This window comes from Mycobacterium simiae, assembly GCF_010727605.1.
Taxonomy (GTDB): Bacteria; Actinomycetota; Actinomycetes; order Mycobacteriales; family Mycobacteriaceae; genus Mycobacterium; species Mycobacterium simiae.
Genome location: NZ_AP022568.1, coordinates 4,129,361 through 4,244,703, shown reverse-complemented (window position 1 = coordinate 4,244,703; position 115,343 = coordinate 4,129,361). Strand labels below are relative to the sequence as shown.

Annotated in this window: 105 protein-coding genes, 1 tRNA gene, 3 rRNA genes and 1 pseudogene (2 of these 110 running past the window's edge); 42 read left to right on the top strand and 68 right to left on the bottom strand. The window is 65.8% G+C overall.

The window, feature by feature from the left end; translation table 11 throughout:
- The 3 genes in view from mbtN to G6N33_RS19900 are tightly spaced (at most 22 nt apart) and all read right to left on the bottom strand, a layout consistent with a single transcriptional unit that may run on beyond the window.
- Positions 1–236: the start of a mycobactin biosynthesis acyl-ACP dehydrogenase MbtN gene (mbtN, locus tag G6N33_RS19910; protein WP_101528570.1), read on the bottom strand. Its footprint begins 913 nt before the window's first position; 236 of the gene's 1,149 nt are visible here — the first part of the coding sequence; it begins with the start codon at positions 234–236; the stop codon falls past the left edge of the window.
- Positions 237–258: 22 nt separating this feature from the next.
- Entirely contained in the window at positions 259–1,830 is a 1,572-nt protein-coding gene (gene mbtM, locus G6N33_RS19905; RefSeq protein ID WP_044507298.1) for a long-chain-fatty acid--ACP ligase MbtM, read from the bottom strand.
- Positions 1,823–2,074, bottom strand: coding sequence for an acyl carrier protein (locus tag G6N33_RS19900; RefSeq protein ID WP_044507300.1), 252 nt, complete (start codon positions 2,072–2,074; stop codon positions 1,823–1,825). The genes mbtM and G6N33_RS19900 overlap by 8 nt, the downstream gene beginning before the upstream one ends.
- Positions 2,075–2,199: 125 nt before the next feature.
- On the opposite strand from G6N33_RS19900, the gene G6N33_RS19895 reads away from it, so the two are divergent.
- Both G6N33_RS19895 and G6N33_RS19890 read left to right on the top strand, forming a co-directional pair.
- Positions 2,200–2,592, top strand: coding sequence for a hypothetical protein (locus G6N33_RS19895; protein ID WP_101528550.1), 393 nt, complete (start codon positions 2,200–2,202; stop codon positions 2,590–2,592).
- Complete coding sequence (locus G6N33_RS19890; protein WP_044507302.1) at positions 2,589–2,927, top strand: DUF3817 domain-containing protein; 339 nt, start codon at positions 2,589–2,591, stop codon at positions 2,925–2,927. The genes G6N33_RS19895 and G6N33_RS19890 overlap by 4 nt, the downstream gene beginning before the upstream one ends.
- On the opposite strand, the gene rdgB is transcribed toward G6N33_RS19890, so the two are convergent.
- The gene (gene rdgB / locus G6N33_RS19885) at positions 2,924–3,538 is read right to left on the bottom strand and encodes an RdgB/HAM1 family non-canonical purine NTP pyrophosphatase (RefSeq protein ID WP_044512155.1); all 615 of its coding nucleotides are present in this window, start codon (positions 3,536–3,538) and stop codon (positions 2,924–2,926) included. The two genes, G6N33_RS19890 and rdgB, sit on opposite strands and share 4 nt — an antisense overlap.
- A gap of 100 nt (positions 3,539–3,638) precedes the next feature.
- Here rdgB and G6N33_RS19880 point away from each other — a divergent pair, with 100 nt between their 5' ends.
- Positions 3,639–4,073, top strand: coding sequence for a nitroreductase family deazaflavin-dependent oxidoreductase (locus G6N33_RS19880; protein WP_044507303.1), 435 nt, complete (start codon positions 3,639–3,641; stop codon positions 4,071–4,073).
- A gap of 84 nt (positions 4,074–4,157) precedes the next feature.
- On the opposite strand, the gene rph is transcribed toward G6N33_RS19880, so the two are convergent.
- From rph to clpS, 8 genes are all read right to left on the bottom strand, one after another.
- Positions 4,158–4,937, bottom strand: a complete 780-nt coding sequence (gene rph / locus G6N33_RS19875; RefSeq protein ID WP_044507304.1) for a ribonuclease PH — start codon at positions 4,935–4,937, stop codon at positions 4,158–4,160.
- A gap of 55 nt (positions 4,938–4,992) precedes the next feature.
- Positions 4,993–5,778 (bottom strand): cyclic nucleotide-degrading phosphodiesterase, encoded by a 786-nt coding sequence (locus G6N33_RS19870; protein WP_044507306.1) that lies wholly within the window; start codon positions 5,776–5,778, stop codon positions 4,993–4,995.
- Between the two features lie 71 nt (positions 5,779–5,849).
- Complete coding sequence (gene murI, locus G6N33_RS19865; protein ID WP_044507307.1) at positions 5,850–6,665, bottom strand: glutamate racemase; 816 nt, start codon at positions 6,663–6,665, stop codon at positions 5,850–5,852.
- Positions 6,662–7,339: a rhomboid family intramembrane serine protease gene (locus tag G6N33_RS19860; protein WP_044507309.1), complete on the bottom strand. Its 678-nt coding sequence runs from the start codon at positions 7,337–7,339 to the stop codon at positions 6,662–6,664. Before G6N33_RS19860 ends, murI begins: the two co-directional genes overlap by 4 nt.
- Before the next feature lie 177 nt (positions 7,340–7,516).
- Positions 7,517–7,897, bottom strand: a complete 381-nt coding sequence (locus G6N33_RS19855) for a Mov34/MPN/PAD-1 family protein (protein ID WP_231382661.1) — start codon at positions 7,895–7,897, stop codon at positions 7,517–7,519.
- A gap of 34 nt (positions 7,898–7,931) precedes the next feature.
- Complete coding sequence (locus G6N33_RS19850) at positions 7,932–8,963, bottom strand: P1 family peptidase (RefSeq protein ID WP_044507311.1); 1,032 nt, start codon at positions 8,961–8,963, stop codon at positions 7,932–7,934.
- Positions 8,960–9,547, bottom strand: coding sequence for an oxidative stress transcriptional regulator AosR (aosR, locus tag G6N33_RS19845; protein ID WP_044507314.1), 588 nt, complete (start codon positions 9,545–9,547; stop codon positions 8,960–8,962). The genes G6N33_RS19850 and aosR overlap by 4 nt, the downstream gene beginning before the upstream one ends.
- Before the next feature lie 24 nt (positions 9,548–9,571).
- Positions 9,572–9,877 carry an ATP-dependent Clp protease adapter ClpS gene (gene clpS / locus G6N33_RS19840; protein ID WP_044507316.1) on the bottom strand — a complete coding sequence of 102 codons (306 nt, stop codon included), beginning with the start codon at positions 9,875–9,877 and terminating at the stop codon, positions 9,572–9,574.
- Positions 9,878–9,932: 55 nt separating this feature from the next.
- On the opposite strand from clpS, the gene G6N33_RS19835 reads away from it, so the two are divergent.
- Together G6N33_RS19835 and G6N33_RS19830 are read left to right on the top strand one after the other, a co-directional pair.
- Positions 9,933–11,240 carry a nicotinate phosphoribosyltransferase gene (locus G6N33_RS19835; protein ID WP_101528548.1) on the top strand — a complete coding sequence of 436 codons (1,308 nt, stop codon included), beginning with the start codon at positions 9,933–9,935 and terminating at the stop codon, positions 11,238–11,240.
- Positions 11,241–11,341: 101 nt separating this feature from the next.
- A complete protein-coding gene (locus tag G6N33_RS19830) occupies positions 11,342–13,336 on the top strand; it encodes an ATP-dependent DNA helicase (RefSeq protein ID WP_044507321.1) in 1,995 nt (664 codons plus the stop codon).
- Position 13,337: 1 nt separating this feature from the next.
- Here the strand turns inward: G6N33_RS19830 and glgP are convergent, their stop codons facing one another.
- Positions 13,338–15,953 carry an alpha-glucan family phosphorylase gene (gene glgP / locus G6N33_RS19825; protein WP_044507323.1) on the bottom strand — a complete coding sequence of 872 codons (2,616 nt, stop codon included), beginning with the start codon at positions 15,951–15,953 and terminating at the stop codon, positions 13,338–13,340.
- A 229-nt stretch (positions 15,954–16,182) separates the two neighbouring features.
- On the opposite strand from glgP, the gene G6N33_RS19820 reads away from it, so the two are divergent.
- Positions 16,183–18,273 (top strand): alpha-1,4-glucan--maltose-1-phosphate maltosyltransferase, encoded by a 2,091-nt coding sequence (locus tag G6N33_RS19820; RefSeq protein WP_231382439.1) that lies wholly within the window; start codon positions 16,183–16,185, stop codon positions 18,271–18,273.
- Between the two features lie 24 nt (positions 18,274–18,297).
- Positions 18,298–20,502: a 1,4-alpha-glucan branching protein GlgB gene (glgB, locus tag G6N33_RS19815; protein ID WP_044507326.1), complete on the top strand. Its 2,205-nt coding sequence runs from the start codon at positions 18,298–18,300 to the stop codon at positions 20,500–20,502.
- Here the strand turns inward: glgB and G6N33_RS19810 are convergent.
- The gene (locus G6N33_RS19810) at positions 20,496–21,401 is read right to left on the bottom strand and encodes a tetratricopeptide repeat protein (RefSeq protein ID WP_044507328.1); all 906 of its coding nucleotides are present in this window, start codon (positions 21,399–21,401) and stop codon (positions 20,496–20,498) included. The two genes, glgB and G6N33_RS19810, sit on opposite strands and share 7 nt — an antisense overlap.
- Positions 21,402–21,565: 164 nt before the next feature.
- Positions 21,566–22,759, bottom strand: coding sequence for an acetyl-CoA C-acetyltransferase (locus tag G6N33_RS19805; RefSeq protein WP_044507330.1), 1,194 nt, complete (start codon positions 22,757–22,759; stop codon positions 21,566–21,568).
- Positions 22,760–22,837: 78 nt separating this feature from the next.
- Between G6N33_RS19805 and mce the strand changes: the two genes are divergently transcribed.
- Positions 22,838–23,305, top strand: coding sequence for a methylmalonyl-CoA epimerase (mce, locus tag G6N33_RS19800; RefSeq protein ID WP_101528547.1), 468 nt, complete (start codon positions 22,838–22,840; stop codon positions 23,303–23,305).
- Positions 23,306–23,317: 12 nt separating this feature from the next.
- Here mce and G6N33_RS27535 read toward each other — a convergent pair whose 3' ends face one another.
- Positions 23,318–23,626, bottom strand: coding sequence for a hypothetical protein (locus G6N33_RS27535; RefSeq protein WP_081662034.1), 309 nt, complete (start codon positions 23,624–23,626; stop codon positions 23,318–23,320).
- A 22-nt stretch (positions 23,627–23,648) separates the two neighbouring features.
- Positions 23,649–24,320 carry an endonuclease NucS gene (gene nucS / locus G6N33_RS19790; protein WP_044507333.1) on the bottom strand — a complete coding sequence of 224 codons (672 nt, stop codon included), beginning with the start codon at positions 24,318–24,320 and terminating at the stop codon, positions 23,649–23,651.
- A gap of 45 nt (positions 24,321–24,365) precedes the next feature.
- Here nucS and G6N33_RS19785 point away from each other — a divergent pair, with 45 nt between their 5' ends.
- A complete protein-coding gene (locus tag G6N33_RS19785) occupies positions 24,366–26,042 on the top strand; it encodes an adenylate/guanylate cyclase domain-containing protein (protein ID WP_044507336.1) in 1,677 nt (558 codons plus the stop codon).
- A gap of 168 nt (positions 26,043–26,210) precedes the next feature.
- Here the strand turns inward: G6N33_RS19785 and G6N33_RS19780 are convergent, their stop codons facing one another.
- Complete coding sequence (locus G6N33_RS19780; RefSeq protein ID WP_044512157.1) at positions 26,211–27,482, bottom strand: MFS transporter; 1,272 nt, start codon at positions 27,480–27,482, stop codon at positions 26,211–26,213.
- A 66-nt stretch (positions 27,483–27,548) separates the two neighbouring features.
- Between G6N33_RS19780 and G6N33_RS19775 the strand changes: the two genes are divergently transcribed.
- The 3 genes from G6N33_RS19775 to G6N33_RS19765 all read left to right on the top strand — a co-directional run bounded on the left by G6N33_RS19775 (position 27,549) and on the right by G6N33_RS19765 (position 30,614).
- On the top strand, positions 27,549–28,448 hold the full coding sequence (locus G6N33_RS19775) for a LysR family transcriptional regulator (protein ID WP_044507337.1): 900 nt from the start codon (positions 27,549–27,551) through the stop codon (positions 28,446–28,448).
- A 190-nt stretch (positions 28,449–28,638) separates the two neighbouring features.
- On the top strand, positions 28,639–30,126 hold the full coding sequence (locus G6N33_RS19770; RefSeq protein WP_044507340.1) for a DNA-3-methyladenine glycosylase 2 family protein: 1,488 nt from the start codon (positions 28,639–28,641) through the stop codon (positions 30,124–30,126).
- Positions 30,123–30,614 carry a methylated-DNA--[protein]-cysteine S-methyltransferase gene (locus G6N33_RS19765; RefSeq protein ID WP_044507341.1) on the top strand — a complete coding sequence of 164 codons (492 nt, stop codon included), beginning with the start codon at positions 30,123–30,125 and terminating at the stop codon, positions 30,612–30,614. The genes G6N33_RS19770 and G6N33_RS19765 overlap by 4 nt, the downstream gene beginning before the upstream one ends.
- A 46-nt stretch (positions 30,615–30,660) precedes the next feature.
- Here G6N33_RS19765 and rrf read toward each other — a convergent pair.
- The 4 genes from rrf to murA form a co-directional block, all read right to left on the bottom strand.
- Positions 30,661–30,772: ribosomal RNA gene (gene rrf / locus G6N33_RS19760) — 5S ribosomal RNA — on the bottom strand.
- Positions 30,773–30,867: 95 nt separating this feature from the next.
- Positions 30,868–33,954: ribosomal RNA gene (locus G6N33_RS19755) — 23S ribosomal RNA — on the bottom strand.
- Positions 33,955–34,238: 284 nt separating this feature from the next.
- Positions 34,239–35,757, bottom strand: a 16S ribosomal RNA gene (locus G6N33_RS19750).
- Together the 16S, 23S and 5S rRNA genes form the textbook arrangement of a ribosomal RNA operon.
- A gap of 377 nt (positions 35,758–36,134) precedes the next feature.
- Positions 36,135–37,388, bottom strand: coding sequence for a UDP-N-acetylglucosamine 1-carboxyvinyltransferase (gene murA, locus G6N33_RS19745; RefSeq protein WP_044507343.1), 1,254 nt, complete (start codon positions 37,386–37,388; stop codon positions 36,135–36,137).
- Between the two features lie 69 nt (positions 37,389–37,457).
- On the opposite strand from murA, the gene G6N33_RS19740 reads away from it, so the two are divergent.
- Positions 37,458–38,048, top strand: coding sequence for a cob(I)yrinic acid a,c-diamide adenosyltransferase (locus G6N33_RS19740; RefSeq protein WP_044512158.1), 591 nt, complete (start codon positions 37,458–37,460; stop codon positions 38,046–38,048).
- A 33-nt stretch (positions 38,049–38,081) separates the two neighbouring features.
- Here G6N33_RS19740 and G6N33_RS19735 read toward each other — a convergent pair whose 3' ends face one another.
- The 21 genes from G6N33_RS19735 to argS form a co-directional block, all read right to left on the bottom strand.
- The gene (locus tag G6N33_RS19735; protein WP_044512161.1) at positions 38,082–38,525 is read right to left on the bottom strand and encodes a DUF2550 domain-containing protein; all 444 of its coding nucleotides are present in this window, start codon (positions 38,523–38,525) and stop codon (positions 38,082–38,084) included.
- 6 nt (positions 38,526–38,531) lie between these two features.
- Complete coding sequence (locus tag G6N33_RS19730; RefSeq protein ID WP_044507345.1) at positions 38,532–38,897, bottom strand: F0F1 ATP synthase subunit epsilon; 366 nt, start codon at positions 38,895–38,897, stop codon at positions 38,532–38,534.
- Between the two features lie 50 nt (positions 38,898–38,947).
- Entirely contained in the window at positions 38,948–40,399 is a 1,452-nt protein-coding gene (gene atpD, locus G6N33_RS19725) for a F0F1 ATP synthase subunit beta (RefSeq protein WP_044507347.1), read from the bottom strand.
- Positions 40,400–40,421: 22 nt separating this feature from the next.
- Entirely contained in the window at positions 40,422–41,339 is a 918-nt protein-coding gene (locus G6N33_RS19720) for a F0F1 ATP synthase subunit gamma (protein ID WP_044507349.1), read from the bottom strand.
- Positions 41,340–41,345: 6 nt separating this feature from the next.
- Positions 41,346–43,013, bottom strand: coding sequence for a F0F1 ATP synthase subunit alpha (atpA, locus tag G6N33_RS19715; protein ID WP_044507351.1), 1,668 nt, complete (start codon positions 43,011–43,013; stop codon positions 41,346–41,348).
- 52 nt (positions 43,014–43,065) lie between these two features.
- Positions 43,066–44,406, bottom strand: a complete 1,341-nt coding sequence (locus tag G6N33_RS19710) for a F0F1 ATP synthase subunit B/delta (RefSeq protein ID WP_044507352.1) — start codon at positions 44,404–44,406, stop codon at positions 43,066–43,068.
- Between the two features lie 6 nt (positions 44,407–44,412).
- On the bottom strand, positions 44,413–44,922 hold the full coding sequence (locus G6N33_RS19705; protein WP_044507355.1) for a F0F1 ATP synthase subunit B: 510 nt from the start codon (positions 44,920–44,922) through the stop codon (positions 44,413–44,415).
- A gap of 9 nt (positions 44,923–44,931) precedes the next feature.
- Complete coding sequence (locus tag G6N33_RS19700) at positions 44,932–45,177, bottom strand: F0F1 ATP synthase subunit C (RefSeq protein ID WP_090609504.1); 246 nt, start codon at positions 45,175–45,177, stop codon at positions 44,932–44,934.
- 95 nt (positions 45,178–45,272) lie between these two features.
- Entirely contained in the window at positions 45,273–46,031 is a 759-nt protein-coding gene (gene atpB, locus G6N33_RS19695; RefSeq protein WP_044507358.1) for a F0F1 ATP synthase subunit A, read from the bottom strand.
- On the bottom strand, positions 46,024–46,533 hold the full coding sequence (locus G6N33_RS19690; RefSeq protein ID WP_044507360.1) for an ATP synthase subunit I: 510 nt from the start codon (positions 46,531–46,533) through the stop codon (positions 46,024–46,026). The genes atpB and G6N33_RS19690 overlap by 8 nt, the downstream gene beginning before the upstream one ends.
- Before the next feature lie 224 nt (positions 46,534–46,757).
- Entirely contained in the window at positions 46,758–47,975 is a 1,218-nt protein-coding gene (locus G6N33_RS19685; RefSeq protein ID WP_044507362.1) for a glycosyltransferase family 4 protein, read from the bottom strand.
- A 30-nt stretch (positions 47,976–48,005) separates the two neighbouring features.
- Positions 48,006–48,659 (bottom strand): L-threonylcarbamoyladenylate synthase, encoded by a 654-nt coding sequence (locus tag G6N33_RS19680; RefSeq protein WP_044507364.1) that lies wholly within the window; start codon positions 48,657–48,659, stop codon positions 48,006–48,008.
- Entirely contained in the window at positions 48,652–49,524 is an 873-nt protein-coding gene (prmC, locus tag G6N33_RS19675) for a peptide chain release factor N(5)-glutamine methyltransferase (protein WP_101528546.1), read from the bottom strand. Before prmC ends, G6N33_RS19680 begins: the two co-directional genes overlap by 8 nt.
- Entirely contained in the window at positions 49,521–50,594 is a 1,074-nt protein-coding gene (prfA, locus tag G6N33_RS19670) for a peptide chain release factor 1 (protein ID WP_044507367.1), read from the bottom strand. The genes prmC and prfA overlap by 4 nt, the downstream gene beginning before the upstream one ends.
- Before the next feature lie 116 nt (positions 50,595–50,710).
- On the bottom strand, positions 50,711–50,953 hold the full coding sequence (gene rpmE / locus G6N33_RS19665; RefSeq protein ID WP_044512164.1) for a 50S ribosomal protein L31: 243 nt from the start codon (positions 50,951–50,953) through the stop codon (positions 50,711–50,713).
- A gap of 202 nt (positions 50,954–51,155) precedes the next feature.
- The gene (rho, locus tag G6N33_RS19660; RefSeq protein WP_101528545.1) at positions 51,156–53,033 is read right to left on the bottom strand and encodes a transcription termination factor Rho; all 1,878 of its coding nucleotides are present in this window, start codon (positions 53,031–53,033) and stop codon (positions 51,156–51,158) included.
- Positions 53,034–53,294: 261 nt separating this feature from the next.
- Entirely contained in the window at positions 53,295–54,239 is a 945-nt protein-coding gene (gene thrB / locus G6N33_RS19655; RefSeq protein WP_044507371.1) for a homoserine kinase, read from the bottom strand.
- A 37-nt stretch (positions 54,240–54,276) separates the two neighbouring features.
- Entirely contained in the window at positions 54,277–55,359 is a 1,083-nt protein-coding gene (gene thrC / locus G6N33_RS19650; protein WP_044507373.1) for a threonine synthase, read from the bottom strand.
- Positions 55,356–56,681 carry a homoserine dehydrogenase gene (locus tag G6N33_RS19645; protein ID WP_044507375.1) on the bottom strand — a complete coding sequence of 442 codons (1,326 nt, stop codon included), beginning with the start codon at positions 56,679–56,681 and terminating at the stop codon, positions 55,356–55,358. The genes thrC and G6N33_RS19645 overlap by 4 nt, the downstream gene beginning before the upstream one ends.
- A gap of 3 nt (positions 56,682–56,684) precedes the next feature.
- The gene (gene lysA, locus G6N33_RS19640) at positions 56,685–58,103 is read right to left on the bottom strand and encodes a diaminopimelate decarboxylase (RefSeq protein WP_044507378.1); all 1,419 of its coding nucleotides are present in this window, start codon (positions 58,101–58,103) and stop codon (positions 56,685–56,687) included.
- Positions 58,100–59,752, bottom strand: a complete 1,653-nt coding sequence (argS, locus tag G6N33_RS19635) for an arginine--tRNA ligase (protein WP_044507380.1) — start codon at positions 59,750–59,752, stop codon at positions 58,100–58,102. The genes lysA and argS overlap by 4 nt, the downstream gene beginning before the upstream one ends.
- Positions 59,753–59,877: 125 nt before the next feature.
- On the opposite strand from argS, the gene G6N33_RS19630 reads away from it, so the two are divergent.
- From G6N33_RS19630 to G6N33_RS19620, 3 genes are all read left to right on the top strand, one after another.
- Positions 59,878–59,953: transfer RNA gene (locus G6N33_RS19630), tRNA-Arg, on the top strand.
- 397 nt (positions 59,954–60,350) lie between these two features.
- Positions 60,351–61,490 (top strand): alpha/beta fold hydrolase, encoded by a 1,140-nt coding sequence (locus G6N33_RS19625; protein ID WP_044507382.1) that lies wholly within the window; start codon positions 60,351–60,353, stop codon positions 61,488–61,490.
- A 341-nt stretch (positions 61,491–61,831) separates the two neighbouring features.
- The gene (locus G6N33_RS19620; protein WP_044507384.1) at positions 61,832–62,158 is read left to right on the top strand and encodes a hypothetical protein; all 327 of its coding nucleotides are present in this window, start codon (positions 61,832–61,834) and stop codon (positions 62,156–62,158) included.
- Between the two features lie 35 nt (positions 62,159–62,193).
- Here G6N33_RS19620 and G6N33_RS19615 read toward each other — a convergent pair whose 3' ends face one another.
- Complete coding sequence (locus G6N33_RS19615) at positions 62,194–62,844, bottom strand: DUF1345 domain-containing protein (protein ID WP_044507386.1); 651 nt, start codon at positions 62,842–62,844, stop codon at positions 62,194–62,196.
- Between the two features lie 296 nt (positions 62,845–63,140).
- Here G6N33_RS19615 and G6N33_RS19610 point away from each other — a divergent pair, with 296 nt between their 5' ends.
- A complete protein-coding gene (locus tag G6N33_RS19610) occupies positions 63,141–63,413 on the top strand; it encodes a DUF732 domain-containing protein (protein WP_231382440.1) in 273 nt (90 codons plus the stop codon).
- 33 nt (positions 63,414–63,446) lie between these two features.
- On the opposite strand, the gene G6N33_RS19605 is transcribed toward G6N33_RS19610, so the two are convergent.
- Complete coding sequence (locus tag G6N33_RS19605) at positions 63,447–63,944, bottom strand: Rv2253 family sensor-like surface protein (protein WP_044507389.1); 498 nt, start codon at positions 63,942–63,944, stop codon at positions 63,447–63,449.
- On the bottom strand, positions 63,941–64,477 hold the full coding sequence (locus tag G6N33_RS19600) for an NUDIX domain-containing protein (protein ID WP_044507391.1): 537 nt from the start codon (positions 64,475–64,477) through the stop codon (positions 63,941–63,943). The genes G6N33_RS19605 and G6N33_RS19600 overlap by 4 nt, the downstream gene beginning before the upstream one ends.
- 59 nt (positions 64,478–64,536) lie before the next feature.
- Here G6N33_RS19600 and G6N33_RS19595 point away from each other — a divergent pair, with 59 nt between their 5' ends.
- Positions 64,537–64,908 carry a nuclear transport factor 2 family protein gene (locus tag G6N33_RS19595; protein WP_044512166.1) on the top strand — a complete coding sequence of 124 codons (372 nt, stop codon included), beginning with the start codon at positions 64,537–64,539 and terminating at the stop codon, positions 64,906–64,908.
- A gap of 34 nt (positions 64,909–64,942) precedes the next feature.
- Here the strand turns inward: G6N33_RS19595 and G6N33_RS19590 are convergent, their stop codons facing one another.
- A complete protein-coding gene (locus G6N33_RS19590) occupies positions 64,943–65,959 on the bottom strand; it encodes a methyltransferase (protein WP_049918983.1) in 1,017 nt (338 codons plus the stop codon).
- A gap of 178 nt (positions 65,960–66,137) precedes the next feature.
- Here G6N33_RS19590 and G6N33_RS19585 point away from each other — a divergent pair, with 178 nt between their 5' ends.
- Positions 66,138–67,856: an NAD-binding protein gene (locus G6N33_RS19585; RefSeq protein WP_044507394.1), complete on the top strand. Its 1,719-nt coding sequence runs from the start codon at positions 66,138–66,140 to the stop codon at positions 67,854–67,856.
- Positions 67,857–67,868: 12 nt separating this feature from the next.
- Here the strand turns inward: G6N33_RS19585 and G6N33_RS19580 are convergent, their stop codons facing one another.
- Positions 67,869–68,747, bottom strand: a complete 879-nt coding sequence (locus tag G6N33_RS19580; protein WP_044512170.1) for an LLM class flavin-dependent oxidoreductase — start codon at positions 68,745–68,747, stop codon at positions 67,869–67,871.
- 68 nt (positions 68,748–68,815) lie between these two features.
- On the opposite strand from G6N33_RS19580, the gene G6N33_RS19575 reads away from it, so the two are divergent.
- Both G6N33_RS19575 and G6N33_RS19570 read left to right on the top strand, forming a co-directional pair.
- On the top strand, positions 68,816–69,229 hold the full coding sequence (locus G6N33_RS19575) for a VOC family protein (RefSeq protein ID WP_044507395.1): 414 nt from the start codon (positions 68,816–68,818) through the stop codon (positions 69,227–69,229).
- 49 nt (positions 69,230–69,278) lie between these two features.
- The gene (locus G6N33_RS19570) at positions 69,279–69,668 is read left to right on the top strand and encodes a VOC family protein (RefSeq protein WP_044507397.1); all 390 of its coding nucleotides are present in this window, start codon (positions 69,279–69,281) and stop codon (positions 69,666–69,668) included.
- On the opposite strand, the gene G6N33_RS19565 is transcribed toward G6N33_RS19570, so the two are convergent.
- From G6N33_RS19565 to cysD, 3 genes and pseudogenes are all read right to left on the bottom strand, one after another.
- Positions 69,665–70,147 carry an Rrf2 family transcriptional regulator gene (locus G6N33_RS19565; RefSeq protein WP_101528544.1) on the bottom strand — a complete coding sequence of 161 codons (483 nt, stop codon included), beginning with the start codon at positions 70,145–70,147 and terminating at the stop codon, positions 69,665–69,667. The genes G6N33_RS19570 and G6N33_RS19565 overlap by 4 nt on opposite strands.
- A gap of 51 nt (positions 70,148–70,198) precedes the next feature.
- Positions 70,199–72,052 carry an adenylyl-sulfate kinase gene (gene cysC / locus G6N33_RS19560; RefSeq protein WP_044507398.1) on the bottom strand — a complete coding sequence of 618 codons (1,854 nt, stop codon included), beginning with the start codon at positions 72,050–72,052 and terminating at the stop codon, positions 70,199–70,201.
- A pseudogene (gene cysD / locus G6N33_RS19555) lies at positions 72,052–73,046 on the bottom strand (sulfate adenylyltransferase subunit CysD). The gene cysC and the pseudogene cysD overlap by 1 nt, the downstream one beginning before the upstream one ends.
- Before the next feature lie 130 nt (positions 73,047–73,176).
- Between cysD and G6N33_RS19550 the strand changes: the two are divergent.
- Positions 73,177–73,602: a PaaI family thioesterase gene (locus tag G6N33_RS19550; protein ID WP_044507400.1), complete on the top strand. Its 426-nt coding sequence runs from the start codon at positions 73,177–73,179 to the stop codon at positions 73,600–73,602.
- Here the strand turns inward: G6N33_RS19550 and G6N33_RS19545 are convergent.
- The 8 genes from G6N33_RS19545 to G6N33_RS19510 form a co-directional block, all read right to left on the bottom strand.
- A complete protein-coding gene (locus G6N33_RS19545; protein WP_044507401.1) occupies positions 73,599–74,090 on the bottom strand; it encodes a beta-class carbonic anhydrase in 492 nt (163 codons plus the stop codon). The two genes, G6N33_RS19550 and G6N33_RS19545, sit on opposite strands and share 4 nt — an antisense overlap.
- 79 nt (positions 74,091–74,169) lie before the next feature.
- A complete protein-coding gene (locus tag G6N33_RS19540) occupies positions 74,170–75,648 on the bottom strand; it encodes a hydrogenase large subunit (RefSeq protein WP_044507405.1) in 1,479 nt (492 codons plus the stop codon).
- A complete protein-coding gene (locus G6N33_RS19535; RefSeq protein ID WP_044507406.1) occupies positions 75,645–77,120 on the bottom strand; it encodes a proton-conducting transporter transmembrane domain-containing protein in 1,476 nt (491 codons plus the stop codon). The genes G6N33_RS19540 and G6N33_RS19535 overlap by 4 nt, the downstream gene beginning before the upstream one ends.
- The gene (locus G6N33_RS19530) at positions 77,120–77,782 is read right to left on the bottom strand and encodes a hypothetical protein (protein ID WP_044507407.1); all 663 of its coding nucleotides are present in this window, start codon (positions 77,780–77,782) and stop codon (positions 77,120–77,122) included. The genes G6N33_RS19535 and G6N33_RS19530 overlap by 1 nt, the downstream gene beginning before the upstream one ends.
- Before the next feature lie 10 nt (positions 77,783–77,792).
- A complete protein-coding gene (locus G6N33_RS19525) occupies positions 77,793–78,743 on the bottom strand; it encodes a respiratory chain complex I subunit 1 family protein (protein WP_044512171.1) in 951 nt (316 codons plus the stop codon).
- 5 nt (positions 78,744–78,748) lie between these two features.
- Positions 78,749–80,680, bottom strand: a complete 1,932-nt coding sequence (locus tag G6N33_RS19520) for a proton-conducting transporter transmembrane domain-containing protein (RefSeq protein WP_044507409.1) — start codon at positions 80,678–80,680, stop codon at positions 78,749–78,751.
- 47 nt (positions 80,681–80,727) lie between these two features.
- A complete protein-coding gene (locus G6N33_RS19515; protein ID WP_044507410.1) occupies positions 80,728–81,204 on the bottom strand; it encodes an NADH-quinone oxidoreductase subunit B family protein in 477 nt (158 codons plus the stop codon).
- Between the two features lie 4 nt (positions 81,205–81,208).
- Positions 81,209–81,553 carry a lsr2/espR transcriptional regulator gene (locus G6N33_RS19510; RefSeq protein WP_044507412.1) on the bottom strand — a complete coding sequence of 115 codons (345 nt, stop codon included), beginning with the start codon at positions 81,551–81,553 and terminating at the stop codon, positions 81,209–81,211.
- A gap of 161 nt (positions 81,554–81,714) precedes the next feature.
- On the opposite strand from G6N33_RS19510, the gene G6N33_RS19505 reads away from it, so the two are divergent.
- The 4 genes from G6N33_RS19505 to G6N33_RS19490 are packed head-to-tail and all read left to right on the top strand — an operon-like array spanning position 81,715 to position 87,143.
- Entirely contained in the window at positions 81,715–82,692 is a 978-nt protein-coding gene (locus tag G6N33_RS19505; protein WP_044507413.1) for an ABC transporter permease, read from the top strand.
- Complete coding sequence (locus G6N33_RS19500; protein ID WP_044507415.1) at positions 82,689–83,612, top strand: ABC transporter permease; 924 nt, start codon at positions 82,689–82,691, stop codon at positions 83,610–83,612. Before G6N33_RS19505 ends, G6N33_RS19500 begins: the two co-directional genes overlap by 4 nt.
- Positions 83,609–85,459, top strand: a complete 1,851-nt coding sequence (locus G6N33_RS19495) for a dipeptide ABC transporter ATP-binding protein (protein ID WP_044507416.1) — start codon at positions 83,609–83,611, stop codon at positions 85,457–85,459. Before G6N33_RS19500 ends, G6N33_RS19495 begins: the two co-directional genes overlap by 4 nt.
- Positions 85,460–85,475: 16 nt before the next feature.
- Positions 85,476–87,143, top strand: a complete 1,668-nt coding sequence (locus G6N33_RS19490; RefSeq protein ID WP_044512173.1) for an ABC transporter family substrate-binding protein — start codon at positions 85,476–85,478, stop codon at positions 87,141–87,143.
- Here the strand turns inward: G6N33_RS19490 and G6N33_RS19485 are convergent.
- The 3 genes from G6N33_RS19485 to G6N33_RS19475 form a co-directional block, all read right to left on the bottom strand.
- On the bottom strand, positions 87,130–88,377 hold the full coding sequence (locus G6N33_RS19485) for an alpha/beta hydrolase (RefSeq protein ID WP_044507418.1): 1,248 nt from the start codon (positions 88,375–88,377) through the stop codon (positions 87,130–87,132). The two genes, G6N33_RS19490 and G6N33_RS19485, sit on opposite strands and share 14 nt — an antisense overlap.
- Positions 88,378–88,445: 68 nt before the next feature.
- Positions 88,446–91,067 (bottom strand): AAA family ATPase, encoded by a 2,622-nt coding sequence (locus G6N33_RS19480; RefSeq protein ID WP_101528543.1) that lies wholly within the window; start codon positions 91,065–91,067, stop codon positions 88,446–88,448.
- Complete coding sequence (locus G6N33_RS19475; protein ID WP_044507422.1) at positions 91,064–92,206, bottom strand: metallophosphoesterase family protein; 1,143 nt, start codon at positions 92,204–92,206, stop codon at positions 91,064–91,066. The genes G6N33_RS19480 and G6N33_RS19475 overlap by 4 nt, the downstream gene beginning before the upstream one ends.
- A gap of 240 nt (positions 92,207–92,446) precedes the next feature.
- Here G6N33_RS19475 and G6N33_RS19470 point away from each other — a divergent pair, with 240 nt between their 5' ends.
- Together G6N33_RS19470 and G6N33_RS19465 are read left to right on the top strand one after the other, a co-directional pair.
- Positions 92,447–93,412: an HNH endonuclease signature motif containing protein gene (locus tag G6N33_RS19470; RefSeq protein WP_044507424.1), complete on the top strand. Its 966-nt coding sequence runs from the start codon at positions 92,447–92,449 to the stop codon at positions 93,410–93,412.
- Positions 93,413–93,463: 51 nt separating this feature from the next.
- Positions 93,464–93,940 carry a SixA phosphatase family protein gene (locus G6N33_RS19465; protein WP_101528568.1) on the top strand — a complete coding sequence of 159 codons (477 nt, stop codon included), beginning with the start codon at positions 93,464–93,466 and terminating at the stop codon, positions 93,938–93,940.
- Positions 93,941–93,946: 6 nt separating this feature from the next.
- Here the strand turns inward: G6N33_RS19465 and G6N33_RS19460 are convergent, their stop codons facing one another.
- Together G6N33_RS19460 and G6N33_RS19455 are read right to left on the bottom strand one after the other, a co-directional pair.
- The gene (locus G6N33_RS19460) at positions 93,947–94,492 is read right to left on the bottom strand and encodes a DUF3558 domain-containing protein (RefSeq protein ID WP_163771598.1); all 546 of its coding nucleotides are present in this window, start codon (positions 94,490–94,492) and stop codon (positions 93,947–93,949) included.
- On the bottom strand, positions 94,492–95,016 hold the full coding sequence (locus G6N33_RS19455; protein WP_101528542.1) for a DUF3558 domain-containing protein: 525 nt from the start codon (positions 95,014–95,016) through the stop codon (positions 94,492–94,494). The genes G6N33_RS19460 and G6N33_RS19455 overlap by 1 nt, the downstream gene beginning before the upstream one ends.
- Positions 95,017–95,228: 212 nt before the next feature.
- Here G6N33_RS19455 and G6N33_RS19450 point away from each other — a divergent pair, with 212 nt between their 5' ends.
- The 9 genes from G6N33_RS19450 to G6N33_RS19410 all read left to right on the top strand — a co-directional run bounded on the left by G6N33_RS19450 (position 95,229) and on the right by G6N33_RS19410 (position 107,423).
- Positions 95,229–96,995, top strand: coding sequence for an ABC transporter ATP-binding protein (locus tag G6N33_RS19450; RefSeq protein ID WP_101528567.1), 1,767 nt, complete (start codon positions 95,229–95,231; stop codon positions 96,993–96,995).
- Positions 96,968–98,884 (top strand): ABC transporter ATP-binding protein, encoded by a 1,917-nt coding sequence (locus G6N33_RS19445; protein WP_101528541.1) that lies wholly within the window; start codon positions 96,968–96,970, stop codon positions 98,882–98,884. Before G6N33_RS19450 ends, G6N33_RS19445 begins: the two co-directional genes overlap by 28 nt.
- Positions 98,885–99,002: 118 nt before the next feature.
- Positions 99,003–99,338: a DUF732 domain-containing protein gene (locus tag G6N33_RS19440; protein ID WP_044507434.1), complete on the top strand. Its 336-nt coding sequence runs from the start codon at positions 99,003–99,005 to the stop codon at positions 99,336–99,338.
- Positions 99,339–99,568: 230 nt separating this feature from the next.
- Positions 99,569–100,303 carry an LppX_LprAFG lipoprotein gene (locus G6N33_RS19435; RefSeq protein WP_044512177.1) on the top strand — a complete coding sequence of 245 codons (735 nt, stop codon included), beginning with the start codon at positions 99,569–99,571 and terminating at the stop codon, positions 100,301–100,303.
- Positions 100,304–100,387: 84 nt separating this feature from the next.
- Positions 100,388–100,750, top strand: coding sequence for a DUF4189 domain-containing protein (locus tag G6N33_RS19430; RefSeq protein WP_101528540.1), 363 nt, complete (start codon positions 100,388–100,390; stop codon positions 100,748–100,750).
- A gap of 123 nt (positions 100,751–100,873) precedes the next feature.
- Complete coding sequence (locus G6N33_RS19425) at positions 100,874–101,554, top strand: C39 family peptidase (protein ID WP_044507436.1); 681 nt, start codon at positions 100,874–100,876, stop codon at positions 101,552–101,554.
- A 235-nt stretch (positions 101,555–101,789) separates the two neighbouring features.
- Complete coding sequence (locus tag G6N33_RS19420; RefSeq protein ID WP_044507437.1) at positions 101,790–102,941, top strand: BTAD domain-containing putative transcriptional regulator; 1,152 nt, start codon at positions 101,790–101,792, stop codon at positions 102,939–102,941.
- A gap of 231 nt (positions 102,942–103,172) precedes the next feature.
- Entirely contained in the window at positions 103,173–104,978 is a 1,806-nt protein-coding gene (locus G6N33_RS19415; RefSeq protein ID WP_044507438.1) for a serine/threonine-protein kinase, read from the top strand.
- 75 nt (positions 104,979–105,053) lie between these two features.
- Complete coding sequence (locus G6N33_RS19410) at positions 105,054–107,423, top strand: FHA domain-containing protein (protein WP_101528539.1); 2,370 nt, start codon at positions 105,054–105,056, stop codon at positions 107,421–107,423.
- Between the two features lie 6 nt (positions 107,424–107,429).
- Here G6N33_RS19410 and G6N33_RS19405 read toward each other — a convergent pair whose 3' ends face one another.
- Positions 107,430–107,654, bottom strand: coding sequence for a hypothetical protein (locus G6N33_RS19405; protein ID WP_044507444.1), 225 nt, complete (start codon positions 107,652–107,654; stop codon positions 107,430–107,432).
- A gap of 230 nt (positions 107,655–107,884) precedes the next feature.
- Between G6N33_RS19405 and G6N33_RS19400 the strand changes: the two genes are divergently transcribed.
- Positions 107,885–109,792 carry a serine/threonine-protein kinase PknH/PknJ gene (locus G6N33_RS19400; RefSeq protein WP_101528538.1) on the top strand — a complete coding sequence of 636 codons (1,908 nt, stop codon included), beginning with the start codon at positions 107,885–107,887 and terminating at the stop codon, positions 109,790–109,792.
- 48 nt (positions 109,793–109,840) lie between these two features.
- On the opposite strand, the gene G6N33_RS19395 is transcribed toward G6N33_RS19400, so the two are convergent.
- Both G6N33_RS19395 and G6N33_RS19390 read right to left on the bottom strand, forming a co-directional pair.
- Positions 109,841–110,416: a hypothetical protein gene (locus G6N33_RS19395; protein WP_044507447.1), complete on the bottom strand. Its 576-nt coding sequence runs from the start codon at positions 110,414–110,416 to the stop codon at positions 109,841–109,843.
- A 250-nt stretch (positions 110,417–110,666) separates the two neighbouring features.
- Positions 110,667–111,803 carry an adenylate/guanylate cyclase domain-containing protein gene (locus tag G6N33_RS19390; RefSeq protein ID WP_044507448.1) on the bottom strand — a complete coding sequence of 379 codons (1,137 nt, stop codon included), beginning with the start codon at positions 111,801–111,803 and terminating at the stop codon, positions 110,667–110,669.
- 25 nt (positions 111,804–111,828) lie between these two features.
- Between G6N33_RS19390 and G6N33_RS19385 the strand changes: the two genes are divergently transcribed.
- Positions 111,829–112,356, top strand: coding sequence for a DNA-deoxyinosine glycosylase (locus tag G6N33_RS19385; protein WP_044507451.1), 528 nt, complete (start codon positions 111,829–111,831; stop codon positions 112,354–112,356).
- Here the strand turns inward: G6N33_RS19385 and G6N33_RS19380 are convergent.
- Positions 112,351–113,739 (bottom strand): amidase, encoded by a 1,389-nt coding sequence (locus G6N33_RS19380; RefSeq protein WP_101528566.1) that lies wholly within the window; start codon positions 113,737–113,739, stop codon positions 112,351–112,353. The genes G6N33_RS19385 and G6N33_RS19380 overlap by 6 nt on opposite strands.
- A gap of 46 nt (positions 113,740–113,785) precedes the next feature.
- On the opposite strand from G6N33_RS19380, the gene G6N33_RS19375 reads away from it, so the two are divergent.
- From G6N33_RS19375 to G6N33_RS19365, 3 genes are all read left to right on the top strand, one after another.
- A complete protein-coding gene (locus tag G6N33_RS19375) occupies positions 113,786–114,214 on the top strand; it encodes an HIT family protein (RefSeq protein WP_044507453.1) in 429 nt (142 codons plus the stop codon).
- A 10-nt stretch (positions 114,215–114,224) separates the two neighbouring features.
- Complete coding sequence (locus G6N33_RS19370) at positions 114,225–114,683, top strand: nitroreductase family deazaflavin-dependent oxidoreductase (RefSeq protein ID WP_044507455.1); 459 nt, start codon at positions 114,225–114,227, stop codon at positions 114,681–114,683.
- A 93-nt stretch (positions 114,684–114,776) separates the two neighbouring features.
- Positions 114,777–115,343 carry the start of a diguanylate cyclase domain-containing protein gene (locus G6N33_RS19365; protein ID WP_101528537.1) on the top strand. Its footprint extends 3,414 nt past the window's final position, so the window shows 567 of its 3,981 coding nt (coding positions 1–567); it begins with the start codon at positions 114,777–114,779; the stop codon falls past the right edge of the window.

Below are 115,343 nucleotides of genomic sequence, written 5' to 3'. Positions count from 1 at the left end.
ACCCCGACTCCGATCCCGGCGGACGCCAGGTGACCCAACGCGAGCGCGAGCTCGACGAGCTTGCCAACGTCGGGCTCGGTCTGGTTCGCCCACTTGGCCGCGAAGACACCGCCGGCGCCTAGGTACTCGATCAGTTTTCGCGGGAACCGTTGCTGCGCTTCGGCTTCCGCGGTCCATTTGGTGACGCGCTCGTCGAAGACCTCGGTGAGCAGAGCGCGGTAATCCGCGTCGAAGATGGGTTGGCCCGTCGTGGTCACGTCAGTCCACCAGCTCGAGTGAACGCCGAACCTCCAGACGCCGCAGTTTGCCCGAGGAGGTGCGCGGCAGCGATCCCGGGGACATGAAGACCACGTCGGCCGGCACGATCCCGCACACCGACGCGATGCGCTGAATCATCTCGGTGCGGGCCTCGGTCTCGTTGTCGCCGCGGAACTCCGCCGCGACGACCAGGCCCGGGCGGGCGGAGCGGGCACCGGTGCCCAGGGCCACCACCCCGCCTTGCCGGACACCATCGACCTGGGCCGCGACCAATTCGATCTCAGTAGGAAAAATGTTGCGTCCGGCAATCGAGATGATCTCCTTGGCCCGGCCGCACACCACCAGGCCGCCGCCGTCAAAGAACCCCAAATCCCCAGTGGGAAACCAGTTCTCACGATCGATCGGTGCGTGCCCGAGGTAGCCGTCCATCATCGACGTGCCGTGGATCTCGATCTCGCCAATCTCGCGATCGGTCTTGGCGTAGCGATCATCGGCCACCACCCGGATCGCCATGCCGGGGATCGCGTCGCCGAGTACCGCGTATTCGTGCGGACCGCTGCCGTCCACGACGGTGGCAAACCGCAGTCCCGCGCCGGGGGCGGGCAACGCTACCGCGCAGGTGGATTCGGCGAGACCGTAACACGGTGCCAACGCGCCTGCGGCAAGCCCGAACGGTGCCATCGCTTCGGCGAATCGTCCAAATCCCTTGCAATCGACCGGTTCTCCACCGTTGATCGCCACCCGCAGGGCACCAAGGTCGACGTCGGACACCAGCGACGCATACTTGCCGAGGATGTTGTAGGCGAGGTTGGGTGCGGCGGTTACCGTCGCGCGGCTGGCCGAGAGCCACTTCAGCCAATTGAACGGCGACGCGGAGAAGGCCGCCGGTGACGACAGCCACAGCGGCATGCCCAGCAACGCTGGCGCCAGCACACACGTCAGTCCCATGTCGTGAAACAGCGGCAGCCAGGAGCAGAGGACATCGCCGGACGCGTCGAACCCGAACCGTTGCGAAAGGCCGCGCATGTTGCTGAGCACGGCGCCCGCCGACAGCATCGCGGTCTTCGGTGATCCCGTCGATCCCGCCGTGCCCTGCAGAATGGCGTGGTTGGCGGTTTCGGCTTGAGGCAGACCCGATGCCGATCGGGTGGTGGCGGCGGCAGCTCCCAGGTCTTCGACCGTAATACCAAGGGGTGCGACTGATTTAAGGCTTTCCAGGTGCGATCCGTGGCTCAGCACGGCGGTAACGCCGAGTCCGCCGAACCGGGCGAGCGTCGAGCTGGCCCACTGGCGTAGGTCGGCGCCGCGGACCGGTCCGGGCAGGATCGAAATTCCCGCGCCGGTGAGCCACGTGCCCTGGATCGCGGCGATGAACTCGATGGTGGGCTCACCCACCAGACCGACGGCGGTGGGCCGATCGTGGTCGAGCAGCCACGCCGCGATTCCTTCGGCAAGCCCGTGTACCTCCGGCCACGGGCGTCGTTGCCAGTCGGCGGTCTGACGGTCGAAGACGGCCAAGTCGGCGGTGGCGGTCAGCATCGACCGCGTCATTGCCGCGGCGAGTTCACTCATTGCGGGATTTCGCCGCGATGGCAGCATCCAGATCGCCGACGGTGTCGCAGGCTAGTAGCTCTTCTTCAGACAGCACCACGCCGAGGCGTTCTTCGATCGCGACCATCCCGACAGCAAATGCCACCGAGTCGAGTCCGACATCATCGATCAGCCGCGCCTGGGGGCTCACCCGGCTCATATCGACGTTGAGGTCGTCACGCAAAATATTCTGCAGCGCAGCGGTCACCGCGGTAGAGGATGCCATGGCGATCGACCATACACGTTGTCAGTAAGGCTAGGCTAGCCTACCTCCATTCGCCTCCAGAGAATTGGGCGTGGACGCACCCGGCGCCGGTGTCAGCGGTCGAGTCCTCGCGGTACCGTCGAGGGGTGTCCAACCAGCAGCACGATCGGCGCCATCACCGGCCCGCGCTGATCGTGTTGGCGGTCGTCGCGGCCTGCGGTTGTCTGGCCCTCGGCTGGTGGCAATGGACCCGATTTCAGTCGCCATCCGGCACCTTCCAGAACCTCGGCTATGCCTTGCAGTGGCCCCTGTTCGCGTGGTTTTGCCTCTACGCCTACCGCAACTTCGTCCGCTACGAACACGCGCCGCCGCCGCCGCGTCACGCCGGCGCGGCCACCGAAATTCCGGCCGGCCTACTTCCCGAACGACCCAAACCCGCGCCGCAATCGTCCGATGACCCCGCACTGCGGGAGTACAACGCCTACCTGGCCCAGCTGGCCGCCGCAGATTCCGAAAAACAGAACAGGACCACCGCATGACCACACCCGAGCCCCCCGGCGCGGTATCGGCCGACCGGATCCGCCCCGCCCTTCTCGGCTACCGGATCATGGCGTGGACGACGGGTCTGTGGCTGATCGCCCTGTGCTACGAGATCGTTGTGCACCTGGTGTTCCATCACGAGATCCGGTGGATCGAGGTGGTGCACGGCTGGGTGTATTTCGTCTATGTCCTCACGGCCTTCAATGTGGCGATCAAGGTGCGCTGGCCGATCGGCAAGACGATCGGTGTATTGCTGGCCGGCACCATCCCGTTGGCGGGCATCATCGTTGAGCACTTCCAGAGCAAGGACATCAAGGCCCGGTTCGGGCTTTAGGTGCAGGCCAGCTCGCGCAGTGCGGGCAACAGCAGAGCCAGCGCGCGGCCGCGGTGTGAGGCCGCGTCCTTCTCCTGCGGACTCAGTTCCGCCGCGGTGCGGGCCCTGAATTCCGGGCCGTCGGGAAGGAAAACGGGGTCGTAGCCGAACCCGCCGTCACCGCGCGGCTGCCGGGTGATCGCGCCCGGCCACTGGCCGCGCACGACCGTCTCCCCGTTCGCCGACACCAGCGCGCAAGCCGACACGAACGCCGCGGCGCGTCGCTCATCGGGCACATCCCGCAATTGAGCCAGCAGCAGTGCGATGTTGGCGGCATCGTCGCCGTGGACACCCGCCCAGCGCGCCGACAGCACGCCCGGCATGCCGTTGAGCGCGGCCACTTCCAAACCCGAGTCGTCGGCCAGCGTGGCCAAGCCGGTCGCGGCGAACGCATCTCGCGCTTTGGCCAACGCGTTGTCCTCGAACGTCGCTCCGGTTTCGGGCGCCTCGTCGAAGGGCGCCACGTCGTTGAGCGACACCAGCGTTAGTGCCGACAAGCCGGCGCCGTCCAGCACCCGGCGCAGTTCGGCAAGCTTCTTGGGATTGCGGCTGGCGACCAGTAGCCGGGTCACCGATTGGTCCAACGACTCATACGTCCCCGTTCATTCGATACCTGGCCCCGCTCCGCGCGGCGTCGGGAATGCCACCGAATGCCGAGATGTTCTGGCGCTCATGACGCAAACAGCATTCAGCACCACCGATTGGGTGCGCGAACACACCGAACGAATTCTGGCACAAGGCACCACGGAAGGGATCGGTGAAGGCGACGAGAGAACCAAGAACCGGCCGATCGTCCTGTTCACCGTGACCGGAGCAAAGACGGGCCTGAAGCGGTATGTCCCGCTGATGCGAGTCGAGCACAACGGGCATTACGCGATGATCGGCTCTACCGGCGGAGCGCCCAAGGACCCGGCCTGGGTCGCCAACCTACGAGCCAACCCCGAGGTCTCGGTGCAGGACGGCGATCGGGTCTTCGAAGGCAGGGCCCGTGAGGTCGTCGGGGCCGAGCGAGAAACGTGGTGGCGCCGGGGAGTTGCGGCCTACCCGCACTACACGACGCTGCAGTCGCTCACCGAGCGGGAGATTCCGGTCTTCGTCGTCGAGTGACCGTGGAGTGACCGTGGAGTGACCGTGGATTGACTGTAGCCGTAACATGTTGCTGCCCAGGGGTCTTCGCGATCCCTGGGTGCATCAGCTACCGAAGGCCTTCGAGGCAGGCGGTCCATCGGGAAGCACACCCGGGTACGGCAGCTCCAGCGCCGCGCGCTGCGCGGCGAACAGGGTGTCGCACGCACCGAGCGCCATGTCGAGCAGCTTGTCCAGCGTCGAGCGCGGGAACGTCGCACCCTCGCCGGTGCCCTGGACCTCAACCAGCGTTCCAGTGTCGGTGGCGACGACGTTCATGTCGACCTCGGCGCGCGAGTCCTCCTCGTAGGGCAGATCCACCCGGATCCTGCCGTCGACGACGCCCACGCTGACCGCCGCGATGGCGCACGACAACGGTCTCGGGTCCGACAACTTACCCGCCGCCGACAGGTAAGTCACCGCGTCGGCCAGTGCCACGTAGGCACCGGTGATCGCCGCGGTGCGGGTGCCGCCGTCGGCCTGCAATACATCACAGTCGACAGCAATTGTGTTCTCTCCCAACGCCGCAAGGTCGATGCACGCGCGCAGCGACCGGCCGACCAGCCGGCTGATCTCTTGGGTGCGGCCCGACAACCGACCCTTCACCGACTCCCGGTCGGACCGGGTGTGGGTGGCCGACGGCAGCATCGCGTATTCCGCGGTCAGCCAGCCCAGTCCCGATCCCTTGCGCCAGCGCGGCACGCCTTCAGTGACGCTCGCGGTGCACAGGACCTTGGTTTGGCCGAATGCGATCAGCACCGAGCCGGCGGGGTTTTCGGTGAAGCCGCGGGTAATGACTACCGGACGAAGCTCGTCGTCGTTGCGACCGTCTTCTCGTTTTGACACCCAATCACCCTAGCCACCCCAGCCCGACGGGTTTCAGAGCAGCGGGCCAGTCGAATCAGACTCGTTCGGAATGCCGCACATCGAACGTCTCGCCGCACACCACCGCGTGCACCGGGCCGTCGAACTCGGCCTTGGCCTCGCTGATCACATCCTCGCGCGAGGTCCACGGCGGGATATGGGTGAGCAACAGCTCCCGAACGCCCGCCGCCGCCGCGGTCTGGCCGGCTTCGGTGCCCGACAAGTGCAGTGCGGGTGGGCGGTCCGGGGCGTGCGTCCAGGACGCCTCGCACAAAAACACGTCGGCGTCGCGCGCCAAGTCGACGAGCTGATCACAGACTCCGGTGTCGCCGCTGTAGACGAAGGAGGCCCCGCTGGAATCGGTGATGCGCAAGCCGTAGGACTCGGTGGGGTGTGCCACCACCCGCGGCGTCACGGTCAGCGAGCCAATGGTGACCGGCTCGCCGTCAACCCAGTGGCGGACATCGAAGATGTCCGAGCAATCGTCGATTTCGCCGCCGTAGGGCGACGACGCGGCGCCCAGCCGAGACCAGGTGTCGCTCGGGCCGTACAGCATTGCCTTGCCGAGCGGACGGGCCGACGGATGGTAGCGCCGCCAAACAAACAGCCCCGGCATATCCAGGCAGTGATCGGCGTGCAAATGAGACAGCAGCACATGCACCGAAGCCGGGTCGGCGTAGCGCTGTAAAGCCCCTAGCACACCCCCGCCGAAGTCGAGAACCAGAGGCGGAGTGTCCGCGGCGCGAAGCAAATATCCCGACGCAGGCGAATCCGGACCCACCACGCTGCCCGAGCAGCCGAGCACGGTTATTCGCACGGACACTACTGTGCCATGCCCGGAACCCCCATGAGAAAAACATTGACGCATTGATGTGATGAGAATCTCCCCACCGACTAGCCGATGGGTGAGTGATGCACCGGCCGAACGCCGCTAACGGCAGGCCCCAGGAACCGCGCCGCCAACTTCGTGAAGCCCTCGGGGTCCCCAGTAGCTTCGAAGACGCGCGTCGCGGGCGCGGCGTCGTGGGGCCGCAGCAAATCCCGCTCGGTCAGCACTCGGAGCACTTCCTTCGCCGTTTCCTCGGCACTCGAGACCAGCGTCACATTGTCGCCCATCGCCAGCTGAATCAACCCGGAGAGCAGCGGATAGTGCGTGCATCCGAGCACCAGCGTGTCGACCTGAGCCCGCTGCAGCGGCTCGAGGTACCCCTCGGCCAGCCCCAGCACTTGGCGTCCGCTGGTGACGCCCCGCTCCACGAAGTCGACAAAGCGCGGACAGGCCACGGCCGTGATCTCGGTGTCCCGGGCGGCGGCGAACGCGTCCTGGTAGGCGTGCGAGGCGATGGTCGCCTGGGTGCCAATGACGCCGATGCGGCCGCTGCGGGTGGTGGCCACCGCGCGACGCACGGCGGGCAGGATCACCTCGACGACGGGCACGTCATAACGTTCGCGTGCATCGCGCAGGCACGCCGCCGAGGCCGTGTTGCAGGCGATCACCAGCGCCTTGACACCCCGTCCGACCAGGTCGTCGCCGATGGCCAGGGCATGCGCGCGGACCTCGGGGATACTGAGCGGGCCGTAGGGGCCGTTTCCGGTGTCGCCGACGTAGACGATGTCCTCGTCGGGGAGTTGATCGATGATCGCGCGGGCCACCGTCAGCCCGCCGACGCCGGAGTCGAAAACCCCGACGGGCGACAATGGTGAGCTCATGTTTTCGGGTGCGACGAACGGACCGTCGTCTTGCGTTCGCGAGCCTTGCGCTCCGGGCCGGACAACACGTACGCCGCGACCACACCGGCGATTGCGCCGCACAGGTGCCCCTGCCAGGACACCCCGGGGGTACCGGGCAGCATGCCGAGCAGGACACCGCCATAGATGAACAACACGATGATGCCGACGAGAATCTCCCACAGCTTGCGAGTGAAGAATCCGAACACGATCAGGAACGCCAGCCAGCCGAAGATGAGCCCCGAGGCCCCGATGTGGTTGGTCTCGCAATGCGCGCCGACGTACGGGCAATGCGCGCCGACATTGCCGATCAGCCAGGTACCAAAGCCGCCGAGGATCCAGACGATGGCCGAGGCGAAGATGAACCGGGACAAGCCGGCGAGGGTCATCAGAAATCCGAGAATCAGGGCCGGAACGGTATTGGCGATCAAGTGATCCCAGTTCGCGTGGAGCAGCGGCGCCACCAGGATGCCCCACAGGCCATCGGTCTCCAGGGGTCGGATGCCGTTGGAGTCGAGGCGATGATTGGTCAGGCTGTCCCACAGCTCGATGACCCACAGCAGCACGACGAAGCTGACCACCGTGAGCCCGCCGACCATCCAGCCGGGCCGCTTCTTCGGCGCCGGCACGGCGGGGTATCCGCTCGCCCTGCTCATGCCCACAATCGTCTTTCTAATGTCCTTCTAATGTCCTTTAATGTCCTTCTACTGCCCTTCTCACGCGTTCTCTCAGCATCGTCCAGGCTACCGGCATATGTGCCGGTAGACGGGTATTCCAGCCGGCGTCGGCAACCACGGAGACGGTGCCGGTCGCCAGTGCGTTCCGCGGCGAGCTCAATACTGCTCGACGATGGCGATGGGCTCTTCGACGACCTCACCGTCGACGATGCGGTAGCTACGCACTTCGTCGCGCTCCGGATCACGAGTGGACAGCAACACGTAGTGTGCGGCCGGTTCGCCGGCCAACTGCACGTCGGTGCGGCTCGGGTAGGCCTCGGTCGCAGTGTGGGAGTGGTAGATGACGACCGGCACCTCGGCGGCGTCGTCGAGGGTGCGCCACACGCGAAGCTGTTCCTGGGCGTCGAAGCGGAAAAACGTCGGTGAGCATTCCGCGTTGGTCATCGGAATGTGTCGTTCGGGACGATCGGAGCCCTCGGCGCCGGCCAGAATGCCGCACGCCTCCTCCGGATGGTCGCGACGCGCGTGCGCCACCATGGCGTCGACCAGATCGGCTCGGATCACCAGCACGTCAGCCGCTTCCCCGCCCGAACGCGCCGGGCACCGCGCCCCGGTAGGTCGGTATGCCGGCGATCGACTCGGCCGCCAGCACGCCGGCCAGTGTGGCTCGTGCCAGACAGTCGGCGGCGGCGGCGCCCACGTCAGCGACCAGTCGGGTCTCCGGGGACATCCCGGCAGGGAGGTCCGCCGGCGGTGGTACCTCGACGGCGCCGGTGGACAGCGCGAAGATCGTGTCGCCGTCCAGCGGAGTGTGCGCGGGCCGGATGGCACGCGCCAGCCCGTCGTGCCCGGCGATCGCCACCCGCCGGCACGCCGGGGCGCTCAGCGCCGCATCGGTGGCCACCACCGCGATGGTGGTGTTGAGGGGTTGCGGGTCTCGCCGCAGCTGCCCGAGGGCGTCGATCTGATCGCGCGGCGGCGGCGTCAATCCGAACTCCCCCACCAAGTCCGTCATCCACGGCAGACCGGTGGTCGAGTCGACGACGTCGCCGACGCAGTTCACCGCGACGACGGCGCCGACGGTGACACCCGTGGGCAGGGTGGTCGACGACGTCCCGACGCCGCCCTTGAGCACGCCGGCGCGCGCTCCCACCCCCACGCCGACCGTGCCGACTGCCACCTCAGTGCCAGCGGTCTCACAGGCCGCGTAACCGAACTCCGCGGTCGGTCGGCAATCCCAGCCGCCCACCGGCAGGTCGAAAATCACCGCGGCCGGCACGATGGGCACCACGCCCCCGTTCATCGCCAGGCCGTGCTCGTGCTCCTCCAGCCAGCGCATAACGCCGTCGGCGGCCGCCAGCCCGTAGGCGCTGCCGCCGGCGAGCACCACCGCGTCGATGTACCGCACCGTATTGGCGGGGTCGAGCACATCGGTCTCGCGGGTGCCGGGCGCGCCGCCGCGGCAATCCACCGCGCCGACGGTGCCCGGCGGTGCCAGCACGACGGTGACCCCGGTCGCCCATCCGGCGCCCAGCGCCGCCTCGGGATCCAGCCGCTGGTAGTGGCCGACCCGGATGCCGCCGACGTCGGTGAGCGCGGTCATCCGACGGGCTTATTCATCAACGCCAAGACCAGATACTCCTGCAGCACGGTCAGCCACTGGTATACGTCGAAGTGGGTGGCCATCGGATGATCGTCGGGCAGTCGTTCCGGTCCGTCCGGACCGATGTCCAGCATGACGCCTAGTGCCAGCCGAATGTCGTTGACCGACGACACCCAGGCGTTCGCCTGGTCTTCGGTCAGCTCGAATCGGCCGCCGCTTCCTGGCACGGTGTCCAATAGTTCTTGTGCCGCATTGCGTTTGGCGTCGATGATCTTCGGTTCGTGCAGGTTGCGCAGTGCGGCGTTGAGACCTTCGGGCAGTTCGGTCCCCGAGCCGGCGACATCCTCGGGTCGAGAGAAATCGGGCAGCAGCCGACGCAGTGTCGGGTCGGTTGGCGGCTCGGAGTTTCCGGTCTTCATTCCGGTGATCTCTTCGAGTTCATCTGTCGGCGAAGAGGATTCGCGCTCGTCGAGCAAACCGATCATCGCGGTGACGAGATTGTTCAGCAGGTCTGCCTCATGCGGGGCCAACGCAGAACGGAAACGCGGGCCGTCGGCCGTGTCGACCCGTTTCCATTTGCGCACAAGACTTCCCGGTGTCCTCAAACCTCATCGGTCTTGCTGCAAGGTCGCCCAGAGACCGGCGGCATGCAGCTTGGATACGTCGGCCTCCATCGATTCCCGGCTTCCGGCCGACACCACCGCCTTGCCTTCGTTGTGCACCTGCAGCATCAATTTGGTGGCGTGCGGCTCGCTGTAGCCGAACAGCTTCTGGAAGACATATGTCACATAGGTCATCAAATTGACCGGGTCGTCCCAGACGACGGTGACCCACGGACTGGCCGTGACCTCTACCGGAGAGGACTCACGTTGCCCGGTCGTCCCGGGTTTGGTGGGTGCTGACGCAACAGCCATGAACTCCAGGATAGCGAGAGATCGGTGGTGCACCCCCAGACGTTACCGTTGCGGAATGGACGAGCCGGCGTTCGTGGGGCTGTTGACCGACAAGTACGAGTTGACGATGCTGGCCGCGGCGCTGCGCGACGGCACCGCCGAACGCCGGACCACGTTCGAACTCTTCGCGCGACGGCTTCCCGAAGGCCGGCGCTATGGCGTGGTGGCGGGAACCGGACGTTTGCTGGAAGCGTTGCCGCAGTTCAGGTTCGACGACGCGGCCGGCCAGTTGCTGGCCCGTTTTCTGGATCCCGACACGGTTCGTTTTCTGCGCGACTTTCGGTTCCGCGGCGATATCGACGGCTACGCCGAGGGCGAGCTGTATTTCCCGGGTTCTCCGGTGCTGACGGTGCGTGGCAGCTTTGCCGAATGTGTGGTGCTCGAAACGCTGGCGTTGTCGATCTTCAATCACGACTCGGCCATCGCGTCGGCTGCGGCACGCATGGTCAGTGCGGCCGACGGACGACCGCTGATCGAGATGGGCTCGCGGCGGACCCACGAACGCGCCGCCGTCGCCGCGGCCCGCGCGGCCTATATCGCCGGCTTCGCCGCGTCATCCAACCTCGAGGCACAGCGACGCTATCGAGTGCCGGCCGAAGGCACCGCCGCACACGCCTTCACCATGCTGCACACCGGTGACGATGGACCCGACGAACTGGCCGCGTTTCGGGCGCAGGTCGACGCGTTCGGTGTGGGGACCACGCTGCTGGTGGACACCTACGACGTGACGATCGGTGTGTCCAACGCGGTGGCGGCCGCAGGGGTGACGCTGGGAGCGGTGCGGCTGGATTCCGGCGAGCTCGGCGTGCTGGCCCGTCAAGTGCGTGAACAACTCGACCGGCTGGGCGCCACCGGCACCCGCATCGTGGTCTCCGGCGACCTCGACGAATTTTCCATCGCCGCGCTGCGCGCCGAGCCGGTGGACAGTTACGGCGCCGGCACCGCCGTGGTGACCGGGTCGGGCGCCCCGACCGCGGGCATGGTGTACAAGCTGGTGGAAGTCGACGGCATCCCGGTGCAGAAGCGCAGCAGCCACAAGGAGTCTCAGGGCGGTCACAAAGAGGCGCTGCGGCTGTCCCGACCCACCGGCACGATCACCGAGGAGGTGGTGCACCCGGCCGGCCGGCCGCCGCCGACCAGCGAACCGTCGCGGGTGCTCACCACACCGCTGGTCCGCGACGGCGAAGTCGTGACCGAGACGGGCCACGCGGCGCTGACCGCCGCGCGGGAGCTGGTGGCCGCCGGGCTGCACGCCCTTCCGTGGGAGGGGCTGAAACTGGCGCACGGCGAGCCCGCGATTCCGACCGTCCATATCCCGGTCTGATGCCTCGATTCGACTAACTTGGAACCACCCGACATCCAGCCGAATCCAGGCCGAATCAAGGAGTCATCACGCCGGACGCGACCGACGCGGATCTCAAGCCCGTGCCCGAGCTGCTGGCCATAGCGGTCGCGGCGCTCGGTGGCAGCGAACGCCGCGGCCAGCAGGAGATGGCCGCCGCGGTCGCGCGCGCGTTCGAAACCGGTGAGCACCTCGCCGTCCAGGCCGGCACCGGAACCGGCAAGTCGTTGGCGTACCTGATCCCCGCGATCGTGCACGCGATCACCGACGAGTCGCCGGTGGTGGTATCGACGGCAACGATCGCCTTGCAGCGCCAACTCGTCGACCGAGACCTGCCGCGGTTGGCCGATTCGCTTGCCGATGCGCTGCCGCGCCGGCCGCGCTTCGCGTTGCTCAAGGGACGACGAAACTATGTGTGCTTGAACAAGATCCACAACGGCGCCGGTGCCGACCCGGATATCGACGGCGATCGCCCACAGGAGGAGCTCTTCAATCCGATGGCCGCCAGCGCATTGGGCCGCGACGTGCAACGGCTCACGGCCTGGGCCTCGACCACCGACTCGGGCGACCGCGACGACCTCAAACCCGGTGTGCCAGAGCGGTCCTGGGCGCAGGTCAGCGTGTCCGCGCGGGAATGCCTGGGCGTCTCCCGCTGCCCGTTCGGCTCGGAGTGCTTCTCCGAGCGAGCCCGCAGCCGGGCCGGTGTCGCCGATATCGTCGTGACCAATCACGCCCTGCTGGCCATCGATGCCGTCGCCGAGTCGACGGTGCTGCCCGAACATTCGCTACTGGTTGTCGACGAGGCGCACGAGTTGGTCGACCGGGTGACCTCGGTGGCCACCGCGGAGTTGACGGCGGCGAGCTTGGGTGTCGCCACCCGGCGCATCACCCGGCTGGTGAATCCGGAGCTCGTCACGCGACTGGAAGCGACGACCGCCAACTTCGCCGCGGCCATCCACGACGCCGCACCCGGGCGCATCGATCGGCTCGACGACGAAATGGCGACCTACCTGACCGCGCTGCGCGACGTGGCCAGCGCGGCGCGCTCCGACGTCGACACCACCAGCGACGCCAAGGCGGCCGCTGCACGCGCGGAAGCCATTGCGGCCCTTACCGAAATCACCGACACGGCGTCGCGGATGCTGACGTCGTTCGGGCCCGCCATCCCCGATCGCACCGACGTGGTCTGGCTCGAGCATGAGGACAATCGAGGTTCGCCGCGGCCCGTGCTGCGGGTGGCGCCGCTGACCGTGGCCGGCCTGCTGCGCCACCACGTGTTCTCGCGGTCCACGACCGTGTTGACCTCGGCCACCCTGACGGTTGGTGGATCGTTCGACGCGATGGCCACGGCCTGGGGCCTGACCGGACCGGACGACACCATCGAGTACCCGTCCTGGCGCGGGCTCGACGTCGGTTCGCCCTTCCAGCACGCCAAGGCGGGAATCTTGTACGTGGCCGCGCATCTTCCCCCGCCGGGCCGCGACGGGACCGGGTCGGCCGAGCAGCTGACCGAGATCGCCGAATTGATCACCGCGGCCGGCGGCCGCACGCTGGGGCTGTTCTCGTCGATGCGCGCTGCGCGGGCCGCGGCCGAGGCCATGCGCGAGCGGCTGTCCACGCCGGTGCTGTGTCAGGGCGACGACAGCACCTCGGCGTTAGTGGAGCAGTTCAGCGACGACCCGGAGACCTCGCTGTTCGGCACACTGTCGCTGTGGCAGGGCGTCGACGTGCCCGGCCCGTCGCTGTCGCTGGTGCTGATCGACCGGATCCCCTTCCCGCGGCCCGACGACCCGCTGTTGGGTGCGCGGTCACGCGCGGTGGCGGCGCGCGGGGGCAACGGTTTCATGGCCGTCGCGGCCAGCCATGCGGCGCTGTTGCTGGCCCAAGGGTCGGGGAGGCTGCTGCGCCGGGTGACCGACCGCGGCGTGGTGGCGGTGCTGGACTCGCGGATGGTCACCGCCGGCTACGGCGGCTACCTGCGCGCGTCGCTGCCGCCGTTCTGGCAGACCACCGACGCCGCGCAGGTCCGGGGCGCGCTGCAGCGGCTGCGGACCGCACCCGACGAGGTGACGGCCTGACCTACCGGGCGAGGGTGACCAGCCCGAGTTCGTTGGGTGCGGCCAGCATCGGGTGATTCGGCAGTACCCGCACGGTGTATCCGACCGCGCCGGCGACCGGCAGGGAGGTCGTCGTCGAGAAGACCTGATTGCCGCCGTCGGCGGCGCCCGTGTACGACATTTCGACGGTGACCGGGTCGATCAGGGCGTCGCCGGCATCGACCTTGCCGACCACGGCCTCCACCGTGACCTCGTCGGGCGCCAATCCGTCCAGTTGCACAGTGGCCGTCAGGGTGAGCTTGGAGCCGAGCACCGGGGTATCGGGCAGCCCCGTGGAATCGACGTCGGTGATCTGCACGTTGGGCCATGCCCGTTCGGCGCGCCGCCGGTAGGCGGCGAGCTCGCGCGCCGCCGAGAACGGACCGTCGCCCGCGTCGGCAATGGTGGTACGCAGGGATTGGGCCGCCGGCGCGTAGTACTGCTCGACGTAGTCGCGCACCATCCGGGAGGCCAGCACCTTCGGCCCGAGCGTCTGCAGCGTGTGGCGCACCATTTCGATCCAGCGGGGTGGCACGCCCTGTTCGTTGCGCTCATAGAACTTCGGTGCGACCGCCTGCTCGAGCAGGCCGTACAGGGCGCTGGACTCCAGCTCGTCGCGCCGGGCCTCGTCGCTGACGCCGTCGGCCGACGGTATGGCCCAACCGTTTTCGCCGTCGTACCACTCGTCCCACCAGCCGTCGCGGATGGATAGGTTCAGCCCACCATTGAGTGCGCTCTTCATTCCCGACGTGCCACAGGCCTCCAGCGGCCGCAGCGGGTTGTTGAGCCAAACGTCGCAACCCCAATACAGCAGCCGGGCCATGGACATGTCGTAGTCGGGCAGGAACGCGATGCGGTGGCGGACCTCGGGCCGGTCCGCGAATCGCACCACCTGCTGGATCAAGGCTTTGCCGCCGTCGTCGGCGGGGTGTGACTTCCCGGCCACGATCAGCTGGATGGGCCGTTCCTCATCCAGGAGCAGTTGTTCCAGGCGGGCCGGGTCAGTGAGCATCAACGTCAATCGCTTGTACGTCGGCACCCGGCGCGCAAACCCGACGGTCAGCACGTTGGGGTCGAATGCCGTTGCAATCCAACCCAATTCAGCTTCCGATGCGCCACGTTCGAGCCATGAGCGGCGCAACCGGCGCCGAACGTCGTCGACCAGGAGCGAGCGCAGCTGTGATCGGATCGCCCACAGATGCCGGGCGTCGACCTCGCGCAGGCGCAGCCACACACCGGGATCGCTGAACGCCGCGTCGTCCGGTCCGACCAGCTCGCGACCCAGCTGCAACCACTGCGGCGCCGCCCAGGTTCGCGCGTGCACGCCGTTGGTGATCGAACCGATGGGCACCTCGGCGCGGTCGAATCCCGGCCACAGCTCGTTGAACATGGCTCGACTCACCCGGCCGTGCAGCAGCGAAACACCGTTCGCCCGTTGCGCCAGCCGCAGTCCCATGTGCGCCATGTTGAATTTGGTCGGATCATCCTCGGCGCCGAGCGCGAGCACCCGTTCGATCGGCAGGCCCGGCAGCAACGCCGGCATCCGCTCCGCGGGGTCCTCGCCCAGATGGTCGTCGAAGTAGAGCCGCACCATGTCGACCGGGAAACGGTCGATGCCGGCCGGCACCGGGGTGTGGGTGGTGAATACCGTGCTGGACCGCACCACGGTCAGGGCGGTCTCGAAATCCAGGTCCGTGTTGGTGATCAGCTCCCGGACGCGTTCCAGGCCGAGGAACCCAGCGTGCCCCTCGTTCATGTGGAACACCTCGGGGTCCGGCAGGCCTTCGATGGCGGTAAACGCGCGAATCGCCCGCACCCCGCCGATGCCGGCCAAGATCTCCTGCCGCATCCGGTGTTCCTGGTCACCGCCGTACAACCGGTCGGTGACGCTGCGCAGGTCGTGTTCGTTCTCTGGGACATCGGAATCCAGCAACAGCAGCGGAACCCGCCCCACTTGGGCGACCCAAATCCGCGCCGACAGGCGCGACGAGTCGGGCAACGTCAGCTCCACCAACGCGGGCGCCCCGGCGGCGTTGGTGAGCAGCCGCAGCGGCAGCCCCTGCGGGTCCAGCGCGGGATAGGTCTCGTTCTGCCAGCCTTCCGCGGTAAGCGATTGCCGAAAGTAGCCGGACCGGTAGTAAAGCCCGACCGCGATCAGCGGCACGCCCAGATCGGACGCCGACTTGAGGTGGTCACCGGCCAGGATGCCCAGGCCGCCCGAATAGTTGGGCAGCACCTCGGCCACGCCGAACTCCATCGAGAAGTACGCGATTCCGGTCGGCAGCGCGGCGCCGGCCTGCTGCTGTTGCTGGTACCACCGCGGACGGCTCAGATAGTCGTTGAGGTCGGCGGACAATTCGTCGAGCCAGCGCAGGAAGTCGTCGTCGATTGCCAGCTCGTCGAGGCGAGCGGGATTGACCGCTCCCAGCAGCGCCACCGGATCGTTGCCGCAATTCGCCCACAAATCGGGATCGATGCTGGCGAACAGGTCCTGCGTCGGCTTGTCCCAAGACCATCGCAGATTGATGGACAACTGGTCGAGTGCGGCGAGCCGTTCCGGCAGGTGGGCACGGACGGTAAAGCGACGGAGGGCTTTCACGCATGACTACCTTACTGCGGATCGCTGAGCTCGCATCCGGCGTCGACCGTTCGCCATCGGTTGAGTGTGACCGGCCACTAGGGTGGGTACGGGTAGATATCGGGGCCGCAAAGACGCTTCGCCCCTACAGGAATTTCCCCACGAGACGAAGTTTCTCCAGACGAAAGGCACGCCGCCTGCAGCACTATCCGCGGTTTGCCCACACATAATCGGACGGAACGGAGTGGTGGTGCCCGGTCGTGTCGAGATCGATGACGTCCAGCCCGTAGTCTCCTGCGGCGCGTACCCCGCTAAGGCGGTGGTAGGCGAAACGGTGCCGGTACGAGCCGCAGTATGGCGCGAAGGGCACGATGCCGTCGCGGCCACGCTGGTGGTTCGCTACCTGGGTCCGCGCTATCCGCAGGTCACCGACATCCAGCGCATCACCGCGGTGCAGGCGCCCGAAAAGCTGGCGTCCCCGCCCGAGCCGAAGTCGACCGAACGGGTCAAACCGCTGCAACTGCCGATGACGATGGGCCTGGAGCCCTACGTCTTTCACGGACAGTTCACCCCCGACCGCGTCGGGCTGTGGAGCTTTCGGGTGGACGGCTGGGGCGACCCGATTCACACCTGGCGGCACGGCCTGGTCGCCAAATTGGATGCCGGTCAGGGCGAAAAGGAACTCAGCAACGACCTGCTGGTGGGCGCGGATCTGTTCGAACGCGCCGCGACCGGGGTGCCGCGGACCAGCCGTGAGCCCCTGCTGGCGGCAGCCGCGGCGTTGCGGGAGCCCGGAGATCCGGTGACGCGGACCGCGCTGGCGCTGGCACCGGACATCGAGGAGTTGCTGGCCGCCTACCCGCTGCGCGACATCGTCACCCGCGGCGCGCAGCACGGAGTGTGGGTCGACCGACCGCTGGCCCGCTTCGGCGCCTGGTATGAGCTGTTTCCGCGATCAACCGGCGGCTGGGACGCCGACGGCAAACCGGTGCACGGCACCTTCGCGACGGCCGCGGCGCAGCTTCCGCGCATCGCCGACATGGGATTCGACGTGGTGTACCTCCCTCCGATCCATCCGATCGGCAAGGTGCACCGCAAGGGACGCAACAACTCCCCTACCGCTGCGCCCGGAGACGTGGGGTCGCCCTGGGCGATCGGCAGTGACGAGGGCGGCCACGACGCCGTTCACCCGGAGCTCGGCACCATCGACGACTTCGACAACTTCGTGACCGCCGCGCGCGAGCTGGGGCTGGAGGTCGCGTTGGACCTGGCGCTGCAGTGCGCCCCGGATCACCCGTGGGCGCGCGACCATCGGGAGTGGTTCACCGAGTTGCCGGACGGCACCATCGCCTATGCGGAGAACCCGCCGAAGAAATATCAGGACATTTATCCGCTCAACTTCGACAACGATCCGGCCGGCCTGTACGACGAAGTGCTGCGGGTCGTCCGGCACTGGATTGACCACGGCGTCAAGTTCTTTCGGGTGGACAATCCCCACACCAAGCCGCCCAACTTCTGGGCGTGGCTGATCGGCCAGGTCAAGGACATCGACCCCGACGTACTCTTTCTGTCCGAGGCGTTCACTCCGCCAGCGCGCCAGTACGGCCTGGCCAAGCTCGGTTTCACCCAGTCGTACAGCTACTTCACCTGGCGCACCGCCAAGTGGGAGCTCACCGAGTTCGGCAACGACATCGCCGCCCTCGCCGACTTTCGGCGCCCAAACCTGTTTGTGAACACCCCGGACATCTTGCACGCGATCCTGCAGCACAACGGCCCCGGAATGTTCGCCATTCGTGCGGTGCTCGCCGCGACGATGGGGCCGGCCTGGGGTGTTTACTCGGGCTACGAGCTGTTCGAGCACCGCGCGGTACGGGAGGGCAGCGAGGAATACCTCGACTCGGAGAAGTACGAACTCCGCCCGCGCGATTTCGCGGGTGCCCTCGCAGAGGGCAGGTCACTCGAGCCGTTCATCAAGCAGCTCAACCTGATTCGTCGGGTACATCCCGCGCTGCAACAGCTGCGCACCATCCACTTCCACGACGTCGACAATGACGCGCTGCTGGCTTACAGCAAGTTCGATCCGGCCACCGGGGACTGCGTGCTGGTGGTGGTGACGCTGAACGCGTTCGGGCCCGAGGAAGCGACGCTGTGGTTAGACATGGCGGCATTGGGTATGGAGCCCTATGAGCGATTTTGGGTGCGCGATGAGATTACGGGCCAGGAATTTCAGTGGGGGCAGTCAAATTACATCCGCCTCGACCCCGGACAGGCGGTCGCCCACATCATCAACATGCCTCTCATCCCGCAGGAGTCTCGAGACACGTTGCTGCGCAGGAGGTAAGAGGGCCCGAAAGGGGAAGCAAGCATGAGTCGAACCGACAGCCACACCGAACAAACACACTTGGCGCCCGACCCCGGTGATCTAGCGCGCCTGCTCTCGGGCACCCACCACAACCCGCACAGCGTGCTGGGCGCGCACGAATATGACGACCACACCGTCATCCGTGTCTACCGTCCACACGCTCGCGAGGTAATCGCGCTCGTCGGGGACGACGAATTCCCGTTGCAGCATGTCGAGTCGGGGTTGTTCGCCGTGGCGCTGCCCTTCACGAATCTGATCGACTACCGACTGCGACTGGACTACGGCTCCGGTGCGCACGTCACCGCAGATCCGTACCGCTTCCTGCCCACGCTGGGCGAGATCGACCTTCACCTGTTCTCCGAGGGACGCCACGAGCGCCTCTGGGAAGTGCTTGGCGCTCATCATCGTTCGTTCACCACGGCTGACGGCGTGGTCAACGGCGTGTCGTTCGCGGTGTGGGCGCCCAACGCCAAGGGCGTCAACCTGATTGGCGAGTTCAACGGCTGGACCGGTACCGAGGCGCCGATGCGGGTGTTGGGCTCGACCGGGGTGTGGGAGCTGTTTTGGCCCGGGTTCCCCGAGGACGGCCTGTACAAGTTCCGTGTACACGGCGCCGACGATGTCGTCACCGAACGGGCGGACCCGATGGCCTTCGCCACCGAGGTGCCGCCGCACACCGCATCACGGGTCACCAGGAGTTCGTACACCTGGACCGACGACGAGTGGATGACTCGGCGCGCCCAGACCAATCCGGTCTTCGAACCGATGAGCACCTACGAGGTCCATCTCGGTTCGTGGCGCCCCGGCCTCAATTATCGCCAACTGGCCGAGGAACTAACGGATTATGTTGTCGAGCAGGGCTTCACTCACGTGGAGCTACTGCCGGTCGCCGAGCACCCGTTCGCCGGCTCGTGGGGCTACCAGGTCACTTCGTACTATGCGCCGACGTCACGGTTCGGCACGCCCGACGAATTCCGGGCACTCGTCGATGCGCTGCACCGGGCCGGCATCGGCGTCATCGTCGACTGGGTACCCGCGCATTTCCCCAAGGACGCGTGGGCGCTGGGCCGGTTCGACGGCACCCCGCTCTACGAACACTCCGACCCCAAGCGCGGCGAGCAACTCGACTGGGGCACCTATGTTTTCGACTTCGGCCGACGAGAAGTCCGCAACTTCCTGGTGGCCAACGCGTTGTTCTGGCTCGAGGAGTTCCACGTCGACGGTCTGCGGGTGGACGCGGTGGCGTCCATGCTGTACCTGGACTATTCGCGACCCGAGGGTGGCTGGACACCCAACATCTACGGCGGCCGGGAAAACCTCGAAGCGGTGCAATTCCTGCAGGAGTTGAACGCCACCGCGCACAAGGCGGCCCCGGGCATCGTCACCATCGCCGAGGAATCGACCTCCTGGCCCGGTGTGACGCGGCCGACAAGCCTTGGCGGTCTGGGCTTTTCGATGAAGTGGAACATGGGCTGGATGCACGACACGCTCGACTACATCAGCCGCGACCCGATCTACCGCAGCTATCACCACCACGAGATGACGTTCTCCATGCTGTATGCGTTCAGCGAGAACTACGTGCTGCCGATCAGCCATGACGAGGTGGTACACGGCAAGGGCACGCTGTGGGGCCGCATGCCGGGCAACAATCACGTGAAGGCCGCCGGCCTACGCAGCCTGCTCGCCTACCAGTGGGCCCACCCCGGCAAGCAATTGCTGTTCATGGGACAGGAATTCGGGCAGCGGGCCGAGTGGTCGGAGGAACGCGGCCTGGATTGGTGGCAGCTCGACGAGCAAGGCTTCTCCAACGGTGTGTTGCGGTTCGTGCGCGACATCAACTCGATCTATCGCAGCCGCCCGGCGCTGTGGAGCCAGGACACCACCCCCGACGGTTATTCCTGGATCGACGCCAACGACTCCGGCAACAACGTGCTGAGTTTTTTGCGGTACGGCAAAGACGGGTCCGTCATGGCGTGCGTGTTCAATTTCGCGGGATCTGAACACAGCGGCTACCGACTCGGTCTGCCCAGCGCGGGCCGCTGGCGCGAGGTGCTCAACACCGACGCGACGGATTACAACGGCTCCGGGATCGGCAACCTCGGCGGGGTGGACGCCACCGAGGACCCCTGGCATGGGCGTCCCGCGTCGGCGTTGCTGGTGCTGCCGCCCAACTCGGCCCTCTGGCTGGAGCCCGACTCGCCTCAGTAGAGCGCGTTGGCGAGTTTGCGCCGACCGGCCACGACCTCGGGGTCGGCGGGATCGAACAACTCGAACAACTCGATCAAGCGGGTCCGTACTCGAGTGCGATCATCCCCGAAAGTGGTGCGCACCAAGGAGATCAGCCGGTCGAACGCTGCGGTCACATCCTGGCTGAGGATCTGCACATCGGCCGCCGCGAAGGCCGCCTCGATGTCGCCTGGGGCAGCATCCGCGACGGCCACGGCGTCACGGCGATGCGCGGTGGCGCGGACGAGAAAGTCGATCTGCCGGATGGCGGCCTTCGCCTCGACGCTGTCTGGATTAGCGGTCAGCCACGCCTGGTAGGACTGCTTGGCCGCATCGAAGTCTCCGGCCTCGAGCTGCTCGCGTGCGTGCGCCAACTCGGGGGCCACCTCCGCGTCGTCCTCGGAACCCATTGCGCCCTTGAGCTTTCCGGCTGTCGCCGACAACAGCTGGTCCAGCCAGCGGCGCAACTGGTCGGCCGGCTGCACGCCTTGGAAGCTGGACAGGGGCTGGCCGGCGGCCAGCGCCACGACGGTGGGGACCGCCTCGACCCCGAAAATCTGTGCCACCCTGGGCGCGACATCGACGTTAACTGTCGCCAACGACCACTTACCGCCGTCTTCGGCGGCAAGTGTGGACAACGTGTCGACCAACTGCACACAGGCCTCGCTGCGCGGCGACCACAGAGCCACCACCACGGGTACCTCGTCGGAGCGGATCAGCACTTCGGCTTCGAAGTTGGCCTCGTTGACCTCTGTGCCCCCTGGCCCTGGTGCCCCCGAGGCGCCACCCGGGGAGGCGCTCTGCTGAGCTCGTTGCTTAAGACCGGACAGGTCGACCGCTCCGGCCAGTGCGGGACCAATCGAAGATCTCGGACGCGTCACAACGACAAGTCTGTCATGCGTGCCAACCGGGGAGCCACCCCGCTCCGGCATCGCCGGAAGCGCAAATGAGTCGCCAAGACGGGCATCGCACGGCTCCTGAGAGCAAAATCACAACGCGCCCGGCAGACGTCATCCCAGCAACGCTGACCGGTGGTCAGAAGTGGTTAACCGGCCCGCAGGATCAGCGCGTCGCCTTGACCGCCGGCCCCGCACAGCGCCGCCACTCCGTACCCCGTGCCGCGGCGGGCGAGTTCCAGGGCCACATGCAGCGTGATTCGGGCGCCCGACATGCCGATGGGGTGGCCGACCGCGATCGCGCCACCGTTGACGTTGACGATTCCCGGGTCGACGCCGAGTTCGCGGGTCGAGGCCAATGCCACCGCCGCGAACGCCTCGTTGATCTCCACCACGTCGAGCTGATCGACCGAGATGCGCTCGCGCCCGAGGGCCTTCTTGATTGCGTTGGCGGGCTGCGACTGCAGCGTCGAATCCGGCCCGGCGACGACGCCGTGCGCACCGATTTCGGCGAGCCAAGACAGCCCCAGCTCCTGGGCCTTGGCCTTGTTCATCACGACGACCGCCGCTGCCCCGTCGGAGATCTGGGATGCGGAGCCCGCGGTGATAGTGCCGTCCTTGCGGAACGCGGGTTTGAGGCTCGCCAACGAGTCGGCGGTGGTGTTTGCCCGGATGCCCTCGTCCTCGCTGAACTGCAACGGATCGCCTTTGCGCTGCGGGATGTTCACCGGCACCACCTCGTCGGCGAAGACGCCGTCCTTCCACGCCGCGGCCGCCTTCTGATGCGACTGGGCGGCGTATTCGTCCTGCTCCTGGCGGGTGAACTTGTCGACGTCGTTGCGCTGCTCGGTCAATGCGCCCATCGGCTGGTCGGTGAACACGTCGTGCAGCCCGTCGTAGGCCATGTGGTCGAGCACCGTCACGTCGCCGTACTTGTAGCCGGCCCGGCTGTCCATCAGCAAATGGGGCGCCTTCGTCATGGACTCTTGACCGCCGGCCACCACGACATCGAACTCCCCCGCTCGAATCAGCTGGTCAGCAAGCGCGATCGCGTCGATACCGGACAGGCACATCTTGTTGATGGTCAGCGCCGGAACGTCCCAGCCGATCCCGGCCGCGACGGCTGCCTGGCGAGCCGGCATCTGACCCGCACCGGCGGTCAGCACCTGCCCCATGATCACGTACTCGACCAACGACGCCGGCGACTCGGTGTTCGGGAAGGCCTTTTCCAGGGCGGCCTTGATGGCAATGGCACCCAAATCGGTGGCGCTGAAATCCTTCAGCGAACCCATTAGCTTGCCTATCGGCGTCCGGGCTCCAGCAACGATCACCGATGTCGTCATAACAACCTCCTAGCGACGGATGGACGGCCGTTGCGGCCTCCCGGAGAAGCGCGATCTTTGCCGCCAGGTTACCGTTATGTGATGACGACCGATCAAGTTGACGCCCGTCAGATCCTGGCCACCTCGCTCGTGACCGCGGTCGATCACGTCGGCATCGCAGTCGCCGACCTCGATGCGGCCATCGCCTGGTACCACGACACCCTGGGCATGGTTCTCGTGCACGAGGAAATCAACGAGGACCAGGGAATCCGCGAAGCCATGATCGCCGTGCAGGACGGTGAACCGGGCACCGCGCAAATCCAGTTGATGGCGCCGATCGACGATTCCTCGGCGATCGCGAAGTTCCTGGACAAGCGGGGCCCCGGCATCCAGCAGATGGCCGTGCGGGTTAGCGATCTGGACGCCCTCTGCGAGCAGCTGCGGGAAAAGGGCGTTCGGCTGGTCTACGCGGCGCCGCGGCGCGGCACAGCGAACTCTCGGATCAACTTCATCCACCCCAAGGACGCCGGCGGGGTGCTGATGGAGCTGGTCGAGCCGGCCCGCTAGCGCTCACCACATTCACGACCACTTTCTGGTCGGGCTCCGGTTCGTCCGGTTCGTCCAGCATGGCGTATGCCAGTGCCGACGGTCGGCTTCCCTGGTTTGCGCTGCACCCCCCGCCGAATCCGCCAGCCACACCACCAAATGCGCAGTGTGGGAACGGATTTCGTGGTCACATCCGGGACAGCGATAGGTTTTGACGGCACGCGCCGCGGCTACCGGGCGCACTTCGTACTCGTGGCCGTCGGGCCCAATCTCGAGCCGATGGAGCAGCGGCGACAGCGTGGGCGGTTGCTGCCGGCGGGGCTGTGTGCGACGCCGAGCCATGCGACAAGTCTAATCGGGCAGCTCAGAACAGCCGGTACTCGTCGTTGTCCATCCCCCGCATCTTGTCGTAATCCAATGTCAGACAACGTATCCCGCGGTCGGTGGCTAAAGTTCGCGCCTGCGGTTTAATCTGCTGCGCCGCAAAGACCCCCTTGACCGGAGCCAGAACGCTGTCCCGATTCAGCAGTTCGAGGTAGCGGGTGAGTTGCTCCACGCCGTCGATTTCGCCGCGTCGCTTGATCTCGACCGCGACCGAATTACCCAATTCGTCGCGGCACAAGAGATCTACGGGACCGATCGCGGTCATGTACTCGCGCCGTACCAGCGTGTAACCCTCACCCAGCAAGTGGACATGCTCGGCAAGTAACGCTTGCAGGTGCGCCTCGACGCCGTCCTTGACCAGCCCTGGGTCGACGCCGAGTTCGTGGCTGGAGTCGTGCTCGATCTCCTCGACCGCGATGCGCAGTTGTTCGCCCGCCTTGTTCTCCACCACCCACACCGGCGTCTCGCCACTGAGTTCCTCGGTCAGCCAGCAGGGCGGGCTCATCCAGTTCAGCGGCTTATAGGCACGGTCGTCGGCATGAACGCTGACCGATCCGTCGGCCTTGAAAAGCAGCAACCTGCGTGCCGACGGCAGATGCGCGGTCAGGCGGCCAACGTAGTCGACGGTGCACTGAGCGATCACTAAACGCACCCGACTCACCTTAGAGCGTGGCCGACAAATTAGGCTGACGCCACCATGTCGGCGAAAACGAGGACGTCGGCCACAAAGACGACGTCTGCCAAAACCAGGACGTCGTCCAACAAGACCTTTGCGCAGCGCTTGGGCCGGGTGCTCGAGGCGTTGACTCGTCAGAGCGGCCGGCTGCCAGAGACGCCGGCGTACGGCTCGTTTTTGCTGGGACGGGTCACCGAGAGCCAAGCCCGCCGCCGGGTACGGATCCAGATCATCCTCACCGTCTTCATCCTCGCGACGAACGTGATCGGCATCGGCGTCGCGGTGCTGCTGCTGGCCGTCGCGCTGCCCTCGCCCAGTGTCTTCAGCGACGCGCCGGCGTGGATCACGTTTGCCGTGTCGCCGGCGTACATCGGGATCGCGCTGGCGCTCGGCACCTACTGGATCACGCACCGGACCACCAAGGCGTTGCGGTGGGCGATCGAAGAGCGCGAACCCACCCTGGACGACGAACGCAACACCTTCCTGGTGCCGTTCTGGCTCGCGGTCGGGGTGCTGGTGCTCTGGGGAGTGGGAACGGCGTTGTTGACAACCCTCTACGGGCTGGTCAATACGCTGTTCATTCCGATCGTGGGTTTCTCGGTGAGCATCTGCGGCATCCTGGTGGCCACCGCGTGCTACCTGTTCACCGAGTTTGCGTTGCGGCCGGTGGCTGCCCAAGCCCTCGAGGCAGGGCGGGCCCCACGACGGCTGGCGCCGGGCATCATGGGCCGTACTCTGACGGTCTGGCTACTGGGTTCGGGTGTGCCGGTGTTCGGCATCGCGATGATCGCGTTCTTCGCTTTGGTGCTGGGCAATCTGACCGAGACCCAACTCAGCGTGGCCGTGCTGATCGTATCCTGCGTGACGCTGATCTTCGGCTTCGTGCTGATGTGGATCCTGTCCTGGCTGACGGCGACCCCGGTGCGGGTGGTGCGGGCGGCCCTCAAACGCGTCGAGCAGGGTGACCTACGCGGCGACCTGGTGGTGTTCGACGGCACCGAGTTGGGCGAGCTACAGCGCGGCTTCAACGCGATGGTCGACGGCCTGCGGGAGCGCGAACGCGTGCGCGACCTTTTCGGCCGGCACGTCGGGCGTGAAGTCGCCCTGGCCGCCGAGCGCGAGCGTCCCAAGCTGGGCGGCGAAGAACGCCACGTCGCGGTCGTGTTCATCGACATCGTCGGTTCCACGCAATTGGTCACCAGCCGGCCGCCGACTGAAGTTGTGCAGGTGCTCAATCGGTTCTTTGCGATCGTCGTCGAAGAGGTCGACCGACACCACGGGTTGGTCAACAAGTTCGAAGGCGACGCATCGCTGGCCATCTTCGGCGCCCCGAACCACCTCGATACCCCAGAGGACGACGCGCTGGCCGCGGGCCGGTCCATCTGTAAACGGCTGGCCCGCGAAATGCCGGAGCTTGACGCCGGCATCGGCGTGGCCGCCGGCGAGGTCGTCGCGGGCAACGTCGGCGCCAAGGAACGGTTCGAGTACACGGTGATCGGGGGACCGGTCAACGAGGCGGCCCGGCTGTGCGAACTGGCGAAGTCACACGCGGGGCGCTTGCTGACGACCGAGGACACCATCCGGGGCGCCAGCGAAAGTGAGCGTGCCCGTTGGTCTTTGGGCGAGACCGTCACGCTGCGCGGGCACGACCGCCCGACCCGGCTGGCCGCACCGGTCGGCGATGCCGAGCATCGTTGAGGTTCGCGCGTGGCGCCTACCCAACGGTCACCGCGCACGGAGCACCGCCTGGGGCGATTGCCCCAAGCTTCTCGGGTCTTGACTCGACTCGGCGGCGCGCGGCCGCCCGGCGTCGCTCAATCGGCGCCCCGGAAGAAGGACTGCTGCCTGGCGCACAGCGACCTTGACTCAGCTGGCCGGGTACTCGGCCAACGACCTGGCCGGCCCGGTCCCGGATGCGGTTGCGCGCACTAGGGACACCACGATCAGCACGGCCAGAACCAGCAGTATGGCGACAAAGCACACCGTGTCCGGCCAGCCGCCCGCACCGTAGGCCAACCCACCGAACGCACCGGCCGCCGAGCCACCAAGGTAATAGCTGAACAGATACAGCGCGGAGGCCTCGGCTCGGTCGCGCTCGGCCACCGCCCCTACCCAGCCGCTGGCCACGGTGTAGGCCGCGAAGAACCCGCCGGCGAAAACGCCGGCGCCCAGCACGATTACGGGCAGCTTTGCTGGCAGCGTCATCAGCAAACCCGCCCCGGTGACGGGCAACGACGCGCCCAGCACCAGCATTCGCCCGCGCCGGTCGGCGAGCCGACCGGCCATCACCGAGGTCCCGGTGCCCACCAGGTACAGCAAAAACAACAACCCCACGGCCGACGGCGCCAACCCGAACGGCGCGGCGGCCAGCCGGTAACCGAGATAGTTGTAGACGGTGACGAATCCGCCCATCAGCATGAACCCCAGGGCGAAGAGCTTGAGCAGCACGGGCTTTCGCAGATGCGCGAGAATACTCCGCGCGGTCGCGCCGATGCTCACCGTCTTCGGCGTGAAGAATTGGGACCGGGGCACCAGCAGTGCGAAGACGAGGGTGGCGACCAGCGTCGCGGCCGAGCACACCAACAACGCGATGCGCCAATTGCTCACTCCCAGAACCGTGGCCGGGATGATCCGGCCCAAGCAGCCACCGACGGTCGCGCCGGCGATGTAGCGCCCCATCGCCGATCCCAGCGCGCAGGCGTGCACCTCTTCGGCCAGAAAAGCCATGGCGACGGCGGGAATCCCGGCCAGCGCAACTCCTTGCAACGCTCGTCCCACGAGCAGCACGCCGAGCGTCGGACTGAACGGCAGCAGCAAACCGAGCACACTCGCTGCGATGCCGGAGATCACCATTACCCGGACGCGGCCATAGCGCTCGGAAAGCACGCTGGCCGGAACGATCGACACCGCCAGCATTCCGGTGGTGAGCGAGATGGTCAGCGCCGAGGTGGCAGGGCTGATGTGGTAGTACGACGACAGCGCGGGAAGAAGTGCCTGCGTGCAATACATCGCCGCGAAACTCGCTACGCCGGCACAGCACAGTGCCGCGGTCACTCGCCGGTACCCCCGGCTGCCGAGCTGGTGAGCGGTGGGAGGCGCGGCGAGCACTGGCGCAGCGACAATCGTCCGCGCGCACAGGGTGATTCGGAAATGAATTGTTGCCGCCAGTATGATGCAAGGATCACATAAGTAGAGGTGGCAGGCGTGGCCGATGGGGATTACGAGTGGTTCCTCACACTCGCCGAGCTGCAGCACGTGACCGCGGCCGCCCAGCAGCTACACATCGCCCAGCCCACCCTGACCCGGATGCTAGCGCGCCTGGAACGTCGGCTCGGGGTGGAGTTGTTCGACCGTCGCGGCCGCCGACTGTCGCTGAGTACCTATGGCCGCATCTTTTACGAGCATGCGCGCCGCGCCCAACTGGAGCTCGACTCGGCCCGCCGCGAAATCGAGGACATGAACAACCCTGCCGCCGGTGAGATTCGACTGGGCTTTTTGGGGTCATTCGGGTCGATCGTCGTGCCGCGCTTGATCGCGGGGTTCGCGGAGATCTCGCCGCGCGTGACGTTCCTGCTCGAGGAGGGCGCTGCGGAACTGATGAGCGATCGCGTCCTGGACGGTGCGCTCGACGTGGGGGTGGTGTCTCCGCGCCCGCACCAGCCAACTCTGGCCTGGCGCAGCCTTTTTCGTCAACGTCTCGGCATCGCGGTCCCGCGTGGTCACCGGTTGGCGAACGTGTCGGCGGTGTCCATGACGGAGCTTGCCGACGAGCCGTTCGTCAGCATGCACCCGGGATTCGGCATGCGACAGCTGCTTGACGAGCTTTGTGCAGCAGCGCAATTCCAGCCGCGTATCGCCCTGGAATCACCGAACCTGACCACTACCGCCGGGCTGGTCGCCGCGGGACTGGGCGTCAGCCTGACACCGATCGATGGCAGCGAGTATGCCCCCGGAGTCAGCGTGGTGCGCCTGGCCGACTCCGACGCCTACCGCGATATCGGGTTGATCTGGGATTCGAGCCGACCACTGTCGCGGGCCGCGCGCGACTTCGTGGCTTCCGCCATGTCCGTGCGAGACCGAGGCGAGTGGGCGCGAACGCCCTAAGCAGTACGCCGACCATGCGACCCCGCGCCCGGCGCGCCTCAGCACGGCGTCGGAGAAGTCGTCGATGGCGACAGTCTCGGTGCGGCCATACGCGCTCCTGCCGGGGGGCGGGTCGCGAACGCCACCGATTGGCCACGATCATGTCGCTTTTCCGCTAGTTTTGTCGCCGCTCAGGTGTAACTGTGGAGACGTGCACGACGACTTCGAACGGTGCTACCGAGCGGTCCAAGCCAAGGACGCCCGGTTCGACGGCTGGTTCGTCACCGCCGTGCTGACTACCCGGATTTACTGCCGGCCCAGCTGCCCGGTGCACCCGCCATTCGCCAGGAACGTACGGTTTTACCCGACCGCGGCGGCCGCTCAGCGCGCCGGCTTCCGCGCGTGCAAACGGTGCCGCCCCGACGCGTCGCCAGGTTCGCCTGAATGGAATGTGCGCGGCGACGTCGTCGCACGGGCGATGCGGCTCATTGCCGACGGCACGGTGGACCGCGACGGCGTCGGCGGGTTGGCCGCCCACCTCGGATACACCACCCGCCAGCTAGAGCGCCTGTTGCAGGCCGAGGTCGGCGCGGGGCCGCTCGCGCTGGCGCGGGCTCAACGAAGCCAGACGGCCCGGCTGCTGATCGAGACCACCGACCTGCCGTTCGGTGATGTCGCCTTCGCCGCCGGCTTTTCCAGCATTCGGCAATTCAACGACACCGTGCGCCTCGTGTTCGAAAGCACGCCGTCCGAGTTGCGCCGTCGCGCGGCCGCCCGGCCCGGATCGGCCCGGACTTCGCCTGGGACCGTGTGCCTTCGGCTGCCGGTGCGCACTCCGTTCGCCTACGAGGGACTCTTCGGCCACCTGGCGGCCGGCGCCGCACCCGGGTGCGAGGAGGTCCGCGACGGTGCGTACCGGCGCAGCCTGCGGCTTCCCGCCGGCAATGCGGTGGTCGCACTGACACCCGCGGTCGACCACGTGCGCTGCGTTCTGGTACTCGACGACTTTCGCGATCTCACCACCGCGATTGCGCGTTGTCGGCGCCTGCTCGATCTTGACGCCGACCCCGAAGCTGTCGTCGACGCGCTCAGCCGCGACCAGCTGCTCGCCCCCGTCGTGGCCAAGGCCCCCGGGCAGCGCATTCCCCGCACGGTCGACGAGACCGAGCTGGCCGTGCGCGCGGTCCTGGGTCAGCAGGTGTCGACGAAGGCCGCGCGCACCCACGTCGGTCGATTGGTGCGGGCGTACGGGGAGCCCGTCGCGGATCCGGAAGGCGCTCTGACGCATACCTTTCCGTCCATCGAGCAGTTGGCCGAGATCGATCCTGTCCATTTGGCGGTGCCCAAGGCGCGGCAACGGACGATGAGCGCGCTGATCGAGGGGCTCCTCGACGGCAGCGTGGTGCTGGACGCCGGGAGCGATTGGAGCAGGGCGCGTTGCCAATTGCTGGCCCTGCCGGGCATCGGCGCCTGGACCGCCGAGGTGATCGCGATGCGTGGCCTCGGTGACCCGGACGCCTTCCCCGCCAGTGATCTCGGCCTGCAACTCGCCGCCCAAGGGTTGGGCGTGCCGACGAATCAGCGGAAACTGATGGAGTACAGCGCACATTGGCGGCCCTGGCGCTCGTATGCCACCCAGCACTTGTGGACCACGCTCGAGCATCCGGTAAACGATTGGCCGCCACAGGAGGTCGCATGATCCAGTACCGCACCATCGACAGCCCGATCGGACTGCTGACCCTGGCCGGGTACGACGACGTCTTGACCAACCTGCGAATGGTCGATCAAACCTACGAACCCAGCCGTGCCGATTGGTCACCGGACCCGAAAGCGTTCGAGAAGGCCGCCGACCAACTCATGGCCTATTTCGCCGGCGAATTGACGCATTTCGACGTGGAACTCGATCTGCGCGGGACCGAATTTCAACGTCGCGTGTGGCAGGCACTGCTCACCATCCCGTACGGGGAAACCCGCTCCTACGGTGAGATCGCCGCGCAGATAGGTGCGCCCGGTGCCGCACGCGCGGTCGGATTGGCCAACGGCCACAACCCGATCGCCATCGTCGTGCCGTGCCATCGGGTGATCGGGGCAAATGGAAGCCTGACCGGCTTTGGCGGCGGCCTCGGCCGAAAGCGGACGCTGCTGGAATTAGAAAAACAGCGCCAGGATTTGACCCTTTTCGATTAGCAGAGAATGCAAAAACACCCCCTTTGCAGGGGGTGTTTTTGTGTATGTTCGGCGGTGTCCTACTTTTCCACCCAAAGGGCAGTATCATTGGCGCTGACAGGCTTAGCTTCCGGGTTCGGAATGGGACCGGGCGTTTCCCTGTCGCTGTGGCCGCCGTAACTCTATTACGGAACACTATTTTATTAGTTGTTCTGGTGGGGGGTGTGGCATTCGGCGCGACAATAAGTCGCGGACGATAGTGGTTGCGATTTGTGTTGGTAAGTTTTCGGCCGGTTAGTGCCAGTTCCCTGCACTCATTGCTGAGCTTCCAGGTCTGGCCTATCAATCCCGTGGTCTGCGGGGGGCCTTATCCCTCTAAAAGGGTGAGAAACCTGATCTTGGAGAAGGTTTCCCGCTTAGATGCTTTCAGCGGTTATCCTGTCCGAACGTAGCTATCCAGCGGTGCCCCTGGTGGGACAACTGGTGCACTAGAGGTTCGTCCGTCCCGGTCCTCTCGTACTAGGGACAGGTTTCCTCAAGTTTCTGACGCGCGCGGCGGATAGAGACCGAACTGTCTCACGACGTTCTAAACCCAGCTCGCGTGCCGCTTTAATGGGCGAACAGCCCAACCCTTGGGACCTGCTCCAGCCCCAGGATGCGACGAGCCGACATCGAGGTGCCAAACCATCCCGTCGATATGGACTCTTGGGGAAGATCAGCCTGTTATCCCCGGGGTACCTTTTATCCGTTGAGCGACACCCCTTCCACTCGGGGGTGCCGGATCACTAATCCCGACTTTCGTCCCTGCTTGACTTGTAGGTCTCGCAGTCAAGCTCCCTTGTGCATTTACACTCAACACCTGATTGCCGTCCAGGTTGAGGGAACCTTTGGGCGCCTCCGTTACATTTTAGGAGGCAACCGCCCCAGTTAAACTACCCGCCAGGCACTGTCCCTGAACCCGATAAGGGTTCGAAGTTAGGTGTCCAATACGGTCAGAGTGGTATTTCAACAACGACTCCACTCGAACTGGCGTCCGAGCTTCACAGTCTCCCACCTATCCTACACAAACAGTACCGAACACCAATACCAAGTTGTAGTGAAGGTCCCGGGGTCTTTTCGTCCTGCCGCGCGTAACGAGCATCTTTACTCGTAGTGCAATTTCGCCGAGTCTATGGTTGAGACAGTTGGGAAGTCGTTACGCCATTCGTGCAGGTCGGAACTTACCCGACAAGGAATTTCGCTACCTTAGGATGGTTATAGTTACCACCGCCGTTTACTGGGGCTTAAATTCTCCGCTTCACCCTTACGAGTTAACGGGTCCTCTTAACCTTCCAGCACCGGGCAGGCGTCAGTCCGTATACATCGTCTTGCGACTTCGCACGGACCTGTGTTTTTAGTAAACAGTCGCTTCCCACTGGTTTCTGCGGCCGGTTCCCGCTCCCAGCGCAAGGCTGTTCACGGTAAGCCGGCCCCCCTTCTCCCGAAGTTACGGGGGCATTTTGCCGAGTTCCTTAACCATAGTTATCTCGTACGCCTTGGTATTCTCTACCTGACCACCTGTGTTGGTTTGGGGTACGGGCCATGTATGCGCTCGCTAGAGGCTTTTCTTGGCAGCTGAGGATCACCGAATTCGCCTCAATCGGCTATGCATCACCTCTCAGGAACATGAGCGACGGATTTGCCTATCGCTCTCCCTACAGGCTTGCCCCAGTATTACCACTGACTGGTACGGCTACCTTCCTGCGTCACCCCATTGCTTGACTACTACCCACCCGGGTCCCACGCAGCCGGCGATCTTCGCACCCCGAAGGGATTGATAGACCGCCATTTGGGTGGTTAGCAGAATGGATTCGTCAGGGACGCTCATACACGGGTACGGGAATATCAACCCGTTGTCCATCGACTACGCCTGTCGGCCTCGCCTTAGGTCCCGACTCACCCTGGGCGGACTGGCCTGGCCCAGGAACCCTTGGTCTTTCGGCGGGCAAGGTTCTCACTTGCCTTATCGCTACTCATGCCTGCATTCTCACTCCCCCAAACTCCACCATCGGTTACCCGACAGCTTCGCTGCATGGGGGACGCTCCCCTACCCAACCTTGCGGTTGCCGCGACTTCGGCGGTGTGCTTGAGCCCCGCTACATTATCGGCGCACAATCACTTGACCAGTGAGCTATTACGCACTCTTTCAAGGGTGGCTGCTTCTAAGCCAACCTCCTGGTTGTCTCTGCGACTGCACATCCTTTTCCACTTAGCACACGCTTAGGGGCCTTAGTCGGCGATCTGGGCTGTTTCCCTCTCGACGCACGGAGCTTATCCCCCGCCGTCTCACTGCCACGCTATACACCACGGCATTCGGAGTTTGGCTGACGTCAGTAACCTAGTAGGGCCCATCGGCCATCCAGTAGCTCTACCTCCGTGGTGAAACACGTAACGCTGCACCTAAATGCATTTCGGGGAGAACCAGCTATCACGGAGTTTGATTGGCCTTTCACCCCTACCCACAGCTCATCCCCTCAGTCTTCAACCTAAGTGGGTTCGGGCCTCCACGCGGTCTTACCCGCGCTTCACCCTGGCCATGGGTAGATCACTCCGCTTCGGGTCCAGAACATGCCACTCAAGCGCCCTATTCAGACTCGCTTTCGCTGCGGCTACCCCACACGGGTTAACCTTGCGACATGTCCCTGACTCGCAGGCTCATTCTTCAAAAGGCACGCCATCACCCCACAAGGAGGCTCTGACGGATTGTAGGCACACGGTTTCAGGTACTATTTCACTCCCCTCCCGGGGTACTTTTCACCATTCCCTCACGGTACTAATCCGCTATCGGTCATCGAGAAGTATTTAGGCTTACCGGGTGGTCCCGGCAGATTCACAGCAGATTCCACGAGCCCGCTGCTACTCGGGAGGTGATACAAGACAGGTGTCGGATTTTCGCGTACCGGGCTCTCACCGTCTGCGGCAGACCATCCCAGGCCACTTCCGCTAATCACGACACTTTTTGACTGTCCCTCAGCCAGGTAGAACTGAGACGTATCATTCCCACAACCCCGCACACACAACCCCTACCCGGTATCGCATGCGTGCGGTTTAGCCATGTTCCACGTTCGCTCGCCACTACTAGCGGAATCACTTTTGTTTTCTCTTCCTACGGGTACTGAGATGTTTCACTTCCCCGCGTTCCCTCCCGTACCCTATATATTCAGATACGGGTAACACGACATAACTCGTGCTGGGTTTCCCCATTCGGAAATCCTCGGATCAACGCTCGGTTGACAGCTCCCCGAGGCATATCGCAGCCTCCCACGTCCTTCATCGGCTCTCGATGCCAAGGCATCCACCATGTGCCCTTAAACACTTACGAACACAAAAACCAAAAGAAAAAATTACACAAAACGAACACGTAACCGTTGCCGGCGACGCGTTCATTTAGATGCTCGCAACCACTATCCAATACTCAAACACCACACCCCACCACCAAGATGGAGGGACACCACTTCAACCGAAGTCGGCCGAGTGTTGTCTCAGGGCCCAATAGTGTGTCTGGCGATTGCCTGTTGTTGTGCACCCGGCCCTCGTCCACTACAGACGAGAACCCCTCACGGCTCACACCCCACCAATTGGAGTGTTTCTCGTGGTGCTCCTTAGAAAGGAGGTGATCCAGCCGCACCTTCCGGTACGGCTACCTTGTTACGACTTCGTCCCAATCGCCGATCCCACCTTCGACAGCTCCCTCCAAAAGGTTAGGCCACTGGCTTCGGGTGTTACCGACTTTCATGACGTGACGGGCGGTGTGTACAAGGCCCGGGAACGTATTCACCGCAGCGTTGCTGATCTGCGATTACTAGCGACTCCGACTTCACGGGGTCGAGTTGCAGACCCCGATCCGAACTGAGACCGGCTTTAAAAGGATTCGCTTAACCTTGCGGCATCGCAGCCCTTTGTACCGGCCATTGTAGCATGTGTGAAGCCCTGGACATAAGGGGCATGATGACTTGACGTCATCCCCACCTTCCTCCGAGTTGACCCCGGCAGTCTCTCACGAGTCCCCGGCATTACCCGCTGGCAACATGAGACAAGGGTTGCGCTCGTTGCGGGACTTAACCCAACATCTCACGACACGAGCTGACGACAGCCATGCACCACCTGCACACAGGCCACAAGGGAACCGACATCTCTGCCGGCGTCCTGTGCATGTCAAACCCAGGTAAGGTTCTTCGCGTTGCATCGAATTAATCCACATGCTCCGCCGCTTGTGCGGGCCCCCGTCAATTCCTTTGAGTTTTAGCCTTGCGGCCGTACTCCCCAGGCGGGGTACTTAATGCGTTAGCTACGGCACGGATTCCAAGGAAGGAAACCCACACCTAGTACCCACCGTTTACGGCGTGGACTACCAGGGTATCTAATCCTGTTCGCTCCCCACGCTTTCGCTCCTCAGCGTCAGTTACTGCCCAGAGACCCGCCTTCGCCACCGGTGTTCCTCCTGATATCTGCGCATTCCACCGCTACACCAGGAATTCCAGTCTCCCCTGCAGTACTCCAGTCTGCCCGTATCGCCCGCACGCCGAGGGTTAAGCCCCCGGTTTTCACGAACAACGCGACAAACCACCTACGAGCTCTTTACGCCCAGTAATTCCGGACAACGCTCGCACCCTACGTATTACCGCGGCTGCTGGCACGTAGTTGGCCGGTGCTTCTTCTGCAGGTACCGTCACTTGCGCTTCGTCCCTGCTGAAAGAGGTTTACAACCCGAAGGCCGTCATCCCCCACGCGGCGTCGCTGCATCAGGCTTGCGCCCATTGTGCAATATTCCCCACTGCTGCCTCCCGTAGGAGTCTGGGCCGTATCTCAGTCCCAGTGTGGCCGGACACCCTCTCAGGCCGGCTACCCGTCGTCGCCTTGGTAGGCCGTCACCCCACCAACAAGCTGATAGGCCGCGGGCCCATCCCACACCGCAAAAGCTTTCCACCACAAGGCATGCGCCAAGTGGTCCTATCCGGTATTAGACCCAGTTTCCCAGGCTTATCCCGAAGTGCAGGGCAGATTACCCACGTGTTACTCACCCGTTCGCCACTCGAGTACCCCCGAAGGGGCCTTTCCGTTCGACTTGCATGTGTTAAGCACGCCGCCAGCGTTCGTCCTGAGCCAGGATCAAACTCTCCAAACAAAATCTCCTCGATCAACGAGGGGGATTCAAATCAGAGATAATCTGACCTAACAAAAAGACACCAAATACTGGCATCAAAAACGACCATACCTACACACGGGGAGTGTTAAAAGTATGGTCAAAAAAACAACAACAAACAAAAACACCAAACACACTATTGAGTTCTCAAACAACACTCTTGCTTGTTTTCGCCCTCTTCGGGGCAACCCTGCCAGCTTAATACTGATCTGGCCGAGTCGTCAACCCCCAGTTTTTTGCGATCTTGGTGATCGCTGCGAGGGCAGCCGTGCCAGGTTAGTACCAATCCGGCGAGGGAGTCAAGCCTCGGTCTCGGTCTCCTTCGGGAGGCGACCGCGCCTGTGGGGCACTGACTTTGGTTACTGTACCCGCTCGATCTCCGCTCCCAAAATCGCCAGGTTTTCGACGAACAATGGGTAGCCGCGATCGATGTGGAAGACGTCGTGGACCTCGGTGTCTCCGTCGGCGACAAGACCCGCCAACACCAGGCCCGCGCCGGCGCGGATGTCCGAACACCACACCGGTGCACTGGACAGTTGCGGCAGTCCACGCACGACGGCGTGATGCCCGTCGGTGCGGGCGTCGGCGCCGAGCCGAATCATTTCCTCGACGAACCGAAAGCGCGCCTCGAACACGTTCTCCGTGATCATCGAGGTGCCGTCGGAGATCGACGCCAGCGCGATCGCCATCGGTTGCAAGTCCGTCGGGAAACCGGGAAACGGCAGCGTCGCAACGTTCATGGCCTTGGGACGTTCGTACTGGGTGACCCGGAAGCTGTTGTCCGTCTGGGTAACGGTGGCACCCGCGTCGTGCAGTTTGTGCAGCACCACTTGCAAGTGCGCCGGGTCGATACCGGTTACCGAAATGTCGCCGCGGGTAATGGCAGCGGCGATCCCCCAGGTGGCGGCCACAATGCGGTCGCCGATCACCCGGTGCTCGGTGGGGTAAAGCCGGTCAACTCCGGTGATGGTCATCGTCGGCGAGCCGGCGCCTTCGATCTGCGCGCCCATTTGGTTGAGCATCGTGCACAGGTCGACGACGTCCGGTTCGCGCGCCGCGTTGTGGATCGTAGTGACACCCTCGGCCACGACGGCGGCCATCAGGATGTTCTCGGTGGCGCCCACCGACGGGAATTCCAGCTGAATCTCCGCGCCGCGCAACGTATCCGCGTGCGCGACCACGCATCCGTGCTCGATATTGCAGGTCGCCCCCAGTTGCCGCAAGCCTGCTTGATGCATGTCCAGCGGACGAGACCCGATCGCGTCGCCGCCGGGCAGCGCGACCCGCGCTTGTTTGCACCGGCCGACCAAGGGGCCGAGCACGCAGACCGATGCGCGGAATTGCCGCACGGCGGCGAAGTCGGCGTCGTACTTGGGTTCGTCGGGCGAAGTGATGCGGGCGACATCGCCGTCGAGTTCGACAGTGGCGCCCAGGCCGCGCAGCACCTCGGCCATCAACGGCACATCGAGAATGTCGGGACAGTTGGTGATGGTGCTGGTGCCTTCGGCCAGCAGCGTCGCCGCCATCAGCTTGAGCACGCTGTTCTTGGCGCCCCCCACTGCGACTTCGCCTGACAACCGGTTACCTCCGGTCACCACGAATCGCTCAGCCACCCGTGTCAGTCTAGTGAAGCGCTATCGGCTTGTCAGTCAGCTAAGCGGTTGGCCGAGTACGGTTTGGTCATGGCCGTGCACCTGACCCGCATCTATACGCGAACCGGCGATGACGGAACCACGGGACTGAGCGACTTCTCGCGAGTCTCCAAGAACGACCCCCGCCTGGTCGCCTACGCGGATTGCGACGAGGCCAACTCCGCGATCGGCGTCGCCATCGCCGTGGGTCGTCCCGATGCCGGGATTGCGGCGGTGCTGCAACAGATCCAGAACGATTTGTTCGACGCCGGCGCGGACCTGTCCACCCCGGTCGTGGCCAAACCCAAGTACCCGCCGCTGCGCGTGGCGCAGTCCTATATCGACCGGCTCGAAGAGTGGTGTGACAAATATAACGAGCCGTTGGCGCCGCTGAATTCCTTTGTGCTGCCCGGCGGTTCGCCGCTTTCGGCGCTATTGCATGTGGCGCGCACGGTGGTGCGCCGCGCCGAGCGGTCCGCGTGGGCGGCCGTGGATTCCGCGCCGGACACGGTCAACGCGTTGCCGGCGAAATACCTCAACCGATTGTCCGATCTGCTATTCATCCTGTCGCGGGCGGCCAATCCCGATGGCGATGTGCTGTGGAGACCGGCGGGGAAGCCGGGCGACGACGCCGCCGACTGAACCGGGTGATCGGTTGGGCCGGTGCGGCTTTGGTCAAACGCTACGGCGACGCGACCGCGGCGACGGACGTGATTCCAGCCACGACAAGAAGGCCGTCAAAGCGCCCTGATCGAGGGCAATTTCATAGCCGGATCTGCGTTCCTGCGTGGTATCGCGCAGCTCGAGCACCACGATCTCGTCGGTCATGATGTCGAACTCGTCGCCACGCGGTGCGCGCCGGGCCACGATCTCGACACCGCGCCTGCTCAGCCGCCGGTCCGGCCATAGCCGCAAGCTGGACAGGCGGTAGAAGGCCGCCTCCCCGCCCCGGTATCGGATCACGCCATGCCGCCAGCCGTGACCACCGATCGCGGGGATATCCCGCATGATTCCGGCGGTACCGCCCTGGCGCAGTTTCCACAGCCGATAACTCAACCCGAGGACCGCCGCGCCTAAGACGACAACGAGCACGACCATGCCGATCATGGGCGCGCTCATCGGCATCTAGTCGATCGCGCCGACGGCGCGCAATCTCGCGCGGCCGCGAGCCGCGATACGCGGGTCGTCGGATTCGGAGTCCTGCCGCGCCGAGGCCTCGTTGATCTCCGATTCGAACTCCGCGGATTCGGCGAGAATGGTGACACCGTCCTCGGTCACCGACAAGAAGCCGCCGTCAACCGCGACCCGGAGGTCGTCTTGGCCTTCCCGCTCGACCCGCACCATGGCGTCGTCGACCAGCTGTGCCACCAACGGGATGTGCCGCGGCAGGATGCCGATTTCACCCACGGTGGTGCGGGTGAACACGAACGTTGCCTCGCCTGACCAGATCTTGCGATCGACGGCGACGATTTCGACGTTCAATTCAGCCATGCCACAAACCCTTTCGATGCCTTGCGGACCCTCCTAGGTGACACCGCAAGCTAGAGCTTGGCGCCAAGACTCTCGGCCTTCTTGGCCAGGTCGTCAAGACCACCGATCAAGAAGAACGCCTGCTCGGGCACGTGGTCGAACTCACCTTTGGTCAGCCGATCGAATGCCTCGATGGTTTCCTTCAGCGGGACCGTCGAACCTGGCTGCCCGGTGAACTGCTCGGCCGCCATCATGTTCTGCGACAGGAAGCGCTCGATCCGCCGGGCTCGGTTGACCAGCTGCTTGTCCTCCTCGGACAGCTCGTCAATACCGAGGATCGCGATGATGTCCTGAAGGTCCTTGTATCGCTGCAGGATTCGAATGACTTCTTGCGCCACCCGATAGTGCTCGTCACCGACGACGCTGGGGTCGAGGATGGTCGAACTGGAGGCCAGCGGGTCCACCGCGGGGAAGATGCCCTTGGAGAACACCGAACGCGACAGCTCGGTGGTGGCGTCCAGGTGCGCGAATGTGGTCGCCGGTGCCGGGTCGGTGTAGTCGTCGGCGGGCACATAGACGGCCTGCATGGACGTAATCGACTTTCCTCGCGTCGAGGTGATGCGCTCCTGCAGCTCGCCCATCTCATCGGCCAGCGTGGGCTGGTAGCCCACCGCCGACGGCATCCGGCCGAGCAGCGTCGAGACCTCCGATCCCGCCTGGGTGAACCGGAAGATGTTGTCGATGAACAAAAGCACGTCCTGGCCAGCCTCGTCGCGGAACCACTCGGCCATGGTCAGCGCGGACAGCGCCACCCGCATACGGGTGCCGGGCGGCTCGTCCATCTGACCGAACACCAGCGCGGTGTCTTTGAGCACGTTGGCTTCCTGCAGCTCGACCCACAGGTCGTTGCCCTCACGGGTGCGCTCCCCCACGCCGGCGAACACCGAGGTACCGCCGAAGTTGCGAGCAATACGGTTGATCATCTCCTGAATGAGCACGGTCTTGCCCACGCCGGCACCGCCGAACAGGGCGATCTTGCCGCCGCGGACATACGGGGTGAGAAGGTCGACGACCTTCAGACCGGTCTCGAGCATCTCGGTGCGCGGTTCCAGCTCTTCGAACGGCGGCGGCTTACGGTGAATCGACCAGTGCTCGAAGTCGTCGCCGTAGCCGGGCTTGTCCAGGCAGTGTCCGAGCGCGTTGAAGACGTGTCCCTTGACTTCCTGACCGACCGGCACCGAGATGGACGCACCGGTGTCGGTCACCTCGACACCGCGAACCAGGCCGTCGGTGGGCTGCAGCGAGATAGTCCGCACCAGGTTGTCGCCGAGGTGCTGGGCGACCTCGAGCGTGAGTGTCTTCTTGAGCTCTTCGAACGTGATCTCGGCGTGCAGCGCGTTGAACAGTTCCGGAACGGAACCGCGCGGGAACTCGACGTCGACGACCGGCCCGGTGATCCGTACCACGCGGCCGCTGGTGTCGGCGCTTGTCGACTTAGTGCTCTTTTCGGCAGTCGCAGTCATATTTCTTCGCTTCCTCGTGGTGCTATCGGGCTCGGGCGTCCGCGAGCGCGTTTGCGCCGCCGACGATTTCACTGATCTCTTGGGTGATCTGGGCCTGCCGCTCGCGGTTCGCCATGAGCGTCAATGCCTTGATCAGATCGTCGGCATTGTCGGTGGCCGACTTCATCGCCCGCTGGCGCGACGCCAGCTCCGATGCCGCGGACTCGAGCAGCGCCGTGTACACGCGGGTGGTCACATACCGGGGCAGCAGCGCGTCGAACAGTGTCGTCGCGTCCGGTTCGAACGAGTACAGGGTGTGCAACGTATCGGATTCTTCGGAGTACTCGACGACCATCGGTGCCATCCGGTGGGCCGTCGTGGACTGCGACAGCATCGACTTGAATTCCGTGTACACGATGTGCAATTCGTCGACACCCGCGTCGTCCGATCCCTCCTCGACACCGTCGCTGCCGGGGATGAAAGCGTCCACCAGCGTGGACGCCACCTCGGCGGCTTTCTCGACGGTGGGTTGCTCCGAGAAGCCGGTCCAGGAACCGGTGATCTTCCAGTTACGGAAACTGTAGTACCCCAACGCCTTACGGCCGACCACGTACAGCACCGGCGTCTTGCCCTCCTCCCTCAGCAAGGAGAACAGCTCCTCGGCGCGACGGAAGACGCTGGAGTTGTAGGCACCACACAGACCGCGGTCCGAGGACACCACCAGCACGGCCGCCCGCTTCGGCTCCGACCGTTCGACGAGCAGCGGATGATCCAGCGCCGCCTCGCTGGACAGCGTGGTCAACATGTTGGTGATCTCTTCGGTGTACGGGCGAGCGGCCTGCAGCCGGGCCTGAGCTCTACCGATACGCGAGGTCGCGATCAGCTCTTGGGCTTTGGTGATCTTCTTGATCGCACCGGCGGAGCGGATCCGTCCGCGCAACTCACGAAGTGTGGCAGCCATCGAGTATTACTTCTTCTTCTCTTGCTTCTTCTTGTCTTCGGGCGCCGGCTTGTTGACCTTGACCGACTCCTTGCCCAAGTCTTCTTCGTCGAGGGCCTCGACGTGCTCGTCCGGCACCACCGATCCACCATCGCTGGCGGCGAAACCCTTCTTGAATTTGCCGATGATGTCTTCGAGTTGCGCCTCGGCCTCTTCGGAAAGCTTTCCGCTGTCCCGGATTCCGGCCAGCAGGCTTTCCTCCGAAGCCCGCATGTGGTCCAGCAGCTCCGTCTCGAAGCGGCTGACATCCTCGACGGGCACCGAGTCCAGATGCCCGCCGGTGCCCAGAAAGATCGACACCACTTGTTCTTCAACGGGAAGCGGCTGGTATTGCGGCTGCTTGAGCAACTCGACCAGCCGCGCGCCGCGGTCCAGCTGCGCCTTGGACGTGGCATCCAGGTCGGAAGCGAACGCGGCGAACGCTTCCAGCTCGCGGTACTGGGACAGGTCGAGCCGCAGCGAGCCGGCGACCTCCTTCATGGCCTTGATCTGCGCGGCGCCACCGACCCTCGACACCGAGACACCGACGTTGATGGCCGGCCGCACACCCTGGTTGAACAGGTCGGACTCTAAGAAGCACTGTCCGTCGGTGATCGAGATGACGTTGGTGGGGATGTAGGCCGAGATGTCGTTGGCCTTGGTCTCGATGATGGGCAGGCCGGTCATCGAACCGCCACCGAGTTCGTCGGAAAGCTTCGCGCAGCGCTCCAGCAGCCGCGAGTGCAGGTAGAACACGTCGCCCGGGTACGCCTCGCGACCCGGCGGGCGGCGCAGCAGCAGCGAGATCGCGCGGTACGCCTCGGCCTGCTTGGACAGGTCGTCGAAGACGATCAACACGTGCTTGCCGTCGTACATCCAGTGCTGGGCGATCGCCGAACCCGTGTACGGTGCAAGCCATTTGAATCCAGCGGAGTCGGATGCCGGTGCGGCCACGATGGTGGTGTAGTCCATCGCCCCGCCCTCTTCCAGCGCGCGCCGCACGGAGGCGATCGTGGTGCCCTTTTGGCCGATGGCCACATAGACGCAGCGCACCTGCTTCTTCTCGTCGCCGGTCTCCCAGTTCTTGCGCTGATTGAGGATCGTGTCGACGCACACCGCCGTCTTGCCCGTCTTGCGGTCGCCGATGATCAGCTGACGCTGGCCGCGCCCGATCGGGGTCATGGCGTCGATGGCCTTGATGCCGGTCTGCAGCGGCTCGCTGACGCTTTGCCGCTGTACCACCGAGGGGGCCTGGATCTCGAGTGCACGGCGTGTGTCGGTCTCGATGTCGCCCTGGCCGTCGATGGGCTCACCCAACGGGTTGACCACCCGGCCCAGGAACGCGTCGCCGACAGGCACCGAAAGTACTTCGCCGGTGCGCTTGACCTGCTGGCCCTCTTCGATCTTCTCGAAGTCACCCAGGATCACCGCGCCGACGCTGTGCTCGTCGAGGTTGAGCGCGACACCCAGGACGCCGCCGGTGAATTCGAGCAGCTCCTGGGTCATGACCGACGGCAAGCCATCGACGTGCGCGATGCCGTCGCCGGCGTCCACGACGGTGCCTACCTCTTCGCGGGAGGTGTCGGAAGTAAAGGAGCTTACGTACTCCTCGATTGCGCTCTGGATGTCATCAGCGGAGATTGTCAACTCGGCCATGGCTTTTCGTCTTCCTACTTGATTCTGTCGTTCGCGGGGATCGGTTTGGTGGTCAGTCGGGCAGGTGCGCCTCGGCCGCGGCGAGGCGCGACGTGAGCGTCCCGTCGATCACCTCGTCGGCCACGGAGATCAGCAGCCCACCGAGCAGATCCGGTTCGACCTGCAGGTGCACCGTGACCGGATGCCCGTAGATGCGACCAAGCACCTCGGTGAGGCGAGTGCGCTGGGCGTCGCTGAGCTCGGCCGCCGCGCTGACTTGGGCGATGACCTCACCGCGGCGGGCCACCGCAACTTCGGCCAAGAACTGGATGGCTTCCTCGGCCGACTGACCGCGCAGCAGCTCGATGGTCTGACTCAGCAGGGACAGCACGATCGGGTTGACCCGGCCGCTGGCGCTCTCCAGCACCTTGCGCAGCAGGGCTACCCGCTGCTCGGACGGGACGACGTAGTCGCCCAGCAGGATGGCAAGGCGGGGCTGGGCGTCGAGAACGCGGGAGAAACGGAACAGCTGGTCTTCGACCTCATCGACCTTGCCGTCGCGCTCGGCGACCTCCAGCAGCGCTTGGCGCGACACATGTTCGATCGCATCGATCAGGTCGTTGTTGGCAGACCAACGTTCGGAGACGGCCGCCCGCAACACCCCGAGGGTGTTTTCGCCGACCTTGTCCGATACCAGCCGCTCGATCAGCCGGACGCGCGGTGACGCATCTTCGGCCGGCACGGTGAGGTACCGGGTCACGACCGCTTCATGACTCAGCAACCGGCCCACCGAGACCAGCTCGGCCGACAGGGTGGAAAGAGCTTTGCTGTCAAGGTCTTTGGCGACGTCGCGGAATTGTTCGGTGAGGTTGGCCAACGCGACCCGGCTCGACGAGCGGAACTTGGACTGCAGCGGGTATTGGACGTCGGCTGAGGCCGGCGCCATGTCGTCGAGTTCATCCAAGAAACGGTCGACGGTAGACGCCTGCTGGGCGGAATCGGCGACATAGTTGCGCACCAATTCCGTTGCCTGACGTACAGATTCGTGACCCAGTTCCAGGCGAAGCTGACGTGCCAGCTGCGTCCGCAGCAGTTCGACCTGCCGGGATCCCTGTCCGATGATGCGCGCCGACTCGACTTCGGCCTGGGCGGACAGCTGCTCGGCGATTCGCTCGGCATCCGCCTTGGCCTCTGCCACCACCTGCTTGGCTTCCGACTCAGCAGCTTGGACGGCTTTACTGTGCGCCGCAGTCGATTCCGTCAACCGGTCCGAGGCCTTCGCCGCGTCCTCCAACTGCTGGCGCACGGTGTTTTGCCGAGCGGCCATCAAATTGCGTACTGGCGGCACGACATAACGCACCACCAGGAAAACGATGGCGGCGAATCCGATCAGCTGCCCGATAAACGTCGACATTGATAGTTACCTTGCTGCGGCAGTGGTTGTGACGTCGACACCGAGGACGCGACTGGCCAAAGTCGCTGACATGGAAGCCACGTTGGCACGCAGATCCAGTTCCACGGCGTCCCTTTCCCGCTTCAATTGCTCGGCAGCCTTCTGGACCGTCGATGCCACCTGCTGCTCGGCACGGGCGCGGGCGTCCTCGACAGCCTTGCGACCTTCCGCCCTGGCGCTATCACGCAGGGACGACGCCTGAACACGGGCTTCCCTCATGGCGTTTTCGTAGTCCGCTTCGGCGGCTTCGAATTGCTCGTTCGCCTTTTTCGTGTCGGCGGCGGTCTTGGCCACCATCGCGTCGCGTTCGCGGAGCACCTTCATGACCGGCGGCACGACGAACGTGCCGATCACGATCAGCACGATCAGGAAGATCGCCAGCACGAAGAAGAACGTGCCATTGGGGACAAGAAAGTTGTTGCCCCCCTCTGCTGCTATCTGGCTGGATGCCAGAACGCCGCGGCTCGCATCTCCCATCACAGCGAACTAGCCGACGGGGGTTGCGAATACGAACAGCGCCATGAAGGCCAGGTTGATGAAGTAGGCCGCCTCAACCAGACCGACAGTGATGAAGAACGGCGTGAACAACCGGCCTTGCGCCTCCGGCTGCCGGGCGATGCCCGCAACCAGCGCGTTACCGGCGATACCGTCACCGATACCGGCACCGATCGCACCGCCGCCCATGATGATTCCACCGCCGATGAGAGCAGCGGCAGCGACTTGGGGGTCCAGGGCCATTCTTATCCTCCTTATATCTGGTAGGGGTCTACCAGGTTCCTGTAATGGTGTGTGGCTCAGGCCGATTGGTGAGCTGATTGGTGTGGGTCTCAGTCATGGTGATCCTCGATCTCCATGGCTTGGCTGAAGTACAAGATGGTCAAGATCGAGAAGATGAACGCCTGGATCGCACCGACGAACAAGTCGAAGGACTTCCAGATCGCGTTGGGCGCCCACATGATGTAGGGCGGGAAGAGCGCGATCAGCGCGACCAGGATGCCGCCGGCGAAGATGTTGCCAAAAAGTCGGAGCGACAACGAGATCGGCTTGGCGAGCTCTTCGACCAGGTTGATCGGCGCCAGGAACGCCACGTGCCCCTTGAGCACCGCCACCGGGTGTCCGACAATGCCACGGCGCCAGATGCCTGCCACGTGATAGCAGACGAAGACGAACAGGGCCAGCGCCAGAACGTAATTGATGTCCGCGGCCGCCGATTTCAGCAGCTCGGTGGTGTGCCCAGACGCGTCGGTGTACTGCAGCGGTAGCACCGACAGCCAGTTGGAGATCAGGATGAACACGAAGATGGTGACGGCCAGCGGCAACACGAACGGCGCGATCCGCATCCCCACCGCGCTCTCAATCTGATCGCGCATCTGGACCGTGATGGCCTCCCAGAACAACTGAACGCCACTGGGCACACCGGTGGAAGTGATCTTGGCGCGCAGGAAGAAAGCCAGGGCGATCACGATGATCGCGGCGATCCCGGTCGACAGGATCGTGTCGGTGTTGACCGTAAGCCCGAACCAGGTGGCGTGGCTGTGCTCGCCGACCTCGATCGCGCCTTCGGCCAAAAACGACGTGTCAGTCATCGTTGTTGTTTCCTCTTTCCATGCCTTTTTCCAAGTCTTTTTCTAAGCCTTGTTGCAAGCCGTCCAAGGTGTCGTCGCATGCCGACTCCGCGCCGCCGGCGCGCAGCTTCTTCCATACCGGCAGTGCAGTCGAAAGCACCAGCACCACCTGGAACAGTGCCAGGCCGAATACCACGCCCAGTCCGGCTGGCCGGAAAATGTAGGCGATGATCAGACCGATGACGGTGATGATCGCGAGCCGGGTTGCCGAGTTGATCGCCATCGAACTTTTCAAGGGGTGTTCTTTCGCGGTGATCGATGCCACCGAGCGACGCACCAGCAATGCGTTGAGCAAACCCAGCAGCAACCCGACACCGAAGAAGACTCCGACCATCAGGTGACCGGCGAACCCGGCGGCCGCCATCGCCACCGCGGTGATCACAGCGCTGATCACCAGGAGCCGGATTGGACGGAAGGCAACAGAGGGAAACACCAACGGCGCGTCCTGCGCTGGTGTCGTCACTGCAGCACCTCAATCTGGATTGATGGAGCGGGAACCTTCCGACCGACTGATCGGTGGTCCGCCGAGCGTATCGCACGTCACAGCCGAATCACTCAAGGGGTAGCTCCCTCGGTCGATCGACAATCGGCACTGCCGGAAAACGATCTGGCAACCCGATTGGCCGGCAACCCACAAGTTTCAATTTGGGGTTCTACCAGCACCGTACCACAAGGTCAGCGGCACTACTACTCTCCGTCGTAGTCGTCGCGACGTCGTAAAAGCGGGATCGCCGTCGCAACCCCCGCAACCACAATGGCGCCCAACATCACCGCGCCGGTGTCGCGCGGGTTGAAAAAGATCGTGCTGGCGGCGCCGAACGCGACGATGCCCACCCACAAATAAATGAGCAGTACCACCCGACGGTGCGAATGACCGATCTGCAGCAGCCGGTGATGCAAATGCATCTTGTCGGGGCTGAACGCGCTGCGGCCCGCCCGGGTGCGCCGCACGATGGCCAGCAGCAGGTCGAGCATCGGAACGAACATCACCGCGACGACCAGCAGGAAGGGTGACAGCAAGGCAAAGACATCGCGGGCGCCGTAGGCGTTCTGCGAAATCGGACCCGCCGCGGTGGTGGAGGCGGCGGCCAGCATCAATCCGATCAGCATGGAGCCGGAGTCGCCCATGAAGATCTTGGCCTTGTGAAAGTTGTGCGGCAGGAAGCCCAAACACGCCCCGGCGAGCACGACCGAGATCACGGCGGGCGGATAGAACAGGACGTCGCCGCCGTGGTCGCGCAGCAGTCCGACGGAGAAAATGCAGATTGCCAGCGCGGTGATGAGACCCAATCCGGCGGCCAGCCCGTCGAGTCCGTCGACAAAGTTCATAGCGTTGACAATCGAGACGGTCAGGGCCAGCGTGAGCAAGATCGACGACGCTTGATCCAGCACGATGGTGCCCACGCCGCCGAACGGGATGTACAGGACGCTCCAGGCCACACCCATGGTCACCAGCACGCTGGCGGCGGTGATTTGGCCGGCGAATTTGGTGAGCGCGTCCAACCCCCAACGGTCGTCGATCAGCCCGATACCCATGATCACCGCGCCTGCCACCATGACCGCGGGCATACCGGTGGAGTAGACGAAACCGCGGGTCAGTGCGGGCAGCTCGGAAGCCAAGAACACCGCGGAGGCCACACCGACGAACATCGCCAACCCGCCCATGCGGGGGGTCGGCGTCACATGCACATCGCGTTCCCGCGGGTAGGCGACCGCACCCAACCGGGTGGCCAACACCCGCACCGGCCCGGTCGCGAAGTAGGTGATGATCGCGGCGGTCAGTCCGACCAGCGCCAGCTCCCGCAGTGGCACCCCGGCACCACGATCGGCCAGGGCGTGCAGACCTGAGGCAAGAATGGCTAGATTGCTGCCCGGCTCGCTAGACACCACGCGACCGTACGCCACCTTCCATCGGAGCTGAATCCTTGCTTCGGGCTAGGCGATCAATCGCCCCGGATCGATGCCGAGTACTTCCGCGATCCGCTCGGCACTCACCGGTCCCGCCCGCAGCAGCCGCGGCGTCTCCCCGGTGAGGTCGACGATCGTGGAGGCGGCCTGTTGTTGGGCGGGCCCGGCGTCGAGATAGACGTCGACGAGATCGCCGAGCTGGGCGCGGGCCTCCGCGGCGTCCACCGCGGCCGGGCGCCCGGAGACGTTGGCGCTGGACACCGCCATCGGACCGACCTCGCGCAGCAGCTCGATGGCCACCGGGTGCAGCGGCATCCGCAGCATCACGGTGCCACGAGCATCGCCGAGATCCCATTGCAACGACGGTGCCTGTGCCACAACAAGACTCAGCGCGCCAGGCCAAAATGCGCGGATGAGGTCCCGCGCCCCATCCGGCACGGTGTAGACCAGGCCTTCGATGGTGTGCCAGGAGCCGACCAGGACACCGACCGGCATGTCGCGGCCCCGCCCCTTCGCGGCAAGCAGTGCGGCCACCGCGGAGTTGTCGAAGGCGTCGGCACCGATGCCATACACGGTGTCAGTAGGCAGCACCACCAACCGGCCGCCCTTCAGCGCCCCGACCGCAGCGGCGATCCCGGCCGAACGTTGTTCGGGCACAGCACAATCGAACACCTCAGCCACGGAGGGCACCCCGGGTCTGCGGGTGCGCCGCACGCCGGCGCGCGGTCACAAACCGTGGCCGGCCGGCCAGATCGCGCCGTGCCTGGATGTCGTCGAACAGGCCGGTGGCCGCGACGACGTCGACGGTGGCGTAGGAGGTGGTGTCGTCGTGCTCGACGGCAAACTGGCCGCCGGGGCGCAGCCAGCGCCCAGCCAGACCGGCCAGCGCGGGAATCACCGCCATGCCGTCGGTGCCGCCGAACACCGCGTGCGCCGGGTCATGCCGGGCCACCTCGGGCTCCAGCACGACATCGTCGGGCACGTAGGGCGGATTGGCCACGATCAGGTCAACCCGTCCGTCGAGCTCGGGAAGCAGGCCCGCAGTGCTGACATCGGCGCGCACCAGTTCCACCGCGGTGCCCGCGACGTTGCGGCGCGCGTAGTCCAGGGCCGCCTCGGAGTCGTCGATGCCGATGACGCGGGCGGTAGGCCAGTGCACAGCCAGGGCGATCGCCAAAGCGCCCGAGCCCGTGCACAAGTCGACGATCACAGCTGGCGCCGTCAGGCGCTGCGAGATGGCCCATTCCAAGATCGCCTCGGTCTCTGGCCGCGGAATGAACACCCCCGGGCCCACCTGCAGCAGGACCGGGCCGAACGCGGCCGTCCCGGTCAGATGTTGCAACGGCACCCGCCGCGACCGCGCGGCGACCGCGTCGTGGTAGCGCACCAAGAAGTCGTCGTCGATCGATTCGATCAGCGTCAACCGGCCGCGTTCGGCACCCGCCACGTAGGCGGCCAACTCCTCGGCATCGAAACGCGCCGAATCGATTCCGGCTTCGGCAAGCACCGTCGCAGCAGAATCGATCACGCGTCTCAGGGCGGTCATGCCTGTTGCAACCGTGCTTGTTTGTCGGCGGCGCTGAGCGCATCGAAGAGGGCATCCAGGTCACCGTCGAGAACCTGGTCGAGATTGTGTGACTTGAAACCGATTCGGTGATCGGTGATGCGGTTCTCCGGGAAGTTGTAGGTGCGGATCCGTTCGCTGCGATCCACGGTGCGGATCTGGCTGGCCCGATCCGCCGACGCGTCGGCCTGCGCCTGTTCCTCGGCGAGTGCCTGCAGCCGGGCGGCCAGCACCTGCATGGCCCGAATCTTGTTCTGCAGCTGTGATCGTTCGTTCTGGCAGGTGACGACGGTTCCGGTGGGCAGGTGGGTGATTCGCACCGCCGAATCGGTGGTGTTGACGCCCTGCCCGCCCTTGCCGGACGACCGGTAGACGTCGATGCGCAGATCCGACTCGTCGATCTGCACTTCGCCGACCTCTTCGGGTTCGGGATAGACCAGCACGCCGGCGGCCGAAGTATGCACCCGCCCTTGGGATTCCGTGACCGGGACGCGTTGCACGCGGTGTACGCCGCCCTCGAACTTCAACCGCGACCACACCCCGTCGACCGAGTCGCCCTTGCTGGCGATGGTCAACGTCGCATCCTTATAGCCGCCCAGGTCGGAGGTGGTCTCGTCCAGTACCGTCACCGTCCAGCCGTGCCGCTCGGCGTAGCGGATGTACATCCGGGCTAGATCGGCGGCGAACAACGCCGATTCTTCGCCGCCTTCACCGGATTTGACTTCCAGCACGACATCGTCGGCATCGTGCGGATCGCGCGGCGCCAGCATGTCGGTGAGCTGCGTGTCGAGTTCGGCCACGCGCGCTTCGAGTTCGACGACCTCGTCAGCGAACGAGTCGTCGTCGGCGGCCAGTTCGCGTGCGGTCGCCAGATCGTCGCGAGCGGCCTCCAGCTTGCGATGGGTGGCGACAATCGGGGCCAGTCGGGCGAATCGGCGACCCGCCTTGCGTGCCTCGTCGGGATTGCCGTGCAGCTCGGGATCCGACAGTCGCTGCTCGAGCTCGGCGTGCTCGGCGAGCAGCACGTCAATCGTCTGTACCGGCTGCGTCATCACACACCTCCTTCCCCGTCTCCCCCGGTCTCCCGGGCCGTCAGGAGCTTATTGGCCGCAAACGCGAACCGACGCCCGGCCTGCGCTGTTGCACAGTTCGGGCGTCGGTCAGGCAGCTATTTACCGGCTGATTCAGCCTTGTCGGCTCCGGCCTTGCGCTTTCCGTAACGCTTCTCGAAGCGTGCAACCCGGCCGCCGCTGTCCAGAATCTTCTGCTTGCCGGTGTAGAACGGGTGGCACTGCGAGCAGACCTCGACGACGATGCGACCGCCTTCTTTGGTGCTGCGGGTCTGGAACGTGTGACCGCATCCGCAGACCACCGTGGTCTCCGCGTAGGCGGGATGAATGTCAGTTTTCATGATGTCCTCTTCGATCTGGTCGAGCATCGATTATGCCAGGTCAGCCACTCCTCCCCAAAACAACGGGGCACTGGCCGACATTCCCGACGCACAGGTGACGGCGAAACCTAAACCTCGGCGACGTCGGTCGCGGCGCGTCGTGTGCGTGGTTCAAGTGTCGCGGCGACTCACCCGCCGCGGAACGCGGTGTTGCCAGTCACTGTCAGTCACCGTCCATGGCTCCCGGCGTCGTCTTGGACACCTGCACCAAGAACTCGTAGTTGGTTTTCGTCTTGCGTAGCTGCGACATCAGCAGGTCGATGGCCTGATGCGAATCCAGCCCCGACAGCACGCGCCGCAGCTTGTGCACGATGCCGAACTCGTCGGGCGACAGCAGCAGCTCGTCCTTCCGGGTGCCGGACGGGTTGACGTCCACCGCCGGGAAGACCCGGCGCTCGGAGATCTTGCGGTCCAGCTTGAGCTCCGCGTTACCGGTGCCCTTGAACTCTTCGAAGATCACCGTGTCACCGGTGGAGCCGGTCTCGACCATCGCGGTGGCGATGATGGTCAGCGATCCGCCTTCCTCGATATTGCGGGCCGCACCCAGGAACCGCTTAGGTGGGTAGAGCGCGGTGGAGTCGACACCACCGGACAGGATCCGGCCCGATGCCGGCGACGCGTTGTTGTAGGCGCGGCCCAGCCGGGTGATCGAGTCCAGCAGCACCACGACGTCCTTGCCCTGCTCGACCAGGCGCTTGGCCCGCTCGATAGCCAGCTCGGCGACCGAGGTGTGGTCGGACGGCGGGCGGTCGAAGGTCGAAGCGATGACCTCACCCTTGACCGAACGCTGCATGTCGGTGACCTCTTCAGGCCGCTCGTCGACGAGCACGACCATCAGGTGGCATTCCGGGTTGTTCTTGGTGATCGCGTTGGCGATGTCCTGCAGGATCGTCGTCTTACCGGCCTTGGGCGGCGACACGATCAGCGCGCGCTGGCCCTTGCCGATCGGCATGATCAGGTCGATGACACGGGTGGTCAGCCGGTCGGGAGTGGTCTCCAGGCGCAGCCGCTGGTTGGGGTAGAGCGGCGTGAGCTTGCTGAACTCGGGCCGTTTCTTGGCGTCCTCGACCGGGCCCCCGTTGACGCTGTCCAGCCGGACCAGCGGGTTGAACTTCTGCCGCTGGTTGGGCTGCTCGCCCTCGCGGGGCACCCGCACGGCACCAGTCACCGCGTCGCCGCGGCGCAGGCCGTTCTTGCGGACCATGTTCATCGAGACGTAGACATCGTGCGGGCCGGCCAGGTACCCCGACGTGCGCACGAACGCGTAGTTGTCCAGGACGTCAAGGATGCCGGCCACCGGCTGGACGACGTCGTCTTCGCGCAGCTCGGCGTCGCCGCCCTCACCGCTGCGTTCGCCGCGCCGCCGGCGGTCCCGGAATCGGCGACCGCGCCGGCCCTGCCGGCCCTCGCCGTCGTCATCCTGCTGATTCGAACCACCGCGCCCCTGCTGGCCGCCCGAGCCCTGTTGATCCCCACCTTGGTCGCCGGAATCCGACCCGCGGTCTTCGCCCTTGTTGTCCTTCGCGCCGCGGTCGCGGGTGTCGGTCTCCTCGGGGGCGGTGCCGTTGCGGTTCTGTGCCTTGGCACGATCCGACTCGTCGCCGCGGCCGGATGAGCCCGCTTCGCGGGTGGCGGTGCGGCGTTCCCGGCGCGGCGCGGCTTCGGGCGCCGAATCCTGCTGTTCCCCTTGGGCGGCCGGGGCTTCGGCCTTCGCGTTATCTCGGTTCTTTTCTTGGTTCTTGGTTTTGTCGCCGTCGCCGTTGCCGCTGCCCGTGTCGGTGGTCGGGGCGGCCTCGGCGCCAGCGCCGTTCGCCTGGCCCCGGATTTCTTTGATCGCGGCGATGAGTTCGTTCTTGCGCATGCCCGACGTCCCCTTGACGCCGGCCTGGCTCGCCAGCGCACGCAATTCGGGCAGCACCAGGGTCGACAGGGAGCCGGTCGAGACCTTGGATTTGACGTCGGGAGTGGTTGTGGTCACGGCATCCGACAGCTGGTTGCCGTCGGTGCTTTCGTCAGCCGTGAACAGGTCCGTATCAGTCACGGATTTCCTTTCTTCCCCCGCTGATCACGTCATAGGGGGGTCGTTGCAGTCAGCCAAATTGCCGAGTGCGCCCAATCGACTTGCAACGGTGATCGCCTGGAGGGGCGGAGAGAAAGGCGAACCTCGTCCACGAGAAGAATTGGTGTTGTCCCAGCGGCAAGGCAGTATTTATGCAGATGCAGATCCTGCGATTGCTGGACGATGCCGAGGATAGCCCGCATCGGTGATTCAAGCAAGCAAACCCTCCGGTGAGCCTGTGGATTATCCGGTGATTGTGGCACCCGGGCTCCAGCGAACTCCTTCGCCGGGCGTCAGCTGCACCACCCTGAATCCATTGGCGGCACCGTAGTCCAGCGCCTCCGCCGGCAGCTCCGAGTCGGTACTCAATGCGATAACCGATGGACCCGCCCCCGAAAGCGTCGCTGACAGCTTAAGACGCCGCAGCAGCCGCAGATATTCCGCCGACGCGGGCATCGCGGCGGCTCGTTGCGGCTGGTGCAGCACGTCTTCGGTGGCCGCCATCAGTAAATCGGGGCGGCTGGTGAGCGCGACTACCAGCAATGCGGCCCGGCTCAGGTTGAACCGGGCGTCTTCGTGGCTGACCCGCTCGGGCAGCAGCACGCGGGTCTCCGCGGTGGACGAACGCTCATCTGGGATCGCGCAGAACAGCCGGATTCCGGGATGCAGCGCAAGCGGCACTGCCGAATATTCGGCCCGGGCCCCGTTGCCGTCGGTCCACGACACCACCGCGCCGCCCAGCACCGCGGCGGCGGCATTGTCGGGATGGCCTTCAAACTCCGACGCCAGCTGGACCAGCTGCGCCTCGCTCAGCGGTGACGAATCCGTTTGTGCAACAAGGCCGTTCACCGCAGCCAGGCCGCTGACCACCGCCGCGGCCGACGAGCCGAGGCCGCGGGAGTGTGGGATGGCATTTCGGCAGCGCACCACCATGCCGGGCGCCCGCACCCCGGCCGCCTGCATGCCGCGTTCGATGGCGCGCACCACCAAATGGTCCGGGCCCAATGGGACCTGGTCGGCGCCCTCGCCTTCCACCTCAACGACGAGTCCGGAATCGGTTGTCTGCAGGACGATCTCGTCGGAGAGACTCAACGCCAGGCCGATGCTGTCAAAACCGGGGCCGAGGTTGGCACTGGACGCCGACACCGCGGCGCTGGCCACCAGCCCGGCGGGCAGCAGTTGAGTCACCGGCCGGCTTTCGGAGTCGGTGCGCGCCGAGCTGCCACTACGCGAGACCCAGCTTTTCGACGACCAGGACGGGGTCTACCGGCAGTGCAGACACGCTCGGCATATCCCGCAGGGCGGTGTCGGGGTCCTTGAGGCCGTTACCGGTCACAGTGCACACCACGGTCGATCCGCGGGCCACCCAGCCGTCCTCGACGGACTTGAGCAGGCCGGCGATGCTGGCCGCGGATGCGGGTTCGACGAACACACCTTCGGATTGAGCGACCAGATGGTAGGCGGCCAGGATCTCGTCGTCGGTCGCGGCCAGGAACCGGCCGTTGGACTGCTGCTGCGCGGCGACCGCAGCGGTCCACGAGGCCGGCGAGCCGATGCGGATGGCCGTCGCGATGGTCTCCGGGTGGCTGACGGGCTTGCCGTGCACCAATGGCGCCGCGCCGGCGGCCTGGGTGCCCAGCATCCGCGGCAGCTTGTCGGCGATGCCCTCGTGGTGGTACTCGGTGTAGCCCTTCCAGTAGGCGGTGATGTTGCCCGCGTTGCCGACCGGCAGCGAGTGCACGTCCGGCGCGGTGCCCAGCGCATCCACGATCTCGAACGCCGCCGTCTTCTGCCCCTCGATGCGCACCGGGTTGACCGAGTTGACCAACGAGATCGTCGGGAAGTCGGCGGCCATCTTGCGGGCCAGCTCCAGGCAGTCGTCGAAATTTCCGTCGATCTGGATGATCTTGGCGCCGTGCATCACCGCCTGCGCGAGCTTGCCCATCGCGATCTTGCCCTGCGGTATGAGCACGGCGCAGGTGATGCCGGCGCGTGCGGCGTAGGCCGCCGCCGAGGCCGAGGTGTTGCCGGTGGAGGCGCACAGCACGGCCTGCTGACCACGCGCCACCGCGTCGGTGACCGCCATCGTCATCCCCCGGTCCTTGAAGGAGCCGGTGGGATTGAGGCCCTCGACCTTGAGGTGGACCGTGCAGCCGGTCTGCTCGGACAGCCGAGCGGCGTGAATCAGCGGCGTGCCGCCCTCCAGCAAGGTGATCGGCGTCCAGTCGTCGCCGACCGGCAGTCGGTCGCGGTAGGCGGCGATCAGGCCCGGCCACGGCGTGTGCGTGGCGGTACGCGGCGTGCTCATAGGCTGGTTCCTTCTAATCTCAGCACGCTCGTCACACTCTGCACGACGTCCAAATCAGCCAGCGCGGCAACGGTTTCGGAGAGTGCGGCATCGGTAGCGCGGTGGGTGACCACCACGATGCGGGCACCGATCCGGCGCCCGCCTTCGTCCACGACACCCTCCTGACGGACCTCGGCGATGCTGACCTCGCGCTTGGCGAATTCGGCCGCCACGGAGGACAAGACGCCCGGCTTGTCGGCGACATTCATGCTCACGTAGTAGCGAGTCAAGATGAAACCCATTGGGGCGACGGGCAGTTGCGCATACTTGGATTCTTTCGGCCCCCGGCTGCCCAATACCCGGTTGCGAGCCGCCATCACCAGGTCGCCGGTCACCGCCGACGCGGTCGGCGCACCGCCGGCGCCCTGACCATAGAACATCAGCCGGCCCGCGGCCTCGGCTTCCACCACTACCGCGTTGAACGCCCCGTTGACGGTGGCCAACGGATGCGACAGCGGCACCAGCGCCGGGTAGACGCGCGCCGAAACACGTTGCTGGCCTTCGTCAGTGGTGATGCGTTCGCAGATTGACAGCAGCTTGATGGTGCAGCCCAGCGCGTGCGCGGACGCGAAGTCCGCCGGGGTGATCTTGGTGATGCCCTCGCGGTAGACGTCGTCGGACCTCACCGGGGTGTGAAATGCGATGGACGCCAGGATCGCCGCCTTGGCCGCGGCGTCGTAGCCCTCGACATCGGCGGTGGGGTCGGCCTCGGCGTAACCGAGCGCACTCGCGTCGGCCAGCGCGCTGTCGTAATCGGCGCCGGTGCTGTCCATCGCGGACAGGATGTAGTTGGTGGTGCCGTTGACGATGCCGGCCACTCGCACCACCGTGTCGCCGGCCAGCGACTGGGTGAGCGGACGGATAACCGGGATCGCGCCGGCCACCGCCGCCTCGAAATATAAGTCCACATGCGCGTTTTCGGCAGCCTGGGCCAATTCTCCGGTGGACTGCGCCAATAACGCCTTGTTCGCCGTGACCACCGACTTGCCGTGCTCGAGGGCCGTCAGGATCGCCTTGCGGGCCGGCTCGACCGGCCCCATCAATTCGACGACGATGTCCACGTCTTCGCGGGACACCAGCTCATCGACGTTGTCGGTGAGCAGTTCGACCGGGACGCCGCGATCGGCTGCGACGCGTCGGACTCCGATGCCGCGCAACACAAGGGGCGCCCCGACCCGGGCCGCGAGATCTTCCGCACTCTGCTCGATGATGCGGACCACTTCGCTACCGACATTGCCGAAGCCGAGTACCGCTACGCCGACTGGCTTTCCATTACCGGACACAGTTCACCTCACTTCCAAACTCAGCAGATCGTCGACCGTTTCCCGGCGCAGGATCAGGCGTGCCCGGCCGTCGCGTACCGCCACCACGGCGGGCCGGCAGATCATGTTGTAGCGGCTCGACAGCGAATAGCAGTAGGCGCCCGTTGCGGCCACCCCCAGCAGGTCACCCGGCCCCAGATCCCCCGGCACCCAGGTATCGCGCACGACGATATCGCCGCTCTCGCAATGCTTTCCGACAATACGAGCCAGCGCGGCCGGTGCGTCGCTGATCCGCGACACCAGCCGGGCGTCGTACTGGGCGTCGTAGAGCGCGGTGCGGATGTTGTCACTCATGCCGCCGTCGACGCTGACATAACGTCGAATCGCCGTCGTGCTGACCTCGACGTCCTTCACCGTGCCGACCTCGTACAAGGTGATGGTTCCCGGCCCGGCGATGGCGCGTCCGGGCTCTACCACCAACCGCGGGGTCGGCAGTCCCACCGCCGCCGCCTCGTTGTTGATGATCGCGCTCAACTTGGCCGCAAGTTCGGCCATCGGCGGCGGGTCGTCGGAAACCAAATACGAGATGCCTAGGCCGCCACCGAGATCCACGGTGGAGATCTGCGCGGTCTTCTCCACACCGAACTGCGCGACCACCTCTTGCAGCAGTCCGAGCACCCGCCGCGCGGCCAGCTCGAAGCCGGCGACGTCGAAGATCTGCGAGCCGATGTGGCTGTGCAACCCGACCAGCCGCAGGTGATCGGTCGCAAAGACCCGCTCCACCGCCGCCATCGCCGCGCCGCCGGCCACCGACAGGCCGAATTTCTGGTCTTCATGCGCGGTGGAGATGAACTCGTGGGTGTGCGCCTCGACGCCGACGGTGAGCCGCACGAACACGTCTTGGACGACGCCGGCCTCTCCCGCAATGGTTTCCAGGCGCTCGATTTCGGTCATCGAGTCCACGACCACATGGCCCACGCCGGCCTTGACCGCGGCGGTCAACTCCGCGACTGATTTGTTGTTGCCGTGGAACGTGATTCGCTCCGGCGGGAAATTGGCGTGCAGCGCGACGGCCAGTTCTCCGCCGGTGCACACGTCAAGCGACAGACCCTCTTCCGCGATCCACCTGGCTACTTCGCTGCACAGGAACGCTTTTGCCGCATAGTGAACGTTGGCGCCGCCCCCGAACGCCGAGGCAATCTCGCGGCAGCGCGAGCGAAAGTCGTCCTCGTCGAGGACAAACAACGGAGTTCCGTACTCTTGGGCGAGGTCGGTCACCGAGACGCCCGCGATCACGGCCACGCCCGAGTCGTTGCGAATGGTGTTGCGCGGCCACACATTTGGCGCAAGCAGCAACAGATCCTCGGGCGATTGGGGCCGAGGCGGGCTGTCCGCAGGGCGGACTTCTTCGGCGTGCCGGGGGCCGGCGGGATGAACGTTCACATTCTCTCCGGAGCACTGACGCCGAGTATCGAAAGTCCATTGGCGATGACCTGGCGGGTGGCCTGGCACAGCGCCAAACGAGCGGTGTGCAGATCGGAGGCTTGCTCGTCACCCTGAGGCAACACCCGGCATGAATCGTAGAACCGATGGTAGTCACCGGCGAGGTCTTCCAGGTAACGGCAGATCCGGTGCGGTTCGCGCAGCGACGCGGCGGTCTGCAGCACCCGCGGGAATTCACCGATGGTGCGCAGCAGCGCACCCTCCTTGTCGTGGTTGAGCAGTTCCAGGTGGCCGGTATCGGCGACTAGGCCGAGCTCGGCGGCGTTACGGGCCAGCGCCGAAAGCCTGGCGTGCGCGTACTGGACGTAGTAGACCGGGTTTTCGTTCGACGCCGATGACCACAGCGCCAGGTCGATGTCGATCGCGGTGTCCACCGACGAGCGGATCAGGCTGTAGCGCGCGGCGTCGACACCGAGAGCGTCCACGAGGTCGTCGAGGGTGATCACGGTGCCGGCACGTTTGCTCATCCGCACCGGCTGGCCGTCGCGCACCAGGTTGACCATCTGCCCGATCAGCACCTCGACCGTCGCCGGGTCGTCACCAAATGCTGCCGCGGCGGCCTTGAGCCGCGCGATGTAACCGTGATGGTCGGCACCGAGCATGTAGATGCACAGATCGAAGCCCCGTTCGCGCTTGTCCAGGTAGTAAGCGAGATCACCGGCGATGTAGGCGGGTTTGCCGTCGCTTTTGATCACGACGCGGTCCTTGTCGTCACCAAATGCGCTGGTGCGCAACCAGCTTGCGCCGTCCTTCTGGTAAATGTTGCCGCTTTGGCGCAGCCTGGCGATGGCCTGGTCGACGCGGCCGCTAGTGTGCATCGAATCTTCGTGCGTGTAGACGTCGAAGTCGGTGCCGAATTCGTGCAGCGACTCTTTGATGTGGCTAAACATCAGGTCGACGCCGATCTCGCGGAACGTCTCGTGCATCTCGGCGTCGGGCAGCTCCAGCGCGTCGGGCGACTTCTGCAGCACCTGCGCCGCGATGTCGTTGATGTAGGTGCCCGCGTAGCCGTCTTCCGGAGTGGGCTCGCCTTTGGCCGCGGCGATCAGCGAGTTGGCGAATCGATCGATCTGTGCGCCGTGATCGTTGAAATAGTATTCGCGGACCACGTCGGCGCCCTGCGTGGTGAGCAGCCGGCCCAGCGCATCCCCGACGGCGGCCCAGCGGGTACCGCCGATGTGGATCGGTCCGGTCGGGTTGGCCGAGACGAATTCCAGGTTGATCTTGTGGCCCGCCAGCGCCGCGGAGTGCCCGAAGCGGTCACCGGCGTCGATGACGTCGTTGACCACCTTGGCCTGCGCCGAGGTCTCGAGTCGCAGGTTGATGAAACCCGGGCCGGCCACCTGCGCCGAGGCGATACCGTCGGCCGCCACCAGCGCCCCGGCCAGCCATCCGGCCAGCTCGCGCGGGTTGGCGCCGACCTTCTTACCGAGCTGCATCGCCAGGTTGCTCGCGTAGTCGCCGTGATCGGGGTTACGTGGCCGCTCCACCGTGACCGTTTCCGGCAGCGCCGACACATCGAGGCCGCGCTCGGCCAGCACCGCGGATGCGGTGGTCTTGAGCAGCTCAGCCAGGTCAGCGGGTGTCACGAGCGTCCATCCTATTGGTTAGCGTGCCTACGCCCCGAATCCATTGCGGTGACCAAGCAGCCCCCGGGATGCGCTAGTCTGTCCCGGACAGTTTCACGCCCCAGGCGCCGTGTCGATGTGCGTGCGCCCCCGTAGCTCAGGGGATAGAGCGTCTGCCTCCGGAGCAGAAGGCCGCAGGTTCGAATCCTGCCGGGGGCACCAGGTTACCGCAGGTCAATTTGGTTTACGGCCCGCTTCGCGGCGCAGCTGGCCTGACGCCGCCCGGCGTCTGCCGGGGTTGCGGGCTACGGCCCCATTTCGACGACGGATCTCGACGTCATTGCCGGGCTCGACTGTGCTATTCACCGGACGGGATCGCCTGGATCGCGTTCGTAAAGAAGCGGCGATAGTAATGCACCCACTCGCCTCCGTCTAATACCCGGAATTTATTGTCGGCCGCGAGCTCGCGGTCGTAGGGTGTGAGCCGTCGCACTGCCGAAATCACCCAGGTCCGGGACTTCGCCGGTCCACCCCGGGCGCGAGGCGGGCAGCATTCGTTATCCATTCTCCGCAGCCGTGCGGCCATTGCGCTTCGGCCGAAAGAGGGAGTATCCACTCGATGATTCCACGCAAATTATCCGGGCTGCTCGCCGTAGCGGTCTGCTTTTCGGTATTGAGCTGCTCGAGTTCACGACAGGCCAGCAATCCTCATTCGGATACACCCGCGCCGCCCGCGCAAACCGGCCAGCCCGCGGTCATCAATCCGCGTCCAGGGGACGCGATCTTCACCAATTACACGTTCCGCGACGGCGAGACGCTGCCCGAGCTGCGCATTCATTACCTGACAGTGGGCGAGCCACACAAGGATGCCCGCGGCGCGGTGGACAATGCCGTGCTGCTGCTGCATTGGACGGCCGCCAGCAGTCAGGTGTTGGTCACTCAGGAATACAAAGACTCCCTCTTCGCGCCGGGCGCGCCGTACGACGTTTCGCGATTCTTTGTGATCATTCCCGATGCGATCGGCCACGGAAAATCCAGCAGGCCCAGCGAGAAGCTCGCAGCTAAATTCCCGCATTACACCTATAGCGATATGGTGGACCTACAGCACAAATTGGTCACCGAAAAACTGGGCGTCACGCATTTGCGGGTCGTATCGGGGATGTCAATGGGGTGTATGAACACCTGGCAATGGGCAGAAAACTATCCGGACATGATGGATGCGGCCATGCCTGTAGCGTGCTTTCCGGCGCCTATCAGTGGACGCAACTTGTTCTGGCGACGAATTGTCGTGGATAGCATCAAGTCCGATCCGGCCTGGGCGGGTGGAAATTATCAGCAACAACCGCCCTCGTTGATTCCGGGCATGCTGTTGGCCCGGACGCTGGTGGACGGAGTACCCAACCTTCAGGACGAAGCGCCCACCATCGACAAGGCCGATGCGCTGGTCAAATCCACCAAACAGCAGTCCGCCACGCAGGACGCGAACGACTACATCTACACCCTCGAGGCGTCGCGCGACTACAACGCTGAACCAGACCTGGGCAAAATCAAGGCAAAAGTGTTCGCCCTCAACTTCGCCGACGACGAGTACTACCGCGACAGCCTGCAGATCGCGGAGCGTGACGTGCCCAAGGTGCCGACGGGACGGCTGATGGTCCGACCGATCTCGGCCGGTTCGGCCGGCCACTCCTCGATAGCTCACCCGGCACTGTGGAAAAGCCAGGCCGCGGACTTCATCGGCTGGCTGAACCAGGCGTGATCGCACGCACATGAAATGGCTGCCACGATGTGCCGTCGCTGCGCGTTTTCCACCGCAGCGCCGCCATCGCCTCGGTCGCATGCCGAGCTCACAGAAATATTCGGTCTGGGCGGCACCGCTACCTTTCAATTCGATATGGGTTCGACCGTGATCGGCTACCTGTCCGCCGTTTGCTGATACGTTCCGATTCGCATGCCTCGCGAGCGGAAACACGGTGAGAAGAGGGCCTAGTCATGAGGATCGCGACATTCATCGCAGGTACTACCTTATTTGCCAGCTGGGCTATCTCGTCGGCCCCGTCCGCCCCGGCCGAGCCACGGGGCACCGTCGATGAATTGAAGATGAACGGGGTCTACCACTATGCCGACGAGGACGGGGACACCGGAACCTGGACGATCGATACCACCTGTAGACAGGTGTGCGTCGCCCACGTTTGGACCGCGCCGGGACAAGGGTTCAACGCTCCCCTGATCGACGGCCAGTACACCGTAACGCGCACCATCCCCGAGGCTGCGATCTGCAGCAACGATCTCAGCCAACACCCGGTGACTGTTCGACAATCCTGGGATCCGTTGACGCTCACCGGCATTGCAATATTTCTGGACAGCTCCGCGCCCTGCGGCCTCAACGACCCGCACGACACTTTCACGCTCACCAAACTGAACTAGGGCTGCGATGTCTTGGGACATCTGGTCGACTTCGATCACACCTTGGCACCCAGTCCCGCAATGAGATTGACCGTCACCGCGAGAACGACCGCACCAAGCAGGTAAGAAATCAGCGCGTGCCGCAACACCGTTCCCCTGATGGACGTCAGGTTGATCTCGGTGTCCGACACCTGGTAGGTCATGCCGACGGTGAAGGCGACGTACGCGAAGTCTCGGAACCGGGGCGGCTCCTGGTCATGGAAATTGATCCCCCCGGGATCGCCGGAGTAGTAGAGCCGCGCGTAATGCCCGGTGAACAGCGTGTGCACCGCGAGCCACGAAGCGGCCACCGTCAGAATGCCGACGACGGCGGCTTGCAGCGACTCGGTGCCCGAACGCGACGCGGCGGCCACCAGGTAACCGACGCCGCCCAGACTCGCGATGCTGGCGGACAGGATGACCGCGTCGGCGAGCCAGCGAGTCGGGTCCTCGCGCGTCGCCCAGACGCGGGTTTGGTCGGCATTCATTCGGTAGAAAAGGAGCTGCGTCCACCCGACGTAGAGGCCGGCCGCGGCGACCCAACCGGCCAGCGCAAAACGCCACCCGGCCGCATTACCTACCACGATCGCCACACCAATTCCGAGTAACACGGCAAGCGTTATCCGGACTGCGACGGTATCGCGGAACGACTTCCTCCAAGACGCCACAATCCGACCTAACCATTCGCTGCGCCCACTCGGGCACCGCGCCTGTTGCCGCGCAGTGAAATTCGTCCGGTCAAGTTTGCCGATCGGCTCGCAAGGCGCGCCCGCCTCCCCGGCGACCGCCCAGCCTGACCGGGATGACCTCCGATACGCCGGCGCACGCGTCACCCCGGAGGACAATTTGCTCGATTCGCCCATTTGCCGCGCACGTCACTGCCCCGGACCGCATACTGAGCCCGTTCTGCCGCCCCTCACAGACAAGGAACACGACCGTGATATCCATCCGCACACTTTATTTGTTGAGTGCCCCCGCGATGTTGGCCACCGCATTAATGCTCGGCACCGGAATCGCAGCTGCCGACGACGACGCCTACCTCGCGCAGATTCACAAGATCGGTCTGACCGGCGATAAGGACGGTCTGATCCAGCTCGGACACTTGATTTGCGCCGACCGCAGCGCCGGCGAGACCCCTGACCAGCTGGCCCAGGTGGTGCAGAGCAAGAACCCCGGGATCAGCCTCAGCGACGCGACCGGCGTGGTCAGCGCCGCCGAATCGAACTACTGCCCGTAGGGGGTGATGGGGCCGCCTTGCCCGCGAACCCGCTCACGCCGCAGCAAACGCCGCCACCGGCATCTCGACGGTCCCGCGGCACGGGCCGCTGGCGATGTCCGTATGCCAGGTGCCGCGCAGCGATCCGTCCGGTTGGGGGCGATAAAACGCCCATGACTGGGCGGGCGCCCATATCTTCGGAATCCCTTCGCCCCTATAGCAATCCCACTGGAAGTCGAAGCGCTCCACCCACCGCGTTCCGTCCCAGGCGTAGTGCGACGGCTGCGGCAGCGTCGGGTTCTTCGGGACGGGTCCGTTGGTGGCGGTGGCTACGCACGTGCCGGCCGAACAGGACGTCACGAAGACGTAGTCGGCGCTGAACGTCGGTTCGGCTTGCCCGGCCGCCATGCTGGTGCCGGTTTTGTTGGCGGCGTAGCGCACCAACGAGTATTTGCCGTTCCACGCCGGTGGTGTCGCGTGCGCGCAAACCGCAAGGGCTCCAAGGGCTATCGCGGCACCGAGCACCGCAAGTAATCGCGTGCACCCGTTCATCGGTCGTGCAGCAAGAACAGGCCGTAGGCCGCGAGCGATTGCGAGTCCACGATCTGCCCCGAACGCATCATCTCCTCGACGTCTTCGCGAGAAAACCATGCGCTGCGCATGTCCTGTTCCTCGTGCTCGCGCTCCGAGCGGCCCTCGCTGATCCCGGTGGCCAAAAAGACCCAACCCCGCTGGCTGGTCATCCCGGGAGCGACGTCGAGCAATCCGAGCGGCTCGAACGACGTTGCGCTGAGCCCGGTTTCCTCGCGCAACTCCCGCGCGGCCAGCTCGGCGGGCTCCGCCTCGGCCAAATCGGGGGCGGTGCCCTGCGGGAACTCCCAGCGACGCGCACCGACCGGATACCGGAACTGTTCGACTAGCCGGAACCGACTCCCGTCATACGGCACCACCAGCGCGTAGACCGGCTTGTCGACCACGGCGTAGATGCCGGGACTGCCGTCCGGCCGGCGGATGTCGTCCTCTCGGAAGATCAACCACGGATTCCGATATACCTCGCGCGACGAGACGCGTTCGATGAATGGCACATTGCTCAGTATTGCCAACCCGAAGCGACGGCCAGGGCAACCGGGTAGCGTCCAAGGCCATGCCGTCTCCTGAAGCCATCACGCAGACTGTCAACAGCTATCTCACCCTGCTCGCCAAAGGCGCAACCGACGAGATTGTGAACCTGTACACCCCCGACGCCACCATCGAGGATCCGATCGGCGCGGATGTCCTGCGCGGCCACGACGCGGTCCGTGCGTTCTACACGGCCATCCAGGACGCCAAGAAGGAAACCGAACTCGCCGAAATCCGCGTCGGCGGCAACGAGGCGGCATTCTTGTGGCATCTCACCCTCGACGCCGGCGACAGCCGCACCCGCATCTCCCCCATCTCGGTGATGACGTTTGACGACGAGGCCAGGGTTGCCTCGATGCGGGCGTTCTGGTCGCCCTCCGACGTTCGCGTCCTGTAACGCAAAGCCGTTACCGCCGAACGCAATCCGGGTCTCACGCCAAGGCGGCCTCGAGCGCGCAATAGGACCCCGAGCCGGTGACCGTGCGCTCGAGGGCGAAGCCGCCGCGGGCCAACAGGTGATGCCACTCGGACAGGCTGCGCTGCCGACCGCCGACCATGCCGAGCATGAGGATGTCGACCAGCGCCGCACGGTCTTGCGCAGCACCGTCGGGTACCACCATGTCGAACACGACCAGGCGGGCATCGGCCGGCGCGGCTGCGGCGATATTGGCCAGGATGCGCAGGGCCGGGGCGTCATCCCAGTCCTGCAGCACCGCCGACAGCACGTACACGTCGGCGGTCGGCACGCTTTCGAAGAAGTCTCCCGGGCGAACCGTCACCCGGTCGGCCAACCCGGCCGCCTGCACGGTTCGGCGCGCCGCGGCGACAGAAGTCGGCAGGTCGTAGACGATGCCCCGGCGTTCGGGACGACGATCGAGCAGCTCCACCAGCAAGCTGCCATCCGCGCCGCCGATGTCTGCAACCGTTGTGCCCGCGGGCAGGTCATACCTGTCGAGCAGATCGCCGCGGCCGCCTCGCGTGAACGCGGCCATCGTCTCGTTTTGCAACTCGGCAAGTTCGGGGTCGTCGTTGATCCACTCGAAGAACGGCTTGCCCAACGACAATGTCGCCGCCGGTTGTCCGGTCCGCACCGCGTCCGCCAAGCCTCCAAATGCCGCGTAGTGCGTCCGCCGGAAGTAGCCGGCCAACTTACGCAGCGAACCAGCGTGGCCGTCGGCGAGGGTACGCCCGAGCGCGGTGAGTTCGACGGTGTCGTCGCGCGTGTGGAAGATCTCGTGGCGAGCCAAGAACCGGATGATGCGTCCCAGCGGATCCGTCTTGGCACCCACCGCCGACGCAATGTCGTCCACCGCGCGCGGCCCATCCAGCAACACATTCGCCACACCAAGTTCCGCGACCGCAAACAGCGCCTGCGACAGCACGAAACCACCGAGCAGGTCAAGCATCTTCGGCCCGAGCTCGAGGTCGGTCACGTTGAGCTCCGTCACGCCGACCGAGACTATGGTCGGCGCTCGGCGGTGACCAGCCTCCGGACGCAAGGTTTCGGCCGATTAACGCGGCCCCCGCAGGTGGGCAGTCGGCTAGCACAAATCGGCGCGGTGGTTGATAGTCATAGCAGGTCAACCGGCCGAGACCTCGGCTCCGACGACACGAAACGGGCTGGGTATGCAACGTCACATCATCGTTAGCGGCGACGACGCCTTAGCAACAACAATCGTCGACGAGCTGAAGAGCGCCGGTGCCCGCGTCGTCATACTGTCCGCCGACAACGACCTCGCCGACCTCGGGATCACCCGGGCGCTCGCCGTGATCTGCGCCGGCAACGACGATGCGCGAAATCTCGAAATCGCCTTGTTGGCAAGGAAAGCCAATCCGGATGTGCGAGTGGTGGCCCGGCTGGCCAACGATGTGCTGCGTGGGGCGGTAGGCGTCGACAACGGACCCGGGGCGATTCTGGATGTCGCCCAGCTGGCCGCGCCGTCGGTGGTCGAGGCGTGCCTGGCCCACACCGCACACCCATTCGAGGCGGCGGGCATCCAATTCCTAGTCTCGGGTTCCGAGGCGCCCTACGATGCCACGCTGCGCGAGATTTACGCGGATCTGGCACCGGTCGCGGTGATTCACGGCGACAACTCGCCGACGCCGGGACTGTTCCAGACGTGCCCGGGCCGAGACCTGCGGGTGCACGCCGGTGACTGGACGGCCATGATCGGCACCGTCGAAGAGCTTGCGGCGCGGGGCATCCGTCCGCCGCGGCCGAATCGGACGCGCACCCGCCAGCGTCGGCTGCGGCGCGCCGTCGACGCCGCGCGGGCCCTGCGCAGCGACATCAACCCGATGTTCATGCGGGCGGTGACCGCGCTGCTGGCCGTCTTGATCGGCTCGACGGTGTTGTTGCGTTATTGCTATCAGCCACAGTCGAAAATGACCTGGGTCGACGCGTTGTACTTCAGTACCGAGACGATTGCGACCGTCGGTTACGGCGACTTCAGCTTCCTCGCCCAACCGACCTGGCTGCGCCTGTTCAGCATCATGTTGATGTTCGGCGGCCTGATCACCACCGCCGTGCTGGTCGCGTTTATCGCCGACCTGCTGCTCTCGCGCCGGTTCGCCCACACGGCCGGTCGCCGGCGGGCGCGCCACCTACGCAATCACGTCGTGGTCGTCGGGTTGGGATCGTTCGGTAGCCGGGTCGCCGCCGATTTGACCGCCGCCGGATACGCGGTCGTGGTGATCGAGTTCGACGAGAACAACCGCTATCTCGAGGCCGCTGCCGAACTCGGAGTCCCGGTGATTTTCGGGGATGCGACGCTGCGCGAGACCCTGCTGGCGGCCCGGGTCGACACCGCCCGCGCGGTGGCGGTGCTGACCCACGACGACATGACCAACATCGAGACCGGGATTGTGCTGCGCGAGATGCTGAGCCCGCGGGTGATGCCGGAGGTGGTTCGGCGCGACGTGCCGATCGTGCTGCGCATCTACGATCACGCTCTGGGTAGTGCCGTCGCCGACCGGTTCGGGTTCCATGCCGTGCGCTCGACTGTCGAGCTGGCCGCGCCATGGTTCATTGGTGCCGCAATGGGACTGCAAGTGCTGGGCACGTTCTCGGTCGGGCAGCGGTACTTCATGGTCGGCGGTATGCATGTCGCGGCCGGCAGCGAGCTCGATGGTCTGCGAATGTTCGAGCTGTCCACGCAGACCCGGGTCATCGCGATCACTCGCGACGACTCCCCGGTCCAGCTGCACCCTCGTCGCGATGCCCGGCTACGGGCCGGCGACACCGTCTACGTCGTCGGCCCGTACCGCGAGCTGATGGCGACGCTGCTCAAGGGCCAGCCGCCGCTGTACCCCGACGTCAGCGGCCAAGAACGCCTGCCCGCATAAGGGGCGACCGGTTTAAAGCCGCCCGGCCACGTCTGCGGCGCGCCGCACCTGATCGAGGTCCGAGCTGGTCGGGATCAGCTGAACTTCGTCGGTGCCAATCTGCTCGAACTTCCGCAGCACCGCCAGCAACTCGTCCTCGCTGCCGGCCCAGCCGGTCACCGGGGCCATCGCGTCGACGAACTCGGCCGGTATCCAGTTCATATAACGGCGCAGATGGCGATGCACCTGAGCGCGCGACTCCTCGGGAGCGCCGAAGGCGAACCAAAACGACGTCGCCAGGTGCGGTTTTCCCTTGCCCGCCGCCGCCCACGCTTGGCGAGCCACGTCGTACAACTCGTTCTGCTTGTCGACATCGAGGTCCAGGGTGGTGCCGGCCAATCCGTCGGCCCAGGCGGCCGCGCTGCGGATGGTCTTCGGTCCGATGCTGCCGACCAGCAGTGGCGGGCCGCCGGGTTGCACCGGTGGCGGCCCGACCGGCAACACCGACCCGGTGATTTTCTCCCCTGCCCACACCCGCTTCATCACCGCCACCCGCTCGGCCATGTCACGCCTCGTCTGGGTCGCGAGGTCGGCGCCCACCGCGTGGTAGTCCTCCTGCCGGCCCCCCACTCCCAGACCCACGGTCAACCGTCCGCCACACAGCAGATCGCCGGTCGCCAGCCCCTTGGCCAACAGCACCGGATCGTGCAGCTGCGGGACGATCACCGTCGTCACCAACCGCACCCGCGTCGTCCAGGCGGCCAACGCACCGAGCAGCGTGAGACTGTCGGGATTGCCGAACGCGATGCGTTCACCCCACGCCAGCGCCGAAAACGGTCCCTCGTCGACGGTGCGCGCCCAGGTCTCGAGAACCGAGGCGTCCAGGTCCGGCTCCATCACCGGCATCGTCATTGCGATCTGCACGACCGCGATTGTGGCACGCCCGCTGCCCGCGTCCGTTGAAGTGGCAGTATGGTCCGGTGGCCCTAACGAATACGTCCATTGCCCATGTCCGGCTCACCGTCACCGACATCGAACGATCCCGCCAGTTCTACGAGAGCGTGTTCGATTGGCCGGTGTTGCTGGAAATTCCGACGAACGCGGACGAGGCGACCCGTGAGGAGTTGAGCTTCTTGTACGGCGGCGTCATCTACGACCTCGGTGGCACGCTGCTCGGACTGCGGCCGGTCGCCACCGACCGCTTCCACGAGGACCGCACGGGCCTGGACCACATCGCCTTTCGGCTGGCCACCAGGGACGAATTAGACGCTGCCGCAGCACATCTCGATGACGTCGGCGTCGAGCACGAGCCCGTCAAGGACATTGGACCGTCATACATTCTGGAATTCCGCGACCCGGACAACATCGCGCTGGAGTTGACCGCACCCAAGTAGGGCAAGGGCGTTGTCGGCCGGCCAGGACGGTGGTTGACTGGAAAGAACTATGAGCATCAGTTTCAACCACACCATCGTCGCCGCCCGCGACAAGCACGAGTCCGCGGAGTTTCTCACCGAGCTTTTCGGCTTACCCAGCCCGAAGCCATTCGGCCACTTCATGGTTGTCCAACTCGAGAACGGCGTGAGCCTGGATTTCGCCGACGCGCCTGAGGGTGACGACATTCGGCGCCAGCACTACGCGTTTCTGGTCTCCGAGCCGGAGTTCGACGAGATTTACGGCAAGATCCGTTCGCGCGGCCTGCAGCACTGGGCGGATCCGCGGCAAAGCCGGCCGGGCGAGATCAACCACAACGACGGCGGGCGAGGAGTCTATTTCCTGGACCCCGCCGGGCACGCGCTCGAGATCCTGACGCGGCCCTACGGATCAGCGGTCTAATCGACCAGCGGAGCCCCGTGCCGGACGCTCTCCTGACCCCGGTAGTCGTCGGCGAGTTTCGCCACGTGCTTGGGCAGGGACCCGGATGCCACGTCCGCCAGCGTCGTCTCCTCCAGCACCGAGCGCATGCTGGCCCGCAGCGCCCGCCAGACATCGGCGAGCGGTGCCGTGGGTCCCGAGTAGGGAAGGTCACCGAGACCAATGTCGCGGACGCTGGCCAACGGTCCGTCGATGCAGCGCAGCACATCGGCGATGCTGATTTGGTTGCCGGGGCGCGCCAGCTCATAGCCGCCATCGCGACCGCGGTGGCTGCGGACCAGGCGGTCGGTGCGCAGGTTGGTCAGGATGTCGACCAGAAACTGCGGAGGTATGCCCTGTGCCTGGGCCAAGTCGTCGGTCTTGACCAGACTGCCCTTGTCCGCGGTGGCGAGGTGGATCATTGCCCGCACCGCGTACTCGGCTTTCGCTGACATCCGCACCCTGAGGATTGTGCCACCCGACGCGAATCGAGGCGGATGCTCGGGTGCCGGCTAGCCCCGTGACTCCAACAAATCGATCACACTTTGCGCCAGTTCCTCGAGCGGGCGGTCCGGGACGAGCCGCAAATCGGGATTCTTGGGTCGCTGGTAGGGGCTGTCGACACCGGTGAAATGTGTGAGTTCACCGGCGCGAGCTTTGGCATACAAGCCCTTCGGATCACGCGCCTCGCACTCGGCGAGCGGGGTATCGCAGAAGACTTCGAAGAACTCAAACCCGGCGTCGGCGTGCACCTTACGAGCCATCTCGCGGTGTTCGGCCAGCGGGCTGATGGCGGGCACCAACACGGTCTGGCCGGAATCCGCCAGCAGCATCGCGACGTGGGCCAGCCGACGCAGATTCTCCGCCCGGTCGGCCATGGAAAAGCCCAGGTCCGCATTCAAGCCGTGCCGGAGGTTATCGCCGTCGAGAACGTAAGCGGGAACACCTTTTTCGAGCAATTTTTGTTCGACCAGCATGGCCACCGACGACTTACCCGCACCCGACAGACCGGTCAGCCAGACCGTCCGTCCCCGCGACGCCCGGTCCGCCGCGGTCACCAGCGACTGGTGCCGAACGGTGTTCGGGCTCGCCTTCTGTGCCTTGACATCACGCAACACCATGCCCGCCGCGACGGTGCCGTTGGTGTTCGGATCGATCAGGATGAACGAACCGGTGCTGGCATTACGGGTGTACTCGTCGAGCAGCAAGGGCACCTGAGTACGCAGCGAGATACGGCCAAGTTCGTTGAGCTTCAACGCCGTAGCGGTCTTGTCGCGGTGCAGGGTGTTGACGTCGAGCCGGTAGTCCAGTGCGGTGACCCGCGCACGGGTGGTTCGGGTGGTGTGTTTGATGACGTAGTCGCGGCCTGGCTCCAACGATGCGGCGTCGGCCATCCAACAGACGGTGGCGTCGAATTCTTGAGTGACCCTGGGCTGGTTGTTGGTGCGGGCGATCATGTCACCTCGCGATATGTCGATGTCGTCGGCAAGGCTGATGGAGACGGCCATCGGTGGAAACGCCTCGTCTATCACGCCATTCGGGCCTTCGATCGCGGTGATCTTGCTGGTCTTGCCGACCGGCAGCACCACCACCTCGTCGCCCGGACGCATCACTCCGCTGGCCACCGTTCCGGCGTAGCTGCGGTGGTCGTGATGTTCGTGGGTCTGCGGGCGGATGACGTACTGCACCGGGAAGCGCACGTCGACGAGGTTGCGGTCACCGGCGATGTACACCTCTTCCAGGTGCGAGAGCAGCGCCGGACCTTCGTACCAGGGCGCCCGATCCGATTTGGTCACCACGTTGTCGCCGTGCAGCGCCGAAAGCGGGATGGTCGCCACGTCCTGCACGTCCAAACGTGCCGCGAAGGAGTGGAACTCGTCCTTGATCGCCTCGAACTTCGACCGATCCCAGTCGATCAGATCCATCTTGTTGACAGCCAGCACGATGTGCTGGATGCCCAGCAATGAGGCCAGGAACGCGTGCCGGCGGGACTGCTCGAGCAGACCCTGCCGGGCGTCGACAAGCACGATCACCAGTTGCGCGGTCGATGCCCCCGTCACCATGTTGCGGGTGTACTGGATGTGTCCCGGGGTGTCGGCGATGATGAATTTTCGCCTGGGCGTAGCGAAGTAGCGGTAGGCGACGTCGATGGTGATGCCTTGTTCGCGCTCGGCGCGCAGACCATCGGTGACCAGCGCAAGGTCGGTGTAGTCGTGGCCCCGCTCTTTGGACGTCTTCTCGACCGCAGCCCATTGGTCTTCCATCACGGCCTTGGAGTCGTAAAGCAGCCGACCGATCAGCGTGGACTTGCCGTCGTCGACCGAGCCGGCGGTTGCGATGCGAAGCAGTGTCGTCGGTGCAGCCATCAGAAGTAACCCTGTCGTTTCCGGTCTTCCATGCCGGCTTCGGAGATGCGGTCGTCGGCCCGGGTGGCGCCGCGTTCGGTCAGCCGGGACACCGCGGTTTCGGCGATCACCTCCGACACCGTGGCGGCCTCGGATTCGACACAGCCGGTGCAGGTGACATCACCGACCGTGCGGAACCGCACCGTCTTTTCCATCACCCGCTCGTCCGCCCGCGGCTGCATGTGCCGATGCACGGCCAGCAGCATGCCGTCACGCTCGAAGACCTTGCGCCGGTGGGCGTAATAGATCGGCGGCAACTTGATCTTCTCGGCGCCGATGTAAGACCAGATGTCGAATTCGGTCCAGTTCGACAGCGGGAAGACACGGATGTGCTCACCCTTGTGGTGCCGGCCGTTGTAGAGGTTCCATAACTCGGGCCGTTGCGCCTTGGGGTCCCACTGCCCGAACTCGTCGCGGAAACTGAACACTCGTTCCTTGGCGCGCGCCTTCTCCTCGTCGCGGCGCGCCCCGCCGAACGCGGCGTCGAATTTGTTCTCCCGAATGGCGCGCAGCAACGTCACCGTCTGGATCGGGTTGCGAGACGGGATGGTCTCGACGACCCGGCCGGCATCGATGTCCTCCTGCACCGATGCCACCACCAGGCGCACCCCGAACTCTTCGACGAGTTCGTCTCGGGTCGCGATCACCTCGTCGAAGTTGTGACCGGTGTCGACGTGCATGACCGGGAACGGCAGCCGCCCGGGACGGAACGCCTTGAGAGCCAGGTAGAGCATCACGATGGAGTCCTTGCCGCCGGAAAACAGCAGCACGGGCCGCTCGAACTCCGCGGCGACCTCCCGGATGATGTGGATGGCCTCGGCCTCCAGCGAGCGCAGATGGCTCAATTCGTATTGGCCGGCCGAGGGACCTGCCGCTACCCCACTAGTCATGGCTTCCTTCGTCGCAACCCGCGTATCCGGATAAACTTGGTCGAACTGACCATGTTAACGGTCATTGGCGTTTATAGAACCAGCCCGCCGCGGCGGTGTCAATGGGCAAACAGCCGGAGCCGCGCACCCGACAGATCGCGCCAGTCGCGGCGCCCGCTCTTCCCCTGCGGCCGGCCATTGCGAAAGCATGGGCGGATGACCACCTCCTCGTCGCCCGCCAGCGGGCGCGACGTCATCGCGCAGTTCCTTCCGCAATCACCGTTCGTCGCCAAGTTAGGCATCGTCGCCGATCAGCTCGGCGACGACGAAGTCCGGCTACGGCTGCCGTGGGATCCGTCCAACGTCACCGTCGGCGACATGGTGCACGGTGGTGCCATCGCCACCCTCGCCGATCTCACCGTCATGGCCGCGGCGTGGTGCGGCGCCGAAGCACCCCCCGATCTGCGCGGCGTCACGGTATCGATGGCGCTGGACTTCATGGCGCCGGCCCGGGCCACCGATGTGATCGGGGTAGGCCGAGCGCTGCGGCGGGGCCGTTCACTGACCAACTGTGAAGCCGAGATCGTCGACCCGCAGGGCAGGCTGATCGCCAAGGCCCTCGCTACCTACAAGGTCGGTTAGAGGGTTATCTCCTCAAGCTTGCCGCTGGCGACGTCGAAGACGAAGCCGCGCACCGATTCGTGCTTGGTGACAAACGGGCTGTTCTCAATGCGGCGCAAGGACTGCCGAACGTCCTCGGCCAGGTCCGGGAAGGCCTCGGTCGCCCACGGCGGCTTGACGCCGGTTTCGTCCTGGATGCTGCGCTTGAAGTCGTCGTCGTTGAAGGTCAACATGCCGCAGTCGGTGTGGTGGATCAGGATGATTTCCCGGGTGCCCAGCAGCCGCTGGCTGATAGCCAACGATCGAATGACATCGTCGGTGACGACGCCCCCGGCGTTGCGGATGACGTGCGCCTCGCCCTCGTTGAGACCGAGGAGGCGATACACGTCGAGCCGGGCATCCATACACGCGACGACGGCGAGATGTTTGCTGGGCGGCATCGGCAGGGGCCCTGTGAACGAGCTCGCGTATTCCGCGTTGCGGGCGAGGTAGTCGTCGGTCACCGTCACGGCACGCCTCCTTGAGTCCGGTTTCTGGGCATTCTGCATCGCCGGGACGCCACCAGCAAGATTTCCGGACTGCGTGAAGCTACAGATCGTTACCCGCGTAGGACTGATTGAAGCTCTTGTTGGCCAATGGGAAGTCGGGCACAATCGTGTCGGCCATCGCCACCGGCAGCGCCGGCCAGTTGAACCAGGAGGGGTCGACGATTTTGGCGCGGGTGATGCGCTGGTTCGCGTCGATTTCGATGCGGTGCACGATGGTGCCACGCCAGCCTTCGACGATGCCGATACCGCTGCACGTAGCATCCGACCGGTCGGCCTGAGCGGTGTATTCGATTGCGCCGCTGTGTGACTCGACGAGATGTCGGACGAGGGCGGCCGAAGCCGCGAACTCGTCGCGCCGCACGGTGTAGCGGGCGAGGACATCCCCGTCGGTCGCACCGATTTCGGTGATGGGCAGTTCGACGGTGGGATGCTCGACCCGCGCGTCGGTGCGGCGCAGACCACTGGCCCGGGCGACGTACCCCAGACACCCGAGAGCCGAGGCGTCTTCGGTGCGCAGGATGGCGGTGCCGGCGAATCGGTCGTAGGCGACCCCGTTGGCCAGCGTCAGCGACGCGACCTCGGCCAGGTCGGCACCGAGCTGTCGAATTTCCTCGGTGTCCGGAAGACCTTGCAGCGCACATCCGCCCGGCCGGATGGCGCCGCGCAGCAGTCGATGTCCGGTGACCGTGGCGTTGAGCCGGAGCAGCCTTTCACGGATACGCAGGGCGTGCGCGTTGGCGATGCTGTAGCCGATGTCGTTGGCCAACGCGCCGAGATCGGCGGTGTGGTTATAAAGCCGCTCGAGTTCAACGATCAGCGCTCGTAGCCGGTGCACCTCGTCGGGCAGCTCCATGCCCAAAGCGTCTTCGACGGCAAGGCTGTGGGCCAGCGCATGCGCGGCCGACGTGTCGCCGCTGACGCGTTCGGCCAGATCGACCGCCCCCGTGGCGGCGCGGCCGTGGAACAGTTTCTCGATGCCGCGGTGCACGAACCACAGCCTGGCTTTCAGCCGCACAACGGTCTCGCCGGCAACGGAGAAGCGAAAGTGGCCGGGCTCGATGAGTCCGGCGTGGACCGGGCCGACCGGTATCTCGTACACCCCGGGTCCTTCGACGTTCAGGAAAGGGAATGCACCGGTTTCGGCGAATTCGGGTGCGGGCCCCGCGTCGTTACGCATCGGATGCCAGTCGGGCCAGTGCGCGTGGCGGACCAGGCGGCGCGGCTTGGGGTGGCCGACCGGGCGGATTCCGTACAGGTCGGCCATCTCACGCTCGAATCGGCTTGCCGGAAACGACAAGTAGGCCAAGGATGGAATGCTTGGATTATCTATCGGGACAACGCATTCGATCTCTACACGACGGTCCGGACCGCCGGCCAGAAAGAGGTAGACCACGCGCAGCTGGTCTGCATCGTCGTGAGTCGCGATCAACGCCAACCGGTACGAATCGTCCAGGAGTTGCTCGGCCGCTGCGGTGAGGTCATGCGGGGAAACTCTGTGCCGCAAGCAGTTTCGGGTCACCGCGAGGCTCCGACGTTGCTGCTGGCGGCGACGGTGAACAGTCCCGTGAGCGGACCCGCCGTGATGCCGAGGGCCGCCGAAACAACGATGCCGACGATCAGGGCGGCCGCGGCGGTGGCCGGCACCCTAATCGTCGGCGCCCCTGCCGCGGGCGACCCGAGCAGTACCCGCCCCGAGTTGCGAGCCAGCGCGGCGAAGGCGATCGCGATCAGCAGCATCGCCACGCCTAGCACCCAGGCCAGCCGCGCACTGGCCAGCGACCGGGCAATCGCCAGCTCGCTGGCGAACATTGCAAAAGGTGGCAGGCCCAGCAGGACGATCAGGCCGGTGGCGAAGGACAGGCCGATCAGGCGCGACCGGCGCAGGACGCCGGTGATATCGGCGATCGCGGTGGAGTCGTGCGCGGCCTGCAACTGGCCGCCCGCGAGGAACAACACCGTCTTGCCGACCCCGTGCGCAAGCACATGCAGCAGGAGCGCGGAGATCGCCAAAGTGGTACCGGCGGCGGCGGCGATCGCGATCAGGCCCATGTTCTCCATCGACGAGTACGCCAGCATGCGTTTGATATCGCCGGTGACGGTCAGCATCAACGCCGCGACCAGCAGCGTGACCAACCCGACCACCAGCAACCCGCTGCGCAGGAAGGCAGGCCCGGCAGCGGCGTCGATGATCGGCCGCAGTCGAATGATCACCGAGAATGCCACCGAGAGCAGCACGCCGCTCATCAACGCGGAGACCGGCGCGGGGGCCTGGCTGTGGGCGTCGGCCAGCCAGGTGTGGAACGGGAAGAGCCCGGCCTTGGCGCCGTAGCCGATGAGCAAGAGTCCGCCGGCCAGCCGGGTGACCGCGGGATCCAGGCTGCGGGCGTGTGTGGCAAGGACGTCAAGGTTCAACGCGTGGTCGGCGGGCGCTGCCGCGGTATAGCGTGCGGCGAAGTACAGCAGCACGGTGCCCAGGAAGGCAATGGCGATACCGACCGAGCAGATCACGACGTACTTCCAGGTCGCTTCCAGCGCGGTGCGGGTGCGGCGATGTCCCACCAGGAACGCGGTGATCACCGTGGTGGCCTCGATGGCCACCCATATCACCCCGATGTTGTTGGCGCACACCGCGAGCACCATCACCGCCAAGAACGCCGGTGTCAGTACTCCGTACAGGTGGGCACCGCGCTCGTCGATGTGGTCGTGCGCGAGTTCAGTGCCGATGTAACCGATGCTCGCCCAGGTGGCCAGCGTGCCGACGATTCCGATGACCAGGAGCATGGTGACCGTGAGCGCGTCGGCGCGCAGCAGCCCGCCGCACGCGAACTGAGGACCGGGCCCGACCCGAAAACCCAACGCCGCGCCACACCCCAGGATGGTGACCGCGGACAGGACGGTCGCGGCGGCGCTCAGGCGCCGCCAACCTCCGGCCAGGGCGGCGACGGCCGCGGCCAGGGGTGCGAGGATCGCGGTGAGCAGCAATGCGGTCATCAGTCGTGTAGTTCCTGCAGCTTGTCGAGGTCGGCGTCGCCGAACGTGCGCCGCAGCCGGCCGGTCAGCACGCCGATCACGATGACGGCGAAGAGCACGTCCAGGGAGGCTCCAAGTTCGACTATCAACGGCACTCCCGCGGTGAGTAGGAAGGCGGTCGCGGCAATCCCGTTGTCCAGCATCAAGAATCCGACCGCTTGCGAGACCGCGTGCAACCGGGTGGTCAACACGAACAGCGCGATCAGCACGACCGCGAACGCGGCGGGCACGGCGTTGGTGCTGGCGTCCGGTTCCAGGTCGACCACCGGTTGGGTGATCGCAAACGCGGCGACGATCAATCCGCCGGTGATCAGCAGTGAACTGGTGGTGTTGATCAGCGGGGTGGCCTCGCGTCGCGAGGCCAGTTCGGCGCCTACCACGCGGGCGAGCAACCACGGCAACACCACCACGCGCAGCACCAGGACCGCGACGGCCACCCCGATCAACGCGACATCGTGGTCATGGATGCCGCGCAACGCCGGGATCGCGGTCAGCGCCAGGCCCTGCCAGGCCAGCAGATGCACAATGGCCGGCAGCTCGCGGCGCCAGACGATGAAGACGGCCGCCAGCACCAGGCCGCCGGCGGCGAAGTCAACGAGGGTCGAGAAGTTGGCGTCGGTCATCGTTGGGCTCTCATGTCCGTAGCGTGAAGAAGTTGGCGGCGGTGACCGCGAGCAGGGCCAGCAGGAACGAACCCGCCAACAGCTCGGGCACCCGGAACAACCGCAGTTTGGCGACGAACACCTCAAATGTCGCGAGCAATGCGGCCAGCACCGCTACCTTGGCCACGATCGCCGCCACCGCCACCAACACCTGAAGTGCGGTGGGCGCAGCGGCGGCAATCCCCCACGGCAGGAACAGGTTTGCCAGCATCGCCAGCAGAACCGTCAGCCGCATCCCCGACGCCCATTCGACCAGCGCCAACCGAGGACCGGCGTATTCGAGGATCATCGCTTCGTGCACCATCGTCAGTTCCAGGTGGGTCGCCGGGTTGTCGACCGGCAGCCGCCCGGCCTCTGCGACGATGACGATCACCAGCGCGACAAAGGCGAGCACCGCGGTCAAGGACATCACGTGATCGGGGTGCGCGACCGTATCTGTCACCAGCGCACCGAGATTGGAGGATCCGGCCGGGATGGACAGCGCGAACACCGCCAGCAGGATTGTCGGCTCGACCAAGGCGGCAATGGTGATCTCGCGGCTGGCACCCATACCGCCAAACGAGGTGCCGGTGTCGATGCCGGCGAGGGTGAGCGCGACGGTGCCCAGAAAGAGTAGGCCGACCACGGCGAACAAATCCGCGCTGGCGTCCAGGGGTGACCCGGTGGCGACGATCGGCGCGATCGCCGCGATCAGCAGCGCGGTGCCGGCCACGATCGCGGGCGCGGCGACGAATACGATCGTCGTTCCCGTTGGCCTGATGGGTTGCTTACCAAGCTGTTTGACCAGATCGCGCCAAGGCTGCAGCACGCCACCGCCCGCTCGTCCCTCCCAGCGAGCCCGCACCTGGCGCGACACACCGACAACCAGCGGCGCGCCCACCGCGACCACGCCAAGCTGAGCCGCCCCCGCGACGTAGGACATCGCGTTCACTTGGCCGCCACCAGCACGATCAGCACACCCAGCGCACCGTAGGCCAAGTACAGGTGCACGCTGCCGGTGTGGGCGCGCCGCATCAGCCCCGCCGCGGCGGCGACCGCGGCGACCACCGGGGTATACAACCGCTGTTCGATCGCGTCGGCGATCGCGGTCCGGTAGGCGATTCTGTCGGCAATGAAACGCGACTCGGCCGTCTGGGTGACCTCGATATCGGTATCGGGGCGCAGCACGTCACCGAAGACTCGCTGCAGCGGCTCGGCGAAGGACGTGGCCGTGTATTGCATGCGCTCGGTGAGATCGTCTGCGCCGCAGGCCCACAGCGGTAGTTCGACCGGCGGGGGGCGCCGCCGTGAACGCAGCCCGGCCAGCCCGGCCGCCACCAGCGCCGCGCTGACCGCTCCGGCGGCGATCACGCCCGGTGCAATCGAACCGGGTAACCCCGGCAGTCGAACCACGGTGCCCAAGCCGGTGAACCCGGCGGGAGCGAAGGGCAAGGCCGCGACGGTCTGCCGCACGATCGGGGCGACCAGCCCCGGGGCGACCGCCAGGACCAGGCAGGCGCTCGCCGCGGCCATCATGGCCGCACGCATGCTGTTCGGCGCCTCACTCGCGTCGGCGGCCTGACTGGAGCGCGGACGCGCCAAGAACCCGATCCCGAACGCTTTCACCATGGCGGCCACACTCAAACCGGTCGCGAGAGCGACCACGCCGACGGCCGATGGCGTCGTCAGCGCCACCAGGCGATCGTGTGCGGGCGGCGCGTGGACCAGGGACTGGACCAGCAGCCACTCACCGACGAAACCGGCACCAAGCGGCAGCCCGCACGCACCCAGCGCGGCCACCCCGAAGAACACGGTCGTGTAGGGCATCCGGCGGGCCAGTCCGCCGAGCCGGTCGAGGTCTCGCAGGTGTGTCGCCGCAAGCACCGATCCGGCCGCAAGGAATCCCAGGCTCTTGAACGCCGCGTGCGCCATCAGATGCACCACCGCCGCGGCCGCGGCGATCGTCGCCGGACCGTAGTCGCCGGTGTCCGCGAAAAGCGTTGCCGCACCGAGTGCCAACACGACCAAGCCCATATTCTCAGTCGTCGAATACGCCAGCAGCCGTTTGATGTCGGTGGCCACCGACGCCTGCAGCACACCGTAGAGCGCGGAGATGGCGCCGACCGCCATCAGCACAAGCCCCCACCAGCGCGGGCCCGGCCCAAGCAGCCGCAGGTCGAAGCGGACGATGCCGTAGATCCCCAGGTTGACCATCGCCGCACTCATCAACGCCGACACGGGGCTGGGCGCCTCGGGATGGGCGCGCGGTAGCCAGGCGTGCAGCGGCACCAATCCCGCTTTCGACCCGAAGCCGACAAACGTCAGCACGAACACCGCCGTGCGAGCACCGCCGGATACCCCGGTGAGGTCCGCGAGCCGAATCGATCCGCCGGCCGCCGACAACACCATTAGCCCGACCAGGATCGCGACGAAGCCGAGCTGGGTCATCACCGCATACGACAGACCAGCCGCGCGGACCTGCGAGCGGGTGTGTTCGGACAGCACCAATATCAGCGATGCGATCGCCATCAACTCCCACGCCAGCAGGAAGGTTGTCACCGAGCCCGCGGCCGGCACCAGCTCCATCGCCGCGACAAACACCGGCAGCAGGGCCAGCGTGACCCGGCTCAGCCGCGCACGCCGCGCGTACCCGATCGCATAGCAGCCCACCGGGACCGCTACCACGCCCGTGAGCGCGACGAAGAATCCGCCCAGTGGGTCGAGTTCCAGCCGGACGCCGGACAACGGAAGAAGCCAGTCGACTGCCACCGGGTGTACCGAACCGAACATCGCGTGCAGGCCCAGCCACACCCCAATGACGCCGACACCGGATGTCACCATGCCACCGAGAACCGCACCAAAAGCCCGCAGTGACAGCATGTTTGGCCTCGGCGTCGCGCTATCGGCCGGCGCCGTAATGGTAATCGTCACTTCCCGGTCACCGCTCGCAGGGCCGCAACGATCTGGGCGGGTGTGGGCGGACATCCCGCAACTTCGACATCGACGGGCACCACCTCGCCCACCGAACCCGCGACGGCATAGGAACCTTTGAACACCCCTGCGTTCAAGGCGCAATCGCCGCACGCGATCACCACCCGTGGGCGTGGCGTCGCCTCAACGGTGTTGCGCAGCGGGCCGGCCATGTTGCGCGTCACCACCCCGGTCACCAGCAGCGCATCGGCGTGCCGGGGCGAGGCTACCAGCCGTGCCCCGAACCGCTCCGCGTCGTACACCGGACCGAACACGCCTGAAATCTCCACCTCACATCCGTTGCACGAACCCGCATCAACATGCCGGATCTGTAGCGAACCCTTCACGCCCAGCGCCGATTCCGTCGCCGACGGCGCCGCCACAGCGGGCTCGACGATCCGGCCAACGCGAATGATCTTGGCCAGCCAACCCATGGCGCTAATTGGCCGTGAAGCCGGCGCGCAGGTCGTCCAGCACCGCGACCCGATCGGCAAGCACCCTGGCCAACACCTGGCGCGCCACCGCCAGCAACTCGGCGATATCGGGCGAGGCGATCGAATACGTCACGACGTTGCCGTCGCGGTCCGCGACGACGACGCCCGCCCGACGCAACACCGCCAGTTGCTGGGATAGGTTCGACGCTTCGAGTCCCACATCGGACACCAACAACTCCCCGACCGAGCGATCCCGCTCCACCAGCAGCTCGAGAATTCTGATGCGTGCCGGATGGCCGAGCGTCTTGAAGAAATCGGCTTTGAGCTTGTACAGGGGCTTCGATTCCACCTTTGCTCCTGAAGAATTCACTACACGTAAAGTTGATCAGTTGAAGAATTCATCATACGTCCTGGCTGCCGGCGGCGCCGAGTTAGGTCGCCGGGTTCCGAGCCAGCCTCGCGCTTATCTCGCTAACCTGTCCCAATGCGATGCAGGCAGGCCGCCCGGGCATGATCCGGTACCTCGCCCGACGGTTCCTCAACTACGCCGTCCTGCTGGTGCTGGCGTCTTTCCTGACTTTTCTGTTGACCTCCCAGACATTTCACCCGCTGGACAGCTTCGTGCAACGTCACCCGACGCCACCACCGGAGGCCATTCACGCCAAGGCCGTTGCGCTGGGCTTGGATAAACCGGTGGTCCTCCGCTATGCCAACTGGGTCTCGGGTGTGGTTCGCGGTGACTTCGGGATGACGGTCAGCGGCCATCCGGTCTCCCAGGAGCTGTGGCGCCGGGTCGGGGTGAGCCTGCGGTTGGTGGTGACGGGCTCGGTGCTGGGCACCCTGATCGGCGTTGTCGTGGGCGCCTGGGGTGCGGTGCGGCAGTACCGGCTCAGCGACCGAGTGATCACGGTGTTGTCGCTGCTCGTCTTGAGCATCCCGTCGTTCGTGCTGGCGAGCCTGCTCATTCTCGGCGCACTGCGGGTCAACATGCTCACCGGCGTGGGGATCTTCCAATACACGGGCGAGACCTCGCCGCTGCCGCCCACCGGAACCGTCGACGCGCTGATCGGGCGGCTGCAGCACATCGTGCTGCCGACCCTGACGCTGGCTCTGGGCGCGATCGCGAGTTTTAGCCGCTATCAACGCAATGCGATGCTCGACGTGCTCGGCGAGGACTTCATCCGGACCGCGCGCGCAAAGGGATTGACCCGTCGGCGCGCGTTGTTCAAGCACGGGCTGCGCACCGCGCTCATCCCGATGGCCACGTTGTTCGCCTATGGCGTGAGCGGGCTGGTCGTCGGGGCGGTGTTCGTCGAGAAAATCTTCGGCTGGCACGGCATGGGCGAATGGGTGGTATCGGGAATCGCGACCCAGGACGCGAACGTTGTCGCGGCCATCACACTGTTCTCCGGCGCGGCAGTGCTTTTGGCGGGCTTACTGTCCGACGTCATCTACGCGGCACTGGATCCGAGAGTGCGGGTGTCATGACCACGCGCACCGGCGTCGACCCCGTCGCGACGTTCACCTCGCGTCGAAACCTGTTGGTGCGCCGTTTTCTCCGTAATCGGCCCGCCGCGGCCGCGTTGATCCTGCTGGCGCTGGCATTCATCGGATGCTATGCGTTGCCGCCGCTGTTGCCCTACAGCTACCTCGATCTGGACCTGCACGCGCTGCTGCAGCCGCCGTCGACGCGACACTGGTTCGGTACCAATGCGCTGGGCCAGGACCTGCTGGCCCGCACCCTGACCGGCATGCAAAAGTCGCTACTGATCGGCGTATGCGTCGCGGTAATCTCGACCACGATCGCCGCCACCGTCGGATCGGTGGCCGGCTATTTCGGGGGGTGGCGGGATCGCACCCTGATGTGGCTGGTGGACCTGCTCCTGGTGGTGCCCAGTTTCCTGCTGATCGCGATCGTCACGCCGCGGACCAAGCATTCGAACAGCATTCTGTGGCTTATCGTGTTGCTCGCCGCATTCGGCTGGATGGTCAGCTCGCGGATGGTGCGCGGACTGACAATGAGCCTGCGTGAGCGTGAATTCGTCCGCGCCGCACGGTATATGGGCGTTTCGAGTCGGCGGGTGATCGTTCATCACATCGTGCCGAACGTGGCGTCGATCCTGATCATCGACGCCACACTGAACGTCGGATTCGCAATTCTGGCCGAAACCGGGCTCAGCTTCTTGGGATTCGGCGTTCAGCCGCCGGACGTCTCGCTGGGCACCCTGATCGCCGAAGGCACGCCGTCGGTGACTACGTTCCCATGGGTCTTCCTGTTCCCGGGCGCTGCGCTGGTCGCGATTGTGTTGTGCGCGAACCTCGCCGGTGACGGACTGCGCGACGCCGTCGATCCGTCCGCGCGGCCCACACGTCGAAAGAAACCCAAGATGGCGGGACGGCCGCGGTGACGGCACTGCTGGAGGTGACCGACCTCAGCGTCACCTTCGACACCGGGGACGTGCGGGTGCCCGCCGTGCGCGGCGCGACGTACCACATCGATCCGGGCGAAGTCCTGGCCATCGTGGGCGAATCCGGCTCGGGTAAAAGCACCGCGGCGATGGCCGTGGTCGGGCTGCTGCCGGAGTACGGTCAGGTCTCGGGTTCAGTGCGGTTGCAAGGCCGAGAGTTGCTCGAGCTGCCCGACCAGGCGATGTCTCAGGTCCGCGGCAAGACGATCGGCACCGTGTTCCAGGACCCGATGTCCGCGCTGACCCCCGTCTACACGGTCGGGGACCAAATCGCGGAAGCCATCACGGTCCACCACCGCGACGTCGGCCGGGCAGCCGCCCGCACGCGCGCCGTGGAGCTGCTCGAGCTCGTCGGCATCGCACAGCCGGACCGCCGGGCGAAAGCGTTTCCGCACGAGTTGTCCGGCGGCGAGCGGCAGCGGGTGGTCATCGCGATTGCGATCGCCAACGATCCGGATCTGCTGATCTGTGACGAGCCGACCACCGCGCTGGACGTCACCGTGCAGGCGCAGATTCTCGACGTGCTGCGCACAGCGCGCGACGTCACCGGTGCGGGCGTGCTGATCATCACCCACGATCTGGGGGTGGTCTCGGAGTTCGCCGACCGGGCGATGGTCATGTACGCCGGCCGTGCGGTCGAGATCGCCACTGTCGACGATCTGTACCAGGACCGCCGCATGCCCTACACGGTCGGGCTGCTCGGTTCGGTGCCGCGGTTGGACGCCGCGCAGGGCACCCGGTTGATCCCCATTCCCGGCGCACCGCCCACGGTATCCGAGCCGGTGCCCGACGCTTGTCCGTTCGCGCCGCGCTGTCCGCTGGTGATCGACGAGTGCCGTTCGGCCGAACCACCTTTGATCTCCGTCGCGGACGGGCACCGGGCGGCCTGCATTCGCACCGACGAGGTCGCGGGCCGCACCGCAGCCGAAATCTTCGACGTGTCAACGCATCCGGATCGCATTGACGGCGCGTCCGGGGAACGCGATGCGGTGCTGCGGGTCACCGACCTCGCCAAAACCTACCCTTTAACCAAGGGGGTCGTCTTTCGCCGGAGGGTGGGTGAAGTGCGGGCTGTCGACGGCATCAGCTTCACTTTGCAGCGGGGCCGCACGCTGGCGATCGTCGGGGAGTCCGGGTCGGGCAAATCGACCACGCTGCAACAGATACTCGAACTGGCACCCCCGCAGTCGGGCACTATCGAGGTGCTCGGCGCCGACGTGGCGCGGCTGAGCGCCCAGCATCGTCGTGCGCTGCGGCGCGACGTTCAGGTGGTGTTCCAGGATCCGGTAGCGTCGCTGGATCCCCGGCTCCCCGTTTCCGAGGTCATCGCCGAGCCCTTGCAGGCGAACGGGTTTCGCAAGAGTGACGCCGATGCGCGAGTCGCGGAGCTGTTGGACATCGTCGGCCTGCGCCGCGCGGACGCAGCTCGCTATCCGGCCGAGTTTTCCGGCGGACAGAAGCAGCGCATCGGGATCGCGCGGGCGCTGGCGTTGCAGCCCAAAATACTGGCCCTCGACGAGCCGGTGTCGGCGCTGGACGTGTCGATCCAAGCGGGCATCATCAACCTGCTGCTTGACCTGCAGGATCGCTTTGACTTGTCGTATCTGTTTGTCTCACATGATCTTTCGGTAGTAAGGCATCTGGCGCATCGGGTGGTGGTGCTCTACCGCGGCGCCATTGTCGAGCAGGGCGACAGTGACGAGGTTTTTACCGATCCACAGCACGAGTACACCCAGCGGCTGTTGGCCGCCGTTCCGCGAGCACATCCCGATGTCACGGCCGGTTAGCATCGGCGGGGTGAAAATGATGCCCAGGGCCCGCAAAATCGCAGTGCTGGCCGTCGCGTCGGTGTTGCTGGTCGCCGGATGTTCCACCGGTTACCAGGCGCTGCCCGAGACGCGGGCCGCGCAGCTCGGCGCGCGCAGCGACATGAACCCGCAGGACCCCACCACGCTGCGGGATGGCGGCGACCTGCGACTGCCGTTGACGGCGTTCCCGGACAACTTCAACGAGCTGAACATCGACGGCAACACCTCCGACACCGCCGCGGTGCTCGGTGCCACCCTGCCGGGAGCATTCGTGACCCAGCCCGACGGGACGCTGAAGCTCAACACGGACTACTTCACCGGGGCCGAGCTGACCGGCACCAACCCCCAAACCGTCACGTACACAATCAATCCCAATGCAACCTGGAGCGACGGCACGCCGATTACCTGGGAGGACCTCAAGTCCGAGGTCGAGGCGTGCAACGGCCACGACAAGAGGTACCTGATTGCCAGCCGGGCCGGGTTCGAACGTGTGAAATCGGTGACCCGCGGCGTAGACGACCGGCAGGCGGTGGTCACCTTCTCTGTTCCGTACTCCGAATGGCGGGGGATGTTCGCGGGCGGGATACAGCCCCGCAGCATGACGGCCAATCCGGAGGTCTTCAATAAGGGCCAGCTCGAGCGGCCCGGCCCGTCGGCCGGCCCGTTCCTCGTCTCCACCATTGACCGGACCGCCGAACGCATCGTGCTGACCCGAAACCCCCGCTGGTGGGGCCGCAAGCCGCGCCTGGATTCGATCACCTATCTGGTGCTCGACGTTTCGGCCATCATCCCCGCGCTACAGAACAAGGCGATCGATACCGCGGGCATCACCACGCTCGACGATATGGTGACCGCCCAACGGACACCGGGCATCGTGATCCGTCGTGCACCTGCCCCCACCTGGTTCCACTTGACCTTCAACGGTGCCGACGGGTCGATCATGGCCGACGAGCGGCTGCGGCTGGCGGTTTGTCAGGGCATCAACCGCCAGGCCATCGTCGATGTCGTCCAGCACGGCCTGGCCACACACCCCACGCCGCTGAACAACCACATCTACGTGGCGGGCCAGGTCGGATACCAAAACAACAGTGCACCAGCTGATTACAACCCGGACAAGGCTCGGCACGACTTGGATGCCATGGGCTGGAAGCTCCGCGACGGGGTACGCGAGAAGGACGGCAAGCAGCTGATCGTCCGCGACGTGCTGTTCGACGCCCCGTCAAACCGGCAGATCGCGATGGTGGCACAGAACAGCCTGGCGCAAATCGGTGTGAAGCTGGTCCTCGACGTCAAAGCCGGCAACGGTTTCTTCAGCCAGTACATCGGCGTCGGCGACTTCGATATCGCTCAGTTCGGTTGGGAGGGCAACGCGTTCCCGTTGTCGGCGCTCCCCCAAATCTACACCTCGGACGGTGACAGCAACTTCGGCAGGATCGGCAACGCCGCGATCGATGCGAAGATCTCCGAGACGCTGTCGGAACTGGACCAGGATAAGGCGCGAGCGCTCGCCAATCAGGTGGACTCGATGATCTGGCAGGAAGGCTTCAACCTGCCGCTGTTCCAGTCGCCAGGCAACCACGCGGTGCGCAGCGACTTGGCTAACTTCGGCGCGCCGGGTCTGGCCGACATCGATTACACGGCAATCGGGTTCATGCGGACTTGATCCGCGACGGCAGCGGTAGGGCTGGTAACGCGCCCTCGACGATGGCCGCCACCAGCACCGCCTTCCACAGCACGCGCAGGGCTGGCCGCGCCGGCAGTGCATCTAGCGCAGGTTCTTGACCGGCGAGCCTGTCGACCTCGCCGCGGCACACCGCCGCAGCGACGGCCAGCGCGGCCGGCTCGCGAAAGTCCAGCGCGCTGTGCGCCGTGGTCGGCAGCGCCAGCAGCACCGCACCGGGCACCAACGACGCCACCCGCTCGGCCACGGCGCGGGGCGTCACCAGATCGCGGCCGCCGGAGATCACGACCGTGGGCCAGCCGAATTTCGGCATCTCGCTCACCAGGTCATACGGCTCGCACTCGAATACGTGTGTCACATCCATGATTTCGCGCATCGCGGCGGCGGGGTCGAATGGCAGGCCATCAGGTTCGGCCGCATAGTCCAGTTCACGGAACGCGATGCGGCTGACCAGGTCGACCTCGTGGCGGTAGGCCACGTTGAGGCTGACGACCGCAGACATGCGCGACAGGGCCCACCACAACGCTTTTCGACCGCTCAGCAACAAGTCCAGTTCGCGATCCAGCAGCGACGCCCCACCGTAGGCGTAGATGGTAGTGGCGATCTCCCCCGCCGACCCGGACAGCAATCCGGAGTCGAAGAGCTTGCGGGCTTTTGTTGCCAGCGCGGCGGTTTCGGGTGTGTCACCGTCGAAAAATAGGCCCCGAACAGCGTCGCGCACGATCACGATGTCGTGGCGCGACAGCAGCGGCGAGTCGAGAATCATCGCGTGCACTCGACCGGGATGACGCACGCCCACGCCGGCCGCGATATAGCTGCCGTACGACGTGCCGTAGATGACGGCGGAGCGCACCCGGGCGTCGTCGAGCACGGCGGCGACGTCGTCCACCACCTGGTCTACGGTGATCGCTTCGGGCGGCAGGTCGGCGCCCGAGTCGTCGTGCCGCGACATTCCGATGCCGCGGTGTTCGATCATGATGACGTCGAGCCCGGCGTTCGCCGCTCGGCGTCGCAACCCCTTGTAGACCTGCAGCGACGCCACGCCGGGACCGCCGGGGATGATAACCAGCGGATGCGCGGACTTGCGGCCGGCGCGCACGTAGTAAAGATCGAACTCCTCGGAGTTGCCCGGGGATATCGGCCGGCGGACCGGCCGGACACCAGGCATTTCGGCGAGCTTCTGCTGCACCCGGCGACGTCTCGCGTTTATTGTCATCACGGCTTATTCTGCCTAGCCCGGGGACGATCAGCAGCACGGCGCTGGCTGCCGCTTGGGTCTTCGAGCTACACGTTGAGATCGATGCGGTGCGCGCCCTTGACTCCGTCGTAACGGTCGGGACTGCAGGTCAACACGATCACCTGCCCGTGCGCGCCAACGCTGTCGAACACCTCACCCATCTTGGCCAGGCGGTCCGGGTCGGTGAAGCCGAGCGCATCGTCGACCACGACCGGGACCGCGTCTTCCTTGGCGACCAGGGCGGCACCGGCGAGGCGCGCCAAGATCCCGAGTTGTTCCTTGGCCCCGCCCGACAGCGAGTCGTAGGGCACCGTGACGCCGTCGAGGGTTCGGCTGCGGATACACAGGTCGGTGTCGATGTCGACTTCGAAGCTGGGCCCGAAGACCGGGCGACCGAGCCGCTGCAATTCCGTGCGGTACGGCTCGACATAACCGAGCCGGGTGGTGTCGCGGTGGCGGGACATCACCGACCGCAACAACTGGGCGGCCCGGGCCCGGCTGCCGATCCGCGCGTGCTGGCTGGCCGCGTGCTCGCGCTCGATCTCCGCGGCGTCAAGCTTGCCTTGCCGACCTTCACTGCCGAAAACCGAGAGCTCGACGGCCAGTTCACGCAGTTGCGCGGTCGCGTCTTCATGGCGGCGGCGCAGCGAGCAGGCGGCCTCGGTGGCCGCCGCCAATTCGGCGGCAACCGCGTCCGGCGCGGCGTCGGCCAATTGCCGGTCCAGTTCGTCGGCCCGCTGCTGCGCGGTTTCTGCGGCGCGTTGCGCGGCCAGCGCCGACGAGGCCAGGCCTTCGTCGCTCACCGAGGCGCGCTCTTGAACGAGCTGGGCGGCGGCCCTGCTCAGTTCGGCTTGCTGGCTGGTCACCTCGCTGAGTAGAAGTGTTGCAGTCGTGGAGGTTTCGGTGAGCCGGGTGTCCGCGGCCACGGCGTCACGACGGCGGGCCTCGGATGCGGCGGTTGCGGTCAGCAGCGCCGCTTGCGCGGTGTCGAGCTCGGTGCGGGCGGCGCCAACATCGGTGCGCAAGAGGTCGGGCTCGGCCGGTTGATCGGCGCGCAGCCGCGCCAGGCGTTCCCGCAGCGCGTCGATGTCGTCGTCGCCGCACACGCCGGACAGGGTCGCACTCAATTGGTCGCGGCTGCTCTGCAACTCACGGCGATGCTGGTCGGTCGAGCGGGCCGCGGCGAGATCTGTGACCCCACCGGCCGTCAGCGCGGCAGCGAATTCCTGTTGGGCAGCAGCGTGTTTCGCCTGAACGTCGAGCGCAGTCGCGCCGGGGGTGATCCGCGCCGTCAGAACACCGGGCACCTCGATCTCGGTGGGACCCGTGCACGTCGTCGACAGGCTCTCTCCGGCCGACAACGACACATGTTGGTGTCCGACGGTGAGTTCGACCGCAGCAATGGCGGTGAAGTCGATTGCCGCAGAGATCATCTCCAGCTGGTCGCTGGTCCGGTCGACGGCGGCGGCGGCGGCTTCGATGCGCCGAAGCTGCTCCTCGGTGAGGACGATCCGGTCCAACTCGGCAGTGACGCGGCCGCGGTCACGCTGGATCGCCTCGATCCTGGCCAGTCGTGCGGTCAGCCGGTCACGCTCTTCGCGGCCGGCGAGTTGATCGACGGTCCGCCGTGCGGCGTCGGTGCGAGCCTGCAGGTCGGCCACGACTTGGCTGGCCTGCCGCAGCGCCGCACCGGCCGCGTCGGCCTGCGCACGCGCCTCGGTCTGCGCCTCGGCGGCTTGCTGTGCCGCGGCCTCGGCGGCCGCGACAGCCGCTGCGCGGGCTTCGATGTCGGCGACCAGTCGCAACCGCCCGGTGTGTGCGGCGGTGGCGGCGTTGCTGGTGGCCGCCGCGGCGGCCGCGACCAATGTGGCTTCGCGGGCTTGGCGAGTGAGGTCGGCGATCTTATCGGCCGCGGCCTGCGCGCAGGCCAGTCGCGGACCCGTCGCGACTTGCAGGTGCGAGAGTTCGGCGACTTGCGCGGTCAGCGCGGCATGGCGACCCACCCGATCGTCGACCTCCGCGACCGCCGCCCGGCATTCGGCCACGCGGTCCTCCGCCTCGGCCAGCCGGGAGATGGCCGCGGCCCATTCGCCGGTGGGCCGCCCGGTACCGGTGAAGTAACGTGCATATTCCGCGTCGATGCGCTCGATCAGCAACGGCTCGTTGCCCGACAGCGCGGCCTGGTCGCCGGCGGCGACGTCGAGTGCCCGCGACAGCGCGTCGCAACCGGACAGATCGACCGGGGCGGTCGAGGTGGCCTGCAAGACGCGTTGGGCATGCCACAGATCGTTGTCCACAGTCTCGGCGAGCATCGCGCGTACGCGATCGTGCGCTTCGTCACCGGTCAGTTGCTCGCGGCGCGGCGCCAGTACGGTCAACTCCGTCTCGGATTTTTTGTGGAACCGCTTCCGGTACACGAATCGGTATGTGCCGCAGCTAATTTCGGCCGTTACCTCGGAACCGACATCACTGTTGGTGGGTTTGACCTGCTTGACTTCTTTTTTGGTGGATCGGTCCCTGGACTCCAGCAGCAAGTCCAGCGCCTCGATCATGGACGACTTGCCGATCTCGTTGGCGCCGCTCACCACGACCACGCCGCGGTCGGGGAATTCGAGGTCACGGTGCCGGATTCCGCGGTAGTTCGTCAATACCAGCCGGTGCAACTTCATGCCGCGCCCCGGTCGGTCAGCCGCAGCAGCAGCGCCAGTGCGGCCTGGGCATCGCTGGCCGACTCGAGGTCGTCGCCGCGAGCCGTGGCGACCAGCTCTTCGACCGCCGCGGCGGCGAACCCGCCGATCCCCAGATCGGTGAACTCGCCGTCGGCGGGGATCACCGCCAGGTCCGTGTGGCGTTCCCACGTGCCCAAGTGGGCGAACAGCCGACCGTATCGGTCTAGGCAGGCGTCCAAGGCGGCGCGATCGGTCACCGTCAACGAACCCGTCAGTGCCAGCCGCACCACGGTGCGATCCTTGTCGGTCATCAGGTCGAGATTCATGTCGAGGTCGGCAATGTCGCGGCTGTTGTCGACCTGGCGGTGCAAGGTGACGAATCGCCAGCGCCCCACTCGATGGGGCATCACCGACACCGCACGGGAGTCATCGATGTCGACGACCAGGACGTGTCCCGGGTCGGATTCCACGTCATCGAAATTCGTGACTTCCGGTGACCCGGAATACCACACGCGGCCGGTGCCGCCGACCTGGGTGAGCGAATGCTTGTCCCCCAGCGCCGCATAGTGGGCCGTGCCGCGAGCGAGTGCCTGCTCGAGCCCGGCCAGTCGAATCAGCGACGGCTTGTCGCGGTCGGGGTCCAGGACGTCGACGCCGCCGTGGGCGACGAGGATGCGGGTGACGGGTGCGGGGCTCAGGCCGTCGAGAACTTCGGCGACCAGATCGGTGGTCGGAGCCTTGGACCGCCATGGCGCAGCGACGATCTCGACGCCCGGCCGCACCTGATGGATGCCGGCTCGATCGAGCACCACGACGTTGTCCGGACATTCGGCCTTGAACAAGGCACTGGTGAACACCGACGACGCATCGAGGGGATCGTGGTTTCCCGGTAACAGGTAGACCGGAATACCGATGGCGCGCATGGCTTCCAGCGATTGACCGATCACCTCGGGAGCGAGCTGATTGTGTTCGAATACATCGCCGGCGACAACGACGAATTCGGCGCCCACCTCGGCCGCCAGGGCGCCCAGGCCGGCCACCGCATCGCGACGGGCGGCCGAGTACCGCGGCTGGGCGTCCCCGGCGAGAAAGTGCCGGGTCATGCCCAGCTGCCAGTCGGCGGTATGCAGAAATCGCATCCCGGCGCTCCCTTCGGCAACGGCGTGGCTATCAAGGCACCGCGAAGTCTAAGTGGGTGCACCGACAACTCGGGGGACGCGCACCGGCATGCCTCGACGGAGTTTGGTGGAGGTGTCGTTTGGTCCGGGTTTGGCTGAGTTTCGCCGTGGCTGCACACTGGCGAATTTTCTTGCGTCACTTACGTTTCTGTTGTCACATCGGGGCCGGTTTGTGTCGGTGGGGGTGCCTAGCGTCGGGGTATGAATTCGAGTTCAGCACTGCTCGACGGCGACACCGTCACCGCGGCCTTCGACACGCTCGAGGCCGCGCTCGACACCGTTCTTGGCCTCGACGCCCGGATGCTCACGACTCGGGATCGGTTGGTGATGCTGGCCCGCTACGAGCGGGTCCGCCGCATGCTGCCCGCCGGCGAGCACCCGCTGATCAACCAGTTGGCCCGGGAGGCCACGCCGGCGGAGTTGGGCGGCAGATTGTCGCATGCGATCGCCGACTGGACGCAGGTCAGCCGCGCCGAAGCCGGACGGCGGGTCCGTGAAGCCGCCGATCTGGGTGAGCGGTGCGCGTTGACCGGGGCGCCGTTGGCGCCGGTGTTGGCCGCGACTGCGGCCGGGCAGCGTGCGGGGCGGTTGGGGCGGGAGCATGTGGCGGTGATTCGCGGCTTCTACCACCGGTTGCCCGGCTGGATCGACGACGACACCCGCACCCAGGCCGAAACGCATTTGGCCGGGCTGGCTACCCAGTACCGGCCCGACCAGTTGGCCCGGCTCGCCGAGAAGCTGACCGACTGCCTCAACCCCGACGGCAACTTCACCGCCGACGACCGTGCGCACCGTCGCGGCCTGACCCTGGGCAGGCAGCAACCCGACGGCATGTCCGCGGTGAGCGGCTGGCTGACCCCCGAACTGCGCGCGACCCTGGACGCCGTCCTGGCGAAGTTGGCCGCCCCCGCCTGCGACGTCGGCGGCTACTACTGCGAAGTCCACCACATCACCGACTACGCCACCTGCCACGACACCGGCATCGACAACCTCACCCTCGCCTGCGGACCCCACCACCGACTCCTGCAACCCCACGGCTGGACCACCCGACGACGCGCCAACGGCCACACCGAATGGATCCCGCCGCCACATCTCGACCGCGGCCAACCCCGCACCAACTCCTACCACCACCCCGAACAACAACTCCGCGAACCACAGCAGGAGTGACCGTCGCCTAACGTGAAGCGGGTGAGCGAAACTCAGCGCACGCTGTTGCTGATGCGGCATGCGAAATCCGGCTACCCGCCGGGCGTCGCCGACCATGACCGCCCATTGGCGCCGCGCGGCATTCGGGAAGCGGGGCTGGGCGGGGACTGGCTGCGTGCCAACCAGCCGAGCATCGACTTCGTGCTGTGCTCCACGGCAAACCGCGCCCGGCAGACACTGGCACACACGGGCATCGAGGCCCCGGTGCAGTACCGTGAACGCCTTTACCACACCACCCCGGGGACGATGATCGACGAAATCAACGGCGTGGCCGACACGGTCCACACCCTGCTCGTGGTCGGACATGAACCGACGATGTCCGCCCTGGCGCTGGGCCTGGCGGGTGGCGAAGACACCGATAATGCTGCCATCCAACGTATTTCGGAGAAATACCCGACGTCGGGAATCGCAGTGCTGCACGTGGCCGGCGACTGGAAAGACGTACAACTCGGCAGCGCCGCGTTGACCGGCTTCCACGTTCCGCGCTGAACCCCGCTAGGAGTTCGTCGACAGCGTCAGCTCCATCAGCTTGATGGCCTGACCGCACGCATCGATACCGGGCGCCTGAGGGTTGACCCACCAGCCGACCACCCCGGCGGCGTCGCTGGCCACGCCACACGCGCCGTTCGGATCGTCCGGACGCATCACGATCGAATTCACGCCCGCGATCGCCCGGCTTTCCACCTTGTACTTGAGGAAGTCGGCCACCTTGCGCTCTTCGCTCAGGCTGCCCTGCTCGAACCAGAACCGGGTGATGTCGATCAGACCGGCGGGGTTGGCCGCCTGCCAGCGGCAGATCGCCCCGACGAACGTGCTCTGAATATCCAGCGGGTCCGCACCTACGGTCTTGGCCAGGATGTCACTGGTCAAGACCTCACACTCCTTGAGCAAATTCGGATATTGCTGTTGGGAGTTGTTGTTGCGCGGCACACTGCCCGAACCCGCCTTGACGGCGTTACCGCCGATCGACCTCGAGCAACCGGTCAGCACGACCAGCGTGGCGAGCAAAACGACTACCGCCGTTCGGATGCGTCTTGTCATCATTTCGAGTTCGCAATCGATTGCCGAGTCAGTTCTCGGGCGATGTCACACGGCGGCGGGAAGGGTTTCTGGCTGAAGCTGATCGACCACTCGATGAAGTCGTCCTGGAACTGGATTCCGACCTCACACAACGAGTCGCCCAGGTTCGGCTCGTTGCCAACCGCAATGAAGCCGCTGTGGCCGTTGATGGTGATGTCGTCGACCGTGGCGCGGGATAGCTCCTCAGTCTTGCGCTCGCGTCCGATCGGGCTGCCGCGATACCAGGAGAAAGAGAAGTGCGGTCCGAGAATGCCGCCCCCGGCCAGCCACTGGCAGCCCACGGAGTTACGCGCGGTGTTGATCAGCCCGCTCACCTTCGTCAGTTCCGCCACCGTCTGATCGCTGACGCCACCGCACTGCGGAAACATCGGCCCATGATGCCCCTCGGCGTCGCCGGGAGCCGACGACGACGTGCTTCCCGGCTTGTTGTCACCGGAACCGGAACAGCCCGCCACCGACGGGACCAGAATCGTCACGGCCGCCATGGCCAGCGCCGCGAGGTTACGATGCACCGCTACCCTGCTTCCGCTCGGCTTGCTGCTGGTCCACACGATGCACTGTAGCGGCAGCCCCGCGGGTCAACCACCGACACGCCACCTGAGCAGGCGTTTCGGTGCGTTTGCCGGATACCGCTCCCGCACGCAACCGCCCGGCGGTGCGCGCCACCACGCCGCGCGCCATATGCGACAGTTACCCAATGCTTCTGGCACTGCTGCGCCAGTACATCCGGCCGTACCGCCGGCTGGTGGCGGCGCTGCTGATGCTCCAAACGATCAGCACCCTGGCAACGCTGTACCTGCCGACGCTCAACGCCGCGATCATCGACGACGGCGTCGCCAAGAGTGATACCGCGACGATCGTCAGGCTCGGCGTCCTCATGCTGGCAGTCACCGGGCTGCAGGTGCTGTGTTCGATGGGCGCCACCTACTTCGGGTCCCGCACCGGGATGGGGTTCGGCCGCGACCTGCGCCTGGCCATGTTCGAACATGTCACCACGTTCTCCGAACGCGAGACCGCCCGATTCGGCGCCCCGACGCTGCTCACCCGCAGCACCAACGACGTTCGGCAGATCCAGTACCTGGTGCAGATGACCGGTACGGTGCTGGTGACCGCGCCGATCATGTGTGTCGGTGGAATCTTCATGGCCATCCACCAGGAGGCCGCGCTGACCTGGCTGCTGCTGGTCAGCGTCCCGGTGCTGGGTGTGGCCAACTACTGGATCATGTCGCACATGCTGCCACTGTTCCGCAGCATGCAGGCGCTGATCGACGGCATCAACAGGGTAATGCGCGACCAGTTGTCCGGGGTGCGGGTAGTTCGGGCGTTCACCCGCGAAGCCTTTGAGCGCGACCGGTTTGCTCGCGCCAACGCCGCCCTGTCGAATGCGGCCCTGACGGCCGGCAACTGGCAAGCGCTGATGTTGCCGGTGACGACGCTGACCATCAACCTGTCCAGCGTCGCGCTGGTCTGGTTCGGCGGGCTGCGCATCGATCGCGGGCAGATGCAGGTCGGTTCGCTCACCGCGTTCCTCGCGTACTTCACCCAGATCCTGATGGCCGTGCTGGTCGCGACAATGACGCTGGTGGTGTTGCCGCGGGCGTCGGTGTGTGCCGAGCGAATCACCGAAGTGATGTCGACGCGGGCCGCCGTCGCAAGCCCGCAGCAGCCGAAGCTTCCGGCGCACGGAATCACCGGCGTGGTGCGCTTGGATGCTGCGGCATTCACCTACCCGGGCGCCGAGCGGCCAGTGCTGCACCAGATTTCGCTGACCGCCCGACCCGGCACCACCACCGCAATCGTCGGCAGCACCGGCTCGGGCAAATCGACGCTGGTGTCGCTGATCTGCCGGCTCTACGACGTGACCGCCGGGGCGGTGCGCCTCGACGACCTCGACGTCCGCGACTACGACATTGAACGACTTTGGGCGGCAATCGGATTGGTGCCGCAGCGTGGCTATCTCTTCGCCGGCACGTTGGCCGAGAACCTGCGAATGGGCGCTACGCCGGACCAGGCGGTGACCGACGACGACATGTGGGAAGCGTTGCGGGTGGCCGCGGCCGACGATTTCGTCCGCGCACACCCCGACGGGCTGCAGATGCGCGTCGCCCAGGCCGGCATGAACTTCTCCGGTGGCCAACGGCAGCGGCTGGCGATAGCCCGGGCCGTGATCCGCAGCCCGGCGATCTATTTGTTCGATGACGCGTTCTCCGCGCTGGACGTGCATACCGAGGCGCGGGTCCGCGCCGCGTTGCGAGAGGTCGCCGGTAATGCCACCACCATCGTTGTCACGCAGCGGATTTCGACGGCTTCGCGGGCCGATCACATCGTCGTCATAGACGACGGGCAGTTGGTCGGCTCGGGCACGCATGAGTCGCTGCTCGGCTCCTGCCGCGCCTACGCGGAATTCGCCGACTCGCAGTCGGTGGACGCGGTGCGATCCGACCACGTCGGGGACATCCCGTGACGACCACTCGAGCCACCCCGGTGACCCGGTCGCGCGACTTCTGGAGTACCGCCGCGCGACTGGTGCGACGACTTGCACCACAACGAAACCTGAGCATCGCGGTGATCGCCCTGGGCCTGGCCGGCACCGCCATCGGGGTTGTCGTGCCGCGAATCCTCGGCCACGCCACGGATCTACTCTTCAACGGGGTGATCGGACGCGGCCTGCCCGCGGGGATCACCAAGGCGCAGGCCGTTGCCCAGGCCCGCGCTCGCGGTCAAACCACCTTCGCCGACCTGTTGTCCGGGATGAACGTGGTACCCGGCCGCGGAGTGGACTTCGGTGCCGTGGCGCAAACGTTGGCCATCGCGTTGTCGATGTACCTGGTTGCCGCACTGCTTGTTTGGGCGCAATCGCGGTTGCTCAACGTGACACTGCAACGCACCATGGTCGCGCTGCGCAACGACGTCGAAGACAAAGTCCACCGGTTGCCGCTGTCGTACTTCGACGGGCGGCTGCGCGGCGAGCTGCTGAGCCGGATGACCAACGACATCGACAACGTCCAATCGTCGCTGTCGATGACGATCAGTCAGCTACTCACGGCGTTGCTGACCGTGGTGGCAGTACTGGCGATGATGCTGTCCATCTCGCCGCCGCTGACCCTGATCACGCTGCTGACCGTGCCGCTCTCGCTGCTGGCGACCCGGGCGATCGGCCGCCGGTCGCACCGGCTGTTCGTGGCACAGTGGACCAGCATCGGCCGCCTCAACGCCCACATCGAAGAGACCTACAGCGGATTCACCGTCGTCAAGACGTTCGGTCACCGGGCCGCGGCGCGGGACCGATTCCGCACCCTCAACGACGACGTCTACGACGCAAGCTTCGGATCGCAGTTCTTCGCCGGCCTGGTGGCACCGGCCACGACGTTCATCGGCAACCTGGGCTACGTCGCGGTTGCGGTGCTCGGCGGGCTGCAGGTGGCGACCGGACAGATCACCCTCGGCAGCATTCAGGCATTCATCCAGTACGTCCGCCAGTTCAACACGCCCGTGAGCCAGGTGGCCGGGATGTACAACACCCTGCAGTCCGGGGTGGCCAGCGCGGAGCGGGTGTTCGCCCTGCTCGACGAGCCCGAGGAAACACCGGACCCGCCGGGGACAACCGCGCGACCCCAGCCCAACGGTCCGCCCGCAGCCGGGCGGGTCGAGTTTGCGCAGGTCAGCTTTGCCTACCAGCCCGGCACTCCAGTCATCCACGACGTGTCGATGACGGCAGAGCCGGGCAGCACCGTGGCGATCGTCGGGCCGACCGGAGCCGGCAAAACCACGCTGGTGAACCTGCTGATGCGGTTCTACGAACCCGATTCCGGACGCATCCTGGTCGACGGCGTCGACATCACCACCGTGAGCAGACAGACCCTGCGCTCACGCATCGGCATGGTGCTGCAGGACACCTGGCTGTTCGACGGGACCATCGCCGAGAACATCGCCTACGGACGACCCGACGCCGGCCCCGACGAGGTGATCGAGGCAGCCGCCGCGGCCTACGTGGACCGCTTCGTGCACACGCTGCCGAACGGCTACCAGACCCGGATCAGCGGAGGCGGCGACAACATCAGCGCCGGCGAGAAGCAGCTGATCACAATCGCGCGCGCATTCCTCGCCCGCCCGCAACTGCTGATCCTCGACGAAGCCACCAGCTCGGTGGACACCCGCACCGAGGCGCTGATTCAACGCGCGATGCGCGAACTTCGCCGGGATCGCACGAGTTTCGTTATCGCACACCGGCTTTCGACGATCCGCGGCGCCGACCTCATCGTCGTGCTCGAGGCCGGGCGTATCGTCGAGCAGGGCAATCACGCCGACCTCATGGCGCGGCGGGGCGCCTATTACGCAATGAGCCAGGCCTAGTTCGGCCGACCTGAGGCGTTACTGAAACGACGCCAAGAAGTTATTGAGGATCCATTTAGGCGCGGGGCTGAACCTAGTCGCATCAGCACCCCAACCGAACCTGAAAAGGATCACAGCAATGTTCACTCACCGCATCAAGACCGTTGCCAGCACCATGATCGGCGCCGCCGCCATCGGCCTTGTCGCACTGGGCACCGCCGGCACCGCCGCGGCCACCACCGCCGACGACGCGTTCATCTCCCAGATGGACAACCTCGGCATCTCCTTCAGCTCCCCCGCCGAAGCGGTCCGGGAAGGCCACCAGGTGTGCCGGGAGCTGGCTTCCGGCAAGACCGGGACCGACGTCGCCACCGAAGTCCTCAAGCAGACCAACCTGACCAGTCACCAGGCGGCCTACTTCGTCGTGGACGCGACCAAGGCCTACTGCCCGCAGTATGCCTCGCAACTCACCTAAATCGCTCACCAACCCGAATGGGGGGATCTCGGTCGCCGGGATCCCCCCATTCACCATTGCTAGCGCCGCGATCCGGGCGGGTCGGGACCTGAACCCGTGACCGGCACGAGTGAAATTCCGCATTAATCAGAGCAATTCGTCGCGGCCATCCTGGCCCCCCGCTGTTGCTCTGCTGCACCGCGATTTGCTATTCAAGAAGCAGCCGTGGCCGATCCCTCAAGGAGATGTCGATGAAGCTCTCGCCTCGCACCGTCACCGCCGCCGCGGCCGCCGCGCTCGCCCTGGTCCTCGTTATCGGTGGCTGTTCGGGCAACTCGAACAGCGGCAAGCCGCCGGGGACGACCGCCACCACGTCGAGCAGCGAAGCGGCCACGTTGCTCAAGCAGGCCGCCGACGCGATGGCCAAGGTCACCGGGATGCACGTGACCGTGACCGTGCAGGGTGACGTCCCGAACCTGCGGGTGACCAAACTCGAGGGTGACATCTCCAACACACCGCAGACCGTGGCCACTGGCAACGCGTCGCTAATCGTCGGCAAGACGCCCCAAGAGGCAAAGTTCGTCTACATTGACGGACACCTGTATTCCGACCTGGGACAACCCGGCACCTACACCGACTTCGGTAACGGCGCCTCGATCTACAACGTCTCGGTGCTGCTCGACCCCAACAAGGGGCTGGCCAACGTGCTGGCCAAGCTCCAGGGCGGCTCGGTGGCGGGCACCGAACAGGTCAATGGCGTCGCGACCACCAAGATCACCGGCAACTCCTCCGCCGACGACATCGCCACGCTGGCCGGATCCAAGCTGACGGCCGAAAGTGTCACGACGGTACCCACCACGGTCTGGATCGCCTCCGACGGCTCCTCGCATCTCGTGCAGCTTCAGATCCACCCGACGAATGACACCTCGGTGACGCTGACCATGTCCGACTGGGGCAAGACCGTCACCGCGACCAAACCCAGCTGACCGTTCGGCCCGGTGCACCACCGTGAATCGCAATCCGCTGCAACCGCCGGACCGCCGGCATTCGGAAAGGAATCACCAATGAGGATGATTACTCGTCGACGGCGGTTCATTCTGGCCGCCGCCGGTATCGTCAGCGCCGCCGCCATCGGCGTCGGGCTGGCGCCGGTGGCCGGCGCCGCCGACGATCACGGCGCAATTGCCTACTCCAGCAACGGTTCCTGGGGCCGCGCCTGGGACTACCCGACCCGAGCGGCAGCCGAAGTCACCGCGGTCAAGAACTGCGCTTACCGGGATTGCAAAGTACTCACCAGCTTCACCGATTGCGGCGCCGTCGCGACCAACGGCCGGGCCTTCCAAGGTGGCGTCGGACCCACCCTGGCCTCGGCGATGCGCGACGCGCTGACCAAACTTGGTGGGGGCGTCATCGACACGTGGGCCTGCAATTAGCCGCAACCAACCGCGACCGCCCCGCCCGGATCACTCCAAGGATTCGTGGAGATAACGGCTAGGCCACGATCCGACCCTTTTCTCAACCCGCCCGCAACACGGCGGACCGAGAAAGGGACCACCATGAAGATCGCCAAAACCGCAGCCCTTGCCGTCCTCACGAGTGCCATCACGCTGGGACTGGCATCCCCCGCCGGGGCGGCCGCGGGCACGATGTACGGAGACCCCGCCGCCGCCGCGCAGTACTGGCGCTACCAGAAATACGATGACTGCGTATTGATGTCGAGCGCCGACGTGATCGGTCAGATCACCGGCAAGGAACCCTCGGAACGCGCCATCATCAAGCGGGCCCAAGCCACCCCGAGTGTCGTGCACCCGGGCTCGATCTACACGACACCGGCCAATACCAAGAACCCAAACTCCGGGATGGGCACCAGTTTTGCCGATGTCCCGACACTGTTGAAGCTGTACAAGATCCACGCCGTCATCACCAACAAAGACCATGTCGCCCAGGACGGTGTCGCCGCCGGCATCGAGGGCGTCGAGCAACAGTTGAGTGAGGGCCACAAAGTGATCGTCAGCGTCAACGCGGAGTTGATCTGGCACCAGCCGGTGCAGACCAAGGACGAAAACGGTGATCCGCGCGGCGATCACGCCGTCGTGGTGACCGGTGTCGATACCGCCAACGAGGTGGTACACCTCAACGACAGCGGCAGCCCCGAAGGCCGCGACGAGCAGATCCCCCTGGCGCTGTTTCTGCAAGCGTGGGGAGCCAGTAAGCAATTGATGGTGTTCACCACCTGAGCCGCCGATCCTTCTGGCCGGCGGGCCGGTGTACGCGGCTACTTGGGTTTGCGTGCCGGGAAAGACATTTCAGTGCCGGATCCAGCCGACCGGTTGCCTTACCGCGGCACACCGGGCATTCGGTTTTGACTGAATCGACGGCGTTGGTATCACAATGAGTAGCACACCGACAGGTAATGGCATGGTATTGGCAGGCGACGCCGCGTAGCGAACCCGGAAGGGCTGGTAAGCGACGATGGTAGACAAACGTCTCGAATTCGGTCTTCTTGGGCCGTTGGAGATGACTGTTGACGGCACGCTGGTGCCCTTGGGCACACCCAAACAGCGCGCCGTGCTAGCCATGCTGCTGATGAACCGCAACAGCCCGGTCGGGATCGAAAGGCTCATCACCGCCCTGTGGGATGACGAGCCGCCGTCGGGCGCCCGGGCCAGCATCCACTCCTACGTGTCGAATCTGCGCAAGCTGCTCGGCGGCGCGGGCATCGACCCCCGGGTGGCGCTGGCCGCGGCGCCACCCGGCTACCGGCTCAGCGTGGCTGAAACCAATTGCGATCTAGGGCGGTTCATCACGGAGAAGACCGCGGGTGTGCATGCTGCCGCGGCCAACCAGTTCGAGCAAGCCAGCCAGCACCTGTCGGCGGCGCTGGCGCAATGGCGGGGGCCGGTACTCGAGGATCTGCACGACTTCCAATTCGTCGACAGCTTCGCCACCTCGTTGGTCGAGGAGAAGATTCTGGTTCACACCGCCAAGGCCGAGGCCGAAATCGCTTGCGGACGCGCCGCCGCCGTGATCAGCGAGTTGGAAGCGCTGACGTCGGAGCACCCCTACCGCGAGCCGCTGTGGGCCCAGTTGATCACGGCCTACTATTTGACCGACCGGCAGTCCGATGCGCTGGCCGCCTACCGCCGGGTGAAGACCATCCTCGCCGAGGAACTCGGGATCGATCCGGGCCCGACGCTGCGCGACCTCAACGAACGGATCTTGCGCCAGGAGCCGCTGGACGCCAAGAAATCCGCGCGCACCACGGCCGTCGGCACCATCACCCTGCTCGACCAGCGCACCAAGGTGCCCACCGGAAAGCCGCTTGCCTATCTGCGCGAAGCGTCGGGCCGCAGCTACCCGCTGCGCGCCGCCGAGACCAGGATCGGACGCCTCAGCGACAACGACATCATCCTGGCCAGCGCCAACGTCAGCCGCCATCACGCCGTCATCGTCGACACCGGCACCAGCTTCATCATCAACGACCTGCGGTCCTCCAACGGAGTGCATGTGCAACACCAGCGGATCCGGTCCGCGGCCACCCTCAAAGACGGCGATCACATCCGGATCTGCGACCACGAGTTCACCTTCGAGATTCCCCACGAGACCAACTCGACACATTCCTAACGCGCGGCGGCACAGGCAATTTCACCTCACCCACCGCCGCGCACGCCCAGTCTTACTGGGCGCCAACGGCATGAGCTGTCCGCCCACCACATTTCGATCTCGCAATTGCCCTGCCCGGGGATCGCCCACGGCTTACCGTGATGGTTGCTGGTCGCGGTGGTTACGGGACGGGGATCTGCCGAAAATTGTTGATATGGTCGGCGGATCCGCGGTTGGTTTGGAGGATCAACGATGAGCGACGCGCAGGACTCGCGGGTGGGGTCGATGTTCGGGCCCTACCACCTGAAACGGCTGCTCGGCCGCGGTGGAATGGGCGAGGTCTACGAGGCCGAACACACCGTCAAGGAGTGGACGGTGGCGGTCAAGGTGATGGCCGCAGAATTCAGCAAGGACCCCGTTTTCCGGGAGCGGATGCGGCGCGAAGCGCGCACCGCCGGCCGTTTGCAGGAACCGCATGTCGTTCCCATCCACGACTACGGCGAAATCGACGGGCAGATGTTCATGGAGATGCACCTCATCGAGGGCATCGACCTGGACGACATGCTCAAGCGGTTCGGGCCGCTGACGGCGCCCCGGGCGGTGGCCATCATCACCCAGATCGCCTCGGCCCTCGACGCCGCCCACGCCGCGGGCGTCATGCACCGCGACATCAAGCCACCCAACATCCTGATCACGCGCGACGACTTCGCCTACCTCGTCGACTTCGGCATCGCCAGCGCGACCACCGACGAAAAACTCACCCAGCTCGGCACCGCGGTGGGCACCTGGAAATACATGGCGCCCGAACGCTTTTCGAACGGCGAGGTGACTTACCGCGCCGACATCTACGCGCTGGCGTGTGTGCTGTACGAATGCCTGACGGGCACGCCGCCGTATCGCGCGAGCACCGCCGGCGAATTGGTCAGGGCACACACCAGCGACGCCATCCCGCGGGCCAGCGACGCGCGTTCGGGAATTCCCAAGGCGTTTGACGCGGTGATCGCGCGCGGCATGGCCAAAAAGCCCGAAGACCGTTACGCCAGCGCCGGCGATCTCGCCCTGGCCGCCCACGAGGCGCTGAGCACGCCCGACCAAGATCACGCCGACAATATTCTGCGTCGCAGCCGCGAAGCGACGCTGGCGGCCGGCACCGCCGTGGACCCGCCGCCGACCGCGCCAGCCACGGCACAACCGCGGATCAACACCCCGCAACCACCCCGGCCGGGGCCAGGCCCGGTACCGCCGGCACCTCAGCACGCCGCCAGCCCCCGGCCCTGGGCGCCCGACAGCGGACCCGTGCCCACCCCGGGCCAGCACGCCTCCGCGCCGCAGTATTACCAAGGCGGCGCCCGCAACTGGACCGGAACACCGCCCGGCGGTCCCACGCACTGGGGCCCGGCCCGGCCGGTGCCCAAGCCCAAACGCAATCCCTGGCCGATCGTGGTCGGGGTGTGCGCGCTCGTCATGGTTCTCGTGCTCGCCGCCGTCGGCATCTACATCGCGACGCAGCATGAGGACAACCCGGCGCCGCAACCGACCGCGAACAGCACCACCACCCCGCCGCAAACCACGACCTCCCAGCCGACCACCAGGATGTCCACCCCGACGTCCACCCCGGCCGGCGACCTGGAAAGCCAGCTGTTGTCGATCGTGCCCCCGGGCTACCCGAGCGGCGTGTGCACGCCGGCCACGCCCAAGCCGAACAGTGTTTGGTCGGAGGCGCTGGCGATCGTCGACTGCGACCAGAACACCAACCCCGGCGGACCATCCAAGGGCCGCTACGCCCTGTTCCCCAATCCGGGCGTTCTCAAAGACGCTTTCGATGCCGATATCAAACTTCTGCAGATGGCAACCTGCCCCGGGGGCACCACGAATCCCGAACCGTGGCAACACCCCAGCGCCCCAAAAGTGGACGTCGGGATGATTGCGTGCGGCACGTATGAAAACCACCCGAACATGGTCTGGAGCAATCAGCAACGGCTGCTGCTGTGCGACGTCTTCGGCGACCCCCCGACAATCGAGGAGCTGCACACCTGGTGGACGAAGTACGGTGGTTGAACTGAACCGCATCCGATGGCGCTAAAGATCAACCAGCCCAATAACATTGGCTAGCTAACGCAGCGGAGGCTACCCGTGGACGACAGGACCGAATTGGTCACCACCATTCCCAGACTTGAACTGCGCGCGCAGGGACGCACCTGGCAGACCACTGGCGGCAGGTCCTGGAATATCGGCCGCGCCTACGAGTCTGACATCCAACTGGAGAACCCCCGGGTGTCGCGCCAGCACGCGGTGCTGCAGCCAACACCGGCGGGCTGGGTTCTGATCAATCGCAGCCGCAATGGGATGTTCATCGACGGCCGGCGTGTCGAGAGCCTGACGATCGACCGTCCCGTCACCGTCGTGCTCGGGTCGGCGTCGTCCGGGGAACCGCTCGAGGTCTACCCGATCGTCGGGCCACCCGCGCACGCGCGGACACAAACCGTTGCGACACCGACACCGCCGGTCGGTGAGACGACGGTGGCTCGGCCGCCGACCGCGGTGTACAACATGGGTCAGGTCGACATCCGGATCGGCCGCGCAACCGACAACCAAGTCGTTCTCGACGACCTCTTGGTCTCCCGCTACCACGCGGTGGTGCGGCGCACCGGCAACCAATGGGAACTCGTCGACAACCACAGCGCCAACGGAACCTACGTCAACGGCAACCGGATCGTCCGAGCGATCATCGGACCCAACGACATCGTCGGCATCGGTCACCAACTGCTGCACCTGTCCGGTGACCAACTCGTCGAATACGTTGACACCGGCGACATCTCCTACGAAGCGTCCAACCTGCGGGTCGTCACCAGCAAGGGCAAGACGTTGCTCAGCGACGTCAGCTTCGCCCTGCCACAGCGCTGCTTCATGGCGGTGGTGGGGCCAAGCGGGGCAGGGAAATCCACACTATTGGGCGCACTGACCGGATTCAGCCCCGCCACCAGCGGCGAGGTGCGATACGACAATCGGGACCTCTACCAGAACTACGCCGAGCTACGCCATCGCATCGGCTTCGTGCCCCAGGACGACATCCTGCACACCCCGCTGACCGTCCGCAAAGCACTGAATTACGCTGCGCGGCTGCGATTTCCGCAAGACGTTTCCGCGGCGGAGCGAAAGCAGCGCATCGACGAGGTCCTCACCGAACTCGGGCTTGCCGGCCATGCCAATCAGCGGATCGACAGCCTGTCCGGCGGACAACGGAAACGCACCAGCGTGGCGCTGGAACTGTTGACCAAGCCGTCGTTGCTGTTCCTCGACGAACCCACCTCCGGCCTCGATCCGGGTTACGAGAAATCGGTCATGCAGACACTGCGCGCCCTGGCCGACGACGGCCGCTCGGTCGTGGTGGTCACTCACAACACCGCGCAGTTGAACCTGTGCGACCGGCTGCTCATCTTGGCGCCGGGCGGGCGGCTGGCCTACTTCGGTCCGCCGCAACAGGCACTGGGCTACTTCAACTGCAGCGACTTCGCCGATCTGTTCAACCTGCTCGAGCACGACACCACGACCGACTGGACCGGGCGATACGTCGCCTCCCCCATCCACACCGCCATCACCGGTCCACATCCAGCGCACCGAGCGCGGCACGCGGCGCCGCCGGCCAGCCGGCCGGTCGCCCAGCAGAGCGCGTTCGCCCAGTTCACCACGCTGTGCCGACGTTATCTGGCGGTGATCGCCGCCGATCGCCAGTACTCGGTGACACTCCTGGTGCTGCCGCTGCTGCTGAGCTTGTTCGCGCACGCCGTCCCCGGCCAGGCCGGGCTGTCACTGACCAGGGCCATCGAGACGAAGTCCACCCAGCCATCCCAACTGTTGGTGCTCCTGGTCATCGGTGGCGCTCTGATGGGGTGTGCGGCCTCGATCCGCGAGATCGTCAAGGAACGGGCCATCTATCAGCGCGAACACGGGATCGGGCTGTCCCGCGGCGCCTACCTGGCCTCGAAGTTGGCGGTCCTCACCGGATTGACCACGATGCAGGGCCTGATCCTCGGATTCCTCGGGGCGGTCGGTCTGCCGCCGCCGGACCAGGCCGTCGTCCTGCCATGGCCCCGGGTCGAGGTGGCGGTCGCGGTCGTCGCCGTCACCGTGGTCTCGATGATGATCGGTCTGCTGATCTCCGCGGTGATCGGCAACGCCGATCGAGGCATGCCGATGCTGGTACTGGTGGTGATGGCCGAACTCGTGCTGTGCGGCGGGATGTTCGGCGTCAAGGGGCGCATCCCATTGGAGCAATTGGCGTGGTTGTCACCGTCGCGTTGGGCCTACGCGATGGCCGCCTCGACCATCGACCTCAACGATCTGCGCCGAACCGCGGGCGGCGACGAGGACCCGATGTGGGACTACGCACCGAGCAGCTGGTGGATGGCCGCGGGCGCGTGCGCCGCCCAAGCGATGGTGTTGGTGATTCTGCTCGCGGTGCGACTCAAACAGCTTGATCCACAACGTAAGGCGGGTAAGTGAGCAGCACTATGCGTGTTTGGCGACCAACGGCAGCGCGCTGACGGCCCACGACCCACACGTCACCTGAACCGACAACAGCCGGTAACCGACGTAGTAGACGCCGTACGACCACATCCGCTCGGCTCCGGTACGCCACCGCACGGGCAACATCGCCGCGACCGCGACGACAGCCGCCGCGAAGGCCACGACGGCGAGGCGGCCCCCGAACTCGGTCCCGGTGGTGGTGAGCATTGCCGTCCCTTCGCTGTGATCGGCTTTCGGTGAAGACAGGGTGCGCGCATCCGCTTGCCCTATCCTTGATGGATTCTTGGACGCAACCGACATTCGGGGCCGCCGATGTTTGCCGCGATCGAACGGCCAGACGGGCGCGCAGCCACGGCCGATTGGAGTTTCGGCGGGCGGGATCGCCTGGGGATTGTTGATATGGTCGGCGGGTCTGCGGTTGGCTGGGAGGATCAACGATGAGCGAGGAGCAGGCCTCACGGGCGGGGTCGACATTCGGGCCCTACCACCTGAAACGGCTGCTCGGCCGCGGTGGAATGGGCGAGGTCTACGAGGCCGAACACACCATCAAGGAGTGGACGGTCGCGGTCAAGCTGATGTCCGATCAGTTCAGCCAGGACCCCGTCTTCCGGGAGCGGATGAAGCGCGAAGCGCGGACCGCCGGCCGTTTGCAGGAACCGCACGTCGTTCCCATTCACGACTACGGCGAAATCGACGGAAAAATGTTCATGGAGATGCGCCTTGTCGAGGGCACCGACTTGGACAGCTTGCTCAAACGGTATGGCCCGCTGACGCCGCCGCGCGCGGTGGCCATCATCACCCAGGTCGCCTCGGCCCTCGACGCCGCCCACGCCGCGGGGGTCATGCATCGTGATGTCAAGCCGCCCAACATCTTGGTCACCCGTGACGACTTCGCCTACCTCGTCGACTTCGGCATCGCCAGCGCGACCACCGACGAAAAACTCACCCAGCTCGGCACCGCGGTCGGCACCTGGAAATACATGGCTCCGGAGCGGTTCACCAACGACGAGGTGACCTACCGGGCCGACATCTACGCGTTGGCGTGCGTGCTGCACGAATGCCTGACCGGTGCGCCGCCGTACCGCGCCGACAGCGCCGGCGTGCTGGTCCGGGCCCACATGAACGACCCCATTCCGCAACCCAGCACCGTGCGGACGGGCATTCCCAAGGCGTTTGACGCGGTGATCGCTCGCGGCATGGCCAAAAAGCCCGAGGAGCGCTACGCCAGTGCCGGCGATCTCGCGCTGGCCGCCCACGAGGCCCTGAGTACTCCGGATCAAGACCACGCCTCCGACATCCTGCGCCGCAGCCAGGAAGCCACCCTGCCCGGCGACCCGAAGCTCGTGCAGCCGCCGACGATCGCGGGCACCCAGGCGGCTCCGCCCGCACCGCGGGTGAGCGCGCCGCCGCCCCCCACCCCGACGCCGTCCTATCCGCGACCGGGGCAGAGCGCCGCGCCGGCGGCACCGCACCACGCACCGAGCCCCCGGCCCTGGGCACCCGAGAGCGGCCCCGTGCCAACGCCGAGCCAGCCCGTCCCCGGCCCCGCCTATTTCCACGGCGGCGGCGGTAACTGGGGTGGCCCACCACCGGGCAACCTGCCACCGGTACAGGCGGTTGGCCACCCGCCGTGGGGTCCGGGACAGCCGCCGAAACCGAAACGCAATCCGTGGCCGATCATCGCGGCGGCCGCGGTGGTGGTGGTCGTCGTGGTCAGCGCCGTGGCCATTTGGCTGATCATCCCCGACCCGAAGCCGCCACCCGACCCGGTCGCGGCTACCCGCTTGAACTCCTTGCTGCTGAGCGCCTCGGAGATCAACGCGATCATGGGTGCGACGAACATCCAGCCCGGCAAGCCGATTACCTCGATGGGCACCTCGTCGATGACAGTGTCGATCCCCGACTGTCAAGGCGCGCTGTACACGACCCAGGATCGGGTGTACGCCGGGAGCGGTTACACCGGGATCAACGGGCTGGTGTCCTCGGAACCGGGCGACAACAACGACCACTGGGTCAACCAGGCGGTGGTGGCCTATCCGACCGCCGACAAGGCGACCGCGTTTTTGCAAAGCGAAGCCGGCAAATGGAAAAGCTGCGCCGGGCAGACGGTGACGGTGACGAACTCGAGCAACAAGACCTATCGGTGGACGTTCGCCCAAATCCAGGGCAGTCCCCCGAAGATCTCGGTGCTGCAGACGCAGGAAGGCGCCGACGGCTGGGAGTGCGAGCACGCGATGGGCGTGGCGAACAACGTGGTCGTCGACATCAACGCGTGCGGATACCACATCAGCGATCAGGCCGGCCAGATCGCTGACAAGATCGTAGAGAAAATCAACAGCATCTAGCGGTGGTCGGTCGAACCAAAAGCGTTGCCGCCCTGGGCTGTTCGCTCACTAGCCGGGGCCGGGGCCCTGCGCACGCAGATCGTCGACCGCAGACATCGCATCGCGCAGCTTGGCCAACCACTCTTCGGTGTGCTCACCGACGAGTCGCACAGACCACGCCAGCGCGTCGGAGCGGGACCGGGCGACACCGGCGTCGACCAAGGTATCGAGTACCTGACGTTCCGGTTGCCTCAACCGAGTCATCACCGGAACGGCGATGTGGGTGAACAGAATTCGCTCTGTGCCGTCTTCGGAAGCAACGTCCACACCCCAGGAGACCTTGCGCCCGTAGCGATCCTGCGCCTCGTCGGCGATGCGCATGCGCTCGGAACGGGTCTCCTCCCGGAATCGCGCGGCCCGGCCCTCGGTCCGCGCCCCGCTCTCCTGCTTCCCGGTGGGCTCCGCCAGCTTTCCGATGACGGTGATTTCTTCGCGATCGACGATGACGATCGGGTCACCGTCGAACCAGTCCTCGGGTACCCGACCGGCGAACCATTCCGCGGCACCGCTCGCGTCGGGCTGCTGCGCCTGCTGCCAGCCCCCGGCGCGACCATAGCGCCGGCCATGACCATGGTGTGATTTCATGATTACATAATTACACCATTACGAAATCATGTCTCAACCGTTCGCCGAGGGCGAACGACACGGGGCGGCGCGCGACCTATGCGGTCACCGGAAAACCGTTGATATGGCCCGCTCAACGGCGTATTTTTGACACCGAAGCAGGCCCGGAAGCGGCCGTTCAAAGTGTCGGCAGCGGGGAAGGAGCCGACCGCGTCGGACCGTGTCAGACGCCCCCAGCGCCGCCCGGGCCTGCCCACATGTCCGGCCGCATTCAGGCGGTACCGCCGCGGCGAATCCGGAACAGCTTGACCTCGTTCTTCACGCCCTTGAGTCGGCGCGCCCCAGCGAACGACGCGGCGTAATCCCCGGCGCCGGCGACCGCCTCCCACACCGACTCCGATGCCAGGACGGTGCCCGGCCGCGCGACGGCGGTAACCCGACTGGCCACATTGACCGGGCTGCCAAACCAGTCACCGGCCCGGCTCACCGCCATCCCGGCGGACACGCCGGCCCGCAGCCGTGGAAAGTCGTCGTCGGTATCGACGGCCTCAACAAGCTTCAGCAGGACATCGAGCAGGGGCTCGGGCTCCGGGCAAACGAACATCACCGCGTCGCCGATGGTCTTGATGAACCGCACCGGCGGCGCCGTCACGTCACGAGCCAGGCTGGCCAACCGGCCGGCAAGCTGACCGAGCTCCTCGGCCGACAGCTCCTCGCCCAGCCGCGTGAAGCCGACCAGGTCGGCGAAGCCGACGGTGACCTGGCGCGCGCCGGGCAACGGCTTGCCCGCCGCGCGCTCGGCGGCGTTGATCGCCTCGGTCTCCATCATGTGGCGCAGCTGCATGAACAGCATCTGCTCGAGCATCGGACCGAGCTGCGGCCCGATCTGGCTCACCAGCTCTTTGGACGCCTTGGCGATCTCGAGCTCGGTGGCGCCCGGTCGCATGATCGCCGCCAATGCGGCATAGCGCATGACCTCGGCCGCGTGGGACAGACCGTCGGCGAGCACCCGCACGACGAGCACGACGTGCTCGGGATCGAGGCCCAGGTCCACGAAACGTTGAGCAAAGGCGGCCGCTTCACCGTCGGCGCGCATGTGGATCGCCGCGTCGGGGTCGTCGACCCTGGCCAGTCCGGTCGCACGCTGCACGCGTTGCAGCAGCATCAGGTCGACGTGGTGCTGCTCGCTGATCTCGCGCGCCGACACGTAGGTGCCGTCGTCGCCGATCAGGTGCCGGGTGGCCAGCAGCAGCGGGGGGCGGGTGGCCCGAATCTCTTCCGCGGTGATGCCCTGGTCCAACAGCCAACCCACCAGCTCGGCGCGCTCGGCGCGCGCGGCACCCTCGAGCCCGTCGAGCAAATCATCGATGTCGCGGTAGACCGCCTCGCCCACGTGGCCAACGTACAACGCGGACGCGCGATGATGTGAGGCGATGACCGCTCCGCTGCTGCACGGCTTGCCCCCCGTCGTCGACCAACGAGCTCGGGTGCTGATCCTGGGCTCCTTCCCCAGCGCCCAGTCGCTGGCCGCGGGCCAGTACTACGCCAATCCGCGAAATGCCTTCTGGCACATCACCGGTGAACTCCTGGGTTTCGATGCGGCCGCGCCGTATGAGGCCCGTCTGGCCGCGCTGCGGTCGCGCGGCGTTGCATTGTGGGACGTGCTGCGTAGCTGCCGCCGCGTCGGCAGCGCGGACTCCGCAATCGATCCGAAAACCTTGGTGGTCAACGACTTTGCCGACTTCTACGCCCGCTACCCGACCATTGTGCAGGTCTACTTCAACGGCGCCAAAGCCGAAGAAGTGTATCGCCGGCGGGCGCACGCACCACCGCGACTCGGTTACCAGCGGCTGCCGTCGACCAGTCCCGCGCACGCCACCCAACCGGGCGTCAAGCTCGCGGCCTGGCGCGCGCAGCTCGCCTACCGGGTCGGAGCCGGCCACCCGGCGGCCCGATCATGACACCGGCGGACGGCGATGCGCCCACGGTCGTGCCGCTTCGATCTGCGCGGACAACGACAACAGCGTCGCCTCGTCGTAGGGCCGGGCGACGAGTTGCACCGACAACGGCAGGCCGGCGCTGTCGAAATCCCACGGCACCACGGCGGCGGGCTGGCCGGTGAGGTTCCAGACCGGAAAGTACGGAACCTGTTGTGCCACCGACAGCAGGGTCGATACCCAGCCCCGGCGGCGATAGGCGCCAATGCGAGACGGGCCGGCCGCGGTGCCCGGCGTGAGAACGACGTCGGCATCGTCGAAGATCGACTGGATCCTGGCGGCCACCCGCTCTTCGGCGCCGCGCAGGGCCGCGATTCGCCGATCGGAGACGAACGACCCCGCGCGCGCCATGTTGCGGGTGCGCGCTTCCAGCCGTTCCGGGTGGGCCTGGGCGTCGGCGTCGTCGCTGATGCCCCGCAGATAACGGGGCAGGAAGTTCCCGAAGATCTGGGCCAGGGGATAGTCGGGGTCGGCGGTGACGACCTCGTGGCCCAGCTCGCGCAGCAACGCGCCGGCCTGATCGACGGCCGCTAACTGCTGCCGGCCGACCCGCACCGGAAGTGTTGGTACCTTGGTACTCAAGGCAATTCGCAACTTCCCCGGCGCTCGGGTGGCCGCGGCGGCGAATTCGCCATCGGAACCGGGCACCGTCGAGGTCGCGTCGAGGAAGACCGCCGCGTCCAGCACCGAACGGGCGATCGGACCGTTGACGCTCAACCCGTGCCAGGCATTGTCGTGCGGCTCCAAGGAAACCCGATCGCGTTGCGGCTTGATCCCGAACACGCCGCACCACGACGACGGGATGCGGATCGAACCGCCACCGTCGGAACCCAGCGCCAGCGGCGCCAGCCCGGCGGCGACCGCCGCTGCGCTGCCCCCGCTGCTGCCGCCCGGGGTGCGGCCGAGATTCCACGGATTGCGCGTCGCTCCGAACGTCAGGGATTCGGTGAACGGGAAGATCATCAGCTCGGGCACGTGCGTCTTGCCGATGATGACCGCGCCCGCGGCGCGCAGCCGCCGGACCACCTCGGCATCGGAGGACACCGCGGCTCCGTGGCCGCCGCTACCGCAGGCCGTCACCTCACCGGCGACGTCGACATCGTCCTTGATCGCGATCGGCACGCCGAGCAGCGGGAGTCGCTCGCCGGCGTCGAGGAGCTCCTGGGCGGCCTCGGCGTCTTCACGGGCGCTGTCGGCCAGCACCACGCGATAGCAGCGCAGCTCGCTGTCCAGTCGCGCAATCCGATCCAGGTAGACCTCGAGCAGGTCCGGTGCCCTGACCTCCCCGTCGGCGAGCATTCGTGCCAACGCACCCGCGCCGGTGAAGGCAAGTTCGCGAGCATCCACTGCGGCAGCGTAACTCTCGGCCGGCGCCAACCAGTACCGTGACGACATGTCCTGTGTGTTCTGTGCGGTCGTCGCCGGTGCTGCCCCGGCCATCCGGATCTGTGAAGACGATGACTATCTGGCGATCCTCGACATTCGGCCGTTCACTCGAGGGCACACGCTGGTGATCCCGAAGCGACACAGCGTCGATTTGACCGATACCCCGCCGGAGACCCTGGCCGGGATGATCACGATGGGCCAGCGGATCGCGCGGGCCGCTCGGGCCACGGAACTGGCCGACGCGACCAACATCGGCATCAACGACGGCAGCGCGGCATTTCAGACCGTGTTCCACATTCATTTGCACGTGCTACCGCGCCGCAACGGTGACAAGCTTTCGGTGGCCAAGGGAATGTTGCTGCGCCGCGACCCGGATCGGGAAGGCACCGGGCAGATCCTGCGCGACGCGCTGGCACGCATCGATGCCAGCCAGTAGAACTGAGGCCATGAGCAACTTCACGACGGCCGAGCGGCTGGTCCTGGGTCCGCTGCTGCGCATTCACGACGCCCTATACCGCAAGACCGACGGCCGAATCGGCCACCACGTCCCCGGAATGCCGGACAGTTTGCTGTTGCACACCATCGGCGCCAAGACCGGTCAGCAGCGCTCCTCCACCCTGAGCTACGCCAAGGACGGCGACTCCTACCTGATCGTCGCGTCTTATGGCGGCTCCGACAGTGCCCCCGGTTGGTATCACAACCTGAGGAAACGCCCCCAATGCGAAATCAACGTGGGGCCGCGGCGATTCCCGGTCACCGCCCGCATCATCACCCCCGATGACGCCGACTACGCGCGGGTATGGGACCTCGTGAACAGGAACAACGCCAACCGGTACAACGGGTATCAAAGCCGGACGTCGCGGCCGATCCCGGTCGTCGCGTTGACCCCCACCGAATCGCACTAACCCACACAAAAGCACCAGCTGGACGTTTATTCTGCCCTAGCGTGGTGGCGCCGCTATTCGTTCACCACGGGGAGTAGATCGGCTGGAACAGCAATGAAGCGCTGGACGGGAAATCCGTGGCAGCGCTTCGGGCTGTCTGCGCACGTCGGCTGGCTCGTCGTCGCGGGCTACCTTGTCGCCGGGGTGCTGATCGTCATCAGCTCGTTGCGGAACTGGGAAGGCCAGTACGCGACCCGGCCGGTCGACGAGGTCGTCTTGGCCGGGAGTCTGCTTTTCGGAGTGGTCTGCGGGCTCCGCGCGGCGCGCTGCGCGAACGGACGGCGCCGATACGGCTGGTTGGCCATGGTCGCGGCGCTGCTGGGGTGGGCGGTCGGCGAGATCATCTGGGCGTTCTACGACGTGCGCTCCCAGCTGGATCACGCCACCCACCCCGCGGTAGCCGAAATCGTGCTGCTGTTGTGGCCTTTCGGCGCCATGACGTCGTTGGTGCTGTTGTCCAACCTCTCTCGGCACAGTTTCCGGCGACTGGTGTTGGACGGGCTGATCCTGGCTAGCTCGTTGCTGGTCATCTCCTGGGTATTCGTGCTGGATTACCAGCTGCATCACGACAACGGCTCGCGGATCGCGACGGTCGCGCAGGTGGTCAACGACGGCATCCTG

Bases quoted from the DNA above. Each gene is read 5' to 3' on its own strand.
- mbtM (WP_044507298.1), bottom strand. From the start codon at position 1,830: ATGAGTGAACTCGCCGCGGCAATGACGCGGTCGATGCTGACCGCCACC.
- G6N33_RS19900 (WP_044507300.1), bottom strand. From the start codon at position 2,074: ATGGCATCCTCTACCGCGGTGACCGCTGCGCTGCAGAATATTTTGCGT.
- G6N33_RS19890 (WP_044507302.1), top strand. From the start codon at position 2,589: ATGACCACACCCGAGCCCCCCGGCGCGGTATCGGCCGACCGGATCCGC.
- G6N33_RS19880 (WP_044507303.1), top strand. From the start codon at position 3,639: ATGACGCAAACAGCATTCAGCACCACCGATTGGGTGCGCGAACACACC.
- murI (WP_044507307.1), bottom strand. From the start codon at position 6,665: ATGAGCTCACCATTGTCGCCCGTCGGGGTTTTCGACTCCGGCGTCGGC.
- G6N33_RS19860 (WP_044507309.1), bottom strand. From the start codon at position 7,339: ATGAGCAGGGCGAGCGGATACCCCGCCGTGCCGGCGCCGAAGAAGCGG.
- G6N33_RS19855 (WP_231382661.1), bottom strand. From the start codon at position 7,897: ATGGTGGCGCACGCGCGTCGCGACCATCCGGAGGAGGCGTGCGGCATT.
- G6N33_RS19850 (WP_044507311.1), bottom strand. From the start codon at position 8,963: ATGACCGCGCTCACCGACGTCGGCGGCATCCGGGTCGGCCACTACCAG.
- clpS (WP_044507316.1), bottom strand. From the start codon at position 9,877: ATGGCTGTTGCGTCAGCACCCACCAAACCCGGGACGACCGGGCAACGT.
- G6N33_RS19835 (WP_101528548.1), top strand. From the start codon at position 9,933: ATGGACGAGCCGGCGTTCGTGGGGCTGTTGACCGACAAGTACGAGTTG.
- glgB (WP_044507326.1), top strand. From the start codon at position 18,298: ATGAGTCGAACCGACAGCCACACCGAACAAACACACTTGGCGCCCGAC.
- G6N33_RS19805 (WP_044507330.1), bottom strand. From the start codon at position 22,759: ATGACGACATCGGTGATCGTTGCTGGAGCCCGGACGCCGATAGGCAAG.
- G6N33_RS27535 (WP_081662034.1), bottom strand. From the start codon at position 23,626: ATGGCTCGGCGTCGCACACAGCCCCGCCGGCAGCAACCGCCCACGCTG.
- G6N33_RS19785 (WP_044507336.1), top strand. From the start codon at position 24,366: ATGTCGGCGAAAACGAGGACGTCGGCCACAAAGACGACGTCTGCCAAA.
- G6N33_RS19765 (WP_044507341.1), top strand. From the start codon at position 30,123: ATGATCCAGTACCGCACCATCGACAGCCCGATCGGACTGCTGACCCTG.
- G6N33_RS19740 (WP_044512158.1), top strand. From the start codon at position 37,458: ATGGCCGTGCACCTGACCCGCATCTATACGCGAACCGGCGATGACGGA.
- G6N33_RS19735 (WP_044512161.1), bottom strand. From the start codon at position 38,525: ATGAGCGCGCCCATGATCGGCATGGTCGTGCTCGTTGTCGTCTTAGGC.
- G6N33_RS19730 (WP_044507345.1), bottom strand. From the start codon at position 38,897: ATGGCTGAATTGAACGTCGAAATCGTCGCCGTCGATCGCAAGATCTGG.
- atpD (WP_044507347.1), bottom strand. From the start codon at position 40,399: ATGACTGCGACTGCCGAAAAGAGCACTAAGTCGACAAGCGCCGACACC.
- G6N33_RS19720 (WP_044507349.1), bottom strand. From the start codon at position 41,339: ATGGCTGCCACACTTCGTGAGTTGCGCGGACGGATCCGCTCCGCCGGT.
- atpA (WP_044507351.1), bottom strand. From the start codon at position 43,013: ATGGCCGAGTTGACAATCTCCGCTGATGACATCCAGAGCGCAATCGAG.
- G6N33_RS19710 (WP_044507352.1), bottom strand. From the start codon at position 44,406: ATGTCGACGTTTATCGGGCAGCTGATCGGATTCGCCGCCATCGTTTTC.
- G6N33_RS19705 (WP_044507355.1), bottom strand. From the start codon at position 44,922: ATGGGAGATGCGAGCCGCGGCGTTCTGGCATCCAGCCAGATAGCAGCA.
- atpB (WP_044507358.1), bottom strand. From the start codon at position 46,031: ATGACTGACACGTCGTTTTTGGCCGAAGGCGCGATCGAGGTCGGCGAG.
- prmC (WP_101528546.1), bottom strand. From the start codon at position 49,524: ATGACCGCCCTGAGACGCGTGATCGATTCTGCTGCGACGGTGCTTGCC.
- prfA (WP_044507367.1), bottom strand. From the start codon at position 50,594: ATGACGCAGCCGGTACAGACGATTGACGTGCTGCTCGCCGAGCACGCC.
- rpmE (WP_044512164.1), bottom strand. From the start codon at position 50,953: ATGAAAACTGACATTCATCCCGCCTACGCGGAGACCACGGTGGTCTGC.
- thrC (WP_044507373.1), bottom strand. From the start codon at position 55,359: ATGAGCACGCCGCGTACCGCCACGCACACGCCGTGGCCGGGCCTGATC.
- G6N33_RS19625 (WP_044507382.1), top strand. From the start codon at position 60,351: ATGATTCCACGCAAATTATCCGGGCTGCTCGCCGTAGCGGTCTGCTTT.
- G6N33_RS19620 (WP_044507384.1), top strand. From the start codon at position 61,832: ATGAACGGGGTCTACCACTATGCCGACGAGGACGGGGACACCGGAACC.
- G6N33_RS19605 (WP_044507389.1), bottom strand. From the start codon at position 63,944: ATGAACGGGTGCACGCGATTACTTGCGGTGCTCGGTGCCGCGATAGCC.
- G6N33_RS19595 (WP_044512166.1), top strand. From the start codon at position 64,537: ATGCCGTCTCCTGAAGCCATCACGCAGACTGTCAACAGCTATCTCACC.
- G6N33_RS19585 (WP_044507394.1), top strand. From the start codon at position 66,138: ATGCAACGTCACATCATCGTTAGCGGCGACGACGCCTTAGCAACAACA.
- G6N33_RS19580 (WP_044512170.1), bottom strand. From the start codon at position 68,747: ATGACGATGCCGGTGATGGAGCCGGACCTGGACGCCTCGGTTCTCGAG.
- G6N33_RS19570 (WP_044507397.1), top strand. From the start codon at position 69,279: ATGAGCATCAGTTTCAACCACACCATCGTCGCCGCCCGCGACAAGCAC.
- cysC (WP_044507398.1), bottom strand. From the start codon at position 72,052: ATGGCTGCACCGACGACACTGCTTCGCATCGCAACCGCCGGCTCGGTC.
- G6N33_RS19550 (WP_044507400.1), top strand. From the start codon at position 73,177: ATGACCACCTCCTCGTCGCCCGCCAGCGGGCGCGACGTCATCGCGCAG.
- G6N33_RS19535 (WP_044507406.1), bottom strand. From the start codon at position 77,120: ATGACCGCATTGCTGCTCACCGCGATCCTCGCACCCCTGGCCGCGGCC.
- G6N33_RS19530 (WP_044507407.1), bottom strand. From the start codon at position 77,782: ATGACCGACGCCAACTTCTCGACCCTCGTTGACTTCGCCGCCGGCGGC.
- G6N33_RS19525 (WP_044512171.1), bottom strand. From the start codon at position 78,743: ATGTCCTACGTCGCGGGGGCGGCTCAGCTTGGCGTGGTCGCGGTGGGC.
- G6N33_RS19520 (WP_044507409.1), bottom strand. From the start codon at position 80,680: ATGCTGTCACTGCGGGCTTTTGGTGCGGTTCTCGGTGGCATGGTGACA.
- G6N33_RS19515 (WP_044507410.1), bottom strand. From the start codon at position 81,204: ATGGGTTGGCTGGCCAAGATCATTCGCGTTGGCCGGATCGTCGAGCCC.
- G6N33_RS19505 (WP_044507413.1), top strand. From the start codon at position 81,715: ATGATCCGGTACCTCGCCCGACGGTTCCTCAACTACGCCGTCCTGCTG.
- G6N33_RS19500 (WP_044507415.1), top strand. From the start codon at position 82,689: ATGACCACGCGCACCGGCGTCGACCCCGTCGCGACGTTCACCTCGCGT.
- G6N33_RS19490 (WP_044512173.1), top strand. From the start codon at position 85,476: ATGATGCCCAGGGCCCGCAAAATCGCAGTGCTGGCCGTCGCGTCGGTG.
- G6N33_RS19485 (WP_044507418.1), bottom strand. From the start codon at position 88,377: ATGACAATAAACGCGAGACGTCGCCGGGTGCAGCAGAAGCTCGCCGAA.
- G6N33_RS19480 (WP_101528543.1), bottom strand. From the start codon at position 91,067: ATGAAGTTGCACCGGCTGGTATTGACGAACTACCGCGGAATCCGGCAC.
- G6N33_RS19475 (WP_044507422.1), bottom strand. From the start codon at position 92,206: ATGCGATTTCTGCATACCGCCGACTGGCAGCTGGGCATGACCCGGCAC.
- G6N33_RS19470 (WP_044507424.1), top strand. From the start codon at position 92,447: ATGAATTCGAGTTCAGCACTGCTCGACGGCGACACCGTCACCGCGGCC.
- G6N33_RS19465 (WP_101528568.1), top strand. From the start codon at position 93,464: ATGCGGCATGCGAAATCCGGCTACCCGCCGGGCGTCGCCGACCATGAC.
- G6N33_RS19460 (WP_163771598.1), bottom strand. From the start codon at position 94,492: ATGACAAGACGCATCCGAACGGCGGTAGTCGTTTTGCTCGCCACGCTG.
- G6N33_RS19455 (WP_101528542.1), bottom strand. From the start codon at position 95,016: ATGGCGGCCGTGACGATTCTGGTCCCGTCGGTGGCGGGCTGTTCCGGT.
- G6N33_RS19450 (WP_101528567.1), top strand. From the start codon at position 95,229: ATGCTTCTGGCACTGCTGCGCCAGTACATCCGGCCGTACCGCCGGCTG.
- G6N33_RS19440 (WP_044507434.1), top strand. From the start codon at position 99,003: ATGTTCACTCACCGCATCAAGACCGTTGCCAGCACCATGATCGGCGCC.
- G6N33_RS19435 (WP_044512177.1), top strand. From the start codon at position 99,569: ATGAAGCTCTCGCCTCGCACCGTCACCGCCGCCGCGGCCGCCGCGCTC.
- G6N33_RS19430 (WP_101528540.1), top strand. From the start codon at position 100,388: ATGATTACTCGTCGACGGCGGTTCATTCTGGCCGCCGCCGGTATCGTC.
- G6N33_RS19425 (WP_044507436.1), top strand. From the start codon at position 100,874: ATGAAGATCGCCAAAACCGCAGCCCTTGCCGTCCTCACGAGTGCCATC.
- G6N33_RS19420 (WP_044507437.1), top strand. From the start codon at position 101,790: ATGGTAGACAAACGTCTCGAATTCGGTCTTCTTGGGCCGTTGGAGATG.
- G6N33_RS19415 (WP_044507438.1), top strand. From the start codon at position 103,173: ATGAGCGACGCGCAGGACTCGCGGGTGGGGTCGATGTTCGGGCCCTAC.
- G6N33_RS19405 (WP_044507444.1), bottom strand. From the start codon at position 107,654: ATGCTCACCACCACCGGGACCGAGTTCGGGGGCCGCCTCGCCGTCGTG.
- G6N33_RS19400 (WP_101528538.1), top strand. From the start codon at position 107,885: ATGAGCGAGGAGCAGGCCTCACGGGCGGGGTCGACATTCGGGCCCTAC.
- G6N33_RS19395 (WP_044507447.1), bottom strand. From the start codon at position 110,416: ATGAAATCACACCATGGTCATGGCCGGCGCTATGGTCGCGCCGGGGGC.
- G6N33_RS19385 (WP_044507451.1), top strand. From the start codon at position 111,829: ATGACCGCTCCGCTGCTGCACGGCTTGCCCCCCGTCGTCGACCAACGA.
- G6N33_RS19375 (WP_044507453.1), top strand. From the start codon at position 113,786: ATGTCCTGTGTGTTCTGTGCGGTCGTCGCCGGTGCTGCCCCGGCCATC.
- G6N33_RS19370 (WP_044507455.1), top strand. From the start codon at position 114,225: ATGAGCAACTTCACGACGGCCGAGCGGCTGGTCCTGGGTCCGCTGCTG.